105 protein-coding genes and 1 tRNA gene (2 of these 106 cut by a window edge) are annotated in these 115343 nt (G+C 58.5%); 42 read left to right on the forward strand and 64 right to left on the reverse strand.

The genetic code is table 11. The features are described 5' to 3' along the window. The 6 genes from ACR0C3_RS03685 to ACR0C3_RS03710 all read left to right on the forward strand — a co-directional run. Nucleotides 1-750 carry the 3' portion of an ABC transporter permease subunit gene (locus ACR0C3_RS03685; RefSeq protein WP_170526477.1) on the forward strand. The gene continues 183 nt to the left of window position 1, outside the view, so the window shows 750 of its 933 coding nt (coding positions 184-933); its start codon lies beyond the left edge, outside the window; the stop codon is at nt 748-750. Continuing rightward, nucleotides 747-1592, forward strand: coding sequence for an ABC transporter permease (locus tag ACR0C3_RS03690; protein ID WP_480757205.1), 846 nt, complete (start codon nt 747-749; stop codon nt 1590-1592). Before ACR0C3_RS03685 ends, ACR0C3_RS03690 begins: the two co-directional genes overlap by 4 nt. A 56-nt stretch (nt 1593-1648) precedes the next feature. Beyond that, the gene (locus tag ACR0C3_RS03695; protein WP_170376562.1) at nt 1649-2638 is read left to right on the forward strand and encodes an ABC transporter substrate-binding protein; all 990 of its coding nucleotides are present in this window, start codon (nt 1649-1651) and stop codon (nt 2636-2638) included. Between the two features lie 159 nt (nt 2639-2797). Next, a complete protein-coding gene (locus ACR0C3_RS03700) occupies nt 2798-3511 on the forward strand; it encodes an ABC transporter permease (RefSeq protein ID WP_170689975.1) in 714 nt (237 codons plus the stop codon). Further along, nucleotides 3504-4238, forward strand: coding sequence for an ATP-binding cassette domain-containing protein (locus tag ACR0C3_RS03705; RefSeq protein ID WP_480757206.1), 735 nt, complete (start codon nt 3504-3506; stop codon nt 4236-4238). The genes ACR0C3_RS03700 and ACR0C3_RS03705 overlap by 8 nt, the downstream gene beginning before the upstream one ends. A gap of 20 nt (nt 4239-4258) precedes the next feature. Next, the gene (locus tag ACR0C3_RS03710) at nt 4259-5074 is read left to right on the forward strand and encodes an ABC transporter substrate-binding protein (RefSeq protein WP_480757208.1); all 816 of its coding nucleotides are present in this window, start codon (nt 4259-4261) and stop codon (nt 5072-5074) included. A 52-nt stretch (nt 5075-5126) separates the two neighbouring features. Here ACR0C3_RS03710 and ACR0C3_RS03715 read toward each other — a convergent pair whose 3' ends face one another. The 10 genes from ACR0C3_RS03715 to ACR0C3_RS03760 all read right to left on the reverse strand — a co-directional run bounded on the left by ACR0C3_RS03715 (nt 5127) and on the right by ACR0C3_RS03760 (nt 14302). Beyond that, nucleotides 5127-5999 carry a substrate-binding domain-containing protein gene (locus ACR0C3_RS03715; RefSeq protein ID WP_480757209.1) on the reverse strand — a complete coding sequence of 291 codons (873 nt, stop codon included), beginning with the start codon at nt 5997-5999 and terminating at the stop codon, nt 5127-5129. After that, entirely contained in the window at nt 6000-6125 is a 126-nt protein-coding gene (locus tag ACR0C3_RS03720) for a hypothetical protein (protein WP_480757210.1), read from the reverse strand. It abuts the gene before it with no gap. Between the two features lie 13 nt (nt 6126-6138). Continuing rightward, nucleotides 6139-7401 (reverse strand): c-type cytochrome, encoded by a 1263-nt coding sequence (locus tag ACR0C3_RS03725; protein ID WP_480757212.1) that lies wholly within the window; start codon nt 7399-7401, stop codon nt 6139-6141. Next, nucleotides 7402-8607: a formate dehydrogenase subunit gamma gene (locus ACR0C3_RS03730; protein WP_480757213.1), complete on the reverse strand. Its 1206-nt coding sequence runs from the start codon at nt 8605-8607 to the stop codon at nt 7402-7404. 71 nt (nt 8608-8678) lie between these two features. Continuing rightward, nucleotides 8679-9275 carry a formate dehydrogenase FDH3 subunit beta gene (gene fdh3B, locus ACR0C3_RS03735; protein ID WP_170376582.1) on the reverse strand — a complete coding sequence of 199 codons (597 nt, stop codon included), beginning with the start codon at nt 9273-9275 and terminating at the stop codon, nt 8679-8681. A gap of 16 nt (nt 9276-9291) precedes the next feature. Further along, the gene (locus tag ACR0C3_RS03740) at nt 9292-12186 is read right to left on the reverse strand and encodes a formate dehydrogenase subunit alpha (RefSeq protein ID WP_170376584.1); all 2895 of its coding nucleotides are present in this window, start codon (nt 12184-12186) and stop codon (nt 9292-9294) included. Nucleotides 12187-12319: 133 nt separating this feature from the next. After that, nucleotides 12320-12508 carry a ubiquinol-cytochrome c reductase iron-sulfur subunit N-terminal domain-containing protein gene (locus tag ACR0C3_RS03745; protein ID WP_480757214.1) on the reverse strand — a complete coding sequence of 63 codons (189 nt, stop codon included), beginning with the start codon at nt 12506-12508 and terminating at the stop codon, nt 12320-12322. Between the two features lie 58 nt (nt 12509-12566). Then, complete coding sequence (locus ACR0C3_RS03750; protein WP_480757215.1) at nt 12567-13178, reverse strand: TorD/DmsD family molecular chaperone; 612 nt, start codon at nt 13176-13178, stop codon at nt 12567-12569. A 3-nt stretch (nt 13179-13181) separates the two neighbouring features. Beyond that, nucleotides 13182-13751 (reverse strand): DUF3306 domain-containing protein, encoded by a 570-nt coding sequence (locus tag ACR0C3_RS03755; protein WP_480757216.1) that lies wholly within the window; start codon nt 13749-13751, stop codon nt 13182-13184. Continuing rightward, nucleotides 13748-14302 carry a DUF3305 domain-containing protein gene (locus ACR0C3_RS03760; RefSeq protein WP_170469868.1) on the reverse strand — a complete coding sequence of 185 codons (555 nt, stop codon included), beginning with the start codon at nt 14300-14302 and terminating at the stop codon, nt 13748-13750. Before ACR0C3_RS03760 ends, ACR0C3_RS03755 begins: the two co-directional genes overlap by 4 nt. Before the next feature lie 261 nt (nt 14303-14563). Here ACR0C3_RS03760 and ACR0C3_RS03765 point away from each other — a divergent pair, with 261 nt between their 5' ends. Further along, a complete protein-coding gene (locus ACR0C3_RS03765) occupies nt 14564-16519 on the forward strand; it encodes a 4Fe-4S binding protein (RefSeq protein ID WP_480757217.1) in 1956 nt (651 codons plus the stop codon). Here the strand turns inward: ACR0C3_RS03765 and ACR0C3_RS03770 are convergent. Beyond that, on the reverse strand, nt 16513-17241 hold the full coding sequence (locus tag ACR0C3_RS03770; protein ID WP_480757219.1) for a c-type cytochrome: 729 nt from the start codon (nt 17239-17241) through the stop codon (nt 16513-16515). The two genes, ACR0C3_RS03765 and ACR0C3_RS03770, sit on opposite strands and share 7 nt — an antisense overlap. 108 nt (nt 17242-17349) lie before the next feature. Between ACR0C3_RS03770 and ACR0C3_RS03775 the strand changes: the two genes are divergently transcribed. From ACR0C3_RS03775 to ACR0C3_RS03785, 3 genes are read left to right on the forward strand one after another with little or no spacing between them, the layout of a single operon-like run. Further along, nucleotides 17350-18411: an Mrp/NBP35 family ATP-binding protein gene (locus ACR0C3_RS03775; protein ID WP_170526484.1), complete on the forward strand. Its 1062-nt coding sequence runs from the start codon at nt 17350-17352 to the stop codon at nt 18409-18411. Further along, a complete protein-coding gene (locus ACR0C3_RS03780; RefSeq protein ID WP_480757220.1) occupies nt 18408-19106 on the forward strand; it encodes a biotin/lipoate--protein ligase family protein in 699 nt (232 codons plus the stop codon). The genes ACR0C3_RS03775 and ACR0C3_RS03780 overlap by 4 nt, the downstream gene beginning before the upstream one ends. After that, nucleotides 19103-19582, forward strand: coding sequence for a DUF6505 family protein (locus tag ACR0C3_RS03785; RefSeq protein ID WP_480757221.1), 480 nt, complete (start codon nt 19103-19105; stop codon nt 19580-19582). The genes ACR0C3_RS03780 and ACR0C3_RS03785 overlap by 4 nt, the downstream gene beginning before the upstream one ends. Nucleotides 19583-19588: 6 nt before the next feature. Here the strand turns inward: ACR0C3_RS03785 and ACR0C3_RS03790 are convergent, their stop codons facing one another. The 8 genes from ACR0C3_RS03790 to acs form a co-directional block, all read right to left on the reverse strand. After that, a complete protein-coding gene (locus tag ACR0C3_RS03790) occupies nt 19589-20089 on the reverse strand; it encodes a flavin reductase family protein (RefSeq protein WP_480757222.1) in 501 nt (166 codons plus the stop codon). 89 nt (nt 20090-20178) lie between these two features. Then, nucleotides 20179-21591: a 3'-5' exonuclease gene (locus ACR0C3_RS03795; protein ID WP_480757224.1), complete on the reverse strand. Its 1413-nt coding sequence runs from the start codon at nt 21589-21591 to the stop codon at nt 20179-20181. A 2-nt stretch (nt 21592-21593) separates the two neighbouring features. Continuing rightward, nucleotides 21594-22112, reverse strand: coding sequence for a hypothetical protein (locus ACR0C3_RS03800; RefSeq protein ID WP_480757226.1), 519 nt, complete (start codon nt 22110-22112; stop codon nt 21594-21596). A gap of 84 nt (nt 22113-22196) precedes the next feature. Continuing rightward, the gene (locus tag ACR0C3_RS03805; RefSeq protein WP_480757227.1) at nt 22197-24020 is read right to left on the reverse strand and encodes a DUF294 nucleotidyltransferase-like domain-containing protein; all 1824 of its coding nucleotides are present in this window, start codon (nt 24018-24020) and stop codon (nt 22197-22199) included. Between the two features lie 102 nt (nt 24021-24122). Continuing rightward, nucleotides 24123-25907 (reverse strand): sodium:solute symporter family protein, encoded by a 1785-nt coding sequence (locus ACR0C3_RS03810; RefSeq protein WP_170551306.1) that lies wholly within the window; start codon nt 25905-25907, stop codon nt 24123-24125. A 15-nt stretch (nt 25908-25922) separates the two neighbouring features. Further along, nucleotides 25923-26207: a DUF4212 domain-containing protein gene (locus tag ACR0C3_RS03815; protein WP_170376639.1), complete on the reverse strand. Its 285-nt coding sequence runs from the start codon at nt 26205-26207 to the stop codon at nt 25923-25925. A 181-nt stretch (nt 26208-26388) separates the two neighbouring features. Then, nucleotides 26389-27072, reverse strand: a complete 684-nt coding sequence (locus ACR0C3_RS03820; RefSeq protein ID WP_170376643.1) for an adenylate kinase — start codon at nt 27070-27072, stop codon at nt 26389-26391. Nucleotides 27073-27079: 7 nt separating this feature from the next. Continuing rightward, the gene (gene acs / locus ACR0C3_RS03825; protein WP_480524439.1) at nt 27080-29044 is read right to left on the reverse strand and encodes an acetate--CoA ligase; all 1965 of its coding nucleotides are present in this window, start codon (nt 29042-29044) and stop codon (nt 27080-27082) included. A 416-nt stretch (nt 29045-29460) separates the two neighbouring features. Here acs and dctP point away from each other — a divergent pair, with 416 nt between their 5' ends. Genes dctP through ACR0C3_RS03840 form a run of 3 tightly spaced genes read left to right on the forward strand, consistent with a single transcriptional unit; the run spans nt 29461 to nt 32572 of the window. Then, entirely contained in the window at nt 29461-30477 is a 1017-nt protein-coding gene (gene dctP, locus ACR0C3_RS03830) for a TRAP transporter substrate-binding protein DctP (RefSeq protein ID WP_170551300.1), read from the forward strand. Between the two features lie 58 nt (nt 30478-30535). Continuing rightward, the gene (locus ACR0C3_RS03835; protein ID WP_170376651.1) at nt 30536-31165 is read left to right on the forward strand and encodes a TRAP transporter small permease subunit; all 630 of its coding nucleotides are present in this window, start codon (nt 30536-30538) and stop codon (nt 31163-31165) included. 3 nt (nt 31166-31168) lie between these two features. After that, the gene (locus ACR0C3_RS03840) at nt 31169-32572 is read left to right on the forward strand and encodes a TRAP transporter large permease (protein ID WP_480757229.1); all 1404 of its coding nucleotides are present in this window, start codon (nt 31169-31171) and stop codon (nt 32570-32572) included. 261 nt (nt 32573-32833) lie between these two features. Here the strand turns inward: ACR0C3_RS03840 and ACR0C3_RS03845 are convergent, their stop codons facing one another. Continuing rightward, nucleotides 32834-33877, reverse strand: coding sequence for an ornithine cyclodeaminase (locus ACR0C3_RS03845; protein ID WP_480757231.1), 1044 nt, complete (start codon nt 33875-33877; stop codon nt 32834-32836). Beyond that, a complete protein-coding gene (gene rocF / locus ACR0C3_RS03850; RefSeq protein WP_480757232.1) occupies nt 33877-34797 on the reverse strand; it encodes an arginase in 921 nt (306 codons plus the stop codon). Before rocF ends, ACR0C3_RS03845 begins: the two co-directional genes overlap by 1 nt. An 87-nt stretch (nt 34798-34884) precedes the next feature. Here rocF and ACR0C3_RS03855 point away from each other — a divergent pair, with 87 nt between their 5' ends. Beyond that, nucleotides 34885-35313 (forward strand): Lrp/AsnC family transcriptional regulator, encoded by a 429-nt coding sequence (locus tag ACR0C3_RS03855; protein WP_170469819.1) that lies wholly within the window; start codon nt 34885-34887, stop codon nt 35311-35313. Between the two features lie 87 nt (nt 35314-35400). Next, a complete protein-coding gene (gene mprF, locus ACR0C3_RS03860) occupies nt 35401-38004 on the forward strand; it encodes a bifunctional lysylphosphatidylglycerol flippase/synthetase MprF (RefSeq protein WP_480757233.1) in 2604 nt (867 codons plus the stop codon). 104 nt (nt 38005-38108) lie between these two features. Here the strand turns inward: mprF and ACR0C3_RS03865 are convergent, their stop codons facing one another. The 4 genes from ACR0C3_RS03865 to ACR0C3_RS03880 all read right to left on the reverse strand — a co-directional run bounded on the left by ACR0C3_RS03865 (nt 38109) and on the right by ACR0C3_RS03880 (nt 42079). Next, nucleotides 38109-39671 carry an efflux transporter outer membrane subunit gene (locus tag ACR0C3_RS03865; RefSeq protein WP_480524430.1) on the reverse strand — a complete coding sequence of 521 codons (1563 nt, stop codon included), beginning with the start codon at nt 39669-39671 and terminating at the stop codon, nt 38109-38111. Between the two features lie 11 nt (nt 39672-39682). After that, complete coding sequence (locus tag ACR0C3_RS03870; RefSeq protein WP_170469809.1) at nt 39683-40828, reverse strand: HlyD family secretion protein; 1146 nt, start codon at nt 40826-40828, stop codon at nt 39683-39685. 21 nt (nt 40829-40849) lie between these two features. Beyond that, nucleotides 40850-41206 (reverse strand): DUF3302 domain-containing protein, encoded by a 357-nt coding sequence (locus tag ACR0C3_RS03875; protein ID WP_480757235.1) that lies wholly within the window; start codon nt 41204-41206, stop codon nt 40850-40852. Nucleotides 41207-41314: 108 nt separating this feature from the next. Continuing rightward, the gene (locus ACR0C3_RS03880) at nt 41315-42079 is read right to left on the reverse strand and encodes a DeoR/GlpR family DNA-binding transcription regulator (protein ID WP_480757316.1); all 765 of its coding nucleotides are present in this window, start codon (nt 42077-42079) and stop codon (nt 41315-41317) included. A 179-nt stretch (nt 42080-42258) separates the two neighbouring features. Here ACR0C3_RS03880 and glpD point away from each other — a divergent pair, with 179 nt between their 5' ends. Further along, on the forward strand, nt 42259-43848 hold the full coding sequence (gene glpD / locus ACR0C3_RS03885; protein WP_480757237.1) for a glycerol-3-phosphate dehydrogenase: 1590 nt from the start codon (nt 42259-42261) through the stop codon (nt 43846-43848). 36 nt (nt 43849-43884) lie between these two features. Here the strand turns inward: glpD and ACR0C3_RS03890 are convergent, their stop codons facing one another. The 3 genes from ACR0C3_RS03890 to metG all read right to left on the reverse strand — a co-directional run bounded on the left by ACR0C3_RS03890 (nt 43885) and on the right by metG (nt 50170). Beyond that, a complete protein-coding gene (locus ACR0C3_RS03890) occupies nt 43885-47022 on the reverse strand; it encodes an efflux RND transporter permease subunit (protein ID WP_480757239.1) in 3138 nt (1045 codons plus the stop codon). A gap of 3 nt (nt 47023-47025) precedes the next feature. Next, the gene (locus tag ACR0C3_RS03895) at nt 47026-48204 is read right to left on the reverse strand and encodes an efflux RND transporter periplasmic adaptor subunit (RefSeq protein WP_170665283.1); all 1179 of its coding nucleotides are present in this window, start codon (nt 48202-48204) and stop codon (nt 47026-47028) included. Nucleotides 48205-48451: 247 nt separating this feature from the next. Beyond that, the gene (metG, locus tag ACR0C3_RS03900) at nt 48452-50170 is read right to left on the reverse strand and encodes a methionine--tRNA ligase (RefSeq protein WP_480757241.1); all 1719 of its coding nucleotides are present in this window, start codon (nt 50168-50170) and stop codon (nt 48452-48454) included. A 257-nt stretch (nt 50171-50427) separates the two neighbouring features. Here metG and ACR0C3_RS03905 point away from each other — a divergent pair, with 257 nt between their 5' ends. Further along, nucleotides 50428-51162, forward strand: coding sequence for an OB-fold-containig protein (locus ACR0C3_RS03905; protein ID WP_170642094.1), 735 nt, complete (start codon nt 50428-50430; stop codon nt 51160-51162). A gap of 25 nt (nt 51163-51187) precedes the next feature. On the opposite strand, the gene ACR0C3_RS03910 is transcribed toward ACR0C3_RS03905, so the two are convergent. The 6 genes from ACR0C3_RS03910 to ACR0C3_RS03935 form a co-directional block, all read right to left on the reverse strand. Continuing rightward, on the reverse strand, nt 51188-52408 hold the full coding sequence (locus ACR0C3_RS03910; protein WP_170469785.1) for an MFS transporter: 1221 nt from the start codon (nt 52406-52408) through the stop codon (nt 51188-51190). A gap of 83 nt (nt 52409-52491) precedes the next feature. Beyond that, nucleotides 52492-53085, reverse strand: coding sequence for a YceI family protein (locus ACR0C3_RS03915; protein WP_480757243.1), 594 nt, complete (start codon nt 53083-53085; stop codon nt 52492-52494). A gap of 60 nt (nt 53086-53145) precedes the next feature. After that, entirely contained in the window at nt 53146-53757 is a 612-nt protein-coding gene (locus ACR0C3_RS03920; protein ID WP_480524412.1) for an ImuA family protein, read from the reverse strand. Between the two features lie 48 nt (nt 53758-53805). Further along, nucleotides 53806-54387, reverse strand: coding sequence for a retropepsin-like aspartic protease family protein (locus ACR0C3_RS03925; protein ID WP_480757244.1), 582 nt, complete (start codon nt 54385-54387; stop codon nt 53806-53808). 39 nt (nt 54388-54426) lie between these two features. Then, a complete protein-coding gene (locus ACR0C3_RS03930) occupies nt 54427-55047 on the reverse strand; it encodes a MarC family protein (protein WP_170677742.1) in 621 nt (206 codons plus the stop codon). Beyond that, nucleotides 55044-56897 carry an ABC-F family ATP-binding cassette domain-containing protein gene (locus ACR0C3_RS03935; protein ID WP_480757245.1) on the reverse strand — a complete coding sequence of 618 codons (1854 nt, stop codon included), beginning with the start codon at nt 56895-56897 and terminating at the stop codon, nt 55044-55046. Before ACR0C3_RS03935 ends, ACR0C3_RS03930 begins: the two co-directional genes overlap by 4 nt. A 108-nt stretch (nt 56898-57005) precedes the next feature. Between ACR0C3_RS03935 and ACR0C3_RS03940 the strand changes: the two genes are divergently transcribed. Further along, complete coding sequence (locus tag ACR0C3_RS03940) at nt 57006-58208, forward strand: multidrug effflux MFS transporter (RefSeq protein ID WP_480757246.1); 1203 nt, start codon at nt 57006-57008, stop codon at nt 58206-58208. A gap of 115 nt (nt 58209-58323) precedes the next feature. Then, nucleotides 58324-58746 (forward strand): nucleoside-diphosphate kinase, encoded by a 423-nt coding sequence (gene ndk, locus ACR0C3_RS03945; protein ID WP_155143779.1) that lies wholly within the window; start codon nt 58324-58326, stop codon nt 58744-58746. A gap of 56 nt (nt 58747-58802) precedes the next feature. Here ndk and ACR0C3_RS03950 read toward each other — a convergent pair whose 3' ends face one another. Further along, the gene (locus ACR0C3_RS03950; protein ID WP_170376712.1) at nt 58803-59150 is read right to left on the reverse strand and encodes a TfoX/Sxy family protein; all 348 of its coding nucleotides are present in this window, start codon (nt 59148-59150) and stop codon (nt 58803-58805) included. 131 nt (nt 59151-59281) lie between these two features. On the opposite strand from ACR0C3_RS03950, the gene ACR0C3_RS03955 reads away from it, so the two are divergent. The 3 genes from ACR0C3_RS03955 to ACR0C3_RS03965 are packed head-to-tail and all read left to right on the forward strand — an operon-like array spanning nt 59282 to nt 62016. After that, complete coding sequence (locus ACR0C3_RS03955) at nt 59282-60793, forward strand: CHAD domain-containing protein (RefSeq protein ID WP_480757247.1); 1512 nt, start codon at nt 59282-59284, stop codon at nt 60791-60793. A gap of 3 nt (nt 60794-60796) precedes the next feature. After that, nucleotides 60797-61552, forward strand: a complete 756-nt coding sequence (locus ACR0C3_RS03960; protein ID WP_480757248.1) for a ParA family protein — start codon at nt 60797-60799, stop codon at nt 61550-61552. After that, nucleotides 61549-62016, forward strand: a complete 468-nt coding sequence (locus tag ACR0C3_RS03965) for a CYTH domain-containing protein (RefSeq protein ID WP_480757250.1) — start codon at nt 61549-61551, stop codon at nt 62014-62016. The genes ACR0C3_RS03960 and ACR0C3_RS03965 overlap by 4 nt, the downstream gene beginning before the upstream one ends. Here the strand turns inward: ACR0C3_RS03965 and ACR0C3_RS03970 are convergent. The 9 genes from ACR0C3_RS03970 to ACR0C3_RS04010 form a co-directional block, all read right to left on the reverse strand. Continuing rightward, nucleotides 62013-63377 carry a sensor histidine kinase gene (locus ACR0C3_RS03970; protein ID WP_480757251.1) on the reverse strand — a complete coding sequence of 455 codons (1365 nt, stop codon included), beginning with the start codon at nt 63375-63377 and terminating at the stop codon, nt 62013-62015. The two genes, ACR0C3_RS03965 and ACR0C3_RS03970, sit on opposite strands and share 4 nt — an antisense overlap. Further along, a complete protein-coding gene (locus tag ACR0C3_RS03975; protein WP_170376721.1) occupies nt 63370-64050 on the reverse strand; it encodes a response regulator transcription factor in 681 nt (226 codons plus the stop codon). Before ACR0C3_RS03975 ends, ACR0C3_RS03970 begins: the two co-directional genes overlap by 8 nt. Nucleotides 64051-64230: 180 nt before the next feature. Beyond that, a complete protein-coding gene (locus tag ACR0C3_RS03980; protein ID WP_480757252.1) occupies nt 64231-65667 on the reverse strand; it encodes a DegQ family serine endoprotease in 1437 nt (478 codons plus the stop codon). 749 nt (nt 65668-66416) lie between these two features. Continuing rightward, nucleotides 66417-67016: a nucleotidyltransferase family protein gene (locus ACR0C3_RS03985; protein ID WP_480757253.1), complete on the reverse strand. Its 600-nt coding sequence runs from the start codon at nt 67014-67016 to the stop codon at nt 66417-66419. 31 nt (nt 67017-67047) lie between these two features. Next, nucleotides 67048-69465, reverse strand: coding sequence for a GcvT family protein (locus ACR0C3_RS03990; RefSeq protein WP_480757254.1), 2418 nt, complete (start codon nt 69463-69465; stop codon nt 67048-67050). A 92-nt stretch (nt 69466-69557) separates the two neighbouring features. Beyond that, nucleotides 69558-70865 carry an HlyC/CorC family transporter gene (locus tag ACR0C3_RS03995; protein WP_170376728.1) on the reverse strand — a complete coding sequence of 436 codons (1308 nt, stop codon included), beginning with the start codon at nt 70863-70865 and terminating at the stop codon, nt 69558-69560. Nucleotides 70866-70928: 63 nt separating this feature from the next. Then, complete coding sequence (locus ACR0C3_RS04000) at nt 70929-71882, reverse strand: tyrosine recombinase (protein WP_480757255.1); 954 nt, start codon at nt 71880-71882, stop codon at nt 70929-70931. After that, nucleotides 71882-73405, reverse strand: coding sequence for a hypothetical protein (locus ACR0C3_RS04005; RefSeq protein ID WP_480757256.1), 1524 nt, complete (start codon nt 73403-73405; stop codon nt 71882-71884). The genes ACR0C3_RS04000 and ACR0C3_RS04005 overlap by 1 nt, the downstream gene beginning before the upstream one ends. Further along, nucleotides 73395-73544, reverse strand: coding sequence for a hypothetical protein (locus tag ACR0C3_RS04010; RefSeq protein ID WP_170376734.1), 150 nt, complete (start codon nt 73542-73544; stop codon nt 73395-73397). Before ACR0C3_RS04010 ends, ACR0C3_RS04005 begins: the two co-directional genes overlap by 11 nt. Nucleotides 73545-73623: 79 nt before the next feature. Between ACR0C3_RS04010 and ACR0C3_RS04015 the strand changes: the two genes are divergently transcribed. Both ACR0C3_RS04015 and aroB read left to right on the forward strand, forming a co-directional pair. Further along, nucleotides 73624-74211, forward strand: coding sequence for a shikimate kinase (locus tag ACR0C3_RS04015; protein WP_480757257.1), 588 nt, complete (start codon nt 73624-73626; stop codon nt 74209-74211). Further along, the gene (gene aroB, locus ACR0C3_RS04020) at nt 74212-75324 is read left to right on the forward strand and encodes a 3-dehydroquinate synthase (RefSeq protein ID WP_480757259.1); all 1113 of its coding nucleotides are present in this window, start codon (nt 74212-74214) and stop codon (nt 75322-75324) included. 9 nt (nt 75325-75333) lie between these two features. Here aroB and ACR0C3_RS04025 read toward each other — a convergent pair whose 3' ends face one another. Further along, nucleotides 75334-76404, reverse strand: coding sequence for a site-2 protease family protein (locus ACR0C3_RS04025; RefSeq protein ID WP_480757261.1), 1071 nt, complete (start codon nt 76402-76404; stop codon nt 75334-75336). A gap of 18 nt (nt 76405-76422) precedes the next feature. Further along, nucleotides 76423-76926 (reverse strand): single-stranded DNA-binding protein, encoded by a 504-nt coding sequence (ssb, locus tag ACR0C3_RS04030; RefSeq protein WP_170677777.1) that lies wholly within the window; start codon nt 76924-76926, stop codon nt 76423-76425. Nucleotides 76927-77129: 203 nt separating this feature from the next. Between ssb and ACR0C3_RS04035 the strand changes: the two genes are divergently transcribed. Continuing rightward, nucleotides 77130-77708, forward strand: coding sequence for a lytic transglycosylase domain-containing protein (locus ACR0C3_RS04035; protein ID WP_480757262.1), 579 nt, complete (start codon nt 77130-77132; stop codon nt 77706-77708). An 81-nt stretch (nt 77709-77789) separates the two neighbouring features. Here ACR0C3_RS04035 and ACR0C3_RS04040 read toward each other — a convergent pair whose 3' ends face one another. The 5 genes from ACR0C3_RS04040 to miaA form a co-directional block, all read right to left on the reverse strand. After that, the gene (locus ACR0C3_RS04040) at nt 77790-79877 is read right to left on the reverse strand and encodes a dipeptide ABC transporter ATP-binding protein (protein ID WP_480757263.1); all 2088 of its coding nucleotides are present in this window, start codon (nt 79875-79877) and stop codon (nt 77790-77792) included. A 92-nt stretch (nt 79878-79969) separates the two neighbouring features. Continuing rightward, nucleotides 79970-81433: an ABC transporter permease gene (locus ACR0C3_RS04045; RefSeq protein ID WP_170376748.1), complete on the reverse strand. Its 1464-nt coding sequence runs from the start codon at nt 81431-81433 to the stop codon at nt 79970-79972. 14 nt (nt 81434-81447) lie between these two features. Beyond that, complete coding sequence (locus ACR0C3_RS04050) at nt 81448-82494, reverse strand: ABC transporter permease (RefSeq protein ID WP_170376750.1); 1047 nt, start codon at nt 82492-82494, stop codon at nt 81448-81450. A gap of 121 nt (nt 82495-82615) precedes the next feature. Next, the gene (locus ACR0C3_RS04055) at nt 82616-84286 is read right to left on the reverse strand and encodes an ABC transporter substrate-binding protein (RefSeq protein ID WP_170469723.1); all 1671 of its coding nucleotides are present in this window, start codon (nt 84284-84286) and stop codon (nt 82616-82618) included. Nucleotides 84287-84637: 351 nt separating this feature from the next. Beyond that, complete coding sequence (gene miaA / locus ACR0C3_RS04060) at nt 84638-85531, reverse strand: tRNA (adenosine(37)-N6)-dimethylallyltransferase MiaA (RefSeq protein WP_480757265.1); 894 nt, start codon at nt 85529-85531, stop codon at nt 84638-84640. A gap of 85 nt (nt 85532-85616) precedes the next feature. Between miaA and pyrH the strand changes: the two genes are divergently transcribed. The 14 genes from pyrH to ACR0C3_RS04130 all read left to right on the forward strand — a co-directional run bounded on the left by pyrH (nt 85617) and on the right by ACR0C3_RS04130 (nt 99809). Further along, entirely contained in the window at nt 85617-86360 is a 744-nt protein-coding gene (gene pyrH / locus ACR0C3_RS04065) for a UMP kinase (RefSeq protein WP_480757266.1), read from the forward strand. 48 nt (nt 86361-86408) lie between these two features. Next, nucleotides 86409-87635 carry an aminotransferase class V-fold PLP-dependent enzyme gene (locus ACR0C3_RS04070; protein WP_480757267.1) on the forward strand — a complete coding sequence of 409 codons (1227 nt, stop codon included), beginning with the start codon at nt 86409-86411 and terminating at the stop codon, nt 87633-87635. Nucleotides 87636-87683: 48 nt separating this feature from the next. Next, a complete protein-coding gene (locus ACR0C3_RS04075; protein ID WP_480757268.1) occupies nt 87684-89108 on the forward strand; it encodes a cryptochrome/photolyase family protein in 1425 nt (474 codons plus the stop codon). Between the two features lie 69 nt (nt 89109-89177). Continuing rightward, the gene (locus tag ACR0C3_RS04080; RefSeq protein WP_480757269.1) at nt 89178-90386 is read left to right on the forward strand and encodes a class I SAM-dependent methyltransferase; all 1209 of its coding nucleotides are present in this window, start codon (nt 89178-89180) and stop codon (nt 90384-90386) included. A 16-nt stretch (nt 90387-90402) separates the two neighbouring features. Next, a complete protein-coding gene (locus ACR0C3_RS04085; RefSeq protein WP_170469704.1) occupies nt 90403-90843 on the forward strand; it encodes a TrgA family protein in 441 nt (146 codons plus the stop codon). Nucleotides 90844-90874: 31 nt separating this feature from the next. After that, on the forward strand, nt 90875-91990 hold the full coding sequence (locus ACR0C3_RS04090) for an NUDIX domain-containing protein (RefSeq protein ID WP_480757270.1): 1116 nt from the start codon (nt 90875-90877) through the stop codon (nt 91988-91990). Between the two features lie 68 nt (nt 91991-92058). After that, nucleotides 92059-93093 carry a cysteine synthase A gene (locus ACR0C3_RS04095; protein WP_170376768.1) on the forward strand — a complete coding sequence of 345 codons (1035 nt, stop codon included), beginning with the start codon at nt 92059-92061 and terminating at the stop codon, nt 93091-93093. Next, on the forward strand, nt 93093-95507 hold the full coding sequence (locus ACR0C3_RS04100; RefSeq protein ID WP_480757272.1) for a DUF3772 domain-containing protein: 2415 nt from the start codon (nt 93093-93095) through the stop codon (nt 95505-95507). The genes ACR0C3_RS04095 and ACR0C3_RS04100 overlap by 1 nt, the downstream gene beginning before the upstream one ends. Before the next feature lie 108 nt (nt 95508-95615). After that, nucleotides 95616-95705, forward strand: a tRNA-Ser gene (locus tag ACR0C3_RS04105). A gap of 137 nt (nt 95706-95842) precedes the next feature. Next, the gene (locus ACR0C3_RS04110; protein ID WP_480539793.1) at nt 95843-96433 is read left to right on the forward strand and encodes a YrbL family protein; all 591 of its coding nucleotides are present in this window, start codon (nt 95843-95845) and stop codon (nt 96431-96433) included. A 102-nt stretch (nt 96434-96535) separates the two neighbouring features. Further along, complete coding sequence (locus tag ACR0C3_RS04115) at nt 96536-97399, forward strand: urea carboxylase-associated family protein (RefSeq protein WP_480757273.1); 864 nt, start codon at nt 96536-96538, stop codon at nt 97397-97399. Nucleotides 97400-97423: 24 nt separating this feature from the next. After that, a complete protein-coding gene (locus ACR0C3_RS04120) occupies nt 97424-98260 on the forward strand; it encodes a glycosyltransferase family 25 protein (protein WP_480757274.1) in 837 nt (278 codons plus the stop codon). 125 nt (nt 98261-98385) lie between these two features. Continuing rightward, entirely contained in the window at nt 98386-98754 is a 369-nt protein-coding gene (locus ACR0C3_RS04125) for a group I truncated hemoglobin (RefSeq protein ID WP_170376778.1), read from the forward strand. Further along, nucleotides 98751-99809, forward strand: a complete 1059-nt coding sequence (locus tag ACR0C3_RS04130; protein WP_170376780.1) for an adenylate/guanylate cyclase domain-containing protein — start codon at nt 98751-98753, stop codon at nt 99807-99809. Before ACR0C3_RS04125 ends, ACR0C3_RS04130 begins: the two co-directional genes overlap by 4 nt. Before the next feature lie 3 nt (nt 99810-99812). Here ACR0C3_RS04130 and ACR0C3_RS04135 read toward each other — a convergent pair whose 3' ends face one another. From ACR0C3_RS04135 to guaA, 12 genes are all read right to left on the reverse strand, one after another. After that, nucleotides 99813-100430: a TetR/AcrR family transcriptional regulator gene (locus ACR0C3_RS04135; RefSeq protein WP_170376782.1), complete on the reverse strand. Its 618-nt coding sequence runs from the start codon at nt 100428-100430 to the stop codon at nt 99813-99815. Nucleotides 100431-100541: 111 nt separating this feature from the next. Further along, a complete protein-coding gene (gene ppk2, locus ACR0C3_RS04140; protein WP_170690078.1) occupies nt 100542-101411 on the reverse strand; it encodes a polyphosphate kinase 2 in 870 nt (289 codons plus the stop codon). A gap of 49 nt (nt 101412-101460) precedes the next feature. Beyond that, complete coding sequence (locus ACR0C3_RS04145; RefSeq protein WP_480757318.1) at nt 101461-102414, reverse strand: alpha/beta fold hydrolase; 954 nt, start codon at nt 102412-102414, stop codon at nt 101461-101463. Further along, nucleotides 102404-103321, reverse strand: coding sequence for a homoserine O-acetyltransferase MetA (gene metA / locus ACR0C3_RS04150; protein WP_480757275.1), 918 nt, complete (start codon nt 103319-103321; stop codon nt 102404-102406). The genes ACR0C3_RS04145 and metA overlap by 11 nt, the downstream gene beginning before the upstream one ends. 35 nt (nt 103322-103356) lie before the next feature. Continuing rightward, a complete protein-coding gene (locus ACR0C3_RS04155; protein WP_480757276.1) occupies nt 103357-104229 on the reverse strand; it encodes an ATPase in 873 nt (290 codons plus the stop codon). A 50-nt stretch (nt 104230-104279) separates the two neighbouring features. Beyond that, nucleotides 104280-105176, reverse strand: coding sequence for a DMT family transporter (locus tag ACR0C3_RS04160; protein ID WP_480757278.1), 897 nt, complete (start codon nt 105174-105176; stop codon nt 104280-104282). Between the two features lie 105 nt (nt 105177-105281). Then, nucleotides 105282-106418: a porin family protein gene (locus tag ACR0C3_RS04165; RefSeq protein WP_170376791.1), complete on the reverse strand. Its 1137-nt coding sequence runs from the start codon at nt 106416-106418 to the stop codon at nt 105282-105284. A 127-nt stretch (nt 106419-106545) separates the two neighbouring features. After that, on the reverse strand, nt 106546-107451 hold the full coding sequence (locus ACR0C3_RS04170) for a DMT family transporter (RefSeq protein ID WP_480757279.1): 906 nt from the start codon (nt 107449-107451) through the stop codon (nt 106546-106548). Between the two features lie 64 nt (nt 107452-107515). Further along, nucleotides 107516-108211 carry an FkbM family methyltransferase gene (locus ACR0C3_RS04175; protein WP_480757281.1) on the reverse strand — a complete coding sequence of 232 codons (696 nt, stop codon included), beginning with the start codon at nt 108209-108211 and terminating at the stop codon, nt 107516-107518. Nucleotides 108212-108234: 23 nt separating this feature from the next. After that, complete coding sequence (locus ACR0C3_RS04180) at nt 108235-108618, reverse strand: hypothetical protein (protein WP_480757283.1); 384 nt, start codon at nt 108616-108618, stop codon at nt 108235-108237. 862 nt (nt 108619-109480) lie between these two features. Next, complete coding sequence (locus ACR0C3_RS04185) at nt 109481-109756, reverse strand: hypothetical protein (RefSeq protein ID WP_480757284.1); 276 nt, start codon at nt 109754-109756, stop codon at nt 109481-109483. Beyond that, nucleotides 109743-111302: a glutamine-hydrolyzing GMP synthase gene (gene guaA, locus ACR0C3_RS04190; RefSeq protein WP_480757286.1), complete on the reverse strand. Its 1560-nt coding sequence runs from the start codon at nt 111300-111302 to the stop codon at nt 109743-109745. Before guaA ends, ACR0C3_RS04185 begins: the two co-directional genes overlap by 14 nt. Before the next feature lie 141 nt (nt 111303-111443). Here guaA and ACR0C3_RS04195 point away from each other — a divergent pair, with 141 nt between their 5' ends. Together ACR0C3_RS04195 and ACR0C3_RS04200 are read left to right on the forward strand one after the other, a co-directional pair. After that, nucleotides 111444-112172, forward strand: coding sequence for an MgtC/SapB family protein (locus ACR0C3_RS04195; RefSeq protein ID WP_480757287.1), 729 nt, complete (start codon nt 111444-111446; stop codon nt 112170-112172). 135 nt (nt 112173-112307) lie between these two features. Then, a complete protein-coding gene (locus ACR0C3_RS04200) occupies nt 112308-113852 on the forward strand; it encodes a trimethylamine methyltransferase family protein (protein WP_419739714.1) in 1545 nt (514 codons plus the stop codon). Here the strand turns inward: ACR0C3_RS04200 and ACR0C3_RS04205 are convergent, their stop codons facing one another. Continuing rightward, nucleotides 113853-114140, reverse strand: coding sequence for a DUF6477 family protein (locus ACR0C3_RS04205; protein ID WP_480757288.1), 288 nt, complete (start codon nt 114138-114140; stop codon nt 113853-113855). A 253-nt stretch (nt 114141-114393) separates the two neighbouring features. Between ACR0C3_RS04205 and ACR0C3_RS04210 the strand changes: the two genes are divergently transcribed. Then, nucleotides 114394-115343, forward strand: the 5' portion of a protein-coding gene (locus ACR0C3_RS04210; protein ID WP_480757320.1) for a DUF6456 domain-containing protein. Its footprint extends 133 nt past the window's final position; 950 of the gene's 1083 nt are visible here — the first part of the coding sequence; the start codon lies at nt 114394-114396; its stop codon lies beyond the right edge, outside the window.

The raw sequence follows: 115343 nt of genomic DNA on the forward strand, positions 1-115343 counted from the left end.
CCGTCGCATATCGCAGGTGGTTATGAGCTGGACCGGCCGCGCCTGCCAACGCCCGTTCAAGTCGGGCAGGAGCTTTGGAAAACCACCGGCGAAATGGTGATGAGGGGCCGGGCGATGTCGAAGCGCTCGTTGATCTATCACGGGTGGATCACGTTGCAATCCACGCTCTGGGGATTTGTGCTGGGCACAGCGGTTGGCATCCTAGGGGCCGTGGCCATCGTCTATTCCCGTGTTGTGGATATGAGCCTGATGCCATGGGCCATCATCAGCCAAACGGTGCCGATTGTGGCACTGGCTCCGATGATCATCGTCCTGAGTTCTCAGTTGGGGATCGAAGGGCGTGGGGTGCCCAAGGCGATTATCTCGGCTTACCTATGCTATTTCCCTGTGCTGGTCGGGATGGTTAAAGGGCTGCGCTCGCCGGCCGTTTCGCAGCTGGATTTGCTTCAGACCTACAACGCGACCGGTTTGCAGGCGTTCCTGAAACTGCGCCTGCCATCTTCGGTGCCCTACCTGTTCACCTCGCTGAAGGTTGGAATCGCGGCGGCCTTGGTTGGGACAATTGTGGGCGAGCTGCCGACCGGAGCAATTTCGGGCCTCGGCGCGCGCATTTTGATCGGCGATCAATTCGGCACGCCTTTGGCCATTTGGGCGGCCTTGTTCGCGGCGGCCATTCTGGCGGGTATTCTGGTGACTTTGCTGGATATTCTGCAGCGAGTGACCCTGAAACGCATGGGGATGAGCGCATGAGCTGGTTGATCTTTTCCCTCATCTTCTGGGCTGGTGCCTGGTGGCTGAACGCGTGGCTGGCACGGTCGATCTACCGGGACTCCAAGGGCGTGCGCGTCTTTGTGCCCGTGCTCTTTGGTGTCACGCTGCTGATCCTGTGGGAGGGGCTGGTGCAAGGGCTGGGCGTCTCGCCTGTGATCCTGCCGCCGCCTTCGATGGTGACGCAGACCTTTGTTAACTCAACCGATATTCTGTGGCAGGACTTCAAACAGACCGTGTTCAAAGGGGCATTCACCGGGTTTGCAATCGGTGCCTCTGCTGCCTTTCTGACGGCCGTTCTGATCGACCGGTCAGTCTTTCTGACCCGAGGGTTGCTGCCCATCGGTAACTTTGTGGCCGCGCTGCCTATCGTTGGAATCGCGCCTATCCTGGTCAGCTGGTTCGGGTTCGACTGGCACTCCAAGGCGGCGGTGGTTGTGGTGATGGTGTTCTTCCCGATCCTTGTGAATACGGTGCAAGGCCTGCGTGAGGCGGATGCGATGCAACGTGACCTGATGCGGACCTATGCGGCCAGCTACACGCAAACGCTGATCAAGTTACGCCTGCCTGCGGCCATGCCGTTCATATTCAATGGCCTCAAAATTGCCACCACACTTGCGCTGATCGGGGCGATTGTCGCCGAATATTTCGGCTCCCCCACGCGCGGCATGGGCTTTAGAATCTCAACGGGGGTGGGCAGCCTGTCGATCGACCTCGTCTGGGCCGAAATCGCAGTGGCGGCAGTCGCCGGAACAGTGTTCTATGCTTTGGTGGCAGGGCTCGAAAAAATGGTAACCTTTTGGCACCCCTCACAACGCAGATAACAAGACCAACCAGACCCCGAAAACGGGGCACAATTCGTAACAAGGAGAAGATGAAGATGAAAAAGCTACTCAGCGGGGCGGTTGCCGCCTTTAGCCTGGCCGCCAGTGCATCACTGGCCGCCGATGAGGTAACGTTACAGCTCAAATGGGTCACGCAGGCGCAGTTTGCAGGCTACTACGTCGCGAAGGACAAGGGGTTCTACGAGGAAGAAGATCTGGACGTCACTATCCTGCCGGGCGGTCCCGATATCGCGCCCACTCAGGTGATCGCGGGTGGCGGTGCGGATGTGACCGTCGAATGGATGCCGGCCGCACTGGCCGCACGGGAAAAAGGCTTGCCGCTGGTCAATATCGCTCAGCCTTTCAAAAGCTCAGGCATGATGCTGACCTGCTGGAAGGATGCGGGGATTTCCTCGCCCGAAGATCTGAAGAACCGCACTCTCGGCGTTTGGTTCTTTGGAAACGAATTCCCGTTTATGAGCTGGATGAGCCAGCTGGGCATCGACACAGGCGGTAAGGCTGAAAACGGTGTAGAGGTGCTGAAGCAAGGCTTCAACGTGGATCCTCTGCTGCAGCGTCAGGCTGATTGCATCAGCACCATGACCTACAATGAATACTGGCAGGTCATTGATGCAGGCGTGAATCCGGATGAGCTGGTGACCTTCAAGTACGAAGATCAGGGCGTGGCAACGCTGGAAGATGGTCTTTACGTGCTGGAAGAGAACCTGAGCGACGAAGCCTTTGTTGAGAAAATGCAGCGCTTTGTGCGGGCCTCGATGAAAGGTTGGAAATATGCCGAAGAGAACCCGGATGAGGCCGCTCTGATCGTTCTCGACAATGACGCTACTGGTGCGCAGACCGAAGAGCATCAGAAACGCATGATGGGCGAGATTGCTAAACTGACCGCAGGATCGAACGGGGCGCTGGACCCGGCTGATTTTGAGCGTACGGTAAGTACACTGTTGGCAGGTGGATCCGATCCGGTCATCACCGCGAAGCCGGAAGGTGCATGGACACATCAGGTGACCGACGCAGCGCTGAACTAAACCAGTCAGGCATTTCTGACGCAAAGACGCGGTCCCAAAACGGGGCCGCGTTTTCTATTCTGACTGTCGGTTTCGTGTATGTACTTTTGGTGAATCTATAGTAGTATTTTCTTGTAAATTAACGCAAATCATCCATCTGGTCTCGCTTAAAAGGATAAAATGCAAGGATTTGCAGAGGAATTCAGTCACGCCCTCTCTCTCATCCTCAATGGAGATGCAGAGCTGTGGGCGATTGTCTTTCTGTCTCTGAAAGTATCCGTGTTCGCGGTGCTGATCTCGGCCCTGATCGGGATGCCCGTTGGTGCGGCGCTTGCCGTGGCGCGCTTTCCCGGTCGCCGCGCGTTGATCGTACTGATGAATGCTTTGATGGGCTTTCCACCGGTGGTGGTCGGCCTGTTGGTCTATCTTATGCTGTCCCGTTCGGGGCCTTTGGGGGTATTGGAGCTGCTCTATACGCCCACCGCCATGATCATCGCGCAGGTGGTTTTGGTCACGCCCATCATCGCCGCACTGACCCGGCAAGTAGTCGAGATGCTGGCCGAGGAGTATTCAGAACAACTCCGTTCACTTGGAGTGTCGCGTTTGGCCTCGGTTCCGGTGTTGTTGTGGGATGCGCGCTTGGCTTTGATCACCGCGCTTCTGGCCGGGTTCGGACGTGCCATTGCCGAAGTGGGCGCCGTGATCATCGTTGGCGGCAACATCAATCACGTCACGCGGGTGATGACGACGACAATCGCGCTCGAGACCTCGAAAGGCAATCTGGCTTTGGCGCTGGCGCTGGGGGCGATCCTGATCGGGATCGCGGTGGCTGTGAACGCCATGGTCAGTGCCGCCAGCCTCCGCGCCGAACAGGAGGGGTTGCGTCATGCGTGATCTGACCTTTGAGATGACGCGGTCCCTGCAGGTCCGTGATCTGGTCATCCGGCGCAATGGGCAGGCCTTGTTGGATGTGGCCGAGCTGACGCTGGACGGGCCGGGGCCAACACTGTTGCTGGGTCCAAACGGGGCGGGCAAAAGCCTGCTCTTGCGGTGTCTGCATGGGTTGATCTCACCAGATCAGGGACAGGTTGTGCAGGATGGTGCTCCGCTGAATGCCTCTCATACAGCGCGGCAAGCAATGGTGTTTCAACAGCCCGTTCTTCTGCGCCGATCAGTGTCTGCCAATCTGGATTTCGTGCTGAAACGGCAGGGGCTGGCGCGTCGCGCGCGCAAACTTCGGATCGCCGAGCTGTTGGCCGAAGGTGGCCTTGAGAGCAAAGCCCGCCAGCCAGCGCGGTCTTTGTCGGGCGGGGAGGCGCAACGGCTGGCGATCCTGCGGGCTTTGGCGATGACCCCTGAGACCCTTTTTCTGGACGAGCCGACCAGCGCGCTGGACCCAAGTGCTGTGCAGATGATTGAGCGCATGATCCTGCGGGCCTCGGCGCGTGGGGTAAGGATCGTCATGGTGACACATGACATCGGACAGGCGCGGCGGTTGGCTGCGGATATTGTCATGATGCAGGGCGGGCGTGTGGTGGAACACGGACCGGCCAAACAGGTTCTGGATGCCCCAGAAAGCGACGCATCACGTCGCTATCTCTCGGGCGCATTGGTTACTTAACAAAAACATTGGAGCATGTGATGAGACGGGCAATTTTGCGCGCAGCGGCGCTTGGGCTTGGGATTATGGCTGGCGTAGCCACAGCGGAAGAGCCGTTTATCGTGGTACAATCCACCACCTCGACCCAGAATTCGGGTTTGCTGGACTATCTGTTGCCGGGCTTTGAGGCGGAAAGTGGTATTGATGTCCGCGTCGTGGCCGTTGGCACCGGTCAGGCCATTCGCAATGCGGTGAATGGCGATGGGGATGTGCTGCTGGTCCACTCCAAGCCTGCAGAAGAGAAGTTCGTCGCAGATGGTTGGGGCGTTGAGCGTTTGGATCTGATGTATAATGACTTTGTTCTGGTCGGGCCAAAATCGGATCCGGCGGGCGTCAAAGGGGGGGCGGATATCCTCTCCGCTCTGACTGCGATCGAGGCGGTAGAGGCCGTATTCGCCTCGCGCGGGGATGACAGCGGAACGCATAAGGCCGAGATGGGCCATTGGGCGGATGCCGGTTTGGATCCGACCGAAGCGTCGGGTGAATGGTATCGCGAGACGGGATCTGGCATGGGGGCCACGCTGAACATTGCCAGCGGCATGGGGGCCTATACGCTGACCGACCGGGCGACCTGGCTTTCCTTTGGTAACAGAGGGGATCTTGAGATTTTGGTCGAGGGCGATCCGCGATTGTTCAACCAATATGGTGTGATCCTGGTGAATCCCGAGCGGCATCCGAAAACGCGTGCCAATGCCGGGCAGAGGTTCATTGATTGGCTGACGGGTCCGGACGGTCAGGCTGCGATTGCGGATTTCCGACTGGAAGGGCAGCAGGTGTTTTTTCCAAATGCGCAGTAAATTGGCCTGCGGCCAATGCCTTCAGCGAGAGTATTTTAGAAAAGATGAAGCGCTAGCCGCTGGCGCCGTTGTGGTGGACCTGGCCTAAACCGGTCAGGTCATATCCACCAAATTCTGACGCGCGGGTTTGGAATTGATCCGAGCGTATGAAGTGCAGCAGTTTCTGCATAGGCTCCTCGAAATAGGCCCGCCGCCAGATGGCCAGATCCAGCCGTTCCGAGTGGGTCGGCACGAAGCGCAGGTTGTAGAGGCCGGCCAATGCGCCTAGGCCAAACCCGGCCTCGGCTTTGTTGTCGTGTAGGGTTATGGCCAGCTCTTCCTCGGTGCGGGCGCAGGTGGGCAGGGCGGTCAGGTCGTCTCGGGTCAGGCCTTGGGTTGAGAGTTCGGCATCGAACAGACGTTGGCTGGCGGCGCTGTTTTGGCGCAAGACGACGCGGCGACCTCTGAGGTCGTCAAAACCTGCAATGTCTGAGGTTTCCGGAGACAGCAAGAGCCCGCGTTGTCGTTGCGCAATCTCGATCAGGACCACAGAGGCCTCGCCCAAAGCATCGCGCAGGGATTGAGTGTTGAAGCCTTCGTCCTCATGGATATGTAGCGCTGCTGCCTGTGCGCTGCGACTGCCAAGGCGGATAAGACCGTCGAATGAGCCATCGTAATAAGTCGCAAGACCAGATCCGCTCTCCCGCAGCGCCCAGTCCAGCAGTGGATCATGGCTGCCGGCCACGATCGGGGGCAGGGGCGGTTCCGCCACCTGCGGGCCCGAACGCGAGGCGTTAAGCCATGCAATCACCTCGGACCGGGGAAACAGCAGCTTGCCCATGGCGCGGACACAAGGCACCTCGCCCGATGAGGCGAGATCATAGGCTTTCCGCTCGCCGATCCGCAACAGGTCGGCCAGCTCTTTCGTCGTCAGGTATTCGGACATTCAGTCGAGGCGCACAGCAGGGCCAGAGGTCGCCTGTTCCGCGCTGAAGCCGATCTGGTTCAGCGCAAAGGGGGCGGCAACAGTGATGACGACCATTGCAGTTACGGCGGCAAGAAAGGCTTTCATCTTTTCCTCCGGTTCAGTTCGGATCGACCGTTGCGCGGCGCAGAAAGGTGATCAGGTCGTCCCGGTCCTTTTCTTGCGTGATCCGCTGCATCGGCATCTTTGATCCTGGAATGTAGTGATCCGGCCCCTCATCGAAAAGGGCATTTATCGTCTCGTCATTCCAAATGATATCAGAGTCTTGCAACGTTTCCGAGTAGAAATAACCAGGCAGGGTTCCGGCTTGCCGTCCGAACACTTCGTAGAGTGTCGGACCTGCACGGCGCTGCCCGTCCGGTGTCAGGCTGTGGCAGATCGAGCATTTGCGGGCGAATTGCCGTTCGCCGTTGCTCATCTGGTCGGGGTCTTTCAGGAAACTTGGTTCTGACGCGGCCATCTGTTCCTGATCCCTCAGGGCGGCGACCGGCCAGCTATACATGGCTTCATCAATTCCCCCTGCGTGGATGTTCTGGCCGTCAGCCGAGAACGCCAGCGCCCAGACCGGCCCCCTCAGCGTGGCGCGAAAATCCTGGGCGATACGCCAGTCCACCGTGTCGATCACCATGATGTAACCTTCACCATCGCCAACGGCTAATAGGCTGCGATCAGGGCTGAGGGCCAGCGCCAGAATGGGGCGTCGGTCCAGGGTGAAATCCCTCTCTTCATCCGTGCTGAGGTCGCGGATACGGGTCCCGCCATCCACAGCGCCATAGGCGATCCAGCCGTCTTGTTCGTTCAGGGCAAGCTCATTGATGCCAAAGCCATGTTCGACCACGCGCCGGGTTTCCTGGCCGCTGGCCACGTCCCATTCGCGTAGGCTGCCATCCACACCCGCCGAGAACAGCCGGGTTCCATCCTGTGAAAACACCACCGCGTTCACACCGCCACCAGTCGGGCCCAGCATTTGTGGCACAGAGCCGTCCACCGGCCACAAGCCTATCGAGCCGTCCCAGCTGGCTGTGGCGACATGGGTTTTTGAGGCTGCAAGGCCCACGATCTTGCCTTTGTGCTGGCCAACGACCTCTCCACCCGGCCAGCGGCGCAGGGTGAAATCGTCTCCGGCGGAGTAGATGGCAGTGCCGTTGAACACAACAGAGTTGACGGCGGCTTCATGGCCCTCCAACCATTCGGGCATTTGATCGGACCACAGACCAACCGAATTGTCGAAACTGGCCGTAGCGATCCGCCCGTCAGGTGCGGTTGCGATGCCCATGATCGGCCCGCCATGGCCCTTGAGCGTAAAGAACTCGGACCATGCGGGCAGGGGGATCAGGGCCAGCGCGACAGCGAGCCAGCGCATCTATTCAGCGGGAGAGGCCGCTGCTTTTCCTGCCTCTTTTTCCTGCACCTCTTCCAGCCAGAGCGAGTGATGCTCACGCGCCCACTGCTCTTCGACCTCGCCAGTGCCCATGGCGTCAAACGCGCCTTCCATGCCGACCGAGCCGAGGTAGATATGGGCGATGATGATGGCGATGAAGACATAGGCCACCATGACGTGCCAGACTTGGGCGTATTGCATTTCCTCCTGCGGCGACATCTGGACGGGCAGGTTTAAGCCAAGCGCCTGCGGAATGCCTGTGGAGTTGGCGATCGAGAAGGTCTTGGCGAACATGGGCAGTTCGAACGGGAACAGCAGCGACAGGCCGGACAGGCTGATTGAGATACCCAGCAGGATACAGGCCCAGAAGATGATTTTCTGGCCCGCGTTGAATTTCTTGGCGGGCGGATGGCTGCCTTTGGTGAACAATCCCCCTCCGGCAGCCAGCCATTTCAGGTCGGTTTTGTTGGGGATGTTATGGGCGATCCAGTTCACGGTGACGATGATCAAGCCCAGCATGAAGGCCCATGCGAGGTTGTTATGCAGCCATTTACAGCCCTGCGCGATGGTTGCGAAACCTTCCTTGCCGAAGATCGGGATTAGGAAGTCGCGGCCATAAAGCGTCAGCAGGCCAGTGATCCCAAGGATCAGGAACGATCCAGCAAACAGCCAGTGCCCGAACCGTTCAAAACTGTTGAAGCGTAGAACCGTGCGGCCTGTCTTTTCCCCATCAATGCGGATTTTCCCGCGGATCAGGAAGAACAGCAGGATGACGGCTGCCATTCCAGCAATGATGTAGCTGCCGTATTCACGCAGTGGACCCGTTCGGAAGTTCCACCACCACATGCCGCCATCCTGAATCAGGACACCAGCAGCAGGTCCTTGCGAGGACACCGTTGTATCGGCTGAGCCAAAGCGAATTGCCCGATATATATCGCTGTCCGAGGCAACGCCGCTTGTTCCGAATTGGCCCAGCAGCCCCTCGACATTGCCCTGACCGGTGTTTTCCGAGCGATAGGCGTTGTCTACTTTCTCACCCCGCTGCCGCGCCAGAATATCTTCAAGCGTCGTGGCACCGCCGGTCGCGGCGCGCGCGTCCGCGGCAGGGGCCTCGGTCTCGGTGCTTTGGGCAAGGGCGAATTGGGTCAGCCCAATTGTGAACAGAAGGGCGAAGAGTAGACGGAACATCTGAACCTCGGTCAAAATGCCTAATGCAGGAGACCCACCTTGGCGGGTCACCTGTTTCTTATGCAGACGAATTAGCCGTCTTTCTGGTCGTAGGCCGTGCCCCAACCCCATGCGCCCGAGCCAAACCCGCGCGCAACTACACGCTCGCGGTAGATGGCCGAGACCACATCGCCGTCACCGGCGAGCAGGGCCTTGGTGGAGCACATCTCGGCGCAGATGGGCAGTTTGCCCTCGGCGATCCGGTTGCGACCATATTTGGCGAACTCTGCAGTCGAGTGCGTTTCCTCGGGGCCGCCGGCGCAGAAGGTACATTTGTCCATCTTGCCACGCGATCCGAAGTTGCCCGCCTGCGGGTATTGCGGCGCGCCGAAGGGGCACGCGTAGAAGCAATAGCCGCAGCCAATGCACAGGTCCTTGGAGTGCAGGACGACGCCTTCTTCGTTCTGATAGAAGCAGTCGACCGGGCACACCGCCATGCATGGCGCATCCGAACAATGCATACAGGCCACCGAGATCGAGCGTTCGCCCGGGTTGCCGTCATTGATCGTTACCACCCTGCGGCGGTTGATGCCCCATGGCACCTCGTGTTCGTTCTTACACGCGGTGACACAGGCGTTGCACTCGATACAGCGTTCAGCGTCGCAGAGAAATTTTGCTCTTGCTGCCATTTTTCTCTTCTCCTCCTTACGCTGACCAGATCTTGCAGAGAGTCGCTTTGGTCTCCTGCATCTGGGTCACTGAATCATAGCCATAGGTCTGGGCGGTGTTGGTACTTTCACCCAGCACATAGGGATCGGCACCTTTGGGATATTTCTCCCTCAGGTCCTCGCCCTGGAAATGGCCGCCAAAGTGGAATGGCATGAAGGCCACGCCGGCACCGACCCTGTTGGTCAGCATCGCCATCACCTTGACCTTGCCGCCCTCAGGACCTTCGACCCAGACCTGCGATCCGTCACGGATACCAAGGTTGTTGGCATCGCGCGGATTGATCTCGACGAACATGTCCTGCTGAAGCTCGGCCAGCCACGGGTTAGACCGTGTCTCATCGCCACCGCCTTCATATTCGACCAAGCGACCTGACGTGAGGATTATCGGGTAATCCTTTGAAAAGTCGTTCTTTTGGATCGAAGCATAAAGGGTCGGTAGGCGATAGGCCTGACGGTCCTCGTAGGTTGGATAGTCCTCCACCAGATCGCGCCGGTTCGTGTAGAGCGGCTCGCGGTGCAGTGGGATCGGATCCGGGAAGGTCCAGACAACCGCGCGTGCCTTTGCGTTCCCGAAGGGCGCACAGCCATGAGCGATCGCGACGCGCTGGATACCGCCGCTGAGGTCGGTCTTCCAGTTGGTCTCTGGTCCCGCAACAGCGTCGATCGCTGCGCGTTCCTCCGCCGTGAGGTCTCCATCCCAGCCAAGGTCCATGAGCATTTGCATCGTGAATTCAGGGTATCCATCCTGAATTTCCGATCCGACGCTATAGACCCCTTCGGCCAACAGGTTGTCACCATCGCGTTCCACCCCGAAACGGGCGCGGAAGGTCAGGCCACCTTCGGCCACCGGTTTGGACATGTCATAGAGGTTCGGTGTACCCGTATGACCCATCTCAGGCGTTCCCCAGCAAGGCCAGGGCAGACCATAATACTCGCCGTCGTTGGGTCCACCAATGGCTTGCAGCGTGGTTCTGTCGAACGTGTGCTGGTTGGCCATGTGGCTTTTCAGACGTTCTGGCGACTGACCGGTATAGCCGATGGTCCAGAGGCCCGAGTTGAACTCACGCGTGATGCTTTCAACATTCGGGGTTTCCGGGTCGTCCATCTCGATGTTGCGGAACAGACGATCCGCCCAGCCGAACTTATTGGCGAATTTGGCCATGATGACCTCGTCCGGCAAGCTTTCGAACAGGGGATCCACCACCTTGTCGCGCCATTGCAGCGAGCGGTTCGAGGCCGTGACCGAGCCACGTGTTTCGAACTGGGTACAGGCTGGCAACAGGTAGACGCCATCAGTGCGGTCCTGCAGAACGGCCGAGACGGTGGGATACGGGTCGATCACGACCAGCATGTCCAGCTTCTCCATCGCCGTCTTCATTTCCGTCATCCGGGTCTGCGAGTTGGGCGCGTGGCCCCACAGAACCATGGCGCGGACGTTGTTGTCCTGATCCATGTTGGCAGGGTCTTCCAGAACACCGTCGATCCAGCGGGAGACCGGGATGCCGCGCTCGTTCTGGAGCGGTTTATCCTTGCCTTCCTTGTCTTTGATCGTGGCGAACTGACCGGCCAGCCATTCGGGATCTTCACCCCATACACGGGCCCAGTGACCCCATGCACCTTTCGACAGGCCATAGTAGCCGGGCAGGGTGTGGGACAGAACACCAAGGTCCGTCGCGCCTTGCACGTTGTCATGGCCGCGGAAGATGTTGGTGCCACCACCCGTGGTGCCCATGTTGCCAAGTGCCAGTTGGAGCACGCAGTAGGCGCGGGTGTTGTTGTTGCCATTGGTGTGCTGAGTGCCACCCATGCACCACACAACGGTGCCGGGACGGTTGTTCACCATGGTCCGGGCGACGCGGCGCAGCTGCGAGCCGGGTGTGCCGGTGACGCGCTCAACCTCATCAGGGGTCCACTTGGCAACCTCTTCTTTGATCTGGTCCATCCCCCAGACACGGGTGCGGATGAACTCCTTGTCCTCCCAACCGTTGTCGAAGATGTGCCACAGGATACCCCAGACCAATGCGACGTCTGTGCCGGGGCGGAAGCGGACATATTCATCCGCATGCGCCGCAGTGCGCGTAAAGCGCGGGTCGCAGACGATCAGTGGAGCATTGTTCTGCTCTTTCGCACGCAGGATATGCAGCAGCGAGACGGGGTGCGCCTCGGCCGGGTTGCCACCGATGATAAAGATGGCCCGGCTGTTGTGCATGTCGTTATACGAGTTGGTCATGGCGCCGTAACCCCATGTGTTCGCAACGCCCGCAACAGTGGTCGAGTGGCAGATACGGGCCTGATGGTCCACGTTGTTCGTGCCCCAGTAGGCGGCGAACTTGCGGAACAGGTAGGCCTGTTCGTTATTGTGCTTCGCAGAACCCAGCCAGTACACACTGTCCGGCCCGGATTCCTGACGGATGTTCATCATGCCGTCGCCGATCTCGTTGATCGCCTCGTCCCAGCTGATGCGCTTCCACTCTCCGCCTTCCTTTTTCATCGGATACTTCAGGCGGCGTTCGCCATGGGCGTGTTCGCGGACCGCGGCCCCTTTGGCGCAGTGTGCACCCAGGTTGAACGGGCTGTCCCAACCGGGTTCCTGACCGACCCAGACACCATTTTGCACTTCGGCAACAACTGTACAGCCGACCGAGCAGTGAGTGCAGACGGATTTGATATTCTCAACGGCTTGGTTTGCCGCTGTCTGGGCGCTGGCTTGCGTCACGGTTCCACCCGTGGCGCTGATCGCGGCAAGGCCGCCGATCGTCAGGCCCGAGCCACGCAGGAATGCGCGGCGATCGACGGTTTTCTCGCCGACCTGGGACAGGATACTTGTCCGCTGGGGGCGTCTCGCAACCCCGTTGGTCTTTTTCCTAAGCATTGTTTTCCTCCCTTGCGCGCCGTGTCAGCCACGGCTGGCTTGGTACTTCGCGAACCGACATCAGGGCCAATCGCAACCGTCCGTCGGGTAGATGACATCGTCCGGCGGCGAGGCCGGGCGCAGTCGAGGCGGCTTAGAAGCGCGCGCTTTCCAGATACGCGCGGGTATGCGCGGTGTCCTGCATGCGGGTCTCGTCCGTCGTCAGCTCGGCTGCTTCGGCTTGACCGCTCAGGCTGGCGGCGGCGACAGCAGCGGGCGCTGCGGTTCCGGCCAGTTTGAGGAAGTCGCGGCGGGTTGCGCCTTCTTCCTTGGTCTTGCTCATGGGTGTCTCCTCTCCCATTTGCGATCTAGCGCCTCCTTGGGCGCTGGTGAGTGGCGGGTTATGCCGCCGTCATTCGGAAGGCCTCACGCTCGATCTCCATGAACACCCGACCGGCCGTCCCGACCGAGGCGTAGAGAACCGAAGCTTCGGCTGCTTCCAAATCCGAATAGAAATGTGCGGCCCAGGGGCCGATATGTTTGTTCCAGAACGCTTTTTGGTCGTCGAGCGGGGCAGCGGTTCCGAACCGGCCGACGATCATGCCAGCCATAATCTCCATCAGCGAGGCGATGTTATCTTCGGGCTCGAACACGTTCTTGGCACGGGTTATGCCGCGCACGGCCATATCATTACGCAACTGAGCCAGAGGTTTTTCGTTCAGGAACCCGGTCAGGTAAAAGCTGGCATAGGGCAGCAGCTCACCACGGCCCAACCCGATGAACAGCGCGTTGAACTCGCGTTCTGCTGCGGCGGGTTTGGTCACCTTGGCCACCCGTGCCATGGCTTGAATGGCCTGGCCCAGATCGGTGTCATCGCCACTTAGTCCCGCCATCTGATCCATTAGCAACTGATCCGGCGGGCCAGCGAGCAGCAGGCCCAGAAAATTGTAGAAATCCGCGCGCAGCCGATCCTCGGCCGAGATATCCATGTGTTGCGCGTCGCTTGCGGTCATCCGTTATCCTTCGAATTCAAATCTCATGCGGCGCGGGGCCGGGGTATAAGGCTCATCCTCGGGTTCTTCCGCATCAGCCAGAGCCATCGGTTCCGGCGCTGGTTCAGGTTCGGCGAGGATGGGTTCTTCTTCCTCGACAGGCTCGGGGGCGCCGACCTCTGGCTCATCCTCTTCGGTTGCCAAAGCCTCGATATGCGCCAACATCCCTTTGCCGACCTGATAAGCGGTTTGGAGGTTTTCGATCACGCAGGCGGCATCGGTGTAGTCTTCGCCGTAGTCGACCAGCCCGTCCACATTGGCCAGAACCGGGTTCAGCCGCCAAAGCCGACGCAGGGCGCGGCGGCGCAAGCGGTCGGGGACTGCCTTGGCCATGAAGCCCGACACATCATCGCCAACTTGCAACTGATCGGGGTCGGGCAGGTTGAACTCGACCAGAATTTCGGCGTCGCTCTTTTCTTCCAACTCGGCATGTTGCGCCGCAATGGTTTGTTGTTCCACCGCGATCGCTTCGGCCTCGGTTTCTGCCTGAACGGCTGCCTTGCGGCGGGACCAGAAATCGCGGGGTTGGGTCATTGCAGCACCTTCCTCGGTGCGCGGTAGACGTCCGAGGTCTGCCGAATACGCGCATCCCCCTTGCCGTCCTCCACAAGGTCCGTGCGTTTCTTGTCACGGCGGCGTTTGATGAAAACCTCATCGCGGTGGTGTTCCAAGGTGAAATCCCGAACCCAGGCGATCAGGCCTTCGGTCATCGGGATCTTCTCAACGATCTCCTCGCCAGTATCCGCGTAATCCTGCCCCTCGAACGGAGAGGCGGTGATCAGCGCCGCATCCATCGGGCGGTTGCCGTCCAGATCATTGCGTAGAACCAGATAGACGGAAGGCTGCCCATCGGAGAGGTTGACCATATAAGCTTCGGTCTCATCGGCCCAGAGGGTCAGGGGCAGGGTGGCGGCGTGGTATTCCACCGCATCGCCTTCGCGCCGAAGCTCCACCCAATCAGCAGGGCCTGCACCGGGCAGCACGGCAACTGCACGCCAGTTCCACTTCGCCCAGCGAGTTACCCCGGGTGTCTTGCGCACGATGACGCCAACAGGCATTTCAATACGGCTTGCGGCCTTGGCCACTGGCTCCTCCCCGTAAGGCTCTCCCCTGCCTTACCCTAAGTCTACTATGGTACACATAGGGCGGCTCTGCCAAGTCTCAATCGCGTGAAAAACCTCTTGTACGACTAAAGTTTAACAAGTGAAATTCCGACGTTTTGAATCAGGAAAATAAGCGCTCCAATAGAATTTAACGTGCGAAGCGTGGTGTTTGACAAAGACTGGATTGCCAGCCGGGCGATACCATCTAAGGTAACAAGTCAGGAAGCTGTCCGGGGGAGGGACATGGCCACCAAACTTATTCTATGTAACTGCGAAGGCTCGCAGCAGGTGGATGCCGACCGTATCGGCGCGGCCACTGAACTCGAGTGCAGCAAGACGCACACCGCCCTTTGCACGAGAGAACTGGGTGTCGTTGCAGAGTTCATGAAAGGGGATGACCAACTGCTGATTGCCTGCGGGCAAGAGCAGGAGGTGTTCCGCGATCTGGCCGAGGATCTTGAGGTTGAGCCACCCGCCTTTGTCGATCTGAGGGACCGCGCGGGCTGGTCGGACCAATCCGGTGACGCGGCCCCCAAGATGGCGGCCCTGGCGGCCGAGGCGTTGGTGCCCATGCCCATCTCGCCCAGTGTTGATGTAGTTAGCGAGGGGACCTGTTGCATCGTTGGCCCGGCCGAGGTCGCCTTTGATCTGGCCGAGCGTTTGTCGACCACGCTGGCGGTGACTGTTGTGACGGGTGATGAAACCTCGCCCATCAGCCGCAGCTTTGACGTGGTGCGGGGGCGGGTCCGCTCGGTTTCGGGCGCTTTGGGCGGGTTTGCCCTGCGGATCGACGAGTTGCAGCAGATCGCGCCCGGTGGTCGTGGCGCATTTGGTTGGACCGATCCGCGCGACGGAGCGCAGTCGGCCTGCGACATCCTGATTGATGTGACCGGAGACGCGCCGCTGGTTCAAGCCCCGGCCAAGCGCGAAGGCTATTTGAGGGCGGACCCGCGGGACCCACTGGCTGTCTCCAAACTGGCGTTTGATGCAGCGCAGTTGGTGGGGACGTTTGAAAAACCCCTCTATGTGCGTCTTGAGGAAACTCTGTGTGCCCATTCGCGGGCGGAACAGGTGGCCTGTACCAATTGCCTCGATATCTGCCCGACCGGGGCCATCACGCCCGCCGGAGAGCATGTTGCCATTGATCCCATGATCTGTGCGGGCTGTGGGGCGTGCGCTGCCCTGTGCCCCTCGACCGCGATCACCTACGAAGACCCGCCTGTGTCGGCGGTGCTGTCGCGAATGCATGTCCTGGCCCGGACCTATCGCCGGGCCGGAGGCTCTGCGCCGCGCCTTCTGGTGCATGACGCCCACGGCGCCGAGATGATCCGGATTGCCGCGCGGTTCGGACGTGGTCTTCCCGCCGATGTCATTCCGATGGAGTTGAGTGTGATTTCCGGTTTTGGCCACGCCGAGATGCTGGCCGCTTTGGCCCACGGCTTTGCGATGGTCGACATCCTGCTGGCCCCCACGACCGAGCGGGACGCGCTGGACCGCGAGCTGGAGCTTGCACAGGCGATCGCGCCGGACACGGGTCTTGGTTTGATTGATGAGGCCGACCCGGATGCGATGAGCGATCTGCTCTATGCGCAACAGGTACCGGCGGCACTGACCGATCCGGTTCTGCCCTTGGGCAACCGCAGGCAAATCGCCCGGTTGGCAGCGCAGGCTCTGAACCCTGAGGCCGAGGAGCCACTGGCTTTGCCTCAAGGCGCACCCTATGGGGCCGTCGCGGTGGATACGGATGCGTGTACGCTGTGCCTAAGCTGTGTGTCGCTCTGCCCATCGGGGGCCCTGATCGACAACCCGGATAAACCTCAGCTGAACTTCCAGCAGGACGCCTGTTTGCAATGCGGTCTGTGCCGCAACATCTGCCCCGAGGATGCCATTGCGCTGGTCCCACAACTGGACCTGAGTGATGCCGCGCTGTCTCAGCAGGTGTTGAACGAGGAAGAGCCCTTTGAATGTGTCGAATGCGGTGCCCCGTTCGGTGTGAAGTCAACGGTGGAGCGGGTCATGGAGAAGCTGTCGGGGATACACCCGATGTTTGCCTCGTCCGAGCAGGCGCGGATGATCCAGATGTGCGACAATTGCAGGGTGGGTGCGCAGTTCAACATGCAGGACAATCCGTTCCAGTCCAAGCCGCGGCCCAAGGTTGTGACGACGGATGACTATTTCTCAAAACGGAAGGATCATTGATGCTGCAGCGGCGCGCCGAGATCCGCTGCGCTGATGACCGAGACAAAGGCCAGAATGGCGTCCAGATCGTCCAGCGTCATCTCAACAGGGTGTATCGGCGACGGACGCGAGGGATCGAAGGGGGGCGTCAGCCCTTCGATCTGCGTAAAGGCCGGGTGAGGGTTCAACGCGAAGAAGGCCTGAAACCTCTCATCCCAATCAGGCAGCGTGCGCAACACAGCGAAAGAGGGGGTCGAGCCCAGCCCATTCAGGCGGTTCTGCGGGCCGATCACGTGGCAGCGTCCGCAATGGGTCATCGAAAGCTCCTCACCCAATGCGGTATTGCCGTCGATGACTTCGGAGGCCTCGGTACTGGCAACCTCAAAACTGGCACTAAAGGGCGGGCCTTGATCCGGAGCAAAACTTTCGATCGTGCGTTTGCCGATGTCCGAAAGGAGCCAGTCACGAAACCGCTCCTGTTTCGGGTCGTCCTGAATGCGCAGGTGATAGACGATCTCGCCACGGGCAAAGACCGGATCGCCCTCATTACCGGTATTCAACGCCATAACGCCCTCAGCATCGCTTATGACCCGTATCCCGGTCTTGAGTGAAAAGCGCGGAAGAATATGTTGCAAAAGGCCCGAGTTCGAAACTTCGGTCGGGCTGGCCAAGCCAATCGCGTCTTGCGCCCCGGAAGGGGTGGCGGAGAGCGTCAGGCTGAGGCACAAAAGGAAAAAGCGCATGCCCAAGCCTAATCGCCAAAAGGCAAATGCGTCAAATGAACGAAAAGAGACGGAGACACATGCAATGAAAAGCAACCATGCGATGGGGCAGGTTATGGGGATGATGGCATGAGTGTCCGTGACGCGGTTCTTGCAAACTTGAAAAAGATCACTGACCCGGTTTCCGGTCAGGATATCGTCAGCGCGGGCGTCGTGCGCGCCCTGAATGTCGAAGGCGATACCGTGCGCTTCGTACTTGAGATCGACCCCAAACAGGCTGAGCGGATGGAGCCGGTTCGCGCCGCCGCTGAGCAGGCTGCACAGATGGTCGAGGGTGTTTCGAAAGTGTCGGCGATGATGACCGCGCATTCCGACAAGGCTCCGCCGGATCTGAAGCCGAAACCAAAGCCCTCTCAGACCGGCCCGCAGGCTGTGCCCGGCGTGGATCGGATCATCGCCGTTGCTTCGGGCAAGGGTGGGGTCGGCAAATCGACCGTATCCGCGAACCTCGCCTGCGCCTTGGCGGCGGAGGGGCGGCGTGTCGGGCTGCTGGACGCGGATGTCTACGGGCCGTCACAGCCTCGGATGTTGGGTGTCTCGGGACGCCCGGCCAGCCCGGACGGTAAAACGATCCTGCCGCTGCGCAATCACGGCGTGACCATGATGTCGATGGGTCTGATGACCAACGAAGGGCAGGCGGTCGTTTGGCGTGGCCCCATGCTGATGGGTGCGTTGCAGCAGATGATGAACCAGGTTCAATGGGGCGCTCTGGACGTGCTGATTGTTGACCTGCCGCCTGGCACCGGTGACGTGCAACTGACGCTCAGCCAGAAGTTCCAGGTGGATGGGGCCATCGTTGTCTCAACCCCGCAGGACGTTGCGCTGATCGACGCCCGTAAGGGGATCGACATGTTCAACCAGCTCAAGACGCCGATCTTCGGCATGATCGAAAACATGTCGACCCATATCTGTTCCAACTGCGGGCATGAGGAGCATATCTTTGGTCATGGCGGTGTGGCCTCCGAGGCCGAGGCGCTGGGCGTGCCCCTTTTGGGAGAAATCCCGCTGCATCTGGATATCCGGATGGCCGCGGACGGGGGTGCGCCCATCGTGGTCAGCAAGCCCGACAGCCCACAGGCCGACGCGTTCCGCAAGATCGCGCGCGACCTGATCGCCAAAGGCAACGCATGAGCGAACCGGTCTTTCCCCCTCTGCTCACAGGTCATCCCGCCAAGGGTGGGGAAGACCCGTTCGAAAAGGCCCAGGCCATGGCGGCGCTGGGCTGCGATTCCGGCTCGGTCGTGTACAATATTCAGGCTGATCGCCTGCGCGCGGCCATCGTGTTCGCGCCCGAGGTCGCCTTGCAGGACGCCATGGCGATGCTGCCGCTCTGCGCTGTCGGGTTTCAGAACGCGCTGGGCGCTCTGGCCCCGCCAGAAGTGGCGGTGCATCTGGGCTGGGATGGCCTGATCTGCGTGAACGGCGCGAAATGCGGGCAGTTTCATGTTGCCGCGTCGACCAGCGATCCCGATGAGATACCCGACTGGTTGGTCGTCGGGTGGGAGTTGGTACTGCTGCAAACCAGCGATGCGCCCGGCCATACGCCCGACGTCACCGCGCTGTATGATGAGGGCTGCGCCGAGGTTTCGGCAACCCAACTGGTGGAAAGCTGGTCGCGTCATATGCTGACATGGCTCAACCGCTGGTCAGAAGACGGCAACGCGCCGCTACATGGCGAATGGCTTGGCCTTCTGCGCGGCGTCGGAGAACCAATCGAGGGGCAGGGCGTGTTCCTTGGCACGGATGAACGGTTCGGCATGTTGATCCGCGACAAGGATGAGACCCACCTGCGCCCGCTCACAAACCTATTGGAGGCGACCCGATGAAACTGGCCCGCGCGATACATTTCGATGAAAGCGACATGAATGTGTTCCACTCGCCCGCGCGTACAGGGGAATGGTGCATCTCGGGCGGGTTTGAGTTCTCGAATTGGGGGCAGGGCGATCTGGAAGGGAAAGCCCGTCAGGCCTTTGCCAATGGCTGGCTGGGGCTAGAGACTTTCGGGCGTGTGACCTTTGTGGCCGTTACCCAGATCGAACAGGCTGAGAAAGATCAGATCGTCGAAAATCTGGCCGAGCATTTCGTGAAACTCTACGGCGCACCATCGGTCGAGGCCGCGATGGGCGTGGCACAATCGGAGATAGATCATATGTCCGAGCTATGCGACGAACACCCTGCCAACACTTTGCTAACCGTTGCGCGTGAATTAACCGAAAGTGGCGTGCATGAAGCGTTCCGCGTGATCACCCCGCAAGAAACGCAGCTTGAGGCTCTGGCGGTTCACGGCTCTCTTGACGATTGAGGGTCGTCAGATCAGGTCGACAAACCCGCCGAACTGACCCCGCTTGAAGATCAGGCCCTGGCCCGTGCGGTACATGACCTGATCCACATGGCCGACCATGATCAGGTGGTCGCCTGCTTCGTGGCAGGCATGCAGATGGCAGTCAAACCGCGCCAGGCAATCGGCCAGTTGCGGTCGGCCCATTTCATCTACGCTCCAGTCTGCGTGAGAGAAATCTTCTCCGTCCCGAGCAAACCGCAGGCTTTGGTCCTGCTGCTCTTGTGCCATGACATGGATGGAATAGTGCTGGCAGTCCGAAAATGCGCCGAACCGGTTGGATTCCTTGGCCAGACACCACAGGACCAGCGGAGGGTCCAGTGAAACCGAGGTGAAGGAGTTCACGGTGATCGCGCGCGGCCCAAGTGCCGTCTGCGTTGTGACGACCGTTACACCTGTCCCGAAACACCCCAGCGCTTCACGAAACGCGGTGCTTTGATCAGGGGTCGGGATAAAAGTCTTCTCGGTCATTGCGCATCTGTTCTCTGCCCGATCGTCAGGTGCCATGACCGTTCCGTATTGTCCATGGTAACTTTGGTTCATCACGTTGAAAAACTAGGTCAGTTCAGGTCCTCCAACAAGCGACCATGTTTGCGGGTCTCGGTGATGATTGCGCCGAAGGTGGTGATTTCCCGCGCTTTCAGCATGGGCAGCATCCGCACAAGCGCCTCGGCCGTGGCCACCGCATCCCCCAGCGCCGTGTGACGGAGCGCTTCGGGAATTTCTACGTCCAAACGGTCACATAGCGCGTCCAGTGTATGTGTTTCGCTGGCGCCGAACAGGACAGCAGACAAAAGCACAGTGTCCAGAATTGGGTGGTCCCATTCAACACCCATCCGCTTGGCGTGACGGCGCAAGAATGCCATGTCGAATGGCGCGTTATGAGCAACAATCACGGCGTCCCGTGCGAATTGGTGAAAGATGCGGCCAGCCTCGCCAATGTCGGGCGCGCCTTGTACCATCTGGTCGCTGACCTTGTGAACCTTGGTCGAGGCCGCTGGAATGGGGATGCCTGGATCGACCAGCATATCGATCCGCTCGCCTTCGACAATGCGACCTTTCACGACCCGGACAGCGCCGATCTGGACGATCTCGTCCTTATGCGGCAAAAGACCGGTGGTTTCGGTGTCAAAGACTACAAAGCAAAGATCTTCAATCGTTTGGGCTTCGAAGCTAACCGAGGCGGACATGTTCAACAGATCGAAATCATAGACCAGCGGGCGCGCCGCGTCCGGGGCGATCTGCGCCGCGCTGTCGTCGAAAATCAGCATGTATCCAGGCGCATCCCCCAAAGGTTTCACGCGCGCGGCGTAAGTCTGCGCTCCGTCGATGCTGGTCAATGTGCAGGTGACGTCCTGACCGGTTTTGACCAGTTTCGAATAGGCGGCATACAGCGCTTCAGACTGTAGATAATCTTCAAGCGCGGCATTCAGACGGGGATGTGCGATCTGGGCCAGAACCTCGGCCGCTTGCGCATCATAGAGGACGATCTTGTGGTTCGGGCTGGCGAGCAGCATCGCAACCGGGATTTCGGTCAATAAGGCAGTGAGCCGGTTCTTTTCGGCCGCCAATTGGGCAGTCTCGGAAGCGACAGCCTCTGCGACGCTGAGCGTCTTGTGCGACAGCTGATCCGCCAGCCCAGCGGCGGCCGGGGCAAGGTCGCCCAGGTATTTTGCCGTCTGCACATCCATATTGCTGCTAACCCCGGCATGGGCCCGAGCGCGTAACTCGGCAGACAGACGCTCAATCGGTTTTGCCACGTTGTCGTCAAACAGCAACCAGACCCCGGCGATCAGAGCCAACAGCCCAAAGGCAATTACGATCCCGGCAAAAAGGAACGGGTCGAAAAGGGCAGGGTCGCCCTCACGAGCATAGCTGAACCAAAGCGCCAGAGCGCTGACCGCCAGCCCACCCGCCGCTAACAGGCAGAAGAACAGAAAGATTCTCAGACGCAGGCTCAACTTGGTCAGCATGATCAGACTCCGCAAGTGGCCTCGATGATCGGATCGCCGGTCCCCGCCTTGATCCAGTCGGCATTCAGAACGCGGCCATCGTCGCCAAACTCGGCCCCGTCGGCCAGATTGGCCCGCAGGTTTTCGGCGCAGTTTACGACAACTGGAACCTTCGAGACCGGTGCCCAGCGACCAAAGAAATAAAGCTCGACCAGCCTTTCACCCGGCACTTGTTCGTTCTTGCGTACCGAGTCTGTGTCGATGGCCGCGAACCTGTCCACGAAAGGCACGGCATAGGTCCAGGGGCGGTAAATCGCGCGGCTTTCGACCTCTTGGATGATGCTGACACTGTCCGGCAGCGTTTCGCGGGTGCGGTCGTACCACGAGTATTCGCTGGCAATCGTCATTCCGATCATGCCCAACCCTGCTGCAACCGGCGTGGCCCACCGGGGCAACCGTCCGCCGGTCAGCTTGTTTAGCACCAGCACGATCCCGGCAAAGGCAAAGCCCGCAAATATCGTACCGATCAATTCCAGAAACATTGGTCTTCTCCAGCCTTCGGGCGTTCCTCGCCCAGTCGTTTTAAATCAAATACGGTCGCCGAGGGCGACCCTGATCTCTCGATTTTAACCCAGCATTCCTTTGCCGTGACCAACGGCGGATTGCATGGTTTTCACCACAACAAACGCGTCCCTCAGGTGGCTGCGCTCAAAATCCGACAGGTTTGTAGGTGGCAGGTAATTGTCGGGTTTTTCCCCGGATTTGACCAGTGCGACCTGATGTTCCAGCCGAGTTTCCGCAATCAGATCATAGGCATCCAGCAAATCACGCGCACCCGAGGGGCTGAGGACACCGGTTGCCTCAGCCGCTTTCAGGCGGGCACGGGTGTTAGCCTCGGGCAGTTTGCCCTGCAGGCTGTAAATCCGCGCCAGATCAACCACCGGCACCACGCCGTTGTGTTTCAGATCCAGCGTATTGCGATGCTCGCCCGAGCGGATGGTGGCAAACCCTCTCAACAGACCCAACGGCGGCGTGTGTTTCAGCGAGTTCGAAATCATATGCGCGACAAAAATCGAATTCGCATTGGCGGCATTCAGCGTGTCGGCCTGAAGATCGGCGAACAGCTCGAACGAACCGCCGATAGGACGCAGGTCAAACATGACCGAGGCCAACATCTGCGCTTCGGGATTCGGTTTGGCAATCCACCCCTTGAAATAGTCGCGCCAGACATGCAGCGGCTGACACCAGCGCGGATTGGTCGCCATCATATCACCGGGGCAGTAGAAATAGCCGCAGGTATCCAGCCCGTCCGAGACATGTTTGGCCAGTTGCGTGAAATAGGCCATGTCATCTTCGGTCACCGCATCGTCCAGTATCAGGCAATTGTCCTGATCTGATACACCTGTCTGCTCCTGTCGTCCTTGCGATCCGCACGCCAGCCACAGGTATGGCACCGGCGGCGGCCCCAGTTTGGCTTCAGCAAGACTCAGCAGCCGACGCGTGGCAGTGTCGGCGATATCCGTGATCAGCCGTGTTACGATTTCATGCCGGTTGCCACCCGCAACCAACTGCACCAGCAGCTGAGGGATTTCTGCCGTGACCTTGGCCATTTCCTGGGCAGTGTCGGCATGGGCAATTCGGCGAACAAGCTCTGCCGAGTTCACGGCCTGATAATGGGTCAGGTCTGTCTGCGTAACGACGCCGACTAGACGTCCGCCCTCGCAAATCGGGATGTGGCCGATCCCTCGCTCCATCATCACGTGCAGCACATCCGAGCCGATATCCGATGGCGATAGGGTGGTTGGGTTCGGCGTCATGATCTGAGAGATCGGAGTATCCGCCGGCATTGCATCGGCCACAAACTTGCCCGAGATATCACGCAAGGTGGTGATGCCTACCAGATCGTCGGCCTCTGTCACGCATAGCGACGAAATCCCCTTGTCGCGCATCAGGCGCGCGGCGTCGCGCACGGTCGTGGCCGGAGGGCAGGTGGCCGGATTGTGCGCCATCAGGACATCAATGGCGCTGGTCGCCAAACTCTGCGGACCGCTGCGGCCCCCGCGTGAGCGATCGAAGAACTTCGAGACCACATCATGATTGTCGATCAACTCTCGCACCAGTTCAGGTGGCAGTACGATCAGCACAGATGGGGTATGGGCGCGCGCCTTGGTCGCGGCTTTGCCGTCTTTGAGCAGTCCGCGTTCTCCAAAGGAATTGCGCAAGCCCAGATGCGAAACGACCTCGTCGTTCTCATCCGTGATTTCAACCTGTCCTTCATAGATCACGAATACGCCGGGCAGTTTGTGGCCCAGATCGTAAACAGGGTAATCCTCATCTACCTCCCAGACCTCGATCTGTTTAGCGACTTCATCCAGTACGTCGGCGGGCAGGGCGTCATAAGGATGTACGGATTCCAGAAACCGGGTGATCTGGTCATGGGACAGGGGCATCTAAATACTCCGTGGAACAAAAATCCCGCCCGGTGGTGTGCCGGACGGGAGTAGTGGATCGAAAGACGCGGCCATTGGCAAGAACCTCAGGCCGCATCAGGCTCATTTGTTCTGAGCTGCGCCCGCACCACGGGGAATGCGTACGCTTTCGACCAGATCTTTGATCTCCTGCGGAGTCTCTTTGGTCATGCCGGCAACAACATACGCGACTGCGAAGTTGATCATTGCACCGATGGCGCCGAACGAGGTCGACTTGATCGGACCCAGAAGAGGATCAGCATCGGTGAACGAGTTGGTGCCAGGAATGAACAACCAGCCCTTGTGCAGGAAGATATAGACCAGAGTGACAACCAGACCAGCCAGCATACCAGCAACTGCGCCGGTGTTGTTGATGCGGGTCGAGAAGATCCCCATCATCAGCGCCGGGAAGATCGAGGCAGCCGCCAGACCAAAGGCCAAGGCCACGGTCTGTGCCGCAAAGCCCGGTGGGTTCAGACCCAGATAGGTTGCAACCAGGATGGCTACGGCCATTGCGATACGCGCGGCCAGCAGTTCACCTTTTTCCGAGATCTGCGGATTGATCGCACCTTTGACAAGGTCGTGGGACACCGCCGACGAGATCGCCAGCAACAGGCCCGCAGCGGTCGACAGAGCAGCCGCAAGACCACCGGCAGCGACCAGACCGATCACCCAACCCGGCAGGTTGGCGATTTCGGGGTTGGCCAGAACCAGGATGTCACGGTTGAACTTTGTCAGCTCGTTTCCGACCCAGCCTTTTTCTTCCGCGATAGCAGTCATCGCTTCGGACTTGTCGTTGTAGTACTGGATTTTGCCGTCGCCGTTCTTGTCTTCCCAATCCAGAAGACCGGTTTTCTGCCACGTCTGCATCCAGTCATAGCGCGGATCGTTGTCAATTTCCTCGACCGAGACTGCGCCACCTTCGATGCCACCATTGGGCCACATCATGTCGGTGATGTTCAGACGGGCCATTGCGCCAACCGCAGGGGCGGTCAGGTACAGCAGCGCGATGAAGACCAGCGTCCAACCCGCCGACCAACGTGCGTCAGACACTTTCGGAACGGTAAAGAAGCGCATGATGACGTGCGGCAGACCCGCAGTACCGATCATCAGCGACAGCGTGAACAGAACCATATTCAGCGTGTTCGAGTGGTGGGCCGTGTATTCGTTGAAGCCCAGCTCGGTCACGATGGCGTCCAGCTTGGTCAGCAGAGGCTCACCGCTTGCGGTGTCACCGAACAGACCCAGCGCCGGGATCGGAGTGCCGGTCAGCTGCAGCGAGATGAAGATCGCCGGGATGGTGTAGGCTGTGATCAGCACGCAGTACTGAGCAACCTGGGTGTAGGTCACACCCTTCATCCCGCCAAACACCGCGTATGCAAACACGACACAAGCACCGATCAGCAGACCGGAAGTGTTCGAAACCTCAAGGAAGCGGCCAAAGGCTACGCCAACGCCGGTCATCTGACCGATCACGTAGGTCACCGACGCAACGATCAGGCAGATCACGGCAACGACGCGTGCAGTCTGGCTGTAGAAACGGTCGCCGATGAATTCCGAGACGGTGTATTTACCGAACTTACGCAGGTAGGGCGCAAGCAGCAGAGCCAGCAGCACGTAGCCACCGGTCCAACCCATCAGGAAGGTCGAGTTGTCATAGCCGGTAAAGGCGATGAGGCCCGCCATCGAGATGAACGAGGCCGCAGACATCCAGTCCGCCGCTGTCGCCATACCGTTGGTGACCGGGTGAACGCCGCGACCAGCAGCGTAGAATTCAGATGTGGAACCCGCACGGGCCCAGATCGCGATGCCGATGTATAGCGCAAAACTCGCGCCAACAAACAGCAGGTTGATGGTAAACTGATCCATTGTCCCCGCTCTCCCTTACTCTTCGTCTACGCCGTGTTCGGCGTCTAGCTTGTTCATGCGCCAGGCGTAGTTGAAGATCAGCACCAGAAAGACCAAGATTGATCCCTGCTGAGCGAACCAAAAGCCCAGATCAGTACCGCCAACAGATATGCCGGACAGCAGCGGACGCAGCAGGATGCCGAATCCAAACGACACCAGCGCCCAGATCGCGAGGCTGATGTAGATGAGGCGCAGGTTGGCCTGCCAATAGCCCTTATCGGCTTCGGCAGTCTGCGCGGAGTTGGTAGATTGATCCGCCATTGCGGGTTCCTCCTTCGCTTCCTCGTTGGGCGGTCCTTTGCTTCGTTCCTCCAGCGCGCCGGACCGCTTCTCGAATGTGACAGATACCCCGTGGCATCTGACAAAACTCCTCTGTTCCGCCAAGGCGGTGCATCGAAGTATTCTGTTTAAGGATCAAGGCCTTACGGCCTGTCTCCCTCCCTTAGTTCACCGCGCTGGCGACGATGTCCTCCAGGTCGCGCGCGATGTCTTCAATCTTGCCCATGGCGTTCGTCCGCTTCAGAACGCTCTGACCGTCGTAATAGGTGATCAGTGGGGCTGTCTGTGCGTGATAGGCACTCAGGCGTGAGGCAACGGTTTCCGCGTTGTCATCTGCCCGGCGCTTGAACTCGGTCCCACCGCAATTGTCGCAAGTGCCGTCGACCGACGGTTTCTTGAACGTGTCATGGTAGCCTTCACCGCAGCCGGCGCAGGTGTAGCGGCCCGAGATCCGGATCACCATTTCCGCATCCTCAACCTCAAGGCTGATCGCGGCGCTGATCTTCTGGTCCTTTTCCGCCAGAAGACCATCCAGCGCCTCGGCCTGAACGGTGGTGCGGGGGAAGCCATCGAGAATGACCCCTTTGGCACAGTCGGGTTCCGCCATGCGATCGCGCAGGATGTCGATGACGATCTGGTCGCTGACCAGCTCGCCGGCCTCCATCACGGCTTTCGCCGCCTTTCCGGCATCGGTGCCTGCAGCAACAGCCGCACGCAGAAGGTCACCGGTGCTGAGTTGCACTAGCCCGAACTTGTCTTCCAGCATGCGCGCCTGAGTGCCCTTCCCGGCGCCCGGAGGGCCGAGAAGGATGAGAACAGCAGGAGTTGTCATGGTCGCAGCGTCCATCATGCCCTCACTTATTCGCTCGGTTTGCAATCAGGTCGTCGACGACCGACGGATCGGCCAGAGTGGACGTATCGCCCAGCGAGCCAAAGTCGTTTTCGGCGATCTTGCGCAGGATACGGCGCATGATCTTGCCCGAGCGTGTTTTGGGCAGACCTGGGGACCACTGAATGACGTCGGGCGAGGCGATCGGGCCAATCTCGGTGCGAACCCATGTGCGCAGCTCTTTGAGCAGCTCATCCGAAGGCTCACGGTCATTCATCAAAGTGACATAACAATAGATGCCTTGTCCTTTGATTTCATGGGGATAGCCCACAACGGCGGCCTCGGCCACTGCTGCATGCGCTACCAGCGCGCTTTCGACTTCGGCAGTGCCCATACGGTGGCCCGAGACGTTGATCACGTCATCGACTCGGCCAGTGATCCAGTAGTCACCACCTTCGTCGCGACGGCAGCCGTCACCGGTGAAGTAGTAGCCTTTGTAGTCCGAGAAATAGGTCTTTTCGAACCGTTCATGATCGCCCCATACGGTGCGCATCTGGCCGGGCCAGCTGTCCTTGATGCACAGTACACCTTCGACACCGTTGCCTTCGATCTCGACGCCAGATTGCGGGTCCAAAACCACTGGCTCGATGCCAAAGAACGGTTTCATCGCCGAGCCGGGCTTCATCGCATGTGCGCCGGGCAGGGGGGTCATCAGGTGACCGCCGGTTTCAGTCTGCCACCACGTATCGACGATCGGGCATTTTCCCTTGCCGACAACCTCATTGTACCAGTTCCAAGCTTCCGGGTTAATTGGCTCACCCACGGTGCCCAGAACTTTGAGGTCGCTGAGGTCGTGTTTTTCGACCCACCCACTTCCCTGTCCCATCAGGGCTCGGATCGCGGTTGGGGCCGTGTAGAACTGGTTGACCTTGTGCTTGGCGCAAACTTCCCAGAAGCGGCCTGCATCCGGGTAGGTCGGCACGCCTTCGAACATCAGGGTTGTGGCACCATTGGCCAGCGGACCATAAACGATATAGCTGTGGCCAGTGACCCAACCCACGTCTGCCGTACACCAGTACACATCGCCTTCATGATAGTCGAAGGTGATCTCATGGGTCATTGCGGCATAGACCAGATAGCCGCCGGTAGTGTGAACCACACCCTTGGGCTGGCCGGTCGAACCCGACGTGTAAAGAATGAACAGCGGGTCTTCCGCGCTCATCTCGGCTGGGGCGCAATAGTCATCGGCCTCAAGCGCCATTTCGTTGTAGTCGTAGTCACGTCCATCAATCCAAGTGGTCTGACCACCCGTGCGTTTGACGACCAGGCATTTCACGCTGTCCTTGCAGTGCAGCAGCGCCGCGTCTGCGTTCGATTTCAGCGGTGTTTTACGGCCACCGCGCGGGGCTTCATCTGCGGTGATGACGACTTTGGCGTCGCAACCGTTAACACGGGCCGCCAGAGCGTCAGGCGAGAAGCCTGCAAAAACGATCGAGTGAATCGCTCCGATGCGCGCGCAGGCCAGCATTGCATAGGCGGCCTCGGGGATCATCGGCAGATAAATAATGACGCGATCACCTTTGCGCACGCCCATGGATTCCAGAATATTGGCCATGCGACAGGTGCGGCGGTGCAACTCGGCATAGGTGATGTGCTGGGCAGCATCATTTGGATCATCCGGCTCCCAGATGATTGCAGTCTGATCGCCGCGCGTTTCCAGATGGCGATCCAGGCAGTTGGCCGAGACGTTCAGAGTACCATCGGCATACCAGTTGATCTTAACCGAGCCGAAGTCGTAATTGACATCCTTGACCTGCGTAAAGGGCTTGATCCAGTCGATCCGCTTGCCGTGTTCGCCCCAGAACGCGTCCGGGTCGCTAACCGATGCGGCATACATCTCTTCATATTTCGCGGCATCGACATGCGCCCGCTCAACGGTCTCTGCGGTTGGCGGATAGGTCTTGGCATCTGCCTGGGCAGCGGTGGTCATGTTGAGGCTCCTCCCTCTAGGCTGGATAACTATGGGACGTCTCTTGCCCGTTATTTGAGCATTGTCGATCCCGTTCCTCCCCAATCGAAGTATGGCCGGGTTCAGAAAATAATGAAATAAATTGCCGTATTCCTTGGATTTGTTTGTAAAGAAATTTTTCTGAGCGAAGTAAATAAGTAAAAAAATTTTGCTGAGCTGAAAATTAACGTTAAAAAACAACATTAAAATTGTAAATTTTTTGGTCGGCCCATGAGGGGTGTTTCCGTGGTGATCCGCAGCTATGTCGTCGAACAACAAGAGTGAAAAGATGTGCTTGAAAATCACCTACTAGGAAGCAGGGGTTGGCACATATACATGTTGGCGCTAGCATCTTTCCAAGCGCCTCGGGAGGGGGCGCATCAAAGGGAGAAGATATTATGAAAAAGATGCTGAGCGGTGCCGCCGTCGCCGCCCTTGGCGTTGCGTTCGTGTCCGAGGCCGCAGCCACCGAATGGAACGCTTCGGTCTGGGGCAAGCGCCGCGCCTTTACCGAACATGTCGAAAAACTGGCCGAACTGGTCTCGGAAAAAACCGGCGGAGAGTTCACGATCAATGTCAGCTATGGCGGCCTGTCGAAACCGCGCGAGAATCTGGACGGGATCGAGATCGGCGCATTCGAGATTGCGCAGTTCTGTGCGGGCTATCACCGCGACAAGAACCGCGCGATTACGGTGCTGGAGCTGCCGTTTCTGGGCGTGAACAATCTGGAAGAAGAGGTTGCCGTCAGCCATGCGGTCTATGATCACCCGGCGGTGGCTGATGAGATGGCGCAATGGAATGCGCGCATTCTGATGACCTCGCCCATGCCTCAGTACAATCTGGTCGGCACCGGCGATCCACGCGATAATCTGGCCGCGTTCGAAGGAATGCGCGTCCGCGCAACAGGTGGTCTGGGCAAAGCGTTCGAGGCCGTGGGCGGTGTCCCAACCTCGGTCCCTGCGACTGAAGCGTTCAACGCCATGGAATCGGGTGTGGTCGATACCGTCGCCTTCGCGCAGCACGCGCACCTGTCCTTTGGCACGATCAATGAAGCGGATTGGTGGACGGCAAACCTCAACCCCGGCACCGTGAATTGCCCGGTGGTTGCGAATATCGACGCGTATGAAGCGCTGTCGCCTGAGCACCGCGAAGCGCTTGATAGCTCGATTGACGAGGCCATTGCGCACTATCTGGCCAACTATGCTGGACTTCTGGAGCAATGGGATAGCGTCCTGGAAGAAAAGGGTGTGCAGAAGGTAATGATCGACGACGCGGTCATTGAAGAGTTCCGCGCCAAGGCCGCCGATCCGATCCGCGAACAGTGGATTGCGGATATGAGCGCGCAGGGCCTACCAGCGCAGGACCTCTACGATTTGGTTCAGACTACGCTGACGCAACAGCGCGGCGGCAACTGATCGCATACGCCGGGCGCGTCCTAGCGCCCGGCCTTTCTTGACAAAGGGGATCACCGGAATGGCGGGACAGGCCACGGTGCTGGAGGATGGCAGTCGCCTCAGCCAGATCGATCAGCACTTGCTGAAGTTAGAGCGGGCTCTCGCCTTGATCAGCGGAATAGCCGTCTTTGGACTGATGGTCCTGGCCGTCGTCTCGGTCAGCGGCCGCAACGCGATAAACGCGCCGTTGCCGGGCTATGTGGACTGGATTGAACAGGCGATGCCACTGATCGCCTTTCTCGGCATCTCTTACGTGCAGCGCGATGGCGGCCATATCCGGATGGACATTGTGATCTCGCGTCTGCACGGACGGGCGCTGTGGTTGTTCGAGCTGATCTCGGTAATCCTGATCCTTGTCCTGATGCTGGCATTGGTCTGGGGCAGCTGGTCCCATTTCGACCGATCCTTTGATTTCGGCGCACCAATGTGGAGCCGCGACAGCTCAATCGACATCGGCATCCCGCTTTGGCCCGCGAAACTGCTGGCCCCGGTGGCGTTCTCGGTCTTGTCACTCCGTCTGGTGTTGCAGATCTGGGGCTATGGCCGCGCGTTCGTTCTGGGGCTTGAGGCACCCGTGGCGGTGCCCTTGATCCAAGACGCCGCCGCACAGGCTGCCGCAGAGGCAGAGCAGTTCGAAGGGCAGGATTAACAGATGGACACGATTGACATCGGCCTTTGGGTGACGGCTGGGCTGCTGGTCCTTGTTGTCACAGGCATGCGCGTGGCCTTTGCTGCAGGTCTGGCTGGGTTGTTCGGCTTGGTTTGGATATTCTGGGCCAAGTTCGGGTACGATCCCGACCGATTTGGCAAGGCTCTCACTGTTGCCGTCAAGACGGCGGGGCAGGTGCCGCATTCCAAAGTCGCCGCCCATACGCTCAGCCTGATTCCGACCTTCATCCTGATCGGATACCTCGCCTACTACGCGGGCTTGACACGTGCCCTCTTCGAAGCGGCCAAACGCTGGATCGCCTGGGTTCCTGGAGGCCTAGCGGTCTCCACCATATTCGCCACGGCAGGGTTTGCTGCCGTCTCTGGCGCCTCGGTCGCCACCTCGGCCGTGTTTGCCCGTATCGCGATTCCCGAAATGCTGAGCGTCGGCTACAACAAGCGCTTCGCCGCGGGCGTCGTTGCAGCTGGCGGGACGCTGGCCTCGCTGATCCCGCCATCAGCCATCCTCGTGATCTATGCCATCATCGTCGAACAGGACGTCGGCAAGCTGCTACTGGCCGGTTTCATTCCCGGAGCGTTTTCTGCCGTGATCTACGGTTTGCTCATTGTCGGCATCGCGGTTGTGTTCAAATCCGTTGGCCCTCCGGTCACCGGTTTTACTTGGAAACAGCGGTTCCAAGCGCTGCCCGGGGCGATCCCGATCGTTGCCGTCATCCTGATCATCATCTGTTTCGTCTACAACCCGTTCGGCGACAAGGCGTGGGGTACCCCAACCGAAGGCGGAGCCATAGGCGCGTTCATCGTCTTCTGTTTCGCCCTGGTTCATGGCATGCGCTGGCCCGAGTTCAAATCGGCTCTGTTAGAGACAGCCAAGCTGACGGCCATGATTTTCTCGATCATCTGGGGCGTGCTGATCTACGTGCGGTTCCTGGGCTTTGCAGACCTTCCAGGCGCATTCTCGGATTGGATCACCTCGCTTGAGATGTCGCCGATGCTGATCCTGATCTGCATCCTTCTGGCTTACGCGGTGTTGGGTATGTTCATGGATGCCATCGGGATGCTGCTGTTGACACTGCCCGTCGTGTACCCCGCTGTCATGGCCCTGAACGGAGGGGAAACCGTCAGCGCCGCGGACAGCGCCTTTGGCATGTCCGGCCCGATGTGTGCGATCTGGTTTGGGATTTTGGTGGTAAAAATGGCCGAATTCTGCCTGATCACGCCGCCCATCGGTCTGAACTGCTTTGTGGTTGCCGGGGTCCGGCCAGACCTGAGTGTTCAGGATGTCTTCAAGGGGGTCACCCCGTTCTTCCTGGCAGACGCGGCCACCATTGCGCTGCTTGTGGCATTTCCGGGCATCGTTCTCTACTTGCCGTCTTTGGCTGGCTAGGAGTTTGCGAGGCTCTGCCTCGCGCTCCGGGATATTTTTAGCCAGATGAAGCAGGGATCCGCTCTCCAACATCAACGTCGGAGAGCTTCACCTGGCGCGGTCATCGGCGTCCCCGCCTGTACCGCACAAGACGAATACCGAATCTAGGTTAACGATCCGTTTCTTCATCTGGCTAAAAATATCCCGGGGGAGTCGCCCGGAACGGGCGGCGGGGGCAGAGCCCCCAATTCGACACAGACCCGGTGCGGGATCGGAAGCGGGTTAGCCGGCGCGCATGAGCATCCCGAACAGATCGCGGGGATCGTCAGGGTCGGCCAGCATGTCCAACGGCTCGAAGAAGTCAGTCTCTGCGACTGCGCTCTTGATGACGCGCAGAGCCGAGAAGTCCTCAATTGCGAAACCGACACTGTCGAACAGCGTGATCTGCTTGTCGTCTGTTCGGCCTCGCGCCTGACCGGTCATGACCTGCCACAGTTCGGTGACGGGATGATCATCTTCCAAAGCCTGAATTTCGCCCTCGATCCGCGTCTGCTCGGGGTATTCCACGAATATCTCCGAGCGCAGAAGGATGTCGCGATGCAACTCGGTTTTGCCGGGGCAATCGCCGCCAATCGCGTTGATGTGGACGCCGGGACCGACCATGTTGTCGGTCAGGATCGTGGCATATTTCTTGTCCGCGGTGCAGGTGGTGATGATCTGCGCGCCCTCGATCGCCTCTTCGGCGGTTTTGCAGGGCACTACGTTCAGGCCTTTGCCTTGCAAATTGGCTGCGCATTTGGCGGTGGCGTTCGGGTCGGTATCATACAGCCGCACGGTGTCGATACCGCACATGGCTTTGAAGGCCAAGCATTGGAATTCGGACTGCGCGCCGTTGCCGATCATGGCCATGGTGGTGGCACCCTTGGGGGCCAGATACCGACCGACCAGAGCTGATGTCGCCGCCGTCCGTAGGGCGGTTAGGATGGTCATCTCGGTCAGAAGGGTCGGGTAGCCCGTGTAGACATCCGCGAGCAGTCCAAAGGCCGTTACTGTTTGCAGACCTTCAGAGGTGTTCTTCGGATGGCCATTGACGTATTTGAACCCGTAGGCCTCACCATCTGAAGTAGGCATGAGTTCGATTACACCATGCGGGGAGTGGGCCGGAATCCGAGGGGTCTTGTCGAAGCTTTCCCAGCGTTTGAAATCGGCCTCGATCTGCTCAGCGATCCTTATGATCATCTTTTCGACGCCGACATGGTGAACCAGCCGCATCATGTTGTCGACGGAAACAAAGGGCACCAGGGCCTTATCTGAGGGTACAGTCATCAGAAACTCCGAGTGGGGCGGTCAAAGATCCGGCGTCCCATCAGGGATGCGGCCAAGTCGACCATGAGTTTTGCGGTGCGTCCGCGTTCATCCAGAAAGGGGTTCAACTCGACCAGATCGAGGGAGCAGACCAGCCCGCTTTCATGCAAAAGCTCCATGACCAAATGGGCCTCGCGTTCGGTGGCACCTCCGGGCACGGTTGTCCCAACAGCCGGCGCGATCGCGGGGTCGAGGAAGTCGACATCCAGTGACACGTGAAGGATGCCGTTCTCAGCCCTCACGCGGTCCAGAAAGGCCATGAGCGGGGCTTTGATCCCATGTTCGTCAATGCTGCGCATATCGGCCAGCATGGCGTGGTTCTTCTCAAGCGAGGCGCGTTCAGCGGGATCGACCGAACGCAACCCGATCATTCCAACGCGATTGGTTGGAACCACGGCAGGCAGCGGCGGAAAATCCTCGAAGCCGGGCTGGCCAGTGAAGTAGGCGACAGGTGTTCCATGCAGGTTGCCGCTGTCGGTACTTCCGGGGGTGTGAAAATCGCTATGGGCGTCCAGCCAAAGAACGAACAAAGGCCGGTCGATGCGCTGTGCATGATCCGCCATTCCCGCCACGGTTCCCATCGACAAGGCATGATCGCCGCCCATGAAGATTGGCACACCTTGGGGCGAGACTTCGGCAGCGACTCGGGCCAAAGCCTGCGTCCACCCGATGCACTCGGGCAGGGCGAAAAGGTGGGCGTGGTCCGGGGTCTCGACCGCATCCGGGGCGACATCTCCGTAGTCGATCACCGTATGACCAAGATCCGCAAGGGCGCGATCCAGCCCGGCCACGCGGTAGGCATCCGGCCCCATTCGGCAACCCTGCCGACGCTTGCCCGCGTCCATGGGGGCGCCAACTAAAATTATGTTCTTCGTATCCATATGCTTCATGTAACGTGACAGTCTGTCTTGCGTGAAGAGAGCAAATTGCTCAATAAGAAAGATGAGTATCCGAAAAGGAAGCTAGTCATGGACGATTTGGATAACAGGTTGCTCAGCGCGCTGCATCGGGATGCGAGGGCGTCACTGTCTGAGCTGGCCGAGACGCTTGGCGTCACGCGTACCACTGTGCGCAGTCGGCTGCAGCGCCTCAAACAATCGGGCGAGATCGTGGGTTTTACCGTTCAGACAAAGCGCGACGTGGCGCAAAGCCCGGTCAGGGGTCTGATGATGCTTGAGATCGAGGGGCGCGGGACCGAACGTACAATGGCCCGGATCGGAGCGCTACGGCAGGTGCGCGCTGTGCATTCCACAAATGGAAGCTGGGACCTGATCGCTGAAATCGGCACGGACACGCTGGCCGAACTCGACGAGGTCTTGTTCCAGATCCGCCGTATGGAAGGGATCACCCGGTCTGAGACGAACCTTCTTCTGTCCACGCGCAAGGGAAGGTTCTGAAAACGCTGCGTGAAACGGGCCGTTACGCTTTGTCGGCCACGGAAATTGTGCGACAGTCGGCGGGGATACAGGCGGGATTTATCGAATATGACCACTCAGCAGCACGAACCACGGGCCGTGCAATTGGCCGAAAAGATCACCGCATTCCTTGAGAAGCCATGGGTCCGCATCGCCATCCCGATCTTTGTCACCCTGATTGCATTGACGGTTCTGCATGAGCTGTCTTCTCATGTGAAATGGGCAGACGTTCAGGCGGATATCTCGGAAACGTCTTGGCGCGTGATGTTTTATGCTCTGTGTTGGACGGCGGTCAGTTTCTTTTCTCTGTCTCTATACGATGTCTTCGCCGTGCAAAGCGTGGCAGACGGGGAGGTCCCTCTGCCGGTCGCCGGGATGGCCGGAGCCAGTGGCTACGCGGTTTCCAATTGTCTGGGCTTTTCATACATCACCGGAACGGCCATCCGATATCGGATATACGCGTCTCTGGGCCTTGATCTAAGCCGCGTTGCAGGGGTCATCGCCACGTCCTGGGTGGCGTTCTGGACGGGGCTGGTTTTGGTCCTCGGCTTGCTTTTGACCTTTCACCCTGACGGCATTTCAAACGCGCTGCCAATCAGCGCGACGGTTGAGACCGTCATCGGGTTGGGTCTGCTTGGCGCATTGATCACCGTTTTTGTCTGGCTCTCCACCGGTGGGCGTCGGTTAGAGGTTCTGGGGATCGGCTTCCAACTGCCTGGCGGCAAGCTGGCCTCTTGTTTGACACTGGCGGCGATTGGCGATCTGGCCGGGGCCTCCATGGTTCTTTACGTGCTGATGCCGGACGACCTTGGGGTTGGGTATCCGTATTTCTTCACCATCTTCATCGCCGCGATTGCCGTTGGGATCGTCAGCCATGCGCCTGGTGGTATCGGGGTGTTTGAAGCGACGCTGATCGCAGGGCTGGGGGCCTCGGGTCGATCGGATGTCATTGCGGCGCTGCTGCTTTACCGCGTCGTTTACACGTTCCTGCCGTTCGCCATCGCCAGTCTGTCTATCGCTGTTGCCTCGGCGCTGACGCAACGCCACAGGATTATCGGGGCGGGGACATGGGTGTACCGCGCCATTCGCCCCATTGTGCCGATGGTTGCCGCCGGGGTGACTGCGGTTGCTGGGATCATCCTGCTGGTCTCGGGCGCGTTGCCGACGGACAGCAAAAGCCTCGGCGCGTTGCGCGAGGTTTTGCCCTTGTCCTTTGTCGAGGCCTCGCATCTGGCCGGCAGCGCCGTGGGTGTTCTGCTGCTGCTTGTGTCGCGCGGGCTGTTCCGCAAGCTCTACCGCGCGTGGGTGGTCGCAATGCTGTTGATGGTCGCGGGCTTCGCCGCGTCTCTGGCCAAGGGTTTGGATACGCATGAGGCGTTGGGCATGTTGGCCACGATCGCCGTTTTGGCGCTGTTCCGTGGTGCGTTCTACCGTGTTAGCGGCGCGTCGATCTTCCGGTTGAACATCCCCTGGCTGGTCAGTGTTGTGGCGCTGCTGGCCGTTATTTTCTGGATCGGCCTCTTTGCCTATTCCCACGTACAATACCAGAACGCGCTGTGGTGGGAGTTCGCTTGGAATGGCGATGCCTCCCGATTCCTGCGCTCTAGCCTTGTAGTGGCGTTGATCCTTGGAATTGCGGCCGTCACTTCCTTGTTCGGTCGCGAGATTCCGGTGCCTGTGCGGACGGAAATACCCGAATGCGTCGAACGTTTGGTCATGGAGAGCGAAGATACAGAGGCTCAGATTTCCCTGACCGGTGACAAGCAATTCCTGATTGCACCTGATGAGTCTGCGTTCATCGCCTATGCCGACACGGGCAATGCCATCATCTCAAAGGGTGAGCCTGTGGGCGATGAAGCGGCTGGCAAGCAACTGATCTGGCAACTGCGTGAAATGGCGGATCGAGAAGGCAAGCTTTGCGCTTTCTACAGCGTCTCGACCAAATACCTGCCGACGTTTCTGGACCTCGGCCTGTCGATCCTCAAGATCGGAGAAGTCGCGCGCGTACCGTTGAAAGACTTCTCACTGGACGGCAAATCCCGCAAACGCTTCCGTCAGGCCAAGAACCGAGCCGAGCGGGAAGGCTATGTGTTCGAGATCATTCCAAAGGAAGACCTTGCGCCCATTCTGCCGGAACTGAGGGCGATCTCCGATCACTGGCTGGAGCAAAAAGCAGGGGCGGAGAAAGGGTTCGCCTTGGGTGGTTTTGACGATGAATACCTGTCCTACTTCGACCACGCCGTGTTGCGGAACGGAGAAACCGGTCAGATCATGGCTTTCGCCAACCTGTTTCAAGGTGGGCGAAAGTCCGAGCTTTCGCTGGATCTGATGCGGTACGAGCCGGACAGCCCCAGCTTTGTCATGGATGCCTTGTTTGCCGAGATGATGTCCTGGGGGGCCGAGCAGGGGTTCCACTGGTTCTCACTTGGCGCGGCGCCGTTTTCGGGGATCGAGAACCGTCAGCTTGCCTCCCTTTGGAACCGGATTGGCGGGTTCGTCTATGAACATGGTGAGCAATTCTATCACTTCGAAGGGCTGCGCGCGTTCAAACAGAAGTTCGATCCGGAGTGGAGCCCGAACTATCTCGCCAGCCCCGGAGGGCTTGCCGCGCCGCGTATCCTCTATGAGGTGAACATCCTGATTTCGGGCGGCCTAAGGGGCCTAACCAAATAGCGCGAGCGTTTCGGGCTTAGTTTGAGACGCCAATACCCTACCATGCCTCCGGCATTCTCGGGACATTGGCGTCGCCCATTGATTTAAGTGAAACCCGAAACGCTCTAGTTCAGGCTGGCGCGGGTTGGTGTTTCCTGCAGCAGATCGCCCCAATCGGTGCGGTAAGCCATCTCGGCCAGAACGGTATCTGGCAGGAACTCTCTGTTCTCGCGAATTTGCCAACCGCCGCCAAGGCCTTTGTAAACGGCGACGAGATTGCTGGAGACCTGTTGACGCGCCTCGATCAGATTTGCCTGAGAGCGCAACAGGGCGGTCTGCGTGTTCAATATTCGGGAGTAATCGGCGATCCCGTCGGTGTACTGATTGACGGCGATTTCTGCTGCCTTGCGCGAGGCATCGACGCTTTGCTGATAGAACCCGACCTGCTTGCGCGCCTGCGCATAGGCAACCATGGCGCTTTCGACCTCGGAATAAGCGGTCAGAACGGTGTTCTGATAGTTGGCGATCAGCGCCTGATAGGCGGCATCCTGCGCCCGGACGTTGTTCTTGATGCGACCATAATTCAGCACGTTCCAAACGACGCCCGCACTTGCAAGGCCCGTTGTGCTGTTCGAACTAAACAAGTTCCGCCCGCCCGAGGCTTGCAACCCAACCGAGCCGGACAGAATGAACTGCGGATAGAGATCCGCCATGGCAATGCCAACCTCGGCCGATTGTGTGGCTGCGGCCAATTCGGCGGCTCTCACGTCCGGACGACGACGCAGCAGCTCAGCCGGGACACCAACCGCGACGTTGGACCGGGCCGAGGGGATGCGACCGGAATTCCCCAGAAGGCTGGACATGCGTGACGGGGTGGTCCCCAGCAAAACGGCCAGAGCATTCTTGGTTTGCTGCAGATCGCTCTCAAGCTCGGGCACCAGGGCCTTGGTGTTGTTCAGCAGAGCAGTGGATTCCTGAACGTCCAACTCGGTCGTGATACCGTTGTTGAACCGTAACTGGGTCAGGTCTGCCGATTCCTGCTGTAGCTTGATGTTCTCCCGCGCAACGCCCAGCGACTCCTGCAAGGCGCGGATATTGACATAGAGCGCTGCGACATCGCCCGTTAGCGTCACCAGCGCGTCATCATAATTCGCCACCTGCAACGCCAAATTCGATCGCGCCGCCTGAACACCACGCCGTTGCGCGCCCCAGACGTCCAATTCCCACTGCGCATCAAACCCGGCCTGAGAGGTCGAGAATTCGGTATCTAGCGGAATGATCCGGTTGATATCGGCGATGGGTCCGAGATTGTCGCTGATCTGTCGCCGCTCGGTTGAGGCCCCTAGGACCTGCGATTGCGGATACAACTCGCCAAAGGCGATACCCAACTGCGCCCGTGCCTGCAGGACCCGCGCGCCAGCGACCTGCAAAGACAGGTTCTGGGCATAGGCCTCGGCGATCAGTTTGTTGAGGGTGGGGTCATTGAATGTCTCCCACCATTTCACCACCGGCGCGCTGCGTGAGGTCAGGCCGCTTTGCCCGGTGCTGGGGCTGTTCACCTCAATCCACTGTTTCACGACCGGAGAGTTCGGGCGCACGAAATCCGGACCAACTGGCGCGCAGGCTACCAGAAACGCGGCGCAGAGGGCTGTTCCCATCAAGTGTCGAAAGGGGGTGGCCCGTGTCATGATACGCGTCCTCAAATGTCCAGCGGTCGAATGAAATTGGCGAAGGAATACAGGCGGATGTTGATGCGCCGCAGAAACTCAAAGCTTTTGCCCTGACCGGTGTAGATCGCCACGGCGGCATGACCGCCAGCGGGCAGGATGTGCTCTTCAGGCAGATCGACGGTGATCTGTACAGCAATTCGACCGGGTAGCTTGGGCAGCTCAAAACCGGGCAGGCGGCCTGAGGGCAGGTACTGACCCTGACGGGTGGCCCACCAGATCGCTTCGACCTTGCCGGTTAGGATTTCACCGGGATAGAGGTCCAAGGCGACTTCAACCTCTTGGCCTACTTCAACAAATTTCAGGTTCTGCTGGCGGAAGGTTGCCAAAAGATAGGGGCTGTCTTCGGTGACGAAACTGGCTATCGCTCCCAAACGAATGTCACCCACCACTAAACCCGGACGGGCCTGTTGTGAGACGATCATGCCGTTTTCCGGGGCATAGATCGTGGTGTTATCCAGAAAATACTGGGCCTCGGACAGCTGCGCCTGTGCTTGGAGGATGCCCGTGTTTACGCCGTCAATCTGTGACGCCTGCGCCAGCTTTGCTTTCTCAAGATTGGCTTCCGCCTGTTTGACCGAGGCTGTATCCTCGGCCACCTGTTCGTTCCAGCGATCCAGCTCATCCTGACGCGCCCCGCCTGCGGGGACGAGGTTCTCATACCGGGCCTGCTGGGTGAGCGCATAGGCAAGCTGCGCGTTGGCACGCTCCACAGCTTCGGTCGAGGCCACAACATCCTGTTCCAGAATTTTGGCATTCTGCTCTGCGGCGACCAGTTGCGCCTTGGCATTGTCGACGGCCAGCGAAAACACGGTATCGTCAAAACGATAGAGCGGGTCGCCCTTTGTGATTTGCGTGTTCGGCTCGACTAAGACTTCGGTCAGAATCGTCGGCTGCGTCAATTTTGGCACGATTTGAATCGTGGACCGCACCACATGGCTGTCGACCGAGAAGGGCTGAAAGAAACGCAGCGCGACGAGGAAGATCAGCAGCAAATGCGCCCCTACCCAGAAGGACACAATCCCCCAGGCAATGTTGAACTTGAGCCACTCCATCTTGAAGAAGATGAACCAGACGAAAATGATGTAGAACAGCGTAATGCCGAGGGCGACGAACATGTCTGAGTGTTTCCTTTGGCCTTAGCTTTTCTGTGTCTCGTCGGGCGCAGCCTGGTATTCTTCTTTAACCGTACCACCGAGGCGTTCGATATCCTTGCGGATGGCGTCTTTCTCCTCGTCCGGACCGCGGCGCATGTCGACCGTAACACCATCGTGGAACGCCCACATAAAAGCATGAACCCACGGGACAACGGCCAAAAAACCCATCCATCCCATGATCTTGACGGCTTCGGCATGTGGATGATTACGCTTGATCGCGATCCGTCCGGGCAGCCCCATAAGGAAAAGAAACAGCGCCATCACCGCTGCCAGAAGCAGGATCAATGCCGCGAATGTCAGATAGTCGTAGTAGCCTAGCGGCTGCCCCAAAAGTCCCATGCTCGATGCCTCCTGTTGGGAAGGTTGTCTCATCCTCAGACGTAGGCCCCTGTCTCGTCAATGACTTTGTGTTAGGACCTGACGTTTCCGAACCCGAGGAGGGGTGGATCAGGCAGGACAGACGATCAGCCCTGTGCCCCATCCTGCACATTTCGCCGCGAGGTCGGAGGTAAGCGGCTGATCGGTGTAGAAGCCATCAATCTCGGCCAGCGAGGTGATGCGGGCAGGGGCAAGTCGCTGGAATTTTGAGTGATCGGCCACCAGTAGAGTGCGCCGGGCCTGCGCGATGATCGTCTGGCTGACATGGACTTCCTGAAAGTCGAAATCCAGCAGATCACCATCGGGGTCCAGCGCGGAACAGCCGATCACCGCATAGTCGAACTTGAACTGACGGATGGTCGAGACGGTAAGATTGCCCACCAGCCCTCCGTCCGAGCGGCGCAGGACACCACCAGCCACAACAATCTCACAATCGGGGTTTTCGGCGAGAATATTGGCGACATTCGTATTGTTCGTAACCACCATAAGGTCTTTGTGGTTCAGCATATGCCGCGCCACAGCCTCGGTTGAGGTGCCGATATTCATGAAGACCGACGCGCCGTCCGGAATGTCATTGGCGCAGGCCTTCGCCATTCGGGTCTTTGCGTCTGCATTCAGGGTACGGCGGTCCTCATACCCGATGTTGGAGACGCCGGAGCGCAGGACAGCCCCGCCATGGACGCGGTCCAGCTTGCCGGCATCGGCCAGCTCGGACAAGTCCCGGCGGATAGTCTGGACCGTCACGCCAAACCGCTCGGCCAGAACATCAACCGTAACGCGGCCCTCGGTGCTGGCGATCTCAAGAATGTCGGATTGGCGGAAAGAGAGCGACATGTGGGATCCCATTCAGATGATGTGCTTTCGTTTTTCTTCTTTTGGCCAAAATAAGCAAGCGGCCATGCAGAATTTTCATAGTTGTGTTGCAAAACGAAAATAAACGAACATAAACATTGATTACACGAATGTAGTTCTGATTAATGCGCGCAACCAGATTGGATAGGGAATCACAAGCCATGCAAGCGAAGGACGATCAGATCAGCGACCTGTTCATCATCGGCGGTGGGATCAACGGATGCGGCATCGCGCGGGATGCGGCAGGCCGGGGTCTGTCTGTCACCTTGGCCGAGATGAATGATCTCGCATCGGCAACGTCATCAGCCTCGACCAAACTGTTTCATGGTGGTCTGCGCTATCTGGAGTATTTTGAGATCCGCTTGGTGCGCGAGGCGCTGATCGAGCGCGAGACGCTGTTGCGCGCCATGCCTCATATCAGTTGGCCGATGCGCTTTGTGCTGCCCTATCACAAGGACATGCGCTTTGATTCTGAGACGCCTACATCGAAGCTGCTCAGCACCGTCATGCCTTGGATGCGCGGGCGTCGCCCCGCGTGGCTGATCCGTCTGGGTCTGTTCATGTACGACAACCTCGGCGGGCGTAAAATTTTGCCGGGAACGCAATCGCTTGATCTGCGCAGCGCTCCGGAAGGTGGTCCTTTGCAGGGCAAGTTCGAAACAGCCTATGAATACTCGGACTGCTGGATCGAAGATGCGCGGCTGGTGGTGCTCAATGCGCGTGACGCCGAATCCCGTGGTGCGCGGATCATGGTTCGGACCGAAGTTGTCTCGGCTGAACGCGTCGACGAGTTGTGGCATGTCACCATCCGCGACAGGGCGACTGGGGAAAGCCAAGTGATCCGGGCGAGAATGCTGATCAATGCAGGCGGCCCGTGGGTCGGGGACATTATCCAAACCAAGATCCGAGTGAACTCGCGCGAGGGGGTTCGTCTGGTGCGCGGTAGTCATATCGTGACAAAGAAGCTCTACGATCACGACAAGTGTTACTTCTTCCAAGGCGAAGATGGCCGTATCATTTTTGCCATTCCTTATGAGCAGGATTTTACCCTGATCGGAACGACGGATCAGGACCATTCGGACCCGTCGGACCCTCCGGTCTGCACCGAGGCCGAGCAGAAATACCTATGCGAGTTCGCAACCAAGTATTTCAAGAAACCGGTGACGCAGGACGATATCGTCTGGACCTATTCCGGCGTACGGCCGCTCTATGATGATGGAGCCAGCAGCGCGACGGCGGCGACGCGGGACTATACCTTGAAGGTCGATGCGCAGGGCGGGGCGCCTGTTTTGAACGTGTTCGGAGGGAAAATCACGACCTACCGTCGCCTGGCGGAAAGCGCGCTTGAGAAAGTCGCCGAGCATTTCCCAAACCTGCCCGGACCCTGGACAGCGGGCGTGTCTTTGCCAGGTGGAGACTTTCCCGTAGATGGCGTGCAGGACCTTAAGCAGGCGTTGATACAGGACTATCCGTTCCTCACTGAAAAATGGGCGGCTCGTCTGATCCGCGCATACGGGACAGAGGCGCGTGCCGTGTTGGGGGAAGCACAAGACGCTGCTGATTTGGGTGAAGATTTCGGCGCAACCCTCACCGCGCGAGAACTCGAATGGCTGATGGACAAGGAATACGCCCGCAGGGCCGAGGATGTGGTCTGGCGTCGCAACAAGCTGGGGCTGCGGTTGAGTGCCGACCAGATCGCGCGCATTGACCAGTGGATGTCAGAGCGGTTGAAAAATGACGACGCAGCTTGAAAACAAAAAGCCCCGCCGATTTGGCGGGGCTTTTTCTTAGGCGGTTTCCTCTGACGGGCCGGGATCATTCTTGCTGCCCTTGATCCATTCCCGCAGCCCCTGCATCAAGGCGTAAAGGACAGGTACAAGGATCACGCCGACCAGTGTGGCGGCCAACATGCCGCCGAACACGGCAACACCAATGGCCTTCTGGCTCGCCGCCCCCGCGCCATTGGCGGCCAACAGCGGGACAACCCCCAGCAGGAAGGACAGCGCCGTCATCATCACGGCCCGGAAGCGCTGATAGGCGGCCTCGGCTGCGGCGTCCTTGATCGACAGGCCTTTGGCGCGTTGCTCCATCGCGAACTCGACAATCAGAATGCCGTTCTTTGAGGCAAGCCCCACCAGCATGATCATCCCGATCTGCGTATAGAGGTTGATGTCACTACCTACGATCGCCACGGCCGCGACCGCACCGAACAGGGCGACAATCACCGACAGCAGGATCGACACTGGCAAGGTCCAGCTTTCATATTGGCCCACCAAGAATAAGTAGCCAAACAGGATCGCCAGCCCAAGGATCACGATGACCAACCCGCCCGAGGCCAGCTGCTGCTGGGCCGTCCCGGTCCATTCGAACGCGTAGCCGGGGGGCAGGGCGGTTGCGGATTCCTCGGTCATGACGTTGATCGCGTCACCCGTGGACAGGCCCGGGGCAGGCACAGCTGTCACCGTTGCCGAACGGAACAGGTTGTGCCGCTTCAGCAAGACCGGCCCCAACACGTTTTCCACGTCAATCAAAGTGCCCAGCGGAACCATCTCACCCTGTTGCGAGCGAACATAAAGGTTCGAGATATCCTCGACATTGTCGCGATAGGTGCCATCAGCCTGAATCATGACACGGTAGACACGACCGAACAGGTTGAAGTCGTTCACGTAGTAAGACCCCAACTGCGCCTGCATCGTCTGGAAAATCTCGGCGACCGAGACCTGCAGGGTTTTGGCCTTTTCCCGATCCAGATCAACAAAAAGCTGCGGAACGTTTGCTCGGAAGGTAGTGTAGGACTGGCCGATCTCGGGCCGCTGGTTCGCCGCGTAAACGAATGAGCCAACAGCCGATGCTAGATCCTGAGGCGTGCCACCACCAGTCTGCTGCACCTCCATCTCGACACCGGCCGACATGCCTAGGCCCTGAATGGGCGGCGGGTTGAAGGCAACGATCGAGGCAGCGGATTCACCGTTCGCAATCGCAAGCACCTTGGCGAGGATGGCGTCGGCGCTCAGGTCTTCTTCCTGCCGGTCGGCCCAGTTTTCGAGGTTGACGAAAATCGCCGCGCCGTTGGTCGTGGTGCCGTTCAGCAGCGAGAAGCCGTTGATCAGAACGGTGCTGGCAACGCCCGGAATTTCACGGATCTGTTCGTCCACACGGGCCGAGATCGTCTCGGTCCGTTCCAGCGTTGCCGCATCGGGCAGCTGGATATCGACGAACAGATAGCCATTGTCCTCAAGTGGGATAAACCCGCTGGAGGTGTTGGACATGATCGTCCCGGTTCCCATCCCCAAGGCGACAATCACACCCAGCGCGACAATCGGCAGGATCAGCAGTTTACGCACGATGGCGACATAGCCGTTTCGGACGGTCCCGATCAGGCCTTCGAACAGCGCCAGCAGCCCTTTGGGCGGGCCGGAGCGTGCGCGTAGAACCAAACCACACAGGGCAGGCGACAGGGTCAGAGCGTTGATGGATGAGATCACAACCGCCGTCGAAATGGTCACGGCAAACTGCGAATAGAGCCTGCCCGAGATGCCGGGCATGAAGGTCACGGGTACGAACACGGCCAGCAAAACCAACGTTGTTGCGATGACAGGACCGGTGATCTGGCCCATCGCCTTGCGGGTCGCTTCGGCTGGGGGCAGCCCCTCATCCGCAATAATCCGCTCGACGTTTTCTACAACCACGATGGCGTCATCCACCACGATCCCGATGGCCAGAACCAAGGCGAAAAGCGAAATCGTGTTCAGTGACATTCCGAAGGCCAGTAGGAAGGCGAATGTCCCGATCAACGAGACCGGGATCGCCACCGCTGGAATGATCGTCGCTCGCCAACTGCCCAGGAAAACGAACACGACCGAGATCACCAGAATGAACGTCAGGATCAGGGTCGAGACCACATCGTTTAGCGAGGCTTCGACGAAGTCGGTGGTGTTGAAGGGGACACTGTATTCCACGTCTGTGGGGAAGGACCGGGAGAGGCGATCAAGCTCCGCCTGCACCCGCTCGGACACGGCAAGCGCGTTGGCGCCGGGGGCCTGATAAATGCCGATCACAGTAGCGGGCACCGCATCGAAATAGCCGGACGCCGCATAGTACTCGGCGCCCAATTCAACGCGTCCAATGTCACGTACGCGCACAATGGAACCGGCATCACCCGTTCGAATTACGATGTCGCCAAATTCGTCTGCCGATGTCAGACGACCTTTTGTTTTGATCGTGTACTGAAATGTCTGCCCCTCAGGCACCGGAGGCGCACCGATGGAGCCCGCAGAGACCTCGATATTCTGTTCGCGAATGGCATTGATCACATCGCCGGGCGTGATCGACAGAGCGGCCATCTGGTCGGGATCCATCCAGATCCGCATGGCGTATTCCAGATTGGTCAGAACATCCGCTTTACCCACACCCTGAACCCTCGCCAAAGCGTCTTTCAGGTTGATCGAGGCATAGTTGGACAGAAACACGCTGTCATATGTGCCGTTGGGCGAGGTCAGCGTGACCAGCAAGAGCATGTTGGTCGATGCCTTCTGCGTCACCACGCCGGAGGATGTCACTTCGGACGGCAACGACGACATAGCCTGCGCCACGCGGTTCTGTACGTTGACCGAGGCGATATCCGGGTCGGTGCCGACCTCAAAGGTAATGTTCAGCGAATAGGAGCCGTTGTCGGAAGAGGTCGACGTCATGTAGATCATGTCGTCCACACCATTGACCTGCGCCTCGATCGGCGCGGCGACGGTGTTTTCCACGGTCTCGGCATTGGCGCCGGTATAGGTGGTCGAAACGCTGACCACCGGAGGTGTAATGTCCGGGAACTGGGCGACCGGCAGAACCATATAGCCGATACTGCCCATGATCGTCAGGACGAGAGAAATGACAAGCGCCAGCTTGGGCCGGCTGATGAACAGGGCTGAGAACATGCCTTATTCTCCCGGCTGCTCGGACGCGACAACCGCGTCCACCGCCACGCCGGGGCGCACGCGTTGCAGGCCCTCGACAATCACACTTTCGCCTTCGCGCAGACCTTCCGAGACGATTATGGCCGTGCCCACGGAGTCGCCGGTCGTGATATAGCGCTGCTCGACCATCTGTTGGTCATTGACGACCAGTACGAACTCGCCGCGCTGGTCACGCTGTAATGCGGCCTGAGGGATCAGGACCTGCAGGGTCGGCTCCAACGCTTCGATCTGCACATTCACAAAGGCGCCGTCGATGATCAGGCGATCTGCGTTGTCAAACTCGGCCCGCACCGTAATGGCGCCGGTCAGCGGGTCGATACGGTTGTCGACAAAGACGATCTCACCGGTTTCGTCCAATTCGGTTCCGTTCGGCAGAATGACATGCACATTGGGGCTTTTGTTGCTTTCCGCCAGAGAGGCAGCACTTTCACCAACCTGTTGAAGAACCGAGGTAAACTGTTTCTCATTCAAGGAAAAGTTTACATATATCGGCGCTTCGCTGACCAAGTTGACCAGCGGTGGGTTCGTGGGGCCAACCACATCACCTACGCTGGTGGTGACCCGGCCTAGGCGACCGGTAAAGGGTGCGTGGATCTCTGTATAGCTCAGGTCCAGTTCCGCCTGTTGAATGGCGGCGTTTGCGGCTTTGACCTCGGCCTCAGCGACAAGTTCATTGGCGCGTGCGATGTCGCGTTCCGACTCTGGCGTAGCATCGCGCCGGAAGAGTTCCTCTTTCCGCGCCAGATCGACCTTGGCCAGCTCCAAATTAGCTTCGGCGCGGTCAAGATCTGCTTTCCGCGCCTCAAGCGTTGCTTGATAGAGGTCTGGTTCGATCTTGAACAGCAGATCGCCCTCGGTCACCAGGGCGCCATCTTCGACCTCCTGACTATCAAGAAATCCGCTGACGCGCGCGACGATGTCGACCTTATTGATGGCTTCTGCACGGCCGATAAAGCTTGCCTCATCTGTGATCTCTTCTGTGTAGGCTGCGGCGATTGACACTTTTGCGGCCGGCGCTTCACTTTCATCCTGCGCAAGTGCCGGATAACCAAAACCGATGCATGACAAAATGACCAGAGGGCGGCAAAGTGCGGTGACAGCACCACGAGACCGGTTGCGGGGCTGCTTCAGAGCGACGGACATGTCAAAAGCCTCATACATTTCAAAAAACTGAGCCTATACGCAGCCTTAAAAAGCGACGAGTCGGCAGAACTTGAGGGCAGGATGGCCGTTTTGCAAACATATCTCAAGGTGATTGAAGGGGTGGAGTGGTTGGTGGGTTGCGAAAATCCCGTGCAACCAGACCGGTTTACGGGGTGCGTGCTGTTTAAAGGGCCCAAAAGAACGGGGGCCGTCGAGGCCCCCGTTTCAGAACTTCATGCAGCTTGTGTCAGTCGCGCGTACCCGCAAATTTCTCCTGCCACTCTTCACGGTCCTCGTCGGCGATCTTGGCGAACAAGACATCAGGTACCGAGAACGCATGACCTGCGGGCAGGGCGTTCAGCGCGGCCTCGACATCTTCGGGCCAGCTTGTATCCAGCGTATTCATTGCACTCAGCATCTTGGCTGAAGCGTCGGGAATAAAGGGCGCGCTCAGAACCGCATAGAGGCGGATCAGGTTGAGGCCAAGGCGCACCTGTGCTGCCGCTTGCTCGGGGGCTTCCTTGAAGGTCGACCACGGGGCTGCGGATTGCAGGTATTCGTTACCAGCCACCCAGATCGCCCGAAGCTCTTGCGCGGATTTGCGGACTTCCATGGCCTCCATGTGGCCTTCGTATGCGCGGACGCGGCGGGTGATGTCGGCGATCAGTTCTTGTTCGCGCGCGCCAAATGTACCGCCTTCCGGCACAGCTTCGCCGAATTTCGAGCGGCAGAACTTGGTGATCCGGCTGACGAAGTTGCCCAGTACGTCGGCAAGGTCTTTGTTCACCGATTGCTGGAAATTCTCCCAGGTGAACTCACTGTCGCTGCTTTCCGGCGCATGGCTCAGCAGCCACCAGCGCCAGTAGTCGGCGGGCAGAATGGCCAGAGCCTGATCCATGAAGACGCCGCGGCCCTGAGAGGTCGAGAACTGGCCGCCGTCATAGTTCAGGTAGTTGAATGATTTCAGGTGGTCGACCATCTTCCACGGCTCGCCCGAACCCAGAATGGTGGCCGGGAAGCTGAGCGTGTGGAAGGGGACGTTGTCCTTGCCCATGAACTGCACGTAACGCACGTCTTCCGCGCCCTTGTCCGTGCGCCACCAGCGTTCCCAATCTGCATCCGTCTTGCCATTGGCGTCGGCCCATTCCTTAGCGCAGGCGATGTATTCGATCGGTGCGTCGAACCAGACGTAGAAGACTTTGCCCTCCATCCCCGGCCAGTCCTGATCGCCTTTCTTAACCGGAACACCCCAGTCCAGATCGCGGGTGATGCCGCGATCCTGCAGGCCGTCGCCGTCATGCAGCCACTTCTTGGCAATCGAGGTGGTCAGGATCGGCCAGTCAGTCTTGCTGTCGATCCACGCATCCAGCTGATCCTTCATCGCTGATTGGCGCAGATACAGGTGCTTGGTCTCGCGCACTTCCAGATCGGTCGAGCCGCTGATGGCGCTGCGAGGTTCGATCAGGTCCGTCGGGTCCAATTGCTTGGTGCAGTTCTCGCACTGGTCACCCCGCGCGCGGTCGTAGCCGCAATTGGGGCAGGTGCCCTCGATATAGCGGTCAGGCAGGAACCGGCCATCGGCATTCGAGTAGACCTGTTTTTCACTGACCTCACGGATCAGACCGGCCTCATCCAACTTGCCAGCGAAGTGCTGCGTCAGGTGGCGGTTCTGTTCACTGGAGGAACGACCAAAGTGATCGAAGCTCAGGCCAAAGCGTTTGGCGATATCGGCCTGCACGGCATACATATCGGCGCAATACTCGGCGACGGGCTTGCTCGCCTTGGCCGCGGCCAGCTCGGCCGGGGTGCCGTGTTCGTCGGTGGCGCAGAGGAACATGACCTCGTTTCCCCGGCCACGCTGGTAACGTGCGTACAGGTCGGCAGGCAATTGCGAGCCGATCAGGTTGCCGAGGTGCTTGATCCCGTTGATGTAGGGGATCGCCGAAGTGATGAGAATCCGAGCCATTTTGCGTGTCCACGTAACTGTCTGCGCGCCCGTCTACCTTATGTAACCGGTCAGCAAAAGACCGGGTTTGTCATGGATGGCACGAAAACCATGGTTGCGGTGAAAAAAGGCCCCACGACCAAATTGTCGATTGTATTCGGGCAAGGGCGCGCGATACCCTTTTGGTGGCCAATTTAATTTCGGCCTTTTGATTTATTGTTGCACGACGTTCTGCGCCCTTTTCAGGCGAAAGAACTTCGATTTCATGGTATTTCTTTATGTTCGATTTTCTTCTCCAAAGCGCATTCACGCCCTTTACTATGGCGCTTGCGCTGCTGTTTGGCCTGTTGGGGGGCGAGGTCATCGCCGCGCTTTTTGGTGGAAGTCTTCTGGCAAGCGAAGGTCTGGTCGAACTAAAGGCCCCCGGTCTGAGTGTTGCGGATTTCGATCTCGATATCGAAGCTGGCATTGATCTGAGTGCGTTGGAACTGGCCGAGATTGAGGCCGAGGCTCCGGCGGCCTCTGCAACAGGAACTCTGACGCGGTTGGGGATTGGCGATGTGCCGGTCATGATCTGGCTGGTGGTCTTGTTGGCCGGTTTTGCGATGTCTGGGATTGGCGTTCAACTGATCGTCGAGGATCTGTTGGGCTCTGATTGGCCTGTTGGGTTGGCCACCATCCCGGCGGGTATTTTTAGCCTTTGGTTTGCGCGCGGTTTCGGCCCGGTTTTTACTCGTTTGTTGACAAAAACCAAAACGGACGGAATGCCTGAACGGGAGCTGGCACGGCGCAGGGGGGTAGTGACCCAAGGCTCTGCGTCGCGCGGACGACCGGCTGAGGTGCGTGTCATGGATCGGTTCGGCAATGCGCATTACGTGAAGGCAGAGCCGTTGCAGGACCGGGACACGCTTGAGCAAGGCACGGACGTTCTTGTTCTGCGGGACAGATTCCTTGACCGTTTCGTGCTGGTCGGACTGTCCGATAGAACAGATCTCCAATCCGTAGAACCATAGCACCAAGGGTGTCTCGTCGCTGCCTCTATTCCTCGCGCGAGCGTTTCAACAAACGCCCAATCGTGAAGGATGTTCTGGGGGCATAGACATAGTTCGTTCGCTCCTCTGGGGTGGGGCGAGAACGCATCCGGGCCAGACCGAAGGCGATCAGACCCAAATGACCAACAGCGACAAAGGCAAACAGCGCACCCGGGCCGAATTTCTCTATCAGCGTGGATGAGACGTAGGGCGAGGCAATCGCGCCCAGCGCGTACCAGAACATCAGGGCTGCAGACAGCTCGACCCGTTGTTCAGTGGTGGCAAAGTCGTTGGCATGGGCCGAGGAGACCGAGAAGATCGGGAAGGTGGTGAAGCCGAACACCCACGCCGCCAGCATGACCCCGAGCGTTCCTGTGTTGCTGGCCATCATGGTTATTCCACAACTCAGCACTGCAGCGGCGGACAGCCAGATCAGCACCCAGCGCCTGTCGTATTTATCCGCAAGCCATCCCATCGGGTACTGCGCCATCGCGCCACCCAGAACAAATGAGGCGAGGAAGAAGGCGATCTGATCTATGCCCAGCCCGACCTCTTGCCCGTAGACGGGGCCGACCATGCGGAATGAGGCAGAGCTGAGCGCTGCAACGATCACTCCGGCAACCGCCAAAGGAGAGCTGCGCCAGGCCAGTTTGGGGCGCAGGCGCGGCGCGTCCGGGGTTGCAGGCTGGCTGGCGCGTGTCAGGGTCAGCGGCAGCAAAGAGGCGCAGCACAGGATCGCCAGCAGATTGTACGAGACGTAAGAGGCGGGCGGCAGCACTGCGATGATCAACTGCGCGCACAGCGATGCACCCATATCGGCGATTCGATAGGTGCCCATGGCGCGCCCGCGAGTTTCATTGGTGACTTTCGCGTTCAACCAGGCCTCGATCACCGTGTAACACCCTGCGACACAGGTGCCAGACGCGATCCTCAGGAACGCCCAGACATAGGGGTTTTCGGTCAGTGTATGGCCAATCAGGCCCATCGCGCCCAGTGCGGTGCAGACGGCAAAGGCGCGGGAATGCCCGACGCTGCCCATCAGACGCGGAGCCCACCAGCAGCCGACAAAGAAACCGATGAAATGCGCCGAGCCCAACAGACCGATTTGTTCGGTCGTGAAGTTCAGCGTGATGCCGGAAATGGCATCAAGCGGCCCAACGCCGCCGGTCGACAGTTGCAACAGAATGACAGAAAGGAATAGGGCGGCAAAGGAAATGATCGTGCGCATGATGGGTCCACCTTGGCGAGGCTTTCAGACAATGCGCGCAGCTATTCGACGTCAAGGAGTCGTTTTTGAACTTTCGCCTTTGGTCAGAGGCGGCTGATTTCGGCGCGAATGTCCAGTGTGACGGTGTCATTCACCAGATCAGGATAGCCAGAGGCTCCAAAGTCGTGCCGGTTCAGCGCTCCCTTCAGGCTGATCGACAGGCGATCCAGATCACCCGCCGCTGTTCCCTGTGGCCGGTAGAGGCTGGCTTCCAAAGTGATCGGACGCGTCACACCCCGAACTGTCAGGTCCCCGGTGATACGGGCCCCGTCCGAGATGCGTCCATCCTGCCCAAGCTCGATCTCGGTTGAGACGAAGGTGATGGTCGGATGGCTTTCGGCGTCCAGTACACTGGGACTGAGCATGGGCGCGCGCGCAAAGGGCAGGCGGGTTTTGGCTTTGCTCACGTCCAATGCCACCTGAACCCGGCTGTTCTGCAGGCGGGTTGTATCCACCTGAACATCCGCTGTCCGGATCGGCATGGTACCGCTTTGCGCGACGCCGGACAGATCGAAGCTGAAACCAACCTTCGTATCGCTTTCCGACAGGGCATAGGGGCTGAGCGCTGCATGCAGTGTTTGGGCGAAGGGTAGGGCCGCCAGCCCCGCAAGAACGGTACGTCGGGTCAAATCTCTCATGAACGGACGCTAGGGCGCGCGACCCCTTGGGCCAACAAAAAAATGCGTGATCTGCTGCGCTCAGTCCACGGCGGCGATCTTTTCAAGCTGTAATCCGGCGCGCGGTTTGATCTGCGTGGCCGTCCAACTGACCGGAGGCAGAGCGCGGGCGCGGCGGCGGGTCAGGATCCAGCGGCGCGCCTCGCCCTGATGCGCGGCGGCCATGTGCCAGCGGGTCTCGATCCCTTGCGCACCTCCGTCTCCGGGCGTTAGCAGCAGGCCCAGCGGGGCCCGCCCCATGGTGCCGCCCTGTTCGGCGGCCAGATGCATCCGGCGTACGGGCGTCAGCCCCGGCGCGCCGGGCAGATCACCAACGATCAGCGGGATGGCCCCGCTGCGCAGCGCTTCCTCCATGCACCACAACAGGTCTTCGGCGCGGGTGGGACGGACAAAGATGAACCGGGCGGGATCGGCAAAGGGCATCATCCCGTCTGGGCTCAACTGACCGGGCTCCCACGCAGGGGAAATCCATAGGACCGGCCCCTGCATCTGACCGGCCAGCCACATGGCAAAGCTGCGCCGCGCGGGGCCGCAGCCTTCATGCACGCGCCCCAGTTGCAGGGTGATCCCATCCTGTAGCGTAACCCCCGGCGCGGCGCGCGCGGGCTTTTGACTAAGAAGTTGAACAGACATGAGCAACTCATATCATGTTCTCATTTTGTTCTCAAGCGCTACACATGCCTAGCGCGACAGGATCATACGTCCATCGATGAACTGGATGTTCGAAAACCGATGCAGGTAGTCCATGCCCAGAAGCGACTTGTGCAACTCACCTTCGTTGATCCAGGCCGAGACATTCTGGTCGGTGATTGGCCCCACCGTCAGCGTGTCCAGCCGTACCGGAGCGGTCCGAACCTCTCCATTGGCGGTCAGGGCACGGCCAAAGTAGTTCAGCTGGTTCGGGTCGATCCCCGCGCGTCTGGCGTCTTTGTCGCTGAGAACAATTTGGCTGGCACCGGTATCGACCAGAAAAGTGATCGGTTCTCCGTTCACCTGAACCGGCAGATAGTAATGCCCGTCGGCTGATCGGGGCACCTCGATCGACTCACCAGTCACCGTCATCTGCGGAGCAGGGCCGACCGTTGTGCGGATATCCTCCCACAGGCCAACCACGGCCACGACACCCACGAAGATAAACACCCAGGCCATGACCTGCTGCAGGGTTTTGTTCAGCGATTGGCGGTTCTGCGCCAGGAACCAGAACACAACGGCTGTGCCCAGCACGCTGAGGTAGACCAAACGCATTACATTATCGGTGTCCATGCCGAAATCCTTACTCGCTACACAGCAGTATATGGGGGGTCAGGACGCAAATCCAAAGGCCTTGAGGCCATCCAGAATGAACTGAACCGACAAAGCCGCCAGCAACATACCCAGCAGCCGGGTCAGGACGTTCAGCCCGGTCTTGCCCAGAATGCGGCCGATCAACCCGCCAGCCAGGAAAAAGATCAGGACAACAGACATCACCGCAAGCATAACGATGCAGGCCTCGACAATACCCAGCACGCCGGGATGCTGACCGGCCAGCAGGATGATCGTCGCGATCGAACCCGGCCCCGCGATCAGCGGAATGGCCAGAGGGAAGACAGACGGGTCGGGATGTTCCTCTTCCTCGGCCCGGTCTTCGCGGCGTTTGGTGCGGCGGTCGAACAGCATGTCCAGCGCGGTGAGGAACAGCAACGCCCCGCCCGCAACGCGGAAGGCGGCCATCGAGATCCCGACAAAGCCCAGCAGCGCCTCGCCAAAGGCGGCAAAGGCGATCAGGATGAAGACGGCGGTCAGGCAGCTGCGAATGGCTGTTTTGCGCCGGGTCCTGGCATCCATGTCCTGCGTCAGTGCTACGAAGATCGGCGTGGTGCCGAACGGGTCGATCACCACGAACAAGGTGGTGAAGGCGGTAATGAAAAAGGCCAGATCCATCATGCGGCATTCTCGGCTTGTTCAAGGCGTTCCGCTGCGGCCACCCATAGGGCCTCGGCTTTTTGCATGGCTTCCGAGACCTCGGCGAATTTGCGGTTCCAGGTCTCAAGATCGTTGATCCTGTCATCCTCATACAGCGCCGGATCCGCCAGCTTGGCCGAGAGTTTCTCGTGCATATCCGTCAACTTTTCGATCCGGTCCTCGCATTTGCGCAGATCGGCGCGCAGGGCCAGCATCGCCTCGCGCGAGGGGCGCTTGGGCTTTTCGGTTTTGGGCTTCTCTTTCACTGGCTTTTCCCGCGCCAGCAGCATCGCGCGATAGGCCTCGAGGTCGTCGTCGAACGGCTTGACCGTCCCGTCCGAGACCAGCCACAACCGATCCGCCACCAGCGACAGCAGGTGCATATCGTGGCTGACCAGCACAACCGCACCGGAATAGGCGGTCAGCGCCTCGACCAGAGCCTCTCGGCTTTCGATATCGAGGTGGTTGGTCGGCTCGTCGAGGATCAGCATATGCGGCGCGTCAATGGTGGCGATCAACAGCGACAGGCGGGCTTTTTGCCCACCGGACAGGCGTCCAACCTCTGTCTCGGCCTGATCGGCGTTCAGGCCAAACCCGGCCAGGCGCGAGCGCCATTTGCCCGGCGCCTCATCCGGGCGCAGACGGCGCAGGTGGTCCAGAGGGGTTTCGTCCACATACAGCTCATCCACCTGATGCTGCGCGAAGTAACCGATCCGCAGCTTGTTGCTGCGGCTCATCCTACCCGCCATCAGGGGCAGGCGATCGGACAGCAGCTTGGATAGGGTCGATTTACCCTGACCGTTCTTACCCAGCAGCGCGATCCGGTCGTCCTGATCAATGCGCAGGTTCAGGCGACGCAGAATCTCGACCTCGCCATAGCCGGTTACACCACCTTCGATCTGAATGATGGGCGGCGACAGTTCCTCGGGCTCGGGGAAGGAAAACGCGCGCAAAGCGGCCTCTTGCGGGGTAGAGACCAGCTGAATGCGTTCAATCATCTTCAGGCGGGATTGGGCCTGAACAGCTTTGGACGCCTTGTAGCGGAAGCGATCCACAAAGCTTTGCAGATGCGCGATGCGGGCTTTGGCCTTGGCGTTCTCGGATTCCGCCTGCGCCAGACGTTCCGCGCGGCGCTCGGCGAACTTGTCGTAGGGCGCTGCGTAATAGGTAAGCTTGCGATCTTCCAGATGCAGGATCGACCCCACGGCTCTGTTCAACAGCCCACGGTCGTGGCTGATGATGATGACCGTATGCGGATATTTCGCCAGATAGCTTTCCAGCCACAGCGCGCCTTCGAGGTCGAGATAGTTGGTCGGTTCGTCGAGCAGCAGCAGATCGGGCTGCGAAAACAGTACCGCCGCCAGAGCGACGCGCATCCGCCAACCGCCCGAGAAATCGGAACACGGGCGCAGCTGGTCGTCGTCATCAAAGCCCAGACCTTTGAGGATCGAGGCCGCGCGCGCCTCGGCCGACCAGGCGTCGATATCCGCCAGTCGGGTCTGGATCTCGGCGATGCGAGCGGGGTCTTCGGCGCTTTCAGCCTCAACCATCAGCGCGCTGCGTTCGGTATCGGCGGCCAGAACAGTATTGATCAGCGACACGTCGGACGAGGGTACCTCTTGCGCCACACCGCCAATCCGGGCGCGTTTCGGGATCGAGATATTGCCCGATTCCAGTGCCAACTCACCCCGGATCAGGCGGAAGAGGGTGGTCTTACCGGTGCCATTGCGGCCCACAAGGCCAACCTTGTGGCCATCAGGTATGGTCGCGCTGGCCCCGTCGAACAGAGGGCGGCCCTCAACGGCATAAGTAATGTCTTCGATCCGTAGCATGACGCGCTCTTAGCAGAGCCGTGATGCCGCCGCCAGCGGCTAAGCATGTTCAACTGACCAGCGATGTGTTAGCGCTTTCTCGTTTGCCAATTTGAAACGGTTTTGACCATGCGCGCGGCCCAGACGCCTCCAACTTTGATCACGCTGATCTTTGCTACGGCGCTGTCGGTTCTTTCGCTGAATATGTTCCTACCTTCGCTGGCACATATGAGTGAGGATTTCGCGGTCGAATATGGTCTCGTGAACCTGTCCGTCGCGGGATATCTGGCGGTTTCGGCCATACTTCAGCTGATCATGGGGCCGCTGTCGGATCGTTATGGACGCAGACCTGTACTTTTGATCTGCATGACGATCTTTGTTTGCGCTTCAATTGGTTGCGCCCTCGCGGAGTCGATCTGGCTATTCCTTGGCTTCCGCCTGTTGCAAGCCGCTGTGGTGGCGGGCTCAGTCCTGTCCAGCGCGTCGATCCGGGATCAATACCCACCGAATGAGGCCGCCAGCAGACTTGGCTATGTCGCTATGGCAATGGCCCTGGCGCCGATGCTCGGGCCGATGCTGGGCGGGGCGCTTGATATGCTTTTCGGGTGGCGGGCCGGGTTTGTTTTGTATTCTCTGTTGGGGGCGGGACTGTTGACCTTGCTTTGGTTCGATATGGGTGAGACCAATACCAATCGCTCCTCAACGTTTGCTGCACAGCTGAGAGAATACCCGCACCTGTTCCGTGCCCGTAGGTTCTGGGGCTATGCCCTATGCGCGGCCTTCTCGATTGGAGGTTTCTACAGCTTTATCACTGGCGCGCCGCTGGTGGCCGCAGCGTGGTTCGATCTAAGCCCTGCGATGCTGGGCCTAGGCATTGGCATCATCACCGGGGGCTTTATGGTGGGCAATTTCATCACTGGACGCATCGCTGCTCGGACCCGGTTGACCACGATGATCCTGATCGGGCGGATCGTGGCCTCGACCGGCCCTATGCTCGGGTTGTTTTTGTTTCTGGTCCAGATGGGCTCGGTCTGGGTATTCTTCGGTTCGGCCATCTGCGTAGGGTTTGGCAACGGCTTGACCAACGCCAACGCCTCCGCTGGCGTCATGTCGGTGCGCCCGAAACTGGCAGGCAGCGCCGCAGGTCTTTCGGGCGCGATGATCGTCGCACTGGGGGCTGTGCTGACCTCCGTCACCGGGGCATTCGTCAACGCCGAAAACGGCCCATATCTGGTTCTGGGCATGATGAGTGGCAGCAGTTTCATTGGCCTGCTTGCGGTGCTCTACGTTCGCCGTGTCGACCGTCTAGAGCCTTTGCCTGACACAATCTGAACCGCAAAGCGCGGGGCAAGGCATCATAAGACTTTCCATGAGCCACAGACCATGTTAGGCGGCGCGCGATGGATTTCGGCGCACACCCCGCGCCACATTGTAAGGAGAGGCCGACATGGCACTGGAACGCACATTCTCGATCATCAAACCCGATGCAACCCGCCGCAACCTGACTGGCAAAATCAACGCCAAGTTCGAAGAGGCGGGCCTGCGCATCGTTGCGCAAAAGCGCATCCACATGACCAAAGAACAAGCTGGCAAGTTCTACGAAGTTCACGCCGAGCGTCCGTTCTATGACGAACTGTGCGAATTCATGTCGTCGGCTCCGGTCGTTGTTCAGGTTCTGGAAGGCGAAGGCGCCATTGCAAAGAACCGTGAAGTCATGGGTGCAACCAACCCCGCAGACGCAGCTGCCGGCACCATCCGTGCCGAGTTCGCGGAATCGGTTGGCGAAAATTCTGTCCACGGTTCGGACGCTCCTGAGACAGCAGCGGTTGAGATTGCCTACTTCTTCTCCGGCATCGAACTGGTCGGCTAAGCCGCCACTTTGGTGAACAGATTGGGCCGCTCCTGCTTGGGGCGGCCTTTTTCGTTTTAGATCTGCTTCAGATCGTGCGCTGCAACCCGCACTCCGATGGCGTCCAGATCCGAGACCATTTGGCTTTCCGGGGCCGCCTTGGTGCCGGACTTGATCGTGTCAAACCGTTGTCTTAACGCCTTTTTCTCCTCGCCCTTGCAGTCGTTCCAAGGGCGACCCTGCAGCCCCATCACCAACACATAGTAGCCGATGAAATGTGGTCTTGTGCCTGCCGCCAGCAGCTTGGCATAGGCGGCATCGGCGCCCAGTTCTCGCAGCTCCTGCGCCGAATGGATGCCCGCACGGGTGCAAGCCTGTTCGAAGGCGGGGCCGAGGTTGCGAATGGAGGAGACCGGATCAGACATGACTTGGTTTTAACTTGACGGTTTTGACCTGTCACCCGCACAAATCCCCGGTTTGGTTGATCTTGTTCTTGATGCAGAGCGCGATTCACGGTCTCATGACTTTGTGTGGAAGGATCGGGCAGGGGGAAGACGTGTCGCAGGGAACAAACGGGTTCTTCATCCTCCCCGGCGGGCTTGATCAGGCCGCGTTCGAGCGCGCTTTGCGCGATCACACGGTCGAATTCCAAATGGGCAGTACCGCGCCTGTCCTTATACTTGATTGCCACGATCAATCGCTGCGCAGCTCGGGCCGGGTCCTGTTCGAGAGCAGAGGGAGCTTGCGGCTTGTCTCGATGCAGGGACAGGTTTCAGAGCAGCAGGTCAACGGCAAGGGGCAATTCGTACAGAACCTGCCTGATGGTCCGGTGAAGGCGGCGCTGAGCGGCTTTCCTACTTTGCGCGCCCTGACGCCGATTGGCGAGGGTGAGGATGCGGAAGGCACGCTCGCGATCCTCGACGATCTGCAAAAGACGCAAGTTCGGGGGCATACCCTGTCGCTGCGCACGGATCGCGGGCAGGTGGCGTTTGTCTGGCTGCAAAAACTGCGCGGTTATGATCGCGCTTTTGCTGCGGCCTGTGACAGTCTTGAGAGGATGTCTTCGGGCGGTATTGACGACTTGTTCGACGCTTTGTTTCCAGACATGATGCGTTACCGTGCCAAGCCCGAGATTGCGCTTGGCACGCAAGAACCCTCTTTGGAGGTCGCGACCGACCTGATCCGGATCTATCTCAGCGTCGCACGTCAGAATGAAGCTGGCATAGTGGCGGATATTGATACCGAATTTCTGCATGACTACCGAGTGTCTTTGCGGCGCATCCGCTCAGTTGTGAGTTTGTTCAAAGGGGTGTTTTCAGACCAGCAGACGGCAGAGTTGAAACGGGTCTTTTCGGACCTGATGGCCCCAACCGGGCGATTGCGAGACTTGGATGTCTATCTTCTGGAAAAAGATATGTATCTCAGCCTTGTACCGGCAAATCTTCATGCTGGTGTGCAGGCCATGTTCGACCGGTTCGAACAAGAGCGTGCCAAAGAATTGTCCCGTCTGTCCCGCCATTTGCGCAGTGCCGCCTACGAAATTACGATGACCGATCTGGCGCAGAAATTCTCAAGCCCTGAAAACCTGCGGCCCGGCCCAAGTGCGGAACGTGGTGCCTATAGCTATGCCTGCGCGCTGATCTGGAAACGCTATCGCAAGACTTGCAAACTCGCCCGCAGCATCAGCGAAGAGACGCCGGATCAAACCGTTCACGACCTTCGGGTCGACTGCAAGAAACTGCGCTATCTGATGGAGTTCTTCGGGCCTCTGTTCAATGCAAAGGATTTCAAAACGATCCTCAAGCCTCTGAAAAAGCTGCAAGATAACTTGGGCCTGTTCAATGATTACTCGGTCCAGCAAGAGGCGCTTCTGGCGTTTGTTGCCGACCAAAGCACCGCCCAAGGCCGCGTGGACGCGCAGCTTGGTTTGGCCGCAGGTGGGCTGATCGCCGTACTGGATCAGCGCCAAAAGGCCGAACGTGCGCGTGTGATCTCAAACTTTCAGCATTTCGACAGCCCGGAAATTCGGCATCTTTTCCGCAGCCTGTTTCACCACACAAAGGAGTGAGGAATGAAGATCATTGCCTGCTACAGTAACAAGGGCGGGGTCGGGAAGACCGCGATCTCGGTGAACCTTGCCTATGCCTACGCGCAGGCGGGTCAGCAGGTGCTTTTATGCGATCTTGATCCGCAGGGGGCCTCGGGGTTTTATTTTCGGGTTAAGCCTTCGAAAAAGCTGACGGACGCGCGTTTTTTTGAGGATGTTGAACGGTTTACCAAGGCCATCCGGGCCAGTGACTTCGAAGGCCTGGATGTGTTGCCGGCTAACCTGACATTCCGTGACTTCGACGTGTTCCTATCCCGGATGCGCAACAAACGCTCGCGTTTGAAAAAGGCCCTTGTGGCAGCTGGCAGCGACTATGACGTGATTATTCTGGATTGCCCGCCGAATTTCTCGACCCTGTCAGAGAACATCTTCCGCGCTGCTGATGAGATTGTCGTACCGGTGATCCCGACGACACTTTCGGAACGCACCTTCGATCAACTGGTCGGCTTTTTCGACGAGCACAAGTTGCGGAAAAAGAAGCTGAGGGCATTCTTCTCAATGGTGCAGATGCGCAAGATTTTGCATCAGGACACGATGGAGAAGATGCGGGGGCTATACCGCAAACGGTTTCTGCAGACCTCGATTCCCTTCAGCACAGATATCGAGAAAATGGGCCAGCACCGCGCTCCGGTCAGCACCTATGCTGCACGCAGTGCGGCCAGTGAAGCCTATCAGGCGCTCTATGATGAATTGGAAAACGGGGTGGTTGCATCCAAATGAGCATCGAAATCGAACGCAAATTTCTGGTCGCTGAACTGCCTGATCTGGCTGGAACCAAAAAGGCCGTGGTGCGGCAGGGTTATCTGACGGCCAGTGAGGATACGGTTGAGATGAGGCTGCGGCAGAAGAACGACAGCTATTTTCTGACCCTCAAAGGCGCGGGCGGTCTGGTCCGGGTCGAGCGGGAGGCCGAGATTTCTGCCGATCAGTTCGAAACCTTCTGGCCCGAGACCGACGGACGGCGGGTTGAGAAAGTGCGATACACAGGCACGTTGCCGGATGGGCATGTGTTTGAATTGGATGTGTTCGAAGGCGATCTGGCGCCGCTGTGTCTGCTTGAGATCGAATTCACCTCAGAGCAAGATGCGAAAGACTACACGCCGCCTGCGTGGTTCGGTGCGGATGTGACCGAGGATAAGCGCTATAAAAACAAGTACATGGCGATCAACGGACGTCCGAGTTAGTGCGACAGTTTCAGCGTAGTTTCGAGGCCGGGATCGCAGTTGCGAGCCTCGAACGCGCCGCCATGCATCCGTGAAATTGCAGCCACCAAGGCAAGGCCCAGCCCGGCATTGCGCTCAGTTCGCGCTGGGTCGAGCGTCACGAAGGGCTGCTGCAGGCGAGGTAGGTCCTGTTCCGGAACGCCGGGTCCCTCATCGCGCACGCTGAGGCGGGTGCAGGTGGTGTCCTCTGCAAGGGATACGGTGATGGTCGAATCCTCTGGCGCATAGCGCAACGCGTTGTCCAGAAGATTGGACAAGGCTTGCGACAGAAGGGGACGGTGGCCCTGAATGGGGTTGGCCTGACCTGTCACCTCAAGTCGGACATTCTGGTCCGCCGCAACCGGTTCATAGAGGTCTACGACATCCGCAACCAGTCGGTGTAGATCGACATCCTCAAACTGTTCGCGCCCTAGCCCGGCCTCGGCGCGTGAGATTTCGGTCAGTTGCCCAAGCACGCGCAAGACATGATCGACCTCGGTGGTAGCCCGTGCGATGTCGATCTCGCGGTCCAGATCGCTTTTGTCCGGATCGGAAAGCGCCTCGACCCTTTGTTTCAACCGGGAAAGAGGGGATCGCAGATCATGCGCGATCGAGTTCGACGTCGTGCGCAGGTTGCTAATCAACTCTTCAATGCGGTCGAGCATGGTGTTCAAGGTCCCGGCAACCTGATCGAACTCATCTCCGGTGCCGCGTATAGGCATCCGGCGGGACAGATCACCCGAGACAATGTTCTCCGCCGTGCTGGCGATGTCGGACAGGCGCGAAAACACCAGCCGCGTGAACAGCCACCCAGTCAACAGGCTGAGGAGCAGGGCAATCCCAAGCGCCAGCGCAACCGAGCGTAGCAAGACGCGGTCAAACTGCTGACGGGCAACAGCATCACGTCCAACGATAAGGCGCTCGCCACCGGGCAGGCGGATTGAGGCGGCCGAGACTGGCACCAGCTCATCATTGTCTGCCCGGCGGACCTCAAGATCGACCCAGCCACTGCCTGCCGTGATGTCCTCGGGCCAATGCTTGAGATTGCCCGCCAGCTTGTTGCCGAACCGGTCTGTCAAAAGATAAAGCGCGTCGCGTTCCGAGGCACTGGGCAGGCGGCGTTCGATGGCGGTGATAAGGCCAATGAGACCACGCCGCTCATATTCATCTGCAAGCCCGGTCAGTTCCGCCGAGACGACCGAGCGTGTTTCGGATTCGATGCTGCGATTGGCCGTCACATAGACCAAAGCCAGCACCGTCGCCGTCAGAATGGTGCTGAGAACCATGCTGGCAACGACAAGTCTTGTTCTGGAATTATTTACCGAAAGCCGAAGGTTATCCATCAGACATCATGTAACCCGCGCCCCGGACGGTTTCAATCAGCGGTACATCTCCGCCTTCGTCCAGTTGACGCCGTAGCTTCGAGATGTGGACGTCCACGACGTTGGTGTTCGGGTCGAAGTGATAGTCCCAAACGCCCTCAAGCAGCATGGTCCGCGAGACAACGCGGTTCTTGCGACGCAGGAAGAATTCTAGGATCTGGAACTCGCGCGGGGTCAACGAGATCTCGTGCCCGTCGCGTGTGACCTTGCGGGTCAGCAAATCCATCTCAAGGTCTTTGCAGGTCAGGGTCGGTGTTTCTTCGGCGTCCTGCGGGCGGCGCAGCAATGCCTCGATCCGTGCATGAAGTTCCTGGAAGGAGAAGGGCTTGACCAGATAATCATCCGCGCCCGAGCGTAGACCTTTTACGCGCTCATCAACGGCGCTCATGGCGGTCAGCATCAGCACAGGCGTTTTCAGACCGGCCGCGCGCATGGATTTGATCAGGGACAGGCCGTCCAATCCGGGCAGCATCCGATCCAGAACAATAGCGTCAAAACCTCCGTCAGTGGCGTGATACAGACCTTCGCGGCCATCTGCGGCAACCTCGACCACATAGCCTTCTTCGCTGAAACCCTTCGCGATGAAGTCCCGAGTATCTGCGTCATCTTCGACGATCAGCAGGCGTCTGCTCATGATGGAGGCTCCTTTCTATTCGAATTTAAACACAATTTTTGACCAAAGCACATGGCCTTAGGAAAACACGAGCCGGGTGCGTCCTTGCGCACCCGGCACGCCCGGCGAATTGCGGACAAACCAATCCGCCAGGAGGCGCGCACCAGATCTCCCCATCATGTGGCGCGCGCGGGCCTGAGGTCAGACGATTTCAACCGCCACGAAGATCTGGTTGCCACCGCGGTTGATCAGAACGAGGGCAGGGTCAGTCTTCTCGCTGTCCAAAGCCGCCTTGAGGGCGTCCGGCGAAGCGGTTTCCTGGCTGCCCAGTTTGACGATCACGTCGCCCCGCTGCAGACCGGCCTTGGCCGCAGGACTGTCGGGCTTCAGATCGGTCACAACGACCCCGTTGATCCCTTCGCCAACACCCATTTCGGCACGTGCGGTTTCAGTCAGAGGGGCAACGGTAACGCCAAGCGATGTGCCCGAGACCTCGGCCCCGACGGGCGCGTCGTTCTGTGCAGATGCAGTCTGGTGTTGGCCGATGGTCAGCTCCAGCTGCTGCTCGGTGCCATCCCGCAGGACGGTCAGAACGCTGTCGGTACCCACTTTGGTGGTGCCCACAAGGATCGGCAGGTCGCTGCTATTGTCCACGGGTTCATTGTTGAAGCTCAGGATCACATCGCCTTGCTGCAGCACACCATCTGCTGGGCTGTTGGTCACGACATCGGACACCAGCGCGCCGGTCGAAGCGTCGATGCCCAATGCAGCCGCCAACTCGGGGCTAACATTCTGGATCGAAACACCCAGCCAACCGCGGCTGATCTCTCCATCATCGCGCAGATCGGCCGTGATGTGATCCACGATGTTAGAGGTGACGGCAAAACCCAACCCGACCGAACCGCCGCTTGGCGAGTAAATGGCTGAATTCACGCCGATAACCTCGCCCTCCATGTTGAAAAGTGGGCCACCCGAATTGCCTTTGTTGATGGCGGCATCGGTTTGGATGAATTCGGCGTATGGTCCTTGCGAAATATTGCGCCCTTTGGCGGACACGATGCCGGTGGTGACCGTGGAACTCAGACCGAAGGGGTTGCCGATGGCCACAACGTCTTCGCCGACGCGGATCACGTCGCTGTCACCCAGAGTCACCGCTTGCAGCTCAGTCTTAGGCTCGATCTTCAGGACGGCGATATCGGTCAACGGGTCGGTGCCGACGACCTCGGCGTCATAAGTGCGGTCGTCGCTCATACGGACTGTGATGGTCGAGGCATTGTCGACCACGTGATGATTGGTGACGATGTAGCCCTCGGCATCCAGTACAAAGCCGGAGCCCAGACCCTGGGACGGACCGCGCTGCGGCATGTCGAAGCCTTCGGGCGCTCCGAACCTTTTGAAGAACTCACCAAAGGGGTGGTTTTCCAGATCAAAGTCCTGACCCCGAGCAGGCGTCGCGACCGCGTCCTGTTCGGCAATGATGGTCACGACCGAAGGCGAGACCGTCTCGACCAGATCGGCCAGCGCTTCATCAGCCATTGAGGGCAGGGCCGTTGTTGCCAGAAGGGCTGCGCCTAAGGCACTGGCGCCAACCCAGCTGGATTTGCGCGGAAAAAGTAGTGAGGATTTACGGATGCTCATTTTTTGTCTCCTGTTCACGTCGCGCGAATTGAGGCGCGCGTTGAAACAGCAAATGAACCTTCAATCTGTGTCTTTCCTGACTGATGAATTAAGAAAACTTAATTTTGCCACAAAGCAATTGTTCCGTGTCGGCGGAGCGCTGTTGGGATTCGCGGATTCAGGCCTGCTGACGCACTGCGAATCGGAGGATTGTTGCTGAATTGGCTGTCAAACTTTGAATTTGGTTGAATTGAATATTGAGCAAGAACAAACGGCGGATCGTTTGGCGGCGTTTTTAGTCACTCTACCTAAAGTAGAAGGTAGCCGAAAAATATTCTGGCGATGTAAACTATATTCTTGCAATTACATGGTTATTATTGAATAAGACCACGTTTAATCGGACCGTTTTCAATGCTTCTGCCAACGGAAATCCCCTTAAGGTTGATCTTGACGCGACGGGATGTTGCCCAAAAACCAAACTGAGACGTCCCTAGTTAACCGTTTCTTCTAATTTTACGTTGTTTCGAAGGATCGGATCAGCAAATATAAACATGCCCAAGTGAGGGGGAGCCAAAGGCACTAGGGGGTGCCCGTGGCTTGCTCAGTCTTAAAGCGCTGGTGGCATGTTAACGAGGGGGTCTTGTTTAGGTTTTAGCTGCTGTACGCCTGTCCACCTGTATAGGTGATTTGGTTTAGCTTTATTGATTGCTGAAAGTGGTAGTCCTGTTTTGGGCACACGACCCGGTCTTTAACGACCGGGTCGTGTTCATTTACGACCCTCGTTTTCTGAGCCAGTCCGCCCATGCCTCGGGTGTGTCGAGGTCTAACAGAGCATTGTCGCCGGGAAGACGTGTGAGGTGAGCCTTGTCCTTGTGCGCGCGAATGACGGATTGGGCACCTTGATCTCCAGTCAGCTTCCGAAGTTCTGGAAAAAGCTGGCGATCAAAAAGCACTGGATGACCGGGCTTGCCAGCCGACGTGGCCCCGCGCCAAATCAGATTATCGGGATTGGCGCGTCTCGCGTTCTTCACAGCTCTTAGGTCGTTCGAGGTTAGCTCAGGTAAATCCGCCAGAAGAACCATGACAGCCGGCGCAGCGTCATCCACCTGGGCCAGCGCACCGCGTAGGCTGGCGTTCATGCCTTCTGCCGCATCCGCAATTGGGACCTTCTGCACATCCAAACCGTCCAGCGCGCCGTAGCGAGCATGAGGGCGGGGAGGAAGCGCAACGATCACCGGTCCGACCTCCAAGGCCGTCAAAGTAGATCGCCGCAAAAGGGGTATGCCGTCGACCGCCTGTAGCAGCTTATCTGCACCGCGCATGCGCCGAGATTGGCCTGCCGCAAGCAGTATGATGGGTATGTCTGTCATAGGGGCAACATGCCGTCCGGTTGCAGCGTTGTCAGCCCCTCATTCGGTCTCCCTCAGGATCAAACAGGGGGGTCGAGATCACCCGTGCGGTCCGCATCTGGCCGAGAATTTCGATCTGAACCTCCAGCCCGTCCTTGATACGGTCCGTCGGAAGGAACCCTATCGCGACGGAGGTTCGGGCATAGTGGGAATAGCCACCAGAAGTGCAAAAACCGACGACCTCTCCGTCTAGCCAGATCGGCTCGTAAGCGTTCACATCCGCATCTTCAGCCTCAACCTCGAAGGCGACCAGTTTGCGAGCCGTACCACTATGCCGCTCTGCCTCGGCCGTTGCTCGACCAATGAAGTCGGTGTTTTTGGAGAATGAAATGAAACGGTCAAGCCCTGTTTCTGCGGCTGTGTAGTCTGGTGAGAACTCCCGCATCCATGAGCCAAAGAACTTGTCCAGACGCAAGGACATCATGGCGCGCATTCCGAAAGGCACTATCCCGTGGGGCTGTCCGGCCTCCCACAAGGTCCACCAGAGCTGTCGTTGCGCCATCGGATCGCAATAGATCTCATAGCCCAGATCGCCGGTGTAACTGACCCGCTGCACGAGGCAATCCGTCATACCGATCGTCATCGGGCGCACGTCGAGGAACCGGAGGGTCGAGACATCTTCGCGCGTGCAAGCGGCCAGAACCTCAGTTGCTTTAGGGCCAGCGATTTGGAAGCCATTCAGCTGGTCGCTGATATTGCTGACTGAGACGCCCTCGGCTGCGTTCTGCTGGAACCAACGCATGTGGTAGGCTTGGCTGCCGTATGAGGCAGTCAGGCGGAAGTCAGTCTCACTCAGGCAAGACACGGTAAAATCACCGATCAGCTTACCTTTGGACGACAGCATCGGGGTCAGGGAGACGCGGCCCGGCTGAGGGATGCGCCCCGCCATGATCCGATCCAGCCACGCGCGGGCATTCGGGCCCGATATGCGATACTTACCGAAATTGTGGACCTCGTTGATTCCTACGCCTTCGCGGACAGCGCGGACTTCGCGCCCCGTGGCGTCAAACGCGTCCGAGCGCCGGAACGAGGGAGTCTCATAACCCGGCTCATCACCTTGCGCGAAATAATTCGGCACCTCCAGCCCATATTGCTGACCCCACACCGCGCCCAGATCGCTGAAGATGTCATACATTGGCGTGGTGCGATTGGGACGCGCGGCGGGCAGTTCCTCGTTCGGGTAGGCGACGCTGAACCGTTTCTGATAGTTCTCAATGACCTTCGGGCGGGTATAGCCCGGGCTGATCCAGTCGCCGAACCGGGCCACGTCCATGGCGAACACATCGCGCTCCGGCTCGCCTTCGATCATCCACTGCGCCAGTGTCAGGCCAACGCCGCCACCCTGGCTGAACCCGGCCATGACACCGCAAGCAGACCAATAGTTGCGCACCCCGGGCACCGGCCCGACCAGAGGGTTCCCGTCCGGCGCAAATGTGAACGGGCCATGGATCACCGATTTCACCCCGGCCTCGGCCAGAACCGGGAAGCGACGATAGGCAAACTCAATACTGTCGGTGATCTTGTCGTAGTCGTCGGGCAGCAGTTCATGACCGAACTCCCACGGCGTTCCGTCCACGGCCCAGGGCTTGCAGGGTTGTTCGTAGAACCCAATGCACAACCCGCGACCCTCCTGCCGCAGATAGCTTTCGCCAGCAGGGTCCATCACATGCGGATGCTCTCCGCCTGCGTCGATGATGGCCTCGATCTGAGGGATCGAGTCGGTGACCAGATATTGATGCTCCATCGGGTGCAGAGGGAAATAGATGCCCGCCATTGCACCGACCTCACGCGCCCAGAGGCCGCCTGCATTGACGATATGTTCGGCGTGGATCGTGCCCTTGTCGGTTACCACATCCCAGGTGCCATCCGCCCGCTGGTTGGTTTCGCGCACCATGCAATGGGTCTCGATCGTGGCTCCACCCATTCGTGCCGCCTTGGCATAGGCATGGGTGGTGCCCGATGGGTCCAAGTGCCCATCCAGCGGATCATAGAGTGCACCGATGATGCCGTCGGTGTTGGTGATGGGCGCAATCTTCTTGATCTCATCCGGGCCGACGATTTCGGTTTCCAGCCCCATGAAGCGATGCTTGGCGCGCTCGGCCAGCAGCATGTCGAACCGATCCTGATTGTCGGCAAGTGTCACCCCGCCCACATGGTGCAAGCCGCAGGACATGCCGGTGATCTCTTCCAGCTCTTTGTACAGACGGATCGTATAGCCCTGCAGCGCCGCCATGTTGGTGTCGCCGTTCAGAGTGTGAAACCCGCCCGCCGCGTGCCAGGTCGAGCCCGAAGTCAACTCGGACCGTTCCAGAAGCATGACGTCGGACCACCCCAGTTTGGTCAGGTGATACAGAACCGAGCAGCCAACAACGCCGCCCCCAATGACCGCCACGCGGGTTTGCAGTTTCATGAAAGACTCCCAGTTTTTCTGGAAGTGTGACCGGAGGCTCCGGGGGTGCAAGTGTAAAAACGACAAATAATGTCGCGCACGTCGTCCCGCGCTTAGAGAGGTCTGATCTTCAGCTCCGTCACCCGGTTGCCCTCGCGCGCGGTAACCTCGAACCGGAACCCGTGGAAGGAAAACACCTGACCGACCACGGGGATCATCTGCGCCTCATGTATCACAAGGCCTGCGACAGTGTTCGCCTCTTCATCCGGCAGGGACCAGTCTAGCGCACGGTTGACGTCGCGGATGGTCATGGCCCCTTCGACCAAGAACTGGCCATCCTCGGTGCGGGTGACGGGAACCTCTTCTTCAATGTCGAACTCGTCGGCGATTTCACCAACGATTTCTTCCAGAATGTCCTCGAGAGTGATCAGCCCACGCAGCGAGCCGTATTCGTCGACCACTAGGGCAAAGTGGCTGCGAATGCGCAGGAACTCTCGCATCTGGTCGTCCAGAGTGGTGGTTTCCGGTACGAAATAGGGATCGTTTGCCACTTTGGTGATGTCGAAGCCGGCCAAACGGTCCGAATTGCTCTCGGATCCGCCGACCTGAGCATACATCGCGCGGAACAGATCTTTGGCATGGACAACGCCGATGATGTTCTCGGGCTCGTCGCGGAAAACGGGCAGGCGGGTGTGACGGCTTTGCAGACATTGTTCCAGAATGGCATCCGGCTCTGCATCGGCGTCGATCATCTCGATGTTCGAACGGTGGAGCATGATCTCCTCAACCGCGCGATCCCCCAGATCCAGTGCGCCCAGAATGCGGTCACGGTCTTCTTTCTCGACCACACCTTCGGAATGGCCCAGCTGCAAAGCACCAGCGATTTCCTCGCGCACGGCGAGGATGTTGCTATCGGGGTCGATCTGGACACCAAAAATGCGCAAGACGCCGCGCACCAACAGGCGTACCGCGGCCACGATGGGGGAGAACACGGTGACGACAACGCTGATGATCGGGGCCACGGCAGAGGCGGCTTTTTCTGAGTTGGTAATGGCGTAGGTCTTGGGCAGGACTTCGGCAAAGATCAGAACCAAAAGGGTCATAACCAGAGTCGCTAACGCCACTCCGCTTTCACCGAACAGTCGGGTGAACAGGGCCGTCGCCAGCGAGGCCGCGAGGATGTTGACCAGGTTGTTGCCCAGCAGAACCGAGCCGATCAGCCTCTCATTATCATCGGTGATATCGAGCGCCTTTTGCGCCCCTCGAGAGCCTTTGTCGGCCTGTGCCCTCAGCTTCCCCCGGGATGATGCGGTCAGCGCTGTTTCTGAGCCTGAGAAAAAGCCCGAAAGGACAAGCAAAAGCAGGATAGCGCCAGTGGTAAACCAGAATGCGCCGTCGATCAGAGAGGATGTGGGTTCCATCGGTCCTTGGTTGTTCGTGTTTCTGCACCCGTTATGGGGATGCGGACCCTTGCAATCAAGGGGTTAGCCCTTGCTACCCTTGTCTTTCGCTAGCGGGTGATGTTCCAGCACCAGTTCTGACAGCCGTTCATCCAGCACGTGGGTGTAGATCTCGGTCGTCGCGATGTCTGCGTGACCCAATAAGGTCTGGATAGAGCGCAGGTCGGCCCCGTTTGCCAACAGATGGGTGGCGAAGGCATGGCGCAACGTATGCGGCGTGACCTTTTCGGGCGAGACACCGCCCTGAACCGCCAATTCTTTGACAAGCAAAAAGAACCTGTGCCGGGTTAGGTGCCCGGATTTGCCCCGTGACGGGAACAGGAACTTTGATCGGGTGCCGCCTTTTTCAACACTTGAATCCTCGGCCTTGTCTCGTTCCTCAAGCCAAACGGCCAGCGCATCGCGGGCCGGAGGAGACAAGGGAACCATCCTCTCTTTGCCGCCCTTGCCCAGCACCAGCAACATGCGGGGATCGCCGCGCGCCGACGAGACGGGCAGGGAGACCAGCTCCGTCACCCGCATACCGGTCGCGTAGAGAAGCTCCATCAGGCAGGTGTTGCGGATACGATCAGCCTGGCTGCGTCCGGTCTGGCGGGCGGCCTCGAGCAGACGGTCGACCTCGGGGACGTCCAGCGTTTTGGGCAGCTGCTTCTTGCGGCCCGGGCCTTTGATCTGAATGGCCGGGTTCGCTTCGCGCCAGCCTTCTTCGAACGCGAACCGGTAGAGTTGTTTGATCGCCGACAACCGCCGGGCGCGGGTCGCGCGGGACAGCCCCTGCGCATCGCAGTCGATCAGATAGGCCTCGATCCGGTCCCGATCGGCCTGCTCGAAACTGCTTTTGCGATGCTCCAGCCACGTGGCGAAATCCTTCAGGTCGCGACCATAGGCCAGGAGAGTGTTAGTGGCCGCGCCCAATTCGGCGGCCTGCGCCTGCAGAAAGGTCGAAATCCACAGCTCATCTGATGCTGGGCCGCTCATCATCCGCGCTCGTTCAGGATCAGCAAGTTCAGTGCAGCGCGGCGGGCGGTTTCCTCCAGCCCGACACGGCGGAAGGCGGCGATGGCGGCGGTCATGTCCACCAGATTGCCGCGGGCACCGTGGGCAAACAGCTGCATTGCCTCCAAAATCGCCTCACCGAGTTGGCCATTGTCCAGCAGGGCCTCGATGTCCGACGGCACCGGCGCGGCCCAGGCGAACCCTTGCGCGACCGCATCAGCCAAGGGCGACGGCGAAACAGCGCGGCCCGGATCACCCTGCGCCAAAGCTGCCAGGAACTGCGTTTCAACCGCTGTGTCCGGCGCTTGCATCGCGGCGCGTTCATAGAAGTCCGAGAGCATCAGGATACGCCAGCGCAAGGCTTCCACTTCGGCCCCCTGCAATTCGACCCCATAGAGGCGTTCGGCGAAGAGATCGGCAAAGGGCACTTCAAGCCCGACACTACGCATCTGTTTCCAGACGAGGGGGAGGGTCTTGCTGATCGCCTCGACATTGCCGGTTTCAAGGGCGGTCTCGAACTGCTGCACAGCGGCCACCCGATCCCAAACGGCACCTGATGCTGCCGGAGAACGCTCGGTGTAAAGTCCAAGCAACTGGTTCGGAGTCAGCGCGCCAATGCGGGTCAGGCGTTCAGCGGCTTCGATCTGCGCCTTCCAACCTGCCACATCGCGCAGGTCGGCATTGGCGAAGGCCCGCGGCAGAGGAGCTGAGGGCAAACGCTCCCCAATGGCCTCAAACAACCTGAAGCTCAGCGGATCCGGGTCCTCGGGCTGGGGCAGGTAAGGCGCGTCCTCAAAAATGTCGGGGTTGAGGAAACGGTCGAGGAGGTCCAGTTCCTCAGGCGGCAACAGCTCTAGCGCGTGGGCGGCCTCAAGCGTCAAAGCGGCAGAAGGCCAATCCCCCCGGCGGGCCTTGCAGAAGATCTGGGCCGCATAGTCCTTGGATAGGTTGGGCTGGGCAATCAGCGCCGTGCAGCTGCGATCCTCGTCACCGGTCAGAAGCGTTGCATCAAACCAGCGTTCGAACCTGGCCTGCGTGTCCGTGGGACCGGCCAGTTGCACCAGTGACTGCGCCGGGTCCGCCGCGCCGAGCTGCATCAACCGATCCAGGCGCGCCAGCAACAGCGTCTCTTCCCCAGACACGCCGCCCGGCGCGCGGGCCTCGGACAGCAGAAGCGTGAATAGCAACCGCTGCATCGCGGGGTTATGCTTGACCGGGATGCGGGCGATCAGGTCAGAAATCCGCTCGGGGTCGCTGCCATGCCAGAGGTCGATGGGTAGCCCGGTGACACTCGACGACACCAGACCGATCGGCTGCGACAGCGCGTCAAGTGGCGTGACTTCAACCACGGGCTGGCCTCCGTTCTGTGCGACCGGAGGTTCCAGCAGTACAGTTCCCGGCAGGTTCTCGGGCGGGTCGTTCAGCCAATCAATCGCAGTCAGCGGCTGCTGCGCCTGCGCTGCTCCGGCCAGAGACAGCGCAACCAACACGTGCTTAATCGACATCCAACGTGACCGGTTCACGGATTTCGCTTTGCGGGGCCGAGAAATCGGCACCGAAATAAGGACCCACATAGGCGTAGGCCACCAGCCCGATGAAGGCCAGGCAAACAATATATATCAGGAACTTGATCAGACGGCCCATTGCGCCACGCTGCCTCAATTTTTGGTTTTGACCAAGTTATAACTGGCATTTTTCTTAAGATCACGTCATTCACGGTTAAATGAGCGAAATTAAGCATAACACACACGCGGCAGGCACACAGGGCCGGTTTGATCTGCACAAAACCGTTGTTCTTGTGGGCATGATGGGGGCCGGAAAGACCGCTGTGGGCCGCGCATTGGCCGCGCGGCTGGGTGTTCCTTTCCTCGATAGCGACGCCGAGATCGAATCAGCCGCCAATATGACCATCCCCGAGATTTTCCAGCGCGACGGAGAGCCGTTTTTTCGCGCCAAGGAAACCCAGGTTATCGGTCGCCTGCTGGATGAGCAGAAAGGTATTCTATCGACGGGTGGTGGCGCGTTTCTGTCCGAGGGTAACCGCGACATGATCACCGAACGGGGTGCCTCGGTCTGGTTGCGCGCGGATCTTGATGTGTTGTGGACCCGGGTGCGGCACAAGGATACTCGACCGTTGCTGAGAACCGATGATCCCTATGCGACGTTGAAGGCGCTGTACGAGGCGCGCGTGCCGGTCTATGCCGAGGCCGATCTGACGGTGGCCTCGGATGGTGAGACCTCGATCGACAATATGGTAGACCGCGTGGTCGACGCATTACTGGCGCGACCCGATGTTTTGGAACGAATTTAGATGCATCAGACCGTACATGTGGAATTGGGCGAACGCTCGTATGATGTCGAGATTGGCCCGGACCTGCTTGCGCAATCCGGCGCTCGGATCGCACCTTTGCTGCGCCGTCCGAAAGTTGCGGTTCTGACTGACGAGAACGTCGCCGCCCTTCATCTGGACGCCCTGCGCGACGGGCTTGCGGTCGCGGGGATCGAGATGTCCTCACTGGCTTTGCCCGCAGGGGAAGGGACCAAAAGCTGGCCGCATTTTGAACGCGCGGTTGAATGGCTTCTGGCCGAAAAGGTCGAACGGCGGGACATCGTCATTGCCCTTGGTGGAGGAGTGATCGGGGACCTCGCAGGTTTCGCTGCCGCTGTGCTGCGCCGTGGCGTGCGTTTCGTTCAAATCCCGACCTCGTTGCTAGCGCAGGTCGACAGCTCGGTTGGTGGCAAAACCGGGATCAACGCGCCGCAGGGTAAGAACCTGATCGGAGCGTTTCATCAACCCTCCTTAGTACTGGCCGACACCTCGGTTCTGGGCACCATGACCCAGCGTGATTTCCTGTCTGGCTATGGAGAGGTGGTCAAATATGGGCTGCTGGGCGACGCCGATTTCTTCGAATGGCTTGAAGGGAATGGGACCGATGTCTCCTCAGGCGATATGGCCGCGCGGGTGCGTGCCGTGACACGCTCGGTTCAGATGAAAGCTGACATTGTCGCACGTGACGAGATCGAGCAGGGCGATCGCGCGCTTCTGAACCTCGGGCACACGTTCTGCCACGCGTTGGAGGCCGCGACGGGCTATTCCGACCGGCTGCTGCATGGCGAAGGCGTTGCCATCGGCTGCGCGCTGGCCTTTGAATTGTCGGCACGACTGGGCCTATGTTCGCAGGAAGACCCAAGCCGAGTGCGGGCGCATTTGAAGGCTATGGGGATGAAAACCGATCTGGCCGATATTCCCGGTGATCTTCCCGGAGCCGAGGCCTTGGTGGACCTGATGGCACAGGACAAAAAGGTGATCGACGGTCAGTTGCGTTTCATTTTGGCGCGAGGGATCGGTCAGGCCTTTGTTACCTCGGATGTCCCGCGTGAGGCCGTTCTGTCGGTGCTAGAGGATGCGTTGGCATCCGTCTGACGAAGGCGATCAGCGCCCGCGAATCACCATCAACTCACCGATGTTTTCACGGGTGACATAGCCGATCATAAGCCCGGTGCGATTGATCACGGCGACCGCTGGCGCGCCTTTGTGCAACCCGTCCAGAACCTTTGCCAATCCGGCGGTCAAGCCGACCTGCGGGATGTTACGCTCCATGATCGAAACGGCGGGGTCGGAGCGTGGGTGGTCGCCTGCCAGTGCCTTGAACAAGTGATCTCGGGTTACGAAACCCTGAAGGTGGCCTTTGTCGTCCAGAACCGGAAACTCATGTTGCGTTGTATGGATCACGGCCTGCGCGGCGGTATTCAGCGTGTCCTGAGGCGACAGCGCGTGAAATTCAGTGATCATCGCATCGCGCGCCATAACATGCCGCGTGGCCGAGCGCAGCGCCACATCCTGACTTTCTGCATTGGCTGCGAAGAACACGAAAACAGCAATCACGACGAGGATCGGGTTGCCCGAGCTGAGCCCATAGAACCCGAGCCCAACGGCAAGCATCTGACCGCTTAGCGCCGCGATGCGCGTGGCTGTGACGCGGTCCAGACGAAGGCAGAGGAGGGCCCGGAAAACGCGACCTCCATCCATCGGGAAGGCAGGGATCATGTTGAACGCCGCCAGCAGAAGATTGATGTAGGCGAGACGGTCCAGCATCCCGATATTTGCGGATTCTATCTGGCTTATCGTCTCAAAGGGCATCCCGGCGCCAAACCCCACCAGAATCAACCAGATCGCGACATTCACAGCCGGACCGGCGAGGGCCACCCAGACCTCTTGCATCGGTTTTTCTGGCATACGCTCCAACCGGGCCAGACCGCCGATGGGCAACAGGGTGATGTCAGGGGTTTTGATGCCAAAGCGGCGCGCCATCAGGGCGTGGCCAAACTCATGCGCCACGACGCAGGCAAACAGGGCCAACACGAAGATCAGGTTTTCGATCGCGGCCGGCCAACCTCCGCTGGAATAGGCCGCGAATCCGACCCAGGCCAACAACAGGAAAAAGGTGACATGGACCCTCAGTTCGGACCCGAGAAGTCGGCCGAGAGCGAAGGACCATGCCATGTTGTGTCTCCGTTTCGTTTAGAACGGAATCTCGTCGTCGTCGATTCCGCCGGATGCAGGGGCAGGAGAGCTGGACGGTGCGCCATAAGGATCGCCATAGCCGCCACCGGCCTGACCACCGCTATAGCCGCCCGACTGACCGCCACCATAGCCGCCGCCACTGCCTTCGCCGCGGCTGTCCAGCATCGTCAGTTCGCTGCGATAGGGACGCAGGGCAACTTCGGTTGTGTATCGATCCTGGCCCGACTGATCCTGCCACTTGCGGGTTTCAAGCTGGCCTTCGATGTAAACCTTGCTGCCTTTGCGCAGGTATTGTTCTGCCACCCGAACCAGCGGTTCAGAAAAGATGGCGACCTGATGCCATTGCGTGCGGTCCCGGCGTTCACCGGTGTTGCGATCTTTCCACGTCTCGGATGTTGCAACGCGCAGGTTGCACACTTTCCCGCCATTCTGGAACGACCGCACCTCAGGGTCGGCACCAAGATTGCCGATCAGAATGACCTTGTTAACTGAACCCGCCATGTAGTTCCCCGTTCTGTATTGATCTGCATGCGCCGAATCTGGCGCTGAATATGCCAGAGACCCTATACGGCCTGCATCAGGGTGAAAACACGTTGATGACACAGTGTCGGACAAGAATCTGCTTGCCCCGATCTGCACGCTTTTAATTCAGGCGGCGGGACCATATACTCCGCTTGTTTCTGGATCGGGCAGGATAGGCATTTATGCGGTCTTTGGTTTTAGGTTTTGTCGGTGTGTGTCTGCTGCTGACCACGGCCCCGGTGCAGGCCCAGACACTGTCTACCAAGAATAGAAAAGACATATTCCTCAAGCAATCCAAAGTGTTGGACTCGCGCGCGGCGATGCAATATCGCGGGTCCGAGCGGCTTAAGCCGAAAGTGGCGCAAGGGCGTTTCGACAAGCGTTATACTGGGAAGTACCGTGGAGAATACCTGAAGCTTGCCCGCCAAGCCGCCCGCCAACACAACATCCCGGAAGAGTTGTTTTTGCGTCTGGTGCAGCAGGAAAGTGGCTGGAACCCCGCAGCGAAGTCTCACAAAGGGGCCCTTGGTCTGGCGCAGCTGATGCCGCAGACGGCCCAGCTTTTGGGTGTAAACCCCCATGACCCCAAGCAGAACTTGGAAGGCGGCGCGCGGTATCTGTCGTGGCAATACCGCAAGTTCAAGTCGTGGCCTTTGGCGCTGGCGGCTTACAATGCAGGTCCCAAGGCCGTTGAGAAACACGGCGGAATTCCGCCTTACGCGGAAACCCAGAATTACGTGAAGGTGATCTGGGGCGGTTAAGGCGCACAACAGTTAAATTTGACAGTAGTATTCAACGAAAAAGGCCGGTCTGTGACCGGCCTTTCAAGTTCGTACAAGCGCCTATTCTGCGGCGATTTTTATCACAGGCTCCATACGGGCCAGAACATCTTCGGCCAGGTGACATTTGACCTGATGGCCGTCGGCCAGAGTTTTCACAGGCGGGACATCTGATTCACAACGCCCGTCCGGCACCTCGGATTTCCAACGACAACGCGTCTGGAACGGGCAACCCGGTGGCGGGTTCATGGCCGACGGAATATCACCCTCCAGCACGATATGCTGCTTCTCGATCGAGGTATCTGCAATCGGAACCGCGCTCAGAAGCGCTTCGGTGTAAGGGTGATACGGGGGCGAGAAGACCTGATCGGTCGTGCCCAGTTCGACCACGTGGCCGAGATACATCACCATCACCCGGTCGCTCAGATAGCGCACGATCGACAGATCATGGCTGATGAATAGCAGCGTCGTCTTGTGTTCGCGCTGGATCTCCATCAGCAGATCGGTCACGGCCGCCTGAACGGATACATCCAAGGCCGAGACCGGCTCATCCGCCACCACGATCCGTGCATCACCCGCAAAGGCGCGCGCGATACCAACACGCTGTTTCTGACCACCTGAGAGCTGTCGCGGCATCCGGTCCGCGAAGGCGCGGGGCAGTTTCACCAGATCCAGCAGTTCCAGCATGCGGCTCTTGCGCTCAGCCTCGGAATTGCCGACTCCGAAGATTTCGAGCGCGCGGATGATCTGTCGCCCGACGGTCATGGAGGGGTTCAGAGTGTCAAACGGGTTCTGGAACACCATCTGCACTTCGCCAACGGTCTTGGCGTCGCGTTCCTCAATCGGTACTGCCTCAATATTGCGGTTGTCCAGCAGGATTTGCCCGTCAGTTGCCGTTTCAAGCCCCATCAGAACCTTGGCGAAGGTGGATTTACCGCAACCAGATTCGCCCACGATGGCCAGGGTCTCGGATTCGTGCGCCTCAAAACTCAGGGTTTCGTTGGCTTTGACCACTTTGGTCGTCCCGCCTCCGAACAGGGCGTTGGCCGCCACCTCATAGTACTTCTTGAGGTTGTCCATCTTCAGAACGGTCCGCCCGATCTCGCCCTTTTCCTTTTGCTCGCCAACGGTGATCGGCGCGTTCCAGTCAATCTCTTGGAACTTCAGGCAGCGCGTATGGTGGCGATCATTGCCCGGCACAGCCTCCATCAGGATGTTCTGGGCGTCGCAACGGCCTTCTTCGAAATAGTCGCAACGCGGGCCAAAGTTACATCCCGGCGGGCGTTCATGCGGCAGAGGGAAGTTCCCTGGAATGGCTACCAGCGGACGCGCGTTCTTGTCGGCACCAGGCAGGGGGATCGACCGGAACAGCGCCTGTGTATAAGGGTGCTGCATCTCGTCGAACACATCATGGATCGAGCCGCGCTCGACTGCTTCGCCCGAATACATCACGCACAAGCGGTCGCAGGTTTCCAGAACCAGCCCAAGGTTGTGCGAGATAAACAGCATCGAGGTGCCGTATTTCTTGCCCAGATCCTTGACTAGTTCGACCACAGCGGCCTCAACGGTCACGTCCAGAGCCGTGGTGGGTTCGTCCAAAATCAGCAGGGCAGGCTTCGACATCAACGCCATCGCGATGACAATCCGTTGCTGCTGACCGCCTGATAGCTGGTGCGGGAATGAGTTCAGCATCCGTTCAGGGTCGGGCAGGCGGACGTCTGTGACGACCTCCAGCGCACGCGCATAAGCCTCTTCCTGACCGACGCCCTCATGGATCATCGGCACTTCCATCAACTGCTTGCCGATCTTCATCGCCGGGTTCAGCGAGGCCATCGGCTCTTGATAGATCATTGCGATCTCATTGCCGCGAATGTCGCGCAGTTCCTCAGTGGTCATCTCACCCAGATCACGCCCCTTGAACTTGATCGAGCCGCCAACGATGCGCCCGTTCTTGCCCAGATCCTGCATGACACCCAGCGCCACCGTAGACTTACCGCAGCCGGATTCACCAACCAATCCTACAGCCTCACCTGGCTGCACACTGACCGAGAAATCCATAACGGCGGGAATTTCCCTCAGCCGGGTGAAAAACGAAATCGAAAGCTTGTCGATTTCCAGAATAGGCCCGTCATAGTCCGCCAGTTTGTTCATCTTGTTACTCCTCGCGAGAGTCAGGGGGATCCCCTTCATCTGGCTAAAAATACCTCGGGGGTCCGGGGGCAGAGCCCCCGGCCTTGATTACGTCAGTCCTTCAGACTTTCTTCACGCAGACCGTCTGCCAGCAGGTTCAAACCAAGAACAAGTGACAACAGGGCCAAAGCAGGTGGAAGGGCAGGGTGCAGATAGATCGAGAGCAGCTTGCGCCCTTCATTGATCGTCGAGCCCCAGTCCGGGCTTTCGGGCGGCAAACCCAGCCCGAAGAAACCCAAGGTTCCCAGAAGGATGGTGGTATAGCCAATCCGCAGACAGAAATCGACAATCAGCGGACCACGCGCGTTGGGCAGGATTTCCCACAGCATGATGTACCACGGACCCTCACCACGGGTCTGGGCCGCAGCCACATAGTCGCGGGTTTTGATATCCAGCGCCAACCCGCGCACGATGCGGAACACCGTGGGAGAGTTCACGAAGACCACCGAAACGAACACGACTAGAATACCGCCCGGAATGTCGAACAAATCCAGATAGGTCGGAAGACCCCAGACACGGTAGCTGTCGGTGCTGATGATGTAGCCTCCGGTCGAAATCAGCGACAGGTAGAACCACAGCGCCACGCCCAGAACGCCGATCAGCAGAGGTGTTCGGAAATTCGGACGCGTGTAGTAGCGCGAATTCAGCAGGACACCGAGGAAGATGATCGGGAAGACAAACAGGATGGCTGCCATATAGTTCGGCACACCGGTCGCCACGATCTCGGGTGTCACCAACAGGTAGAACAGCAGGATCACAGGGAAGGCGAGGATCAGGTTTGCCAGGAACGACAACAGCGTATCCAGGCGACCACCATAGTACCCGGCGGGCAGGCCCAGCGTGATCCCAACCATAAAGGCAAACATCGTGGCAAGCGGAGCGATCTGAACCACGATCCACGCGCCTTTGACCATGCGGCTGAATACGTCGCGGGCCAGATTGTCTCCGCCCAGAAGGTACCAGGCGTATTGGCCGTCCTCCAGATTGGGCAACGGCGTACCGGGCACCTTGTTTTTCATGCCCGAGATTTGTGCCAGCGGGTCATGGGTCACGATCAAATCAAGCGCGCCGAAGATGCCGGTGAAAACCCAGAACATCACAAGGCCAAAGCCGATCATGCCGATGGGGCTGTCGAAAAGCTTGCCGTACAGGCCCAGCTTGCGTTTGAACGCGATCGACATCGCATACAGGATGATCAGTGACAGCCAGACGGGTAGGAATTGCTGCGAGATCGCACCAATGATCCCGGCGCTGGTACCCATCAGGATGCCCAGCACGACATAGGCAACCGCGATCGCCACACTGGCCAGAAAGCTATAGCGCAGCGCGGCTTGGATCATGTTTCGCAGGCCCGAGCTCGAAGTTAACGTGCCATCAGGGTTCACCGTCATCTGATCCTCGGGCAGCACAATGCTGGCCAGCATCCAGACGACGATGGACAGGGCCATGACCCCCAGTGCCAGCGCGAGTAGCGGGTTGAGGAAGGCGATAGAGCCGGTCCAGGTAAGTGGTTCCATGATCTGACCCTCCCTTAAGAAATGCGAATGCGCGGGTTGAGGTAGACATAGCCGATATCCGAGATCAGCTGCGTCACCAGCACCACAAAGACCGACACGACCGAGATCGCCAACAATAGCTGGATGTCATTGTTCCCCGCCGCCTGCACCAGCGCCCAGCCAAAACCCTTGTAGTTGAACAGGGTCTCGACGATCACCACGCCATTCAGCAGCCATGGGAACTGCAACATGATGACGGTGAACGGTGCGATCAGAGCGTTCCGGAGCGCGTGTTTCATGACGATGTTCGGGAACGAGACACCTTTTAAGCGCGCGGTGCGGATATATTGCGCCGTCATCACCTCGGTCATCGAGGCGCGGGTCATGCGGGCGATATAGCCCATCCCATAAAGCGCAATTGTCAGCACCGGTAAGAAGAAGTTCTCAAACGTCGGGTTCTCCATCGCTTGCGTCGCCGTGCCCTTGAACCATTTCAGGCCCACAGCGGATGACGTGAAGATCGCGATGAAGATCACACCCGAGACGTATTCCGGCGTCGCGGTGGTGGTGATGGCAAAGGTCGACAGCGTCCGGTCCGTAGCCGACCCTTCTTTCATCCCAGCCAGAATGCCTAGGATCAGGGCCGAGGGGACCATCAGTAGCATCACCCAGAACATCAGCCGGCCAGTCAAGGCGAGCCGAGTGCCAACAACAGTCCCGACTTCTTCTTTGAAGACCGTCGAATACCCCCAGTAGCCCTGAAGGATACCGCAGAAATTAGGAGACTCTTCGGCGGTTTTGCCCGGTAGAATGCATCGGCCCTGAACAGTGCCGTCTTCATTCGTGTGCCGGTATGAGGGCAGAACGCCCAGCCATTCGCCGTATTTTATGGGCGTCGACTGAAGGTATCCGCCTTTTTCCAAAAAGCTCTCGACCTGCTCATCCGACATCCGGAAATTGCCCTGCGTTTTCGCTAGCTTTTCCAGGTTCGGGTAGAGATTGGTGAGGAAAAAAACCAGGAATGTCAGGCACAATGCTGTCAGCAGCATAATCCCCACACGCCTTAAAATGAAAAGTCCCATGTTAGCCCCTGTTGGTCGGCTGGCGTGGACGGCATTCCGCCTCACGCGTTGCTATTCTTATGGTCGCCGTATTGAGGACGAAGGGCCGCGCCAGTGCGGCGCGGCCCTTGTTTGTTTTGGGTCAGGAGGTCAAACCGAACTTGTAAAGCTGCGGCAGGTCCGCGATGTGCTTTTCGACACCGACCATGTTGTCGCGATGGTGGCGCATTGCAGTCCGCCAGTAAGGCTGAATGACAACACCTTCGTCGATCATGATCGCCTGCAGCTTCGCCATTACCTCGCGGCGCATGTCGACATCAGCGAGCGAGTTTGCCTCGGCCAGCAGCTTGTCGAACTCTTCATTGGCAAAGCCGGATTCGTTCCACGCAACACCCGACTTGTAAGCCAGCGCCAGAACCTGAGTGCCCAGCGGGCGGTGGTTCCAGTTGGTCGAGGAATACGGGTACTTGGTCCAGTCATTCCAGAAGGTCGAGCCCGGCAGAACCGTGTGCTTGGCCTTGATGCCCGCATCGTTCAGCTGAGCGACAACCGCCGCAGTGGTATTCCGGCGCCAGTCATCGTCGATGGACTGCACTTCGTGCTCGAAATCACCCATGCCCGCTTCGTCCATCAGCGCTTTCGCGCCAGCCGGATCGTAGGGTATGCGGGTCACAGCCGAGTCAAACTCGGGGTGCATCGGGCCCACATGGCAGTTCTCGGCAGGGATGCCGTAACCGGACATGCCAAGTTCAAGGCAAACATTGTTGTCGACGGCCATGGCGAGGGCCTGACGGACTCGCTTGTCGCCGTAGATTTTGTTGCCGTCCGCGTCTTCTGCCAGCTGGTTCGGGCGGATGACGATGGTAAAGCCCGACGGGATTTCCGAGCGAACAAGACCGATGCCGTCGAAGATGTCGACGAACTCACCGACCGACTCCCAGTTCATGTCGATCTCTTCGGCCTCATAAGCGGCCAGGAAGGCGGCAGGGTCGGTGCCGTAATCGATGAATTCGATACGGTCGATGTAACCGCCTTTGCCCGCTTCATAGCCCCACCAGTCGAAGCCCTCATTGCGGACCAGAACGCCCTTCACGCCGACCTCGTGGCTTTCGGGGATCATGAAGCCTGTGCCCACCGGGTTCGACAGCATGTCATTTGCGTCAAAGCTGCTATGGACGATAGCACCCGGATAGTCCGCCATGCCGGGGATGATGGTGATGTCCGGCGCGTTGCATTTCAGTTTGACGGTGTGCGAATCGACCACGGTAATGGCGCCATCAGCGGCTTTCTGGGTGCTCTCATCGACCAGCGACGCCATGCGCGAGGCCATCGAGTTGCCTTCCAGCGAAGCATCGCACCAGCCTTCGATGTTGCGAGCCACGTCTTCGGCGGTGAAGTCGTCACCGTTATTCCACTTGACGCCCTTGCGGACGTTCAGCGTGTATTCAGTGGCGTCGTCATTGGCTTCCCAGCTTTCCAGCAACATGGGCTTGAACGTACCGTCGTTGTTGTACTCGACAAGATACTCCAACCAGCCCGCCGTGAAGGTCGCAATCTGCGTCCAGTCATAGGTGCGTGGGTCTTTGAGGGCGCGGACTTCCATCTGATAACGGATAGTGCCGCCTTGCTGCGGCTCAGCTGCCGCTGCTGGTGATTGCAGACCGATCATGCCGTAGGCGACCGGAGCGGCAACGCCCAGTGCAGTGACGCGGGCCATAAACTCACGGCGGCTCAGATTGCCGTCGCGGTATTCCTGGGCGTGCATCTCTGCGGCCCAGTGCACCGACGTTCCCTTTGTTGTATGGTTAGTCATGAATGTCTCTCCCTGTGACATATTTGTTTTTTTGCATGGAATGAACGAACCTAGCTGGCGTTCTTCAGGCCAAGGCGAAGGTCGAAGGGTTCGGTTTTTTGAACGTTGGAATTCCCCATGTCGGTATTCGGCAACAGAATCCGAAGGACGTCAATGTTCGAATGCGGCATGAAGAGCAAAAAAACGACATGTATGGGCGGTTGTTGCGCGTCACTTGCCCAGTGTTTCTTACCCATTCCCAACGCGGGGCAGGACGCCAACTCATGGAAGCCAAGCGCCGTAAGTACTGGAAATATTGGTTCAATCCGACGGGCGGCCAGATTGGATACTGGGAACCAACCGCGTTTCGTATCAGTTTGATAAATCGAGGTGATTCCACGCCTTCATGCGCGCCCGGAACCATGTGCGCTGGCGTTTGGCAAACTGACGGGTCGAGATCGTGGCCCGTTCGCGCGCTTGCTCCAATGTCATTGTGCCTTCCAGGTAGGCCATGAGTTCCGGCACCCCGATGGCCTTGCAGGCGGGTAGCGACGGATCATAGCGGTCGCGCATGGCCGCAACCTCGTCCAAAGCGCCGCTCTCCAACATGTGATCGAACCGCCGGGTTATACGGTCCAGCAGCCATATTTTGTCGACGTCAAAGACGATGGGCACCGTGTCCCGCAGGGCCAGCACAGGCGGCGGAGTGTCGTCTTGCCATGATGCAAGGCTGCGTCCGGTTGCCTGCTGAACCTCCCACGCGCGCTGAACGCGGGCGCGGTTGTTTGTGTCCAGCCGGGTCAGGGTTTCAGCATCCACGCCCGACATCAGCCGGGCCAAGTCCATCTGATCGGCATCCTGACGTACATGCAGGGGCGTCGGAGGTATCTCGGCCATTCCTTCCGTCAAAGCGGTGAAATACAGCCCTGTACCGCCGACGATGATCGGGCGCGGGCTGGCCGTCAGCAGCGGAGTGATCTCACGCAACCAGTGGCCGGTGGAATACTCCTGATCAAACGCGACGTGACCATAGAGGCGATGCGGCGCGCGCGCTTCCTCGTCCGGTGAGGGGCGCGCAGAGATCACCTGCCAGCAGTCGTAAACCTGACTTGCATCGGCGTTGACGATCACCCCTCCGAACCTTTCGGCAATGCGCAGAGCCAGCTCGGACTTGCCCGAGGCTGTCGGGCCAGCGATCAGAACCGGCTTGTCATCCGGTATCTCGGGGAGCCGGTCCCAAATCGATGCGGTGGGGTGATTGGTCATGGTCCCTCAGTATCCGCATTGAACCTGCGGTCGTTTTGCTTCATTTTGCGCCGGAAAATAAACCCGTGCCAGCCCGGAGCGCAATATGAGCCTGACCTCGTCCCTCAACACCCAAAAACCCAAGTATGATCGCGTGATGCTGAAGATTTCCGGCGAGGCGTTGATGGGTGATCAGGGATTCGGCCTGCACCCGCCGACCGTCCAGCGCATCGCGCAGGAGGTGAAATCGGTCCACGATCTGGGCGTCGAGATTTGCATGGTGATCGGTGGCGGTAACATCTTCCGTGGCCTCAGCGGCTCGGCCCAGGGGATGGAGCGGACCACGGCAGACTATATGGGGATGCTGGCGACCGTAATGAACGCGCTGGGGATGCAGTCGGCGCTGGAAGAGATTGGGGTGTTTACCCGCGTGATCTCGGCCATCCGTATGGATGAGGTCTGCGAGCCGTATATCCGCCGCCGCGCCGTGCGCCACCTTGAAAAGAAACGGGTTTGTATCTTTGCCGCGGGTACGGGCAACCCGTATTTTACCACTGATACGGCCGCGACCCTGCGCGCGAATGAGATGGCCTGTCAGGCGATCTTCATGGGCAAAAACGGCGTGGACGGGGTGTATGACAAGGACCCGAAAGAACATGCCGACGCCAAGCGGTATGACACGGTTTCTTACGACGACGTACTGGCAAAACGGCTGCGGGTCATGGATGCTTCGGCCATTGCGCTGGCGCGTGACAACAACCTGCCGCTGATCGTGTTCGGTCTGGATGAGCCGGGCGGCTTCCGGGGCATTCTGGCCGGTGAGGGGACTTATACCAAGGTTGAAGGCTGAGGCGCGCACTCAGCTATTAGTGTTCTCCACTCATCGAAAGGTCTGTCCATGTCAGCGTTGGATATCGAATTCGTTCGGGCTCAGTTCCCCGCCTTTCCCGAACCCGGCCTTCAGGGACAGGCCTTTTTCGAGAATGCAGGTGGCTCCTACACCTGCCAGCAAGTGATCGACCGACTGACGCGGTTCTACACTCAACGCAAAGTTCAGCCTTATGCGCCCTATGAGGCCAGCCGTCTCGCAGGTGCCGAGATGGATGATGCCCGCGCCCGGATGGCCGCGATTCTTGGGGTTGAGACTGACGAACTGAGTTTTGGCCCTTCCACCACCCAGAACACCTACGTTCTGGCACAGGCCTTCCGGCAATGGATGAGCCCCGGCGAAGCAATCATCGTTACCAATCAGGATCATGAGGCCAATTCCGGTCCTTGGAGGCATCTTGTCGAGGCCGGGATCGACGTGCGTGAGTGGAAGATTGATCCCGAAACGGGATCTCTGAACCCGCAGGATCTGGAGAACCTGCTGGATGAGAAAGTTCGGCTGGTCTGTTTCCCGCATTGCTCGAACGTAGTGGGTGAGATCAACCCGGTGACTGAGATAACCGCCATTGCCCATGCCGCCGGTGCTTTTGTGTGCGTGGATGGAGTGTCCTACGCGCCGCACGGGTTTCCGAATGTGGGAGATCTGGGGCCGGATATCTATCTGTTTTCAGCCTACAAAACCTACGGCCCGCATCAGGGCTGCATGGTCATCCGGCGCGCACTGGGTGAGTTGCTGCCCAATCAGGCGCATTATTTCAACGGCGATACTCTGTATAAACGATTCACCCCCGCAGGGCCGGACCATGCGCAAATAGCGGCCAGCGCGGGGATGGCGGATTACATCTCGCTGCTCAGCACCCACCATGGCGGCCCAACTGAGGGTGCCGTTGCGCAAGGCGCTTTCGCCCATGACCTGATGCGCAATCACGAGGTCGCGCTGCTGCAACCGGTGCTGGATGCCGTCAAAAACCGAAACACAGTACGACTGCTTGGTCCGTCCGAGGCCACCCGACGCGCGCCCACCGTTGCCTTGGCTTTGGGTCGGCCGGCCGCTGCCGTGGCGGCTGAGCTGGCGGCGCATGGCGTGATGGCCGGCGGTGGTGACTTCTATGCCGTACGCGCCTTGCAGGCGATGGGGGTCGATCCGGATCAAGGCGTGTTGCGGGTCAGCTTCACGCACTACACCTCCCAACAGGAAATTGATCAGTTATTGAATGCACTTGACCGGGTTTTGTGATCCAGTTTTCGATATGCTCCGTAGTGAAAAGAAAACGGCGGGGCGAATATGGAAGACGGGCAACCTCCGATCATCTTGTGGTTCAGGCGTGACCTGCGGCTAAGCGATCATCCGGCTCTTGCGGCGGCTGCTGCGACTGGTCGCCCTGTGGTGCCGGTGTTCCTGTGTGATGATCTGGTGCAAACCCTCGGCGCGGCCCCGAAATGGCGGCTTGGGCTGGGGCTTGAGGTCTTTGGACGCGCGCTGAACGACATTGGCAGCCGTCTGATCCTGCGACAGGGCGATGCCTTGGAACAGTTGCAGCGGCTGATCTCTGAAACCGGCGCGACGGATGTGTACTGGTCGCGCGCTTACGATCCGGCCTCAATTGCGCGGGATACGAAGATCAAATCAGCGCTGAAGGAGCAGGGGATCGGGGCAAAATCCTTTGCCGGTCATCTTCTGTTCGAACCCTGGACGGTTGCTACCAAAGCCGGTCAGCCGTTTCGCGTCTTCACCCCGATGTGGCGCGTTGTGCAGGGGCGTGAGGTCCCTCCGCCCGAGGCAGCCCCGACCCGGTTGACCGCCCCCGCGCACTGGCCTGCCTCTGACGATCTGGCGACATGGCACCTTGGTGCGGCGATGAACCGAGGGGCTACGGTCGTCAGACCCTACGTGCAACCGGGTGATCAAGCGGCGCTTGATCATCTGGGGGGGTTCCTGAACCGGGTCGCAGACTACGGCGCTGACCGTGACAGGCTGGATCTGGAAGGGACCTCGAACCTGTCCGAATACCTCTCATTGGGTGAAATCGGCCCGCGTACCGCCTGGCATCGCGTGCAACGCGCGGCTTTCGAAGGGACCCAAGGCTCGGGCTCATTTCTACGACAGCTTGTCTGGCGCGAGTTCGCCTATCATCTGATGTACCACACGCCTCAACTGGTGTCGGGCAACTGGAAGCCCGAATGGGACGGTTTTCCGTGGAACGAGGCCCGAGATGCGCCCGAGGTGCAGGCTTGGCTGCAAGCCAGAACCGGCATCCCGGTTGTGGATGCGGGTCTGCGGCAGATGTATGTGACCGGGCGGATGCACAACCGCGCCCGGATGATTGTGGCAAGTTACCTGACCAAGCATCTGATGACCCATTGGAAAATCGGGATGAAGTGGTTCGAGGATTGCCTGATCGACTGGGACCCGGCCTGCAATGCGATGGGCTGGCAATGGGTCGCGGGGTCCGGACCGGATGCGTCTCCGTTCTTCCGCATTTTCAATCCCGTTACACAGCAGGAAAAATTCGACCCCAAGGGTGCCTACTTAAAACAGTGGATTGCCGAGGGCACGCCAAACCCGTCTGAGACGGCCTTGTCCTACTTTGAAGCCACACCCCGTTCCTGGGGTCTGAACCCCAAGGCAGATTACCCGCCACCGGTGGTCGATCTGCCAACGGGGCGCGCCCGCGCGCTGGCCGCGTATGAACGCCGAAAAAACCAGTAAGGAACTGAAAACTTGCCACAAACACAATTGCGTCCTAGCCTGCATCAACCACCGCAGAGGGGAGAGCGGATGATATTGACGACGACCGAAGGTCAAAAAGGTCTGCCCAGATATTTCGCGCAGGTTTTCAAAATGCTGAGCAAAATGGAAGCCGGGCGTTTGGACATCACTTTGTCCGACGGACGGACCTTCCGTGTTGAGGGCTCAAAGCCAGGCCCGGTTGCCGAGGTCGAAATTCACGATCCAGACGTGTTTGCCCGCCTGATCCGGGAAGGTGAGCTTGGCTTTTCTGACGCGTATCTGGAAGGCCATTGGAGCACGCCTGATTTGCGCGCCTTCATGGATTTGGTCCATATGGGCAGTGAGACGGCCTATGATGGGTTCACAGGCAAGTTTCTCGTGCAGGCCTATGAGCGTCTGAGGTTTTGGTTGCATCGGAACAATCGCAAACAGGCCAAGAAGAATATCTCGTATCACTACGATTTGGGGAACGATTTTTATGCGCTCTGGCTTGACGATACGATGACTTATTCCAGCGCCATTTTCGAGACAGGGCAGGAGAGCCTCGAGAAGGCGCAGACCGCCAAATACGCCAGCATGGTCGATGAGATGGGCGTCAAACCCGGCGATCACGTACTTGAGATCGGCTGTGGCTGGGGCGGCTTCGCCGAATATGCCGCGAAAGAGCGTGGCCTGCGCGTAACGGGCCTGACCATCAGCCAAGAGCAGTTGAGGTTTGCGCAGCAACGTATTGAAAAGGCTGGTATATCTGATCTGGTTGATCTGAAACTTCAAGACTATCGCGACGAACAAGGGCAATACGACGGCATTGCCTCGATCGAGATGTTTGAGGCCGTGGGTCAGAAATACTGGCCGGTCTATTTCGATACTGTGCGGGATCGGTTGAAACCGGGGGCGCAGGCCACGTTGCAGATCATAACCGTGGGCGATCATCGCTGGGATTACTACAAGAACGGCGTTGATTTCATTCAGAAATACATCTTTCCGGGGGGAATGCTGCCATCGCCTACGATCTTGCGACAGCAGATTGATCAGGCGGGGCTGAATGTCGTGCGCTCGAAGGAGTTCGGCAAGAGCTATGACCTAACGCTGCGTCGTTGGTTTGATACGTTCAACGACAAGTGGGACCAGATCTCGGAGATGGGATTTGATGAGCGTTTCCGCCGCATGTGGAATTATTATTTGACGGCCTGCGGCGCAGCCTTTGACACGGGCAATTGCGATGTGACACAGATCACCATAGCAAAGCCTAGTTAACGAACGGAATTCATACATGCCCACCGCCAGTCGCCTTGTCGCCGCCGCTTGTCTTGTGGTGTTGGCGTTCATCGTGTCCAGCATGGTTATAGCAAACGGAGAAGAGGGGAAGGACTACGGGTATTTTACCGTGGTCAACATCGCCTTGGGTTGGATCTGCGGTTGGAAAATCATGGGCAAGCGCGCTGGCCGAGGCTGGACGGCCGGGATTAACAACGGCCTGACTGGCGTGGCTTCACTAGTGTTTTGGGGCCTTTTCGTTCAGGGCACTTATGAAATGTTCCGGCTGGCCATGCGCCACCGCTATGATGGCCCTTTCGAGGCGCTTATTGCAATCTTCAAGATTGGTGTCGAATTCGGTGAGCAGTTGCTCGCGCCAGAAATTCTGATCACCTTGGGTGTTGGGGCCGTTGCCACCGGTTTGCTGACGGAAATAGCAAGCCGTCGCTGGCGCTGAATGTGAACACTTAACGAAAGCCAGTCCTCTCGTGTCCGATTTGTTCTTCTATGGAACCCTGCGGCATGTGCCGCTGTTGGAGGCCGTTCTGGGGCGCTCGTCGTCTGAGCTGTCGCTGACGCCTGCCACCTTGCCAGACCACATCGTTTCTGCGGTTCAGGGGCAGGATTTCCCGATGATCCAACAAGCAGATGGTGAGCAGTCCGCGGGACTGTTTGTGCAAGGCCTGTCGCAATCGGATCTGGATCGACTGGCCTATTATGAGGGAGGGTTCGACTATGATCTGAGGCCGTTGACAGTGACGCTAGAGGATAGAACCCAAGCGCAGGCTCAGGTGTTTTTTCCCGAACCTGCGGCCTGGGTGCCGGATGGGCCTTGGTTTCTGGACGCGTGGGTTGAACGCCTCGGTGACGTCACCGCGCTCGCCGCCGAAGAGGAAATGAGCTATTTCGAGCGGGTTGCGCCTGCGGATATGGCGCGCAGCATGCCAGCGATTCAGACGCGGGCCTGGGCAAAACTCTTCGCGCGGCAGCGGCACACGGGCGATGCGCGCGATGTGTCCAAGGACGTGATCGTGCATCGCCATCACCGCGCATATGTCAACTACTTCGCAATGGAAGAGATCGACCTGCAACACCGTCAATACGATGGAGCCATGGGGCCGACGCTGAACAGAAGCGCGTTGTTGCAAGGCAGCGCGGTAATCGTTCTCCCCTATGATCCCGTGCGAGACACCGTGTTGCTTGTAGAGCAGTTCCGCGCCCCAATCCATCTGATCGATGATCCCGAACCTTGGATGTGGGAGCCAGTTGCAGGCATGATCGACCCTGGCGAAACGCCAGAGCAGGCCGCACATCGTGAAGGGATGGAGGAGGCCGGCATCGCTTTCGATGCTCTGCACAGCGCAGGCGGAGGTTATTCCTCCAGCGGGTCGTCGACCGAGTACGTCTATCTCTATGTCGGGCTTGGCGATTTGACAGATCCTGCAATAATCGCGGGGCTGGCCACCGAAGGTGAGGATATACGCTCTCGTGTTCTACCGTTTGAGACGTTTATCGCCATGGTGGATCGCGGTGAATTCAAGGACTTACCGCTGCTGACTCTGGCCCATTGGCTGGCGCGCCATAGGGACCGCCTGCGTGGTTGACTATCGCGCTTGTGGTTGGCGCATAGCGGCTGTAAATCTGCAGTGTTACGTAATGAAATGAGGGTGCCATGCGCATTGCACGAGATCTTGCCGACGCAGTCGGAAAAACGCCGCTGATCCGGTTGAAGCGCATCAGTGAAGAAACCGGGTGCGAGATCCTCGGCAAGGCTGAATTCATGAACCCCGGCCAGTCGGTCAAGGACCGTGCTGCTCTCTACATCATCCGCGACGCGGTTGCGCGGGGTGAGTTGAAGCCCGGTGGCACCATAGTGGAAGGCACCGCAGGCAATACCGGTATCGGTCTTGCTCTGGTTGGTGCGTCGATGGGATTCAAGACGGTGATCGTGATCCCGGAAACTCAGTCGGAAGAGAAGAAAGACATGCTGCGTCTTGCAGGCGCGCAATTGGTTCAGGTTCCGGCGGCACCGTATCGCAATCCCAACAACTTCGTTCACTACTCGCGCCGTCTGGCCGAGGAACTGGCGCAAACCGAACCCAATGGCGCGATCTGGGCTAACCAGTTCGACAATGTTGCCAACCGTCAGGCCCATGTGGAAACCACTGGCCCCGAAATCTGGGAACAAACCGGCGGCAAGGTAGATGGTTTTGTCTGCGCGGTCGGCTCGGGCGGAACACTGGCGGGAGTGGCCGATGCGCTGCAGCCCAAGGGCGTGAAGATTGGCCTGGTCGATCCGATGGGTGCGGGGCTGTATTCCTATTACACAACCGGCGAAATCGCGATGGAGGGCGGCTCGATCGCAGAAGGTATCGGACAGGTGCGGATCACCAAGAACCTCGAAGGGTTCAAGCCGGACTACACCTATCAGGCGACCGACAATGAGGCCCTGCCTTACATTTTTGATCTGCTGCGCGAAGAAGGTCTGGTCATGGGCGGTTCGACCGCGATCAACATGGCTGGTGCGGTGCGTTTGGCCAAAGACCTTGGGCCGGGGCATACGATTGTGACCATACTGTGTGACTATGGCACACGCTATCAGTCCAAACTGTTCAATCCCGAGTTCCTGCGCGAAAAAGAACTGCCGGTACCGGATTGGATGACAGACGCCCCGCGCAAGATACCGGGCGTGTTCGAGGACGTCTGATGCTGAGACAGGTCCGCCTGTTTCTGGCTCTCGCCGCGCTGATCTTTGTCGGATTGGCGGGGGCGGCCTCGGCCCAACTGACCGACCGGCAAAGCGAGTTCTACAAAGGCTGGCTCAGCACTGCGGACCGTGCCGAAAGCGTTGTTGAAGCCGACAGGGCGTCGGACGCCGCGATGGAGCAGTTGCGAACCGAGATCGACGGCTATCGCAATACGTTCAATACGGCCCGCAACGCAAATGCCGACCGCATCCAGACATTGGAAAGCCAGGTAAATGCGTTGGGTCCCAAGCCTGAAGAAGGCGTCACGGAGCCGGAGGATATCGCGCAGCTTCGCGAGCATCTGGACGAACAGCTCAACGCCTTGCGGGTGCCACGGATTATCTCCGAGGAGGCCTTTAGCCGTGCCAACGGTCTTATCAGTGAAATTGACCGTATTCTGCGAGAACGTCAGAGAAAGCAGTTTCTGGAACGTGGTCCATCGCCGCTGAACCTGTCGACATGGCCCGCCGCGTGGTCCGATATCCGCGAGGCTCTGTTCGGACTGTTCAACGAGACGACGGCCAGTCTGACATCTGACGTCACTAAAGAACGCGTTCAGAATCAGGCCCCCGCGATACTGGCCTTGGTGGCGCTAGCCGTCATCTTACTGGTTTACGGACGCCGTTGGTCTGAACGAGGAGGCGATTATCTGCGTCGTTTCGGTGGGCGCGGAACCGGTGCGTGGACCTTTGTGATTTCCCTTCTACGCATCATACTTCCCTGGATTGGCGTGGTGGCTCTGACAGCTGCGATTGACCTGACCGGAGTGCTCGGTCTTCGCGGCACGCTTTTACTGCAGCAGGTGCCGTATTGGGCGGCGATCGTGCTTGTCTTCGACTGGGTCGGACGGCAGGTCTACTTAATGGCCGCGGCACAGAATTTCCGAAGATTCTCGGCGGGGCAAATCACCGAGATTCGTATCTACGTCGATATTCTGGCAGTGATGCTGATCCTGCATGACTTGATCGGCCTGTTCGAGAGGATCGAGAACATAGCGGAGTCCACCCGCGCTGTTGTGGTCTTTCCGGTCATTGTCGTCACCTCGCTTCTTTTGCTGCGTATTCGTCAGATCCGACGGTCAGATCCAGCAACCGAGGGCGGCGAGGTCCAACGCGCCAGCGGGTTTTCACAGGTTGTCGAGGTTGTCCGGCGCATCGTGCTCCTGCTTGGTGTCAGCGCGCCTGTTCTGGCCTTGTTGGGCTACACCAACGCGGCCGAAGCGATTGTGTTTCCTGCAGTCAATACGCTGATCTTGATCGCCATTCTTGTGATCGTGCAGCGCTTTATCAGCTCGCTATACGGATGGTTTACGGGGCAGGGGGATAACGCCCGCGATTCTCTGTTCGCGGTTCTGGTGGGTTTCTTCCTGGCCTTGATTTCGATCCCTATCCTGGCCCTTTTCTGGGGCGCGCGCGAAGCGGATCTTAGCGAGATTTGGTCGCAGATCCTTCAAGGGTTCAGTTTGGGCGGGGTTACGATCTCTCCATCCAACTTCCTGACTTTTGTTGCCGTGTTTGCCATAGGATATGGCCTGACACGACTGCTACAGGGGGGCTTGCGTAATTCGCTGCTGCCCAAGACGAGCATTGATCCGGGTGGGCAAAATGCGATCGTGTCGGGCACCGGGTATGTCGGCATCTTCCTCGCCGCGCTGGTTGCGATCACGGTGGCCGGCTTTGATCTCTCATCGCTGGCGATTGTCGCCGGTGCCCTGTCTGTAGGGATCGGTTTTGGTCTTCAGACCATCGTTTCGAACTTCGTTTCTGGCATCATTCTTCTGGTTGAGCGGCCGATCTCAAAAGGGGATTGGATCGATGTGAACGGGATGATGGGCTATGTCCGCGATATCTCGGTCCGATCCACGCGGATAGAGACGTTTGACCGGACGGATGTCATTGTTCCGAACTCGGATCTGATCAGCGGCGTGGTCACCAACTATACGCGTGGCAACACGATTGGCCGGGTGATCGTGCCTGTGGGCGTGGCCTATGGGACCGACACGCGCAAGGTCGAGACCATTCTGGGCGAGATCGCGAATTCTCATCCTATGGTGTTGGCGAACCCAGCCCCCAGCGTGGTGTTTCAGGGGTTCGGCGCGGATTCGCTGGACTTTGAAATCCGGGGTATTCTGCGGGACGTGAATTGGGTTCTGTCGGTCAAATCCGACATGAACCACGAAATCAATCGCCGGTTCGTGGAAGAAGGGATCGAGATTCCATTCGCACAACGCGACGTTTGGCTTCGCAACCCCGAAGCCCTGCGCACTGAATCACAAGACCCAACCTCGCCAGCCCCGGAGCAACGAGCACCCAGCACCGAACCCGCAGCCATGACCGAGGGAGATCTGGACGGCGACGGAGGGGAGGAAGTCTGACCATTGCTCGCGTTGGGAATGGTCCGCAAACTAATGTGCAAACGGGTGTGAATTCACGGAATTGGGGCCTTGCAAATCCTTTTGCATTGCGTCACATATCGCGCTCACGGAGAGGTGGCCGAGTGGTCGAAGGCGCACGCCTGGAAAGTGTGTAGGCGGGAAACCGTCTCCAGGGTTCGAATCCCTGTCTCTCCGCCACAATCCCCCTGACCAGTTTATGCCGCACCTAGATTTGAGCGTTCTGTGAGCCGAGATATGGCTGCATTGTATCAGTTCCGTGACAGCCATATAGTGCCGGTCGACGCGAATTTTCTGCACAGGACAGACGGACGAACATGATTGACCTGACGGGGCGGGTGCCTCTGCGTACAAGCCAGAATTATGAGATTTTCCAGCATCCCGAAATGGATGGCGCCCTGTTGAAAGTCCGCGTGGATGAGCCGAAGCGAAACCACCTCATACCGCGTTATGCGGAATGGCGTTACGGCAATTTGCGACAGTGGAACCGCGAAGCGAACGAATACCTTGCCGCACTGCACCGTGGCTGCCCCGAGATTGAGCGTCTGGCGAAGTTCATGGGCTATGCGCCAACCTCGCGGGGGCCTGCAATCGTGGTGGAAAAGATGACCGGCCCGGATGGGGCTCTCGCCCCGTCCCTGCATGCCGAGATGATGGCTGCAAATGGTGACCCGGAAGTGGCTGAGAAGCTGCGGGCCGACTTGATGGAGTTGCTAGACGATCTGGAGCGAGGACGCATCATCGTCGGTGATATGGGGATCGGAAACATTGTGCGCGCGCAGGAGCGTGGTGGCAAACTTGTCGTCATTGACGGGTTGGGCGAGAGGGTCCTGTTGCCTCTGACACTGTTCAGCGATTGGGCGTTTCGCAAATCCATGGCGCGGCGGCGGGCGCGCATGGCGGGCTAGTTGCGGTAGAATGGACCGATTTGAGCATTGGCCGCTGTCCTGTATTTGCTTTATGTCTGGCGATGTTAAGTGCAAGACAGCCTAAATTGGCGGAGGTGCTAAGTGAAACTCTCAACCCCAAATTTCCCGGCCCCAACTGATGCCGAGGACCGCAAGGCCATCCGCCCAGTAATCTGCTATCCGCCAGAGACTCTGCCCAGTCCTGATTTGGATCGGTTGACCCGCTTGCGGGGCACGTCCGTGAAATCTGCCGAGGTCACCGCCGCGCCGCGCGATGCCGCTTGCATCGACGTGCCAGCCGGTGCTTTTTTCCGCATCACATCCGTCGAAGGCGCGCAGGTCGGCGATCTAAACCTGTGGAACAAACACGATCTGACCGAACGGTTCTATTCTGGTAAAACCCGCGCCCTGCACGGTACGCATCTTTCGACGGGAGACCGCATGTGGTCGAGTTTCCCAAATATGCGGCCGATGGCGACGATCACCGCCGATACGTTGGACTGGTACGGCTTTGACGCCTTTGGGGGCTCCGTTCATGACGTGATCGGCACCCGCTGCGACCCGTATACCGGACGGTTGTTGTCGGGGGATGATTACCACTATTGCTGTCATTCGAACCTGACCCGGGCCTTAGCGCAGCATTGCGATCTGTCTCTGCACGAGGCGGAGACCCATGTGCATGACGTTCTGAACGTCTTCATGTGTACCGGGTTCACGCGTGATACCGGCCAGTATTTCATGAAGGCCAGCCCGGTGTGCCCGGGTGACTACCTTGAATTCCACGCCGAGATCGACCTGATTGTCGGCCTCTCAGCCTGTCCGGGTGGGGACTGTTCCTCTGAGCATTCCTCGGACACTGCCGCATGTTATCCGTTGCTGATCGAGGTCTTTGATCCTGGTGAGACCGTGCGGCAGTCGCATGTTCAGCCTAGTGTCTCAGCTTATGACCGGTCGCATGGCAAATAAAGGGCAGCGAAAGGACAGCGCGTGATGCAAGCGGATGAGCAGCTTAGTACGGCCGTATTCTACATAAACCTTGACCGCGTTCCCGAACGCCGCGCGTTCATGGAGGCGCAGTTCGCAAGAGCTGGCGTGAGCGACCCGATCCGTTTCAGCGCAGTTGATGCACGTCAGGCGGATGCTCTGGAGGGGAATGGGTATGTGCCTGGTGTCGGCTCTCGCTGGGGTTTGAAGCAAAGCGAGATCGCCTGCTTTGAAAGCCATCGCGCGGTCTGGAGGCAAGTGGTTGATCAAAACCTAAAGGCCGCTGCGATTTTCGAGGATGATGTCGAGATGGCGTCCCGACTTGGGCAGGTGATCGACAGCCTTATCGAGAACGCGGACAGGTTCGATTTCGCAAAGATGGACTACTCGCCGCGCAGCCTGCGCTTTGGGGCCGAGACGGAGATAGGCGGCGCCACAGTTCGTCCTCTGCTGGAAATGGCCCCAAGTGCTGCCGCCTATATCTTATCGCAGGAGGGGTGTCGCAAACTGCTGGCCTGGTCTCAGCAGTACTCGGACCATCTCGATGATTTCGTATCGATCCCTCGGCCAGATTGGCGGATGTATCAGGTGTTCCCGGCTGTGGGTGTGCAGATGATCTGGTCGAAGCAGCAGCAAGATCTCGAACAGGTCAAGACGAGCGAGCGGGAAGGTGATCAATCCACCAATACCGGCTTGGACAAAGGCCCGTTCTGGTTCCGGGCTCGGCGCGAGCTATTCGCGGCAAAACGCAAGCTTGGTTGGCGCTTTGGAGGGCAAAAAAAATTGCTCGACCAGGGTGGGTTTGTTGGGTTCACTCCAACTGATACAGACCTTCGGGTCTGACGCCTGTTTCGAGCAACCTAGTGGCAAACCGAGGCTGAAGAACTCAAGTTTTCAAAAGCATTAACAAAAATACCAATTTGATATAAGGTTGTGGCGTTATTTCTAGTTATTGACTGGGTGTTGGGGTGTCACAAACGCTTTACGAGAAATACGGCGGCTTCAAAACCATCAGCCGTGTGGTGATGAGTTTTTACGAAATAGCGCTAGAGTCCGACGAAATCGGGCATTTCTTCGAAGATATCGACATGCCGCGCCTGATTGACCATCAGACCAAGTTCGTCTCTTCCCTGGTCGGTGGTCCTGCTGCGTTCAGCGACGATAGGATCGAGGCTGTGCATCGCCACCTTGGCATTTCTCATGACCATTTTGATGTCATGGCGGAGCTATTCGGCGAAGCGCTCGAGATGCATGGCATGTCCGAGCGCGATATCAAAACGGCCCTTGGCGCGATTGAAGGCAAACGCTCGATCATCGTCAGCCGTGACGCGGCATGAGCATCCTTGCCATCAATGAACAGCTCCTACGTGCCATCGGCGTTGGGGTTGCAGTTGTACGGGCCTCGGATCTGAAATTTGTCTTTCACAACAGTCCTTTCGCCGAATGGTTTGGCAAGCCCGAGAAAAAGCAATCTTTGTTGGATATCCTGCCGGATCTCGACATCAAAGAGCTGGAGGACGTCAAGCAATCCGGCCTCCGGTATTCGGTCGAGCTTCAGATCAAACCCAAGCGCCGGACGCTGATCTTTGCGGTCACTGTCTCACTGGCCAGTGGGTTGTCGGAACAGGTGTTGATCGTGGAATGCCAGAACATCACGCGCATTCGCGAGCTCGAGAGCATGATCGACAGCTACTCGACCATGGTCGAGCGTAATACGCGTGAACTAGAGCGCGAGAAGGAGCGGGTTGAACGTCTCTTGCTGAACGTGATGCCGCGCGCGGTGTATGAAGAGTTCAAGACCTTTGGCGTCGTGACCCCTCAGCTGTTCGATCAAGTCTCGGTGGTGATGTTGGATTTTGTCGGGTTCACGGATTTTGCCGCCAAAACCGATCCGACGGTCACGTTGAGCGAGTTGAATGATATCTTCACGGCCTTCGACCGGATTGTCGAGCAATACGGTTGCGAGCGGATCAAAACGATTGGGGACGCCTATCTGGCCGTCTCTGGCATGCCGGATGCGACGCCCGACCATGCCACGGCTGTCGCCCATTGCGCGGTGCGCTTCTTGCGGTATTTGGAACGTCGAAACGAAAGCCATCCGCATAAATGGAAGGCCCGGATCGGTCTAGGTATGGGGCCTGCTGTCGGGTCGGTCGTGGGCATTCAGAAATATGTCTATGACGTGTTTGGCCCAGCCGTGAACATCGCAGCGCGCCTGCAGGTCTTTGCAAACCCGATGAATATCGTCGCGCCAGAGGAGATGAAATACGCGTTGATCGACGAGTTTCAGGTCTCGGATCTGGGGCGGGTCGAGATCAAGGGGATGGGGGAGATGGATCTGATCAACGTCTCGTCAGGCCTCAGCGCCAATCAGGGAAGCCGATTGTTCTGAGGATCAGTCGTCCTGCGGCACCAGACCCAGCCCACGCAGGTAAATCCCAATCCCGCTTTCCAGAAGGTCCTCGGGCGAAAAGGGCGAGGTCGATCCGGTTGCGTTGCGCGCATAGAGTTCGACCACACCGTGACTCATCGCCCAGATATGGGCCGAGAACATGGACGCGGGAGGCCGCTTTTCCGGTGGGATATGTTGAGAGAGGTCCGCAGCTGCCTTCTCTAGAACCGTCTTCGCCCGGTTTGACGCCAAAGACAGTTCGGGCGTGCGGTTCGGGGAAATCCCACTTTCGAACATGGCGATGTAGTGGCCGGGATGCTTGCGGGCAAAGGCCAGATAGGCGCGCCCGGTGGCCTCAAACGCGGCCAGAGCGGATGGCTGGCCCTCGTCATAGGCATATTGCATCAGGTCGGCGAACATCTCGAACCCTTGCCGGGCGGCTTCGGCAATCAGGTCCTCACGCCCGTGATAGTGCCGGTAGACGGCAGCAGGAGTAACCCCTGCGGTCTTGGCGGCCTCGGACAGGGTGAAACCAGTGGGGCCTTTCTCTTCGATCAACGACAGCGCGGCCTCGATCAGGGCCTGCTTCAGGTTTCCATGGTGATACCCGCGCTTCGTCATTCCGGCCTCAGGTTATTGGTTTTTCACGTGTTCGGGTGCCAAGAGATAGTCCAATTTTAGCCCAGGGTCCAACGCCCAAGCGATCAATTATTGCCCAGTCCTTTATTTACGTCAGGACTCCCAGACATCCGGCCCACCACAGATTTTCGGGTCATTCTCGCCGATGGCATTTTCATCCTTCTCATCATAATCCAAAGCCAGCAGCACCGTCCGGATCGCTGCGATGCGCGCGCGTTTCTTGTCGTCTGAACGCACGATCGTCCATGGGCAGTTTTCCGAATGTGATCGGGTCAGAGTTTCAGAGATCGACTGAGTATATTCATCCCATTTTTCCAAACCGGCGATATCAATCGGGCTGAGTTTCCACTGTTTGAGAGGGTCCGTTTCACGCGCCAGAAAGCGGTTCAGCTGTTCAGCACGGCCGACGTTCAGCCAGAATTTGAACAGGCTGATCCCGTCGTTCACGAACCCGGTTTCGAGCGGCAAGACCTGACGGAAGAACCGTTCGCGCTCCTCCTGATTGCAGAACCCAAAGACGTTTTCAACGACACCTCGGTTGTACCAGCTGCGGTCGAAAAAAACGATCTCACCGGCCGAGGGCAGGTGCTGGATATAGCGTTGGAAATACCATTGGCTGCGCTCAGAGTCTGAGGGTTTACTGAGCGCGACATTCCGTGCTCCGCGTGGGTTCAAATTCTCACGGAACCGCTTGATGGTGCCACCTTTTCCCGCCGCATCTCTGCCTTCAAAGATGATCGCGACCCGTTGGCCGGTTTCCTTGACCCAGGATTGCATTTTGACCAGTTCGATTTGCAGCGCCTCGATCTGCTGCTCGTAGTCTTTGGTCTTCATTTTTTCAGCGTAAGGATAGCTTGGATTCAGGATGTCGCCCTTGTTAGCCTTTTCGATCATTTTGCGCACATCGCCGGGCGCTTTCTTGCGGTAATATTTCTCGATTGCACCTTTTTCTGACCGGGCCATGAGCTACCTCGCGATAAAATCCATATCTTACTATGGATTAGGTGCTGGCCTAACGCAAACCCGCCCTCTGTGCGGCGCGGTCGATGGCGGCGGCAACTTCATCGGCGGCAACGACCTGAGGCATATGGCCGATGCCCGGCAGCTCGATCAGCTCTGCACCGGGGATTTGTTCGATCAAGCGGGTCGAGTGCCAATCCAGCTTAACCGTCGTGTCTGCCGTGCCGTGAATGATCTCGGTGGGCACAGAGATTTCACCGTATCGGGGCTGCAGACGCTCAACCTCTTCCAGCAGCCGGACCCGTTGTTTTGCGTTGGCATGCATCGAGGCGCGGCGCATCGTCAGGGCGGGGCCGAAATGCTCGGCATAGCCTTCGGGCGCAGTTTGCGGGGCAAACACTTTGTCGAGGGCCGTTTCGACATAAGACTCCGGCACGTAGGAGGTGATCAGGGGCAGGGCAAGCGCATTGCCAAGGTCCGTCGCGGCCAGCCGGTTGAAATTGTCTAGCGGTGTCTCCCACGGGATCGCGGCCGGGGCGATCAGCACAAGGGCCGAGAGGTTTTTGGGACGGGTCACCGCCCAGGCCAGCGCCACCGACCCTCCAAGGCTTTGCCCGGCGACGATGGGTTTCTCTGCGCCAAGTTTGGCGGCTGCACGCTGGAGAATATCCGCCTGTTCCTGAATGGTCTCACCTTTGGGATTGAAACTGTCGGAATAGCCAAGGCCGGGACGGTCAAACACGATCACGCGGTAGTTTTCGGCCAAAATAGGGGCCAAGGCGAAGGTCATGTCGCGGGTATTGCCGCTGGAGCCATGAATCAAGACCACGTCAGGGCCATCCCCCATGACAACCGCGTGCACGGCAATTCCTTCTACGTCGAGTATCTGGCCTTCGGGCGGAAACGCCTGCGCGGCGCGGGCCTCGCTCTGGGCAGCGCGCCACAGGGTAAACGCTGCAAAGCCGATCAGGCCCAGCGTCAGAAGTATCCAGATTTTAACGGCCAATTTCACTCATATCGAATGGTGTGGACTGATATATTTCATTGATCCAGTTACCATAGAGCAGATGCGCATGGCTGCGCCACCGGTTCTGCGGCGCCTGCGTCGGATCATCATCCGGATAGTAGTTCATCGGCACGTTGATCGGTGTGCCATTGGCGATGTCCCGATCATATTCCTGCTTCAACGTATCGCTGTCATATTCGAAATGGTTGAAGATATAGAGCGCACGATGCGCCGGGTCCTCGACAAGGCAAGGACCTGCTTCATCGCTGCCAAGCAAGGTGACGAGGCCGTTCGCGGCGTCGATCTCGGCCTGTTTCATCTCGGTCCAGCGGCTGACGGGAATAACGCAATCATCCGAAAAGCCCCGCAAAAACGGCGAGGACGGGAGGAGGTTCCGATGCCGGAAACAGCCAAAGGCCTTGGCGTCCAGCATGTGTTTTTTCACACCGTGGAAATGGTTGATCATCGCCATACCGCCCCAACAGACCCCGAATGTGGAATGAACATTTGTCTGGGTCCACTCAAACACCTCTCGGAGTTCTTCCCAATAGGTGACCTCATCGAACTCCAGATGCTCGATCGGCGCACCGGTAATTATCAGGCCGTCGAACTTCTGATCCTTCACGTCCTTGAACGGCCGATAGAACTCGGCCATATGCGCGGCGGCGGTGTTCTTGGTCCGATGCTCGGTCATGCGGATCAGCGACAGGTCAATCTGCAGCGGAGTGGCCCCGATCAACCGCGCGAACTGGTTCTCGGTCTGGATCTTCTTGGGCATCAGATTCAGCAGCCCGATCCGCAGAGGGCGAATATCCTGCCGCATTGCCTGATCCGCCGCCATGACCATGACGCCTTCCTGGGTCAGGACGTCAAAGGCGGGCAGTTCGGATGGGATTTTGATCGGCATCGGGTCAGACTTTTGAATAGGTTAGGAGGAGGTAGTTAGGCGCGATCGCGCCCGGTCTCAAGGGTGTGTTCGATCAACTCATCGAAATCAGCCGCATCGCGCACCTTTCCGATATCCTTGGCCGTTATAGTAACGCCCCAGTTTTTCGCCATCGCCTCGTACCGGGGCTGACGATGGGCAAGCGCCTGAGCGTAGGTCCACCGGATGAACGCGTCCGGGTCCACGTCAGACTCGGAGCAGCCGTGTTGATCTAGATATTCGGTCCAGACGCGGGTCAGGAATTCAGCCTGATAGGACATCGGCTTGGGGGCCTTGTCAAAGCGTCGGACCAGTTCGGCCGTGTGGTCGTCGTCACCCTTCAGCCAGATCATCAGCGCCTGTTTTGACAGCTCGGACATCAGTTGATCTGTTGGGTCGTTCGGGTCGACCCACTCGCAAATCGACCCGCCTGTGTCGCAGATGAAATGCGGATAGCCATAGAGACGCTCTGCCCGATCCACGAAGTATTCGGTGTCGAGAAGGGCGTGAATTTCGGCCAGTCGGAATTGCTCCTGTCGGCGGCGGTACTCGGACATCTCCAATCCGCCAAGCGCCGGATTACCGGGTTTGCCAAGATAGGATGCGACAGGGGTCAGGTTCTCGAACGAGATGTTCGAGCCGATATATATCGAATCCGACAGCAGAAGGTCCCTCAGGAATGGGACTTTCATCGCCTCAGCCTTGGCGTTGTCGGCGATGTATTCGCCCATGTAGCGGGTGCCGATCCGGTAGTCGACCGAGTAGTGAAACCAGCCGCCGCTATCCCGCAGGATGTTGGATACATAGGTCTTGCCCAGCCCCGACATGCCGAAAAACAGCACCTTCTTGCGTGCAGCCCCACGCCAATCTCTTGCCGAGCTGTAGATCATCTTGCGCTGTCCCTTGTTTTTGCCTTTGCTAATTCGGGCAGGCGGCGGCGTCAATCGCGTGGGGAGGCTCGGTTGAGGATCAATAGTCCCGCGGCCAGCACGGCAAAGCCTATATAGGCGCGGGGATCCAGTGCCTCGTCTCGCAGCAAAGCGCCCAAAACGATCGCGACAGGTGGGATGATGAGGGTCACGAGCAACAGATTGCCACTGCCCGCCATTGCGAGGACCCGGTAATAGAGAAGATAGGCACCTGCCGTCGCGATCAGGGAATAATACGCGATTGCCGCCCACGTGACCGCAGGCAGGATGAGACTTGGGATGCCGTCAGTCATAAGGGCAATCGGGATCATGAAGAGGGTCGAGCCGGTCAGCATCCCAGCGGCGGCGACGATTGGGGGCAGAGAGCTTAGGTGTTTGCGCGCCCAAACCCCCGCAAATGCGTAGGAGATAGTGCCTGCGAGGATGGCAAGTTGAGCCGTGTTTTGCAGGCTGAAGCCCGTCAGGTTGCCGACCCCGATCGCGATAGAGACGCCGAAAAAGCCGAGTCCAGCGCCGAGAAGGCGCGGTGGTGTCAACCTCTCGTCGGAAAAGAAGAGCGCAGCAACGAGAACGCCAAAAATAGCCGTTGCCGCGTTCAAAATCGCCGTGAGGCCGGTGTCAATGTACAACTGCCCCCACGCCATCAGCGAGAACGGAATCACGTTGTTGAGCAGTCCCATGACCAGAAAACCAAACCACAGGCGTGATGAGGTCGGAACATTCAGGCCCTTGAGCCAAACGATCAACCACAAGGCCAACATGGCCCAGAATGTCCGATGCAGCACCGAGGTCATCACTGGTATCGTGTCCAGCGCAATCCGAATTGAAACGAAAGATGCGCCCCAGATGGCACCCAGCAGCGAAAGCTCAGCCCATGCGCGGGGGGATAGGTGTTTTTGTTGTTCCATGAACAGGTTGTGGCAGCTTTGAGTTCATGCGGCGACCCGAAAGATGCGGAAACAAAAAGACCCCACCGAAACGGCGGGGTCTGATTGGTTTTTGTCTGGGGTTGATTAATCCAGTGCGTAGGTGATCTGGAAACCGACACTCCAAGCGCTGTTGCCAGAGAAGTCAGCTGTTTGACCAAACCCACCGTCAGCCGTTGCGTCACCAATATCGGTGTAGCGGACGCCCGCCGAGATTTTGGCTTTTTCCAGAGAGTAGGTGCCGCCAAGACCGATGCTCCAGAAACCGTCTGTGGGACCCAGGTTGGTCACCGGTTCTCCTTCGTCGGTTTCATAGCCTAACGTCACAGCGCCCGAAAACTCTTCAGAGAACTGGTATCCCAAACCCAGAGTGTAAGTGTAGGTGGCATTGCCATAGCTAACCAGTGCAGTGGTCGGCGGATAGTTTGGCGGATCGTACTCCAATTGCGGCCAATCAACCCATCTGATCGAGCCGAATAGCAGCGTTTTCGGTGCTACGCCGGTTTGGAAATCCAAGTTCACCGACTGCGGCGTTTCGATTTCGCTGCTGGTATCGACCGATCCAAATAGAGTGCCGCTCTCTGTTTGCGACAGATCGTGCGAGATCTTCGAGTTGTATGTCAGCGAGACGCGAGCGGCAATTTCTGGTTTTTCCCACGCAACACCAAGCACGTAGCCAAAGGCCGTATCAGCATCCGTTTCAACTGAATACCCCAACGCGGCCGGCACATCTACGCTGGCTTTCACGCGTTGGGCGCGAACGCCCCCAAGAGCACTGAACCCGTTGTCGAACTTGTAGCGGAACAAGGCGGTGATTGCATCGGTATCAGCCGTTGCGCGCAAAGAGCCGGTGGTTGTGGGCGATGCCGGATTGATCGAAAGTGGGTAGTTGGAAGCATATGCGATGTCAGCGCCATAGGGCTGGTCATACATGATCGCAAAGTCGATCTTTTCAGTCAAAGACGTCTTGTAGCCAAGATGTGGCGTGAAGAAGTCGTTGGAGACGTTTCCAGAGTTAATAACCTGCCCGTTTGTGGGGCTGGCGGGGTTAGCGTCAAGTAACGTACCGCTGACGCTCGGATCTGTATACCCGAGGCGGAACTGCACAACCGACCCTTCTTCGAAAATCAGATTGATGCCCTGACCGCTTCGGTCCAGGCCGCCAGCGTGGCCAGCCGTTGCCCCCACGCAAAGCGCGCACGCTGATAGTAGCGCCTTTCTCATGTATTCCTCCCTTACTGTCCCTTGAAGGCCTGTATGGCATCGTGTGAGTGTACGGATGCCGACCCGCTCGACTTGAATGCCCGATACTGTCTCGGTGTCTATTTTATCGTCAACTAGTGACCGTGCGTTACTTCTTATGAGTGTCGGCACGAACTGTTGCTAAACTGTTACGATTTCCGGACCAAACATTCAGAAAGATACCTGAAAAGATCACGGCTGCGCCAAGAAGCGTCCAGTGATCCAGTGGTTCATGGTATAGAAGCATACCGACAACCGCGATTGTCGGCAGGCGGGCAAAGTCGAATGGCACCACCACGGTCGCGGGGGCGATTGCAAGCGCGTTTGTGATACAGAAATGCGCCAAAAGACCGGCCAGACCAACCAGCAACAAAAAGGGCGCCGTCTGCAGCGTTGGCAAGGCGATTTGCTGGTCTATCCCTGCCGCTATCGTGCCCAGAACCGCCTGCATCACAGTCAGCCAGAACACGATACATCCGATACTGGCATGTCGGGTGAGTTGTTTCGTCGTGATCGTTGTAAACGCAAAGAAAATCGCACTTCCGGCAGCCATGAGGATGCCCGGCGACAGGCTAGAGGTGCCGGGTCTTGTTACCATCAGAACACCGACAAACGCAATCAATGCCGAGGTCATGCGGATCGCGGTCAGGCGCTCTTTCAACAGAAGCGGAGATAGCAGGATAACCCAGATCGGCTGGGTGAATTCAAGCGCGAAAACCTGTGCCAGAGGCGCCACTCCGACCGCATAGAACCAGAGGTTTTGGCCAGTGAAATGGAACGTGTTGCGGATCGCGTGCAAACCAAGACGCTCGGTCGTGACCTGATACCATTTGCGGGTCGCTGTCAGTACCAGCGCCACGATGATCACGCCGACAAAACTGCGATACATCATGATCTCGAACGTATCGTGATGCAGGCTCAGCTCTCGACCGGCGACGGCCATTGAGGAGAACGAGGCAATAGCGCCGGTCATCCACAGGGCGGCAGAAAGTGAGGAGCCTGCGCGTTGTTTCATTTTACGATGGAAAATCCCTCAACAGAAACTCTTTGCTGCAGCAGAACTTGTTCCCGAGGCACAATTAGGTGTTTTTTAGTTCATCTTTAAAGAGATAGTCATGCTGTGAAAGTAAGGCCTCAAATTTATATCCTACGGATTCAAGGTAGCTGGCCATGCGGTCGTAGTCCCTGCACTCGATCAGCATGTAGTCAAACCGAAACTGGTTGTGATCCAGACCTTTCAATACACTGAGCTCCGCTCCTTCAACATCGAGTGAAAGAAAATTGATACGAGAAGGAGCATTCGAATCAACCAAAATATCATCGAGAGGTTTGGCCGCGGCGCCAAAGGTAAAGGTGCGTTCCGTTTCTCTCATATGTTGTTGCGCCGCGAGGAGGTGCGCGTTTGGATCAGGCAGGTCCAATTCCATTCCTACGGGAACAGTCATCAAATTCGCATAGGCCATTTCGACAAACTTGTCAGGGAACCCGAACTCTACGCAGGCGTTACAATGAACTTGGTTGTTTTCGCCGCGACTCTTAAGGCATTTCAAGAAATTGTGTGGAGATGGCTCGATCAGCACCCCACGCCAGTTCCGTTCCTTCTCGAAGTAGAGTGTATTGGATTGGTTCACTCCGTCGTTGGCGCCAAGTTCGACATAGAACCCGTTGTCAAAATCAACGTAGGGTTCAAGTTTTTGATCGAGGCTATTGACGGCAAAATACTTGGAAGCGATTTTCTTTTTTCGCTTGCGGCTTATCAGGTCGGAAATTCTCATAGCCATGTATTTCCTTGTCTACTTTACGCGAAGGGGAGAAGAGAGAACTTTTTTCGCTGAACTACAATACAGCTCAGAGCATTTCGGATGGGTGAGTTCAAGCGCAAAAACCTGTTCCAGAAGCCCAACCCCACCGCGTAAAACCAAAGGTTTTGACGGGTGAAATGGAATATGTTGCGTATTGCTGGCAAGGCCCGCTGGTCGGCCGTGGTATTATGCCACTTTTGTTTCGCTGCCAGTACCAGGCTTGCGACGATTGCTCCGAAAAAACTGTGGTGCACTACGATTTCGAAAGTATTTTGATTTAGGCTCAGCTCTCGCTCGGCTACCGCCGTAGATGAGAAAGACGCGATCGTGCCGGCCATCCAAAGCGCCGCCTTTATCGTCGGCCGGTAGGTCTGCGTCATCTAGTTGTCATTCGGAAAACGTTTTCATCGAAGGCATTGCCCGAGCTTGGGTGGGTTGAGTTCGTAGTTATTCATGTATCGAACTGACGCTTGTATGATTGGCCCTTTTGAACAGGCAATCCTTTTGGCTGGATCCTGTTTCAAACTCACGGCCCAACGATCGCACTTACTCTGCGAAACAATCAGAACTCCAAAATTTACGTCTATGATCCCTTGTGATGTGCCTGCCGTGCTATCAGCGTTCGAGCTACTTCGTGGCGCGGTCAGAGCCTATTGCACGATAGCTTGCCGGAAAGCGATCCATAAGGTCCGGCGGGAGGTAAACGTAATAGAGTGGCGCATTCCCGATCATCGCGACGACGAGGCAAAAGGAACTCGGGGCTCCGGCCATTATGATTTCATCACTCTGCGCCAGAGAAAACAGATCCAGATACTCATCCGGAACAGCGGAGCTCCGCTCGCCTTATGAAACGGTGGCTGTTTGCGAAAGGCTTTCAGATATGTGTTTGACTAACGCGGGTTCTTCAAAAAAAACGCGTGTTTCTCCGCCTTATATCTTCTTTCTATGTGCGATGGCTTTCTAAAGGTTGATCTCAAGCTGTTCAGGGGACTTCAGAAAATGCGGTCCACGTCTAGGATCGATTCGATCGGTCCCCCGAACATGGATCGCCGACAAAATGCCCATTGGTTCTAGCCGGGATGTCAAACAGTGGCGCTATTCCACGGGCGCTTTCGCGGAGAGATCAAAGGTCTGATTACTAACGAAATTCGGAAAGTTCTTTAACCCTGAAACATTTCCGGTACCCGATTATGTCCTGTGCCTTTGCTTGGCAGACATTGGACCGGGTCGCCGTTTGCAAAATCAAGAAAACGCGCCGGCAACGGAAAACAGAGGAGGGTAGCTCCGGTCACTGCGCGCGTTCAGATAGTTGAATGGATACCTTATTTTTGTTTTTGTGAGCTTGGCATAGGCGCAATGGACGATAACCTCTTCCAGCCGGTTTCCCAGACCATCATTTCGACCGAAGTAAGTGATCTCGTTTTGAGGCATAATCAAATCGCCTGAGTTCAGCAATGAGTCGGGAGCGTGCAACTCAGGCAGGTTGCGCTGCGGTTGCCTGTGTTTATTCCCACTCAATCGTTCCCGGAGGTTTCGAAGTGATATCGTAGGTGCATCGGTTGATGCCCTTGACCTCGTTAATGATCCGAGTGGCAGTTTCGCCCAGGAACTCGTGGCTGAAGGGGTAATAGTCTGCGGTCATGCCATCAACTGACGTCACGGCACGCAGTGCGCAGGCGTAGTCATAAGTGCGGCCATCACCCATGACGCCGACGGTTCGGACGGGGAGAATCGCTACAAAGGCTTGCCAGATTTCATCATAGAGCCCGTGTTTGCAAATCTGGTCGATGTAGACTGCATCGGCTTCGCGCAGGATTTCGAGCTTCTCACGGGTAATCTCACCCGGGCAGCGAATGGCGAGGCCTGGTCCAGGGAAGGGGTGGCGGCCGATGAAGCTGTCGGGCAGTCCCAGTTCACGACCCAGCGCGCGGACCTCATCCTTGAACAGCTCACGCAGGGGTTCGACCAGCTTCAGGCCCATCTTCTCGGGGAGGCCCCCGACATTATGGTGCGACTTGATCGTGACAGAAGGGCCTCCGCTGAACGAGACGGACTCGATGACGTCGGGATAGAGCGTGCCTTGGGCCAGGAACTCGGCGCCGTCGATTGTGTCGGCGTGTTTCTGGAAGACGTCGATGAATAGCTTGCCTATGATCTTGCGCTTGGTCTCAGGGTCACTTTGACCGTCAAGCTCACCCAGGAACAGTTCGCTTTCGTCCGCGTGGATTAGCTGAATGTTGTAGTTGTCGCGGAACATGCCGACGACTTCCTGCGCCTCGTTCTTGCGAAGCAGCCCGTGGTCAACAAAGACGCAAGTGAGCTGATCGCCAATCGCCTCGTGGATCAGGATCGCAGCGACCGAGCTGTCGACGCCGCCGGACAGGCCGCAAATGACTTTCTTGTCACCAACCTGCTCGCGGATCTTCTCGATCATCTGCTCGCGATAGGCACCCATCGTCCAGTCGCCGCTGAACCCGGCGAGCTTCACAAAATTTTCGTACAGTTTCGCGCCCTTGGGCGTGTGATGCACCTCGGGGTGGAACTGCACAGCGTAAAAATGGCGCTTACTGTCTGCTGTGATGGCAAACGGCGCGTTGGGGGAGGTGCCGTAAACCTCAAACCCCGGGGCGATCTCGCTGACATGGTCGCCGTGGCTCATCCAGACCTGTTCATCACCATCCGCGAACCAGTCTTTCAGAATATCCAACTGACCTTTCGGAGTGACAAAGGCGCGGCCAAACTCGGCAGTGCCGTGGCCGCTTTCGACCTTGCCGCCCAGTTGGTGCATCATCACCTGCTGGCCATAGCAGATGCCCAGGATCGGAACGCCATAGTCAAAAATCTCTTGCGGCGCGCGCGGAGAACCCTCACGCGTGACACTGTCCGGCCCACCCGAAAAGATCACCGCCTTGGGCGCCATTTCGCGCACAAATTCCATGGTGACGTTCTGGTAGGGATGGATTTCGCAATAGACATTCAGCTCGCGCAAACGGCGTGCAATCAGCTGCGTTACCTGGCTGCCGAAGTCGATGATCAGAAGGCGGTCGTGGGATGTATCACTCATGTGCGGGCAATAGGCCAAGCGTGACGAATTCGCAAGAGAAAGGTCTTTGCTGAAGGGCAGATACCCGCATTTCAGGGAAGCTGCATTTCGACTATTGTAAAAGTTTTGTAACAAAAATATGACGATCTTTCCGTCCGCGTCATGCGGACAGCCGGAACAGGAGAGATGCGTTTGCCCATAGCTGTTGAACTTGCTGCTTTGAATCTGGCTCTGGCCATGTTCTGCGGTGCGCTGATCGGGTCCGAGCGTCAGGTGCGCCAACGTATGGCGGGTTTGCGCACAAATGCGCTGGTGGCCTTGAGCGCCGCGGCTTTTGTGGTGTTCTCGGCACTCTATCCGGATGAGGTAAGTCCGACTCGTGTGGCTGCTCAGGTCGTGTCAGGTATCGGGTTTCTTGGGGCGGGTATCATCTTTCGGCACGGGTTCACCATTCACGGCCTGAACACAGCGGCGACCTTGTGGTGTTCAGCAGCTGTGGGGATGATGGCCGGCAGTGGGGCCTGGATCTTTGCGATCATGATGACGGGTTTCGTCATTTTTGTGAATCTGGGGCTGCGGCCTTTGGTGAAGTGGTTGAAAAAAACGACACGTGCCGGGGTTCCCTTGACGCAAGAGTTCCGCATCCTTGTACAATGTGCGTCAGATGCGCAGGCAGAGGTTCGCGCGGCGGCACTACAGGCTTTGGCGCAAAACGGGGTGCGCATTGTTGGGTTTCAAAAGGGAGATGCAGACGACAAAGGTCTGCAAACACTGGAAATTCTCGTTTCCACCGAAGATCATCCAGAAAATGTGCAACACAAAATTGCGGCGCCCCTTATTCTTGAGCCGGGGATTCTGAGTGTTGAGTGGGAAGACGCGAACGAGACCTGAAACCGTTATTTTCAAGGGTCCCGTCGCGGCGTAATGTCGCTTTTATGTGCCAATAGCCGTTATCTTCCAATAGTAGCGAGTGTTGGCGGGCTAGATAGAACCCCAATCAACACATCCAAAGTATGGTGAGGAAAAATGGCTGAAGCATCAGCACGTCGTCGAGGTCGCGGTGGTGGCGGAGCCGCCCGCCGGGCAGAACGCACTGCGGTTCGGATCGACACCGCGAAGTACATTGAGCGGAACATTCCGAACTTTGAGGTCCTCAACGAAGAAGCGTTGGAGATCATCGAGTACAACGCAGAAACGATTCTGGAAGAGGTTGGCGTCAACTTTGTCGACAATCCCGCCGCGCTGGAGCGTTGGCGCAATGCAGGTGCAGATGTTGATGGTGAACGCGTGCGCATCCCGCGTGGTCTGGCGCGCCAGCTGATCAAAACAGCCCCAAGCCAGTTCACTCAGCACGCCCGCAACCCTGAGAAATCGGTGGTGATCGGTGGCCGTAACCTGGTTCTGGCGCCTGTTTATGGCCCTCCGTTTGTGCGTGATGCGCAGGGTGGTCGTCGCTATGCGACCATGGATGATTTCAACAAGTTCGTGAAGCTGGCCTACATGTCCAAGTGGCTGCACCACTCGGGCGGTACCGTTTGCGAACCGACCGATATACCGGTGAACAAACGCCACCTCGATATGCTGATGGCGCATATGACGCTGTCGGACAAACCCTTCATGGGTTCCGTGACCGACCCCAGCCGGGCGCAGGATTCGGTCGAGATGTGCGAGATTCTGTTCGGCAAGGACTTCGTTCAGAACAACACTGTGATGACCTCGCTGACGAACATCAACTCGCCGATGACCTTCGACGATGTGATGATGGGCGCGCTGGAGGTTTACGCGAAGAACAATCAGGCTTGTATCGTCTCGCCATTCATCGTCGGCGGTGCGATGGCACCGGTGTCGGTTGCAGGGACGCTGACGCAGGTTCTCGCCGAGGTTCTGGCTGGCATCGCCTATAGTCAGATCATCCGTCCGGGTGCTCCTGTGATTTTTGGTGCGTTTGTGACTTCGATCGACATGAACTCGGGCGCGCCGACCTTTGGTACACCTGAGGCCGCGCATATCACATATGGCGCGGGTCAGCTGGCCCGCCGTCTGAACCTGCCCTTCCGTTCTGCAGGGTCGTTCTGTGGTTCGAAACTGCCGGATGCGCAGGCAGCTTATGAGACCGCGAACTCTTTGAACATGGGTCTGATGTCGGGTGTGAACTTCATGCTGCACTCGTGCGGCTGGCTCGAAGGCGGTCTGGTTGCCGACTTTGAAAAGTTCGTGATGGATGCCGACCAATTGGGTGTTCTGCACGGTCTGGCTAAAGGCGTCGCCTATGACGAAAACGCGCAGGCGATGGGTGCGATCCGCGAAGTGGGGCCGGGCGGTCACTATCTTGGCTGCGAGCACACGCAGGCCAACTTCAAGGAAGCCTTCTGGAAAACCGAGGTGCTGGACTACAAACCGTTCGAGACCTGGCAGGACGAAGGTTCGCGCGATACGCGTCAGCTGGCGTCGGCCCGGGTCGAGCATCTGCTGGCCAACTACCAGCAGCCGCAGATGGACCCGGCCACCAAAGAGGCGCTCGAGGCTTATATTGCCGACAAGAAAGCCTCGATGCCGGACGCGTTTACCTGATCACTCGAACTGTGCGGCGCGGCTGGCTTGGTACAGCTGCGCCTCACCCAAAAGCGCAATCAGAAGATCAAGGTGCCTGACCAGAGAATAGGCGGCATCTTCCTCTTTTCGCAGCGTATTTTGCTCTCTCTCCATATCCATAAGCTGCATCAGAGCGGCCCCGTTGCCCGGCAGTCGACCATAGCCCAGGATGCGCTGAAGATGCCGGTCACGGTTGTAATCCTGCGCCCCGAATTTTGCGGCGCGTGCCAATAAGCGGGGGCGGCGCAGGGTCGTGATTATGGTCATCAGGTCTTGCATTTCAGATGCCTCTTGTTCGGAGAATTGACGCCCGGTTTGTCACACAACCTAAGCGGGTGTTGCGCCCTACAAGGTCGCCGCGAACGTTGGTTTCACGACTGTTTATCATTTTGAATCAAATCTGGTTGCTGCGCTTCGGGGTTAACGAACGAGTAACGAAACCACCTCTAGTTAGATTTGGTTAACTTTAATTTCGGGGGGCAAAAGTGGCAGTCTGTTTTGTCGACGAGGGCAAATGAATATGGAAAACAACGTGGCATTCTCTATTCCGGCATGGGTTCCCGAGGGGGCACAGCGCTACCTTGCGCACACGGAAACCGGTCAGTCGATCCGGGATATCGCAAGATCAGCCGGGTGCCATGCCTCGACCATTCTTAGACAAATTCGACGGGTCGAAATGCGCCGCGATGATCCCTTGGTCGATGCCGCCTTGCAATCGTTGGCCGAGACACATTTCTCGGTCTCGGATCGGACGCGCCGCTTTAACGTAAGCGGACAGGACGAGCAAGAGGATGGCTCATTCGAGGGCGAAGCGCTGCGTGTGCTGAGACGCCTTTGTGAGACGGGATCGGTTTTGGCAGTGGCCGAGGATATGGAGAAGGCCGTGGTCGTGCGTGACACCGGTGAGGCCGGGACCACAAGAACGGCCGTTGTTGATTGCAAGATCGCTCAGGCGCTTGCCTTGCAGGACTGGATTACTTGCGACAATCCGGGCCGTATTTCCCGATACCGGATCTCGACATCGGGGCGCGCCGCGCTCAACCTATTGGTGGCCGAGGCGGAAAACAAGGCCCGGTCGCGCAATGAACTCGGCGTGGCCGAGGCACAGGCAGCGTTTCAGCCGAAGTCGAACGGAGACGTCCCGGAACGCGCCCGACGTATGCGCTACAGTGCTGCGGAAAGCCCTTTGATCGCCTTGGCGCGGCGGCGGGACCGGGACGGCAAACCTTTTCTCGATGAAACGCTGGTTCGCGCCGGGGAACGTCTGCGCGAAGACTTTGAGCTGGCGCAGATCGGTCCGCAGGTTGCGCAGAACTGGGATCGCTTTCTGACCGGGGGCGGGCGCGGCAATTTCGACAGTGAATCTCACGGCGGGCGAGGGGCCTCGCAAGCGAAAGACCGTGTGGCGCGCGCGTTGTCGGACCTTGGTCCGGGGCTCAGCGACGTTGCGCTGCGCTGTTGTTGCTATCT

Source organism: Ruegeria sp. CK3 (assembly GCF_056536565.1).

Excerpts from the sequence above, each read along its gene's own strand:
- ACR0C3_RS03715 (WP_480757209.1), bottom strand. The coding sequence starts at position 5,999 with ATGTCCGAATACCTGACGACGAAAGAGCTGGCCGACCTGTTGCGGATC.
- metG (WP_480757241.1), bottom strand. The coding sequence starts at position 50,170 with ATGGCTCGGATTCTCATCACTTCGGCGATCCCCTACATCAACGGGATC.
- ACR0C3_RS04110 (WP_480539793.1), top strand. The coding sequence starts at position 95,843 with ATGATTGACCTGACGGGGCGGGTGCCTCTGCGTACAAGCCAGAATTAT.
- aroB (WP_480757259.1), top strand. The coding sequence starts at position 74,212 with ATGCATCAGACCGTACATGTGGAATTGGGCGAACGCTCGTATGATGTC.
- ACR0C3_RS03865 (WP_480524430.1), bottom strand. The coding sequence starts at position 39,671 with ATGACACGGGCCACCCCCTTTCGACACTTGATGGGAACAGCCCTCTGC.
- glpD (WP_480757237.1), top strand. The coding sequence starts at position 42,259 with ATGCAAGCGAAGGACGATCAGATCAGCGACCTGTTCATCATCGGCGGT.
- ACR0C3_RS03750 (WP_480757215.1), bottom strand. The coding sequence starts at position 13,178 with ATGACCGCAAGCGACGCGCAACACATGGATATCTCGGCCGAGGATCGG.
- ACR0C3_RS04130 (WP_170376780.1), top strand. The coding sequence starts at position 98,751 with ATGAGCATCCTTGCCATCAATGAACAGCTCCTACGTGCCATCGGCGTT.
- ACR0C3_RS03755 (WP_480757216.1), bottom strand. The coding sequence starts at position 13,751 with ATGACCCAACCCCGCGATTTCTGGTCCCGCCGCAAGGCAGCCGTTCAG.
- ACR0C3_RS03800 (WP_480757226.1), bottom strand. The coding sequence starts at position 22,112 with ATGTTTCTGGAATTGATCGGTACGATATTTGCGGGCTTTGCCTTTGCC.
- ACR0C3_RS03780 (WP_480757220.1), top strand. The coding sequence starts at position 18,408 with ATGAGCGAACCGGTCTTTCCCCCTCTGCTCACAGGTCATCCCGCCAAG.
- ACR0C3_RS03990 (WP_480757254.1), bottom strand. The coding sequence starts at position 69,465 with ATGAAACTGCAAACCCGCGTGGCGGTCATTGGGGGCGGCGTTGTTGGC.
- ACR0C3_RS03905 (WP_170642094.1), top strand. The coding sequence starts at position 50,428 with ATGTTCGATTTTCTTCTCCAAAGCGCATTCACGCCCTTTACTATGGCG.
- ACR0C3_RS03710 (WP_480757208.1), top strand. The coding sequence starts at position 4,259 with ATGAGACGGGCAATTTTGCGCGCAGCGGCGCTTGGGCTTGGGATTATG.
- ACR0C3_RS04035 (WP_480757262.1), top strand. The coding sequence starts at position 77,130 with ATGCGGTCTTTGGTTTTAGGTTTTGTCGGTGTGTGTCTGCTGCTGACC.
- ACR0C3_RS03970 (WP_480757251.1), bottom strand. The coding sequence starts at position 63,377 with ATGGATAACCTTCGGCTTTCGGTAAATAATTCCAGAACAAGACTTGTC.
- ACR0C3_RS03810 (WP_170551306.1), bottom strand. The coding sequence starts at position 25,907 with ATGGATCAGTTTACCATCAACCTGCTGTTTGTTGGCGCGAGTTTTGCG.
- ACR0C3_RS03845 (WP_480757231.1), bottom strand. The coding sequence starts at position 33,877 with ATGACTGTACCCTCAGATAAGGCCCTGGTGCCCTTTGTTTCCGTCGAC.
- ndk (WP_155143779.1), top strand. The coding sequence starts at position 58,324 with ATGGCACTGGAACGCACATTCTCGATCATCAAACCCGATGCAACCCGC.
- ACR0C3_RS04055 (WP_170469723.1), bottom strand. The coding sequence starts at position 84,286 with ATGACTAACCATACAACAAAGGGAACGTCGGTGCACTGGGCCGCAGAG.
- ACR0C3_RS03960 (WP_480757248.1), top strand. The coding sequence starts at position 60,797 with ATGAAGATCATTGCCTGCTACAGTAACAAGGGCGGGGTCGGGAAGACC.
- rocF (WP_480757232.1), bottom strand. The coding sequence starts at position 34,797 with ATGGATACGAAGAACATAATTTTAGTTGGCGCCCCCATGGACGCGGGC.
- ACR0C3_RS03915 (WP_480757243.1), bottom strand. The coding sequence starts at position 53,085 with ATGAGAGATTTGACCCGACGTACCGTTCTTGCGGGGCTGGCGGCCCTA.
- ACR0C3_RS03855 (WP_170469819.1), top strand. The coding sequence starts at position 34,885 with ATGGACGATTTGGATAACAGGTTGCTCAGCGCGCTGCATCGGGATGCG.
- ACR0C3_RS03775 (WP_170526484.1), top strand. The coding sequence starts at position 17,350 with ATGAGTGTCCGTGACGCGGTTCTTGCAAACTTGAAAAAGATCACTGAC.
- ACR0C3_RS03975 (WP_170376721.1), bottom strand. The coding sequence starts at position 64,050 with ATGAGCAGACGCCTGCTGATCGTCGAAGATGACGCAGATACTCGGGAC.
- ACR0C3_RS03880 (WP_480757316.1), bottom strand. The coding sequence starts at position 42,079 with ATGTCGCTCTCTTTCCGCCAATCCGACATTCTTGAGATCGCCAGCACC.
- ACR0C3_RS03820 (WP_170376643.1), bottom strand. The coding sequence starts at position 27,072 with ATGGACGCTGCGACCATGACAACTCCTGCTGTTCTCATCCTTCTCGGC.
- ACR0C3_RS04050 (WP_170376750.1), bottom strand. The coding sequence starts at position 82,494 with ATGGGACTTTTCATTTTAAGGCGTGTGGGGATTATGCTGCTGACAGCA.
- ACR0C3_RS04170 (WP_480757279.1), bottom strand. The coding sequence starts at position 107,451 with ATGAAACAACGCGCAGGCTCCTCACTTTCTGCCGCCCTGTGGATGACC.
- metA (WP_480757275.1), bottom strand. The coding sequence starts at position 103,321 with ATGCCGATCAAAATCCCATCCGAACTGCCCGCCTTTGACGTCCTGACC.
- ACR0C3_RS03980 (WP_480757252.1), bottom strand. The coding sequence starts at position 65,667 with ATGAGCATCCGTAAATCCTCACTACTTTTTCCGCGCAAATCCAGCTGG.
- ACR0C3_RS04075 (WP_480757268.1), top strand. The coding sequence starts at position 87,684 with ATGGAAGACGGGCAACCTCCGATCATCTTGTGGTTCAGGCGTGACCTG.
- ACR0C3_RS03925 (WP_480757244.1), bottom strand. The coding sequence starts at position 54,387 with ATGGACACCGATAATGTAATGCGTTTGGTCTACCTCAGCGTGCTGGGC.
- ACR0C3_RS03765 (WP_480757217.1), top strand. The coding sequence starts at position 14,564 with ATGGCCACCAAACTTATTCTATGTAACTGCGAAGGCTCGCAGCAGGTG.
- ACR0C3_RS04155 (WP_480757276.1), bottom strand. The coding sequence starts at position 104,229 with ATGATCTACAGCTCGGCAAGAGATTGGCGTGGGGCTGCACGCAAGAAG.
- acs (WP_480524439.1), bottom strand. The coding sequence starts at position 29,044 with ATGACCACCGCTGCCCAGGCAGATGCCAAGACCTATCCGCCAACCGCA.
- ACR0C3_RS03785 (WP_480757221.1), top strand. The coding sequence starts at position 19,103 with ATGAAACTGGCCCGCGCGATACATTTCGATGAAAGCGACATGAATGTG.
- ACR0C3_RS03890 (WP_480757239.1), bottom strand. The coding sequence starts at position 47,022 with ATGTTCTCAGCCCTGTTCATCAGCCGGCCCAAGCTGGCGCTTGTCATT.
- ACR0C3_RS04200 (WP_419739714.1), top strand. The coding sequence starts at position 112,308 with ATGGCTGAAGCATCAGCACGTCGTCGAGGTCGCGGTGGTGGCGGAGCC.
- ppk2 (WP_170690078.1), bottom strand. The coding sequence starts at position 101,411 with ATGGCCCGGTCAGAAAAAGGTGCAATCGAGAAATATTACCGCAAGAAA.
- ACR0C3_RS03690 (WP_480757205.1), top strand. The coding sequence starts at position 747 with ATGAGCTGGTTGATCTTTTCCCTCATCTTCTGGGCTGGTGCCTGGTGG.
- ACR0C3_RS03930 (WP_170677742.1), bottom strand. The coding sequence starts at position 55,047 with ATGATGGATCTGGCCTTTTTCATTACCGCCTTCACCACCTTGTTCGTG.
- ACR0C3_RS04005 (WP_480757256.1), bottom strand. The coding sequence starts at position 73,405 with ATGTCGATTAAGCACGTGTTGGTTGCGCTGTCTCTGGCCGGAGCAGCG.
- ACR0C3_RS03815 (WP_170376639.1), bottom strand. The coding sequence starts at position 26,207 with ATGGCGGATCAATCTACCAACTCCGCGCAGACTGCCGAAGCCGATAAG.
- ACR0C3_RS03770 (WP_480757219.1), bottom strand. The coding sequence starts at position 17,241 with ATGCGCTTTTTCCTTTTGTGCCTCAGCCTGACGCTCTCCGCCACCCCT.
- ACR0C3_RS03940 (WP_480757246.1), top strand. The coding sequence starts at position 57,006 with ATGCGCGCGGCCCAGACGCCTCCAACTTTGATCACGCTGATCTTTGCT.
- ACR0C3_RS04135 (WP_170376782.1), bottom strand. The coding sequence starts at position 100,430 with ATGACGAAGCGCGGGTATCACCATGGAAACCTGAAGCAGGCCCTGATC.
- ACR0C3_RS03995 (WP_170376728.1), bottom strand. The coding sequence starts at position 70,865 with ATGGAACCCACATCCTCTCTGATCGACGGCGCATTCTGGTTTACCACT.
- ACR0C3_RS04025 (WP_480757261.1), bottom strand. The coding sequence starts at position 76,404 with ATGGCATGGTCCTTCGCTCTCGGCCGACTTCTCGGGTCCGAACTGAGG.
- ACR0C3_RS04195 (WP_480757287.1), top strand. The coding sequence starts at position 111,444 with ATGCGGACAGCCGGAACAGGAGAGATGCGTTTGCCCATAGCTGTTGAA.
- ACR0C3_RS04120 (WP_480757274.1), top strand. The coding sequence starts at position 97,424 with ATGCAAGCGGATGAGCAGCTTAGTACGGCCGTATTCTACATAAACCTT.
- ACR0C3_RS03840 (WP_480757229.1), top strand. The coding sequence starts at position 31,169 with ATGGACACGATTGACATCGGCCTTTGGGTGACGGCTGGGCTGCTGGTC.
- ACR0C3_RS04205 (WP_480757288.1), bottom strand. The coding sequence starts at position 114,140 with ATGACCATAATCACGACCCTGCGCCGCCCCCGCTTATTGGCACGCGCC.
- ACR0C3_RS03870 (WP_170469809.1), bottom strand. The coding sequence starts at position 40,828 with ATGTTCGTCGCCCTCGGCATTACGCTGTTCTACATCATTTTCGTCTGG.
- ACR0C3_RS03720 (WP_480757210.1), bottom strand. The coding sequence starts at position 6,125 with ATGAAAGCCTTTCTTGCCGCCGTAACTGCAATGGTCGTCATCACTGTT.
- ACR0C3_RS03705 (WP_480757206.1), top strand. The coding sequence starts at position 3,504 with ATGCGTGATCTGACCTTTGAGATGACGCGGTCCCTGCAGGTCCGTGAT.
- ACR0C3_RS03725 (WP_480757212.1), bottom strand. The coding sequence starts at position 7,401 with ATGCGCTGGCTCGCTGTCGCGCTGGCCCTGATCCCCCTGCCCGCATGG.
- ACR0C3_RS03985 (WP_480757253.1), bottom strand. The coding sequence starts at position 67,016 with ATGACAGACATACCCATCATACTGCTTGCGGCAGGCCAATCTCGGCGC.
- ACR0C3_RS04040 (WP_480757263.1), bottom strand. The coding sequence starts at position 79,877 with ATGAACAAACTGGCGGACTATGACGGGCCTATTCTGGAAATCGACAAG.
- ACR0C3_RS04080 (WP_480757269.1), top strand. The coding sequence starts at position 89,178 with ATGATATTGACGACGACCGAAGGTCAAAAAGGTCTGCCCAGATATTTC.
- ACR0C3_RS04000 (WP_480757255.1), bottom strand. The coding sequence starts at position 71,882 with ATGAGCGGCCCAGCATCAGATGAGCTGTGGATTTCGACCTTTCTGCAG.
- ssb (WP_170677777.1), bottom strand. The coding sequence starts at position 76,926 with ATGGCGGGTTCAGTTAACAAGGTCATTCTGATCGGCAATCTTGGTGCC.
- pyrH (WP_480757266.1), top strand. The coding sequence starts at position 85,617 with ATGAGCCTGACCTCGTCCCTCAACACCCAAAAACCCAAGTATGATCGC.
- ACR0C3_RS04100 (WP_480757272.1), top strand. The coding sequence starts at position 93,093 with ATGCTGAGACAGGTCCGCCTGTTTCTGGCTCTCGCCGCGCTGATCTTT.
- fdh3B (WP_170376582.1), bottom strand. The coding sequence starts at position 9,275 with ATGGCAGCAAGAGCAAAATTTCTCTGCGACGCTGAACGCTGTATCGAG.
- ACR0C3_RS04175 (WP_480757281.1), bottom strand. The coding sequence starts at position 108,211 with ATGAGAATTTCCGACCTGATAAGCCGCAAGCGAAAAAAGAAAATCGCT.
- ACR0C3_RS03920 (WP_480524412.1), bottom strand. The coding sequence starts at position 53,757 with ATGTCTGTTCAACTTCTTAGTCAAAAGCCCGCGCGCGCCGCGCCGGGG.
- ACR0C3_RS04160 (WP_480757278.1), bottom strand. The coding sequence starts at position 105,176 with ATGGAACAACAAAAACACCTATCCCCCCGCGCATGGGCTGAGCTTTCG.
- miaA (WP_480757265.1), bottom strand. The coding sequence starts at position 85,531 with ATGACCAATCACCCCACCGCATCGATTTGGGACCGGCTCCCCGAGATA.
- ACR0C3_RS04085 (WP_170469704.1), top strand. The coding sequence starts at position 90,403 with ATGCCCACCGCCAGTCGCCTTGTCGCCGCCGCTTGTCTTGTGGTGTTG.
- ACR0C3_RS04180 (WP_480757283.1), bottom strand. The coding sequence starts at position 108,618 with ATGACGCAGACCTACCGGCCGACGATAAAGGCGGCGCTTTGGATGGCC.
- ACR0C3_RS03795 (WP_480757224.1), bottom strand. The coding sequence starts at position 21,591 with ATGCTGACCAAGTTGAGCCTGCGTCTGAGAATCTTTCTGTTCTTCTGC.
- guaA (WP_480757286.1), bottom strand. The coding sequence starts at position 111,302 with ATGAGTGATACATCCCACGACCGCCTTCTGATCATCGACTTCGGCAGC.
- ACR0C3_RS03700 (WP_170689975.1), top strand. The coding sequence starts at position 2,798 with ATGCAAGGATTTGCAGAGGAATTCAGTCACGCCCTCTCTCTCATCCTC.
- dctP (WP_170551300.1), top strand. The coding sequence starts at position 29,461 with ATGAAAAAGATGCTGAGCGGTGCCGCCGTCGCCGCCCTTGGCGTTGCG.
- ACR0C3_RS03835 (WP_170376651.1), top strand. The coding sequence starts at position 30,536 with ATGGCGGGACAGGCCACGGTGCTGGAGGATGGCAGTCGCCTCAGCCAG.
- ACR0C3_RS04095 (WP_170376768.1), top strand. The coding sequence starts at position 92,059 with ATGCGCATTGCACGAGATCTTGCCGACGCAGTCGGAAAAACGCCGCTG.
- ACR0C3_RS03745 (WP_480757214.1), bottom strand. The coding sequence starts at position 12,508 with ATGAGCAAGACCAAGGAAGAAGGCGCAACCCGCCGCGACTTCCTCAAA.
- ACR0C3_RS04070 (WP_480757267.1), top strand. The coding sequence starts at position 86,409 with ATGTCAGCGTTGGATATCGAATTCGTTCGGGCTCAGTTCCCCGCCTTT.
- ACR0C3_RS03790 (WP_480757222.1), bottom strand. The coding sequence starts at position 20,089 with ATGACCGAGAAGACTTTTATCCCGACCCCTGATCAAAGCACCGCGTTT.
- ACR0C3_RS03695 (WP_170376562.1), top strand. The coding sequence starts at position 1,649 with ATGAAAAAGCTACTCAGCGGGGCGGTTGCCGCCTTTAGCCTGGCCGCC.
- ACR0C3_RS03910 (WP_170469785.1), bottom strand. The coding sequence starts at position 52,408 with ATGCGCACGATCATTTCCTTTGCCGCCCTATTCCTTTCTGTCATTCTG.
- ACR0C3_RS03950 (WP_170376712.1), bottom strand. The coding sequence starts at position 59,150 with ATGTCTGATCCGGTCTCCTCCATTCGCAACCTCGGCCCCGCCTTCGAA.
- ACR0C3_RS03740 (WP_170376584.1), bottom strand. The coding sequence starts at position 12,186 with ATGCTTAGGAAAAAGACCAACGGGGTTGCGAGACGCCCCCAGCGGACA.
- mprF (WP_480757233.1), top strand. The coding sequence starts at position 35,401 with ATGACCACTCAGCAGCACGAACCACGGGCCGTGCAATTGGCCGAAAAG.
- ACR0C3_RS04165 (WP_170376791.1), bottom strand. The coding sequence starts at position 106,418 with ATGAGAAAGGCGCTACTATCAGCGTGCGCGCTTTGCGTGGGGGCAACG.
- ACR0C3_RS04045 (WP_170376748.1), bottom strand. The coding sequence starts at position 81,433 with ATGGAACCACTTACCTGGACCGGCTCTATCGCCTTCCTCAACCCGCTA.
- ACR0C3_RS04015 (WP_480757257.1), top strand. The coding sequence starts at position 73,624 with ATGAGCGAAATTAAGCATAACACACACGCGGCAGGCACACAGGGCCGG.
- ACR0C3_RS04010 (WP_170376734.1), bottom strand. The coding sequence starts at position 73,544 with ATGGGCCGTCTGATCAAGTTCCTGATATATATTGTTTGCCTGGCCTTC.
- ACR0C3_RS03805 (WP_480757227.1), bottom strand. The coding sequence starts at position 24,020 with ATGCCCCTGTCCCATGACCAGATCACCCGGTTTCTGGAATCCGTACAT.
- ACR0C3_RS03935 (WP_480757245.1), bottom strand. The coding sequence starts at position 56,897 with ATGCTACGGATCGAAGACATTACTTATGCCGTTGAGGGCCGCCCTCTG.
- ACR0C3_RS03895 (WP_170665283.1), bottom strand. The coding sequence starts at position 48,204 with ATGTCCGTCGCTCTGAAGCAGCCCCGCAACCGGTCTCGTGGTGCTGTC.
- ACR0C3_RS03965 (WP_480757250.1), top strand. The coding sequence starts at position 61,549 with ATGAGCATCGAAATCGAACGCAAATTTCTGGTCGCTGAACTGCCTGAT.
- ACR0C3_RS03730 (WP_480757213.1), bottom strand. The coding sequence starts at position 8,607 with ATGTTCCGTCTACTCTTCGCCCTTCTGTTCACAATTGGGCTGACCCAA.
- ACR0C3_RS03875 (WP_480757235.1), bottom strand. The coding sequence starts at position 41,206 with ATGGGACTTTTGGGGCAGCCGCTAGGCTACTACGACTATCTGACATTC.